107 protein-coding genes and 1 tRNA gene (1 of these 108 cut by a window edge) are annotated in these 114,535 nt (G+C 66.7%); 56 read left to right on the top strand and 52 right to left on the bottom strand.

All coding sequences use genetic code 11. From position 1 onward, the window contains the following. The 3 genes from V1Y59_RS02920 to V1Y59_RS02910 form a co-directional block, all read right to left on the bottom strand. A protein-coding gene (locus V1Y59_RS02920) for an alpha,alpha-trehalose-phosphate synthase (UDP-forming) (RefSeq protein ID WP_330503337.1) crosses the window boundary here: on the bottom strand, positions 1-315 show its start. Its footprint begins 1,218 nt before the window's first position; 315 of the gene's 1,533 nt are visible here — the first part of the coding sequence; it begins with the start codon at positions 313-315; its stop codon lies off the left edge, out of view. Between the two features lie 4 nt (positions 316-319). Next, positions 320-481: a hypothetical protein gene (locus tag V1Y59_RS02915; RefSeq protein ID WP_006330670.1), complete on the bottom strand. Its 162-nt coding sequence runs from the start codon at positions 479-481 to the stop codon at positions 320-322. An 84-nt stretch (positions 482-565) separates the two neighbouring features. After that, positions 566-2,050: a threonine/serine exporter family protein gene (locus tag V1Y59_RS02910; RefSeq protein WP_330503336.1), complete on the bottom strand. Its 1,485-nt coding sequence runs from the start codon at positions 2,048-2,050 to the stop codon at positions 566-568. A 4-nt stretch (positions 2,051-2,054) separates the two neighbouring features. On the opposite strand from V1Y59_RS02910, the gene V1Y59_RS02905 reads away from it, so the two are divergent. Next, positions 2,055-2,129 (top strand) — tRNA-Thr (locus V1Y59_RS02905). A 149-nt stretch (positions 2,130-2,278) separates the two neighbouring features. Here V1Y59_RS02905 and V1Y59_RS02900 read toward each other — a convergent pair. Continuing rightward, positions 2,279-3,124 (bottom strand): formylglycine-generating enzyme family protein, encoded by an 846-nt coding sequence (locus V1Y59_RS02900; RefSeq protein ID WP_431309094.1) that lies wholly within the window; start codon positions 3,122-3,124, stop codon positions 2,279-2,281. A gap of 160 nt (positions 3,125-3,284) precedes the next feature. Between V1Y59_RS02900 and V1Y59_RS02895 the strand changes: the two genes are divergently transcribed. Together V1Y59_RS02895 and V1Y59_RS02890 are read left to right on the top strand one after the other, a co-directional pair. Then, positions 3,285-4,832, top strand: coding sequence for a carboxylesterase/lipase family protein (locus V1Y59_RS02895; protein WP_330503333.1), 1,548 nt, complete (start codon positions 3,285-3,287; stop codon positions 4,830-4,832). 189 nt (positions 4,833-5,021) lie between these two features. After that, complete coding sequence (locus V1Y59_RS02890) at positions 5,022-5,300, top strand: hypothetical protein (protein WP_330503332.1); 279 nt, start codon at positions 5,022-5,024, stop codon at positions 5,298-5,300. 272 nt (positions 5,301-5,572) lie between these two features. On the opposite strand, the gene V1Y59_RS02885 is transcribed toward V1Y59_RS02890, so the two are convergent. Beyond that, entirely contained in the window at positions 5,573-9,373 is a 3,801-nt protein-coding gene (locus tag V1Y59_RS02885) for an nSTAND1 domain-containing NTPase (RefSeq protein ID WP_330503331.1), read from the bottom strand. 371 nt (positions 9,374-9,744) lie between these two features. On the opposite strand from V1Y59_RS02885, the gene V1Y59_RS02880 reads away from it, so the two are divergent. The 5 genes from V1Y59_RS02880 (at position 9,745) to V1Y59_RS02860 (ending at position 14,394) form a co-directional block, all read left to right on the top strand. Further along, a complete protein-coding gene (locus V1Y59_RS02880) occupies positions 9,745-10,143 on the top strand; it encodes a RidA family protein (protein WP_330503330.1) in 399 nt (132 codons plus the stop codon). Then, positions 10,143-11,333 (top strand): winged helix DNA-binding domain-containing protein, encoded by a 1,191-nt coding sequence (locus V1Y59_RS02875; RefSeq protein WP_330503329.1) that lies wholly within the window; start codon positions 10,143-10,145, stop codon positions 11,331-11,333. The genes V1Y59_RS02880 and V1Y59_RS02875 overlap by 1 nt, the downstream gene beginning before the upstream one ends. Before the next feature lie 90 nt (positions 11,334-11,423). Then, a complete protein-coding gene (locus tag V1Y59_RS02870; RefSeq protein ID WP_330503328.1) occupies positions 11,424-12,161 on the top strand; it encodes a response regulator transcription factor in 738 nt (245 codons plus the stop codon). Continuing rightward, positions 12,158-13,657, top strand: a complete 1,500-nt coding sequence (locus V1Y59_RS02865; RefSeq protein ID WP_431309086.1) for a sensor histidine kinase — start codon at positions 12,158-12,160, stop codon at positions 13,655-13,657. The genes V1Y59_RS02870 and V1Y59_RS02865 overlap by 4 nt, the downstream gene beginning before the upstream one ends. 59 nt (positions 13,658-13,716) lie before the next feature. Beyond that, positions 13,717-14,394, top strand: a complete 678-nt coding sequence (locus V1Y59_RS02860; protein WP_330503327.1) for a DUF899 domain-containing protein — start codon at positions 13,717-13,719, stop codon at positions 14,392-14,394. Positions 14,395-14,405: 11 nt separating this feature from the next. Here V1Y59_RS02860 and V1Y59_RS02855 read toward each other — a convergent pair whose 3' ends face one another. Next, the gene (locus tag V1Y59_RS02855; RefSeq protein WP_330503326.1) at positions 14,406-15,245 is read right to left on the bottom strand and encodes a hypothetical protein; all 840 of its coding nucleotides are present in this window, start codon (positions 15,243-15,245) and stop codon (positions 14,406-14,408) included. A gap of 129 nt (positions 15,246-15,374) precedes the next feature. Next, positions 15,375-16,481: a DNA adenine methylase gene (locus tag V1Y59_RS02850; protein WP_431309085.1), complete on the bottom strand. Its 1,107-nt coding sequence runs from the start codon at positions 16,479-16,481 to the stop codon at positions 15,375-15,377. Between the two features lie 81 nt (positions 16,482-16,562). Here V1Y59_RS02850 and V1Y59_RS02845 point away from each other — a divergent pair, with 81 nt between their 5' ends. Further along, positions 16,563-16,991, top strand: a complete 429-nt coding sequence (locus V1Y59_RS02845; RefSeq protein WP_330431391.1) for an HIT family protein — start codon at positions 16,563-16,565, stop codon at positions 16,989-16,991. A gap of 48 nt (positions 16,992-17,039) precedes the next feature. Here V1Y59_RS02845 and V1Y59_RS02840 read toward each other — a convergent pair whose 3' ends face one another. After that, the gene (locus tag V1Y59_RS02840; RefSeq protein ID WP_330503325.1) at positions 17,040-19,172 is read right to left on the bottom strand and encodes a RecQ family ATP-dependent DNA helicase; all 2,133 of its coding nucleotides are present in this window, start codon (positions 19,170-19,172) and stop codon (positions 17,040-17,042) included. A 134-nt stretch (positions 19,173-19,306) separates the two neighbouring features. Here V1Y59_RS02840 and V1Y59_RS02835 point away from each other — a divergent pair, with 134 nt between their 5' ends. From V1Y59_RS02835 to purD, 3 genes are all read left to right on the top strand, one after another. Further along, the gene (locus V1Y59_RS02835) at positions 19,307-20,593 is read left to right on the top strand and encodes a bifunctional glycosyltransferase family 2/GtrA family protein (RefSeq protein ID WP_330503323.1); all 1,287 of its coding nucleotides are present in this window, start codon (positions 19,307-19,309) and stop codon (positions 20,591-20,593) included. Continuing rightward, positions 20,590-22,659, top strand: coding sequence for an ArnT family glycosyltransferase (locus V1Y59_RS02830; RefSeq protein ID WP_431309084.1), 2,070 nt, complete (start codon positions 20,590-20,592; stop codon positions 22,657-22,659). Before V1Y59_RS02835 ends, V1Y59_RS02830 begins: the two co-directional genes overlap by 4 nt. 105 nt (positions 22,660-22,764) lie before the next feature. Beyond that, complete coding sequence (gene purD / locus V1Y59_RS02825) at positions 22,765-24,018, top strand: phosphoribosylamine--glycine ligase (protein ID WP_330503322.1); 1,254 nt, start codon at positions 22,765-22,767, stop codon at positions 24,016-24,018. A gap of 27 nt (positions 24,019-24,045) precedes the next feature. On the opposite strand, the gene V1Y59_RS02820 is transcribed toward purD, so the two are convergent. From V1Y59_RS02820 to V1Y59_RS02785, 8 genes are all read right to left on the bottom strand, one after another. After that, complete coding sequence (locus tag V1Y59_RS02820; protein ID WP_330503321.1) at positions 24,046-25,023, bottom strand: alpha/beta hydrolase; 978 nt, start codon at positions 25,021-25,023, stop codon at positions 24,046-24,048. Between the two features lie 44 nt (positions 25,024-25,067). Next, complete coding sequence (locus tag V1Y59_RS02815; RefSeq protein WP_330503320.1) at positions 25,068-25,868, bottom strand: ABC transporter permease; 801 nt, start codon at positions 25,866-25,868, stop codon at positions 25,068-25,070. After that, a complete protein-coding gene (locus V1Y59_RS02810) occupies positions 25,865-26,887 on the bottom strand; it encodes an ATP-binding cassette domain-containing protein (RefSeq protein WP_330503319.1) in 1,023 nt (340 codons plus the stop codon). Before V1Y59_RS02810 ends, V1Y59_RS02815 begins: the two co-directional genes overlap by 4 nt. Beyond that, entirely contained in the window at positions 26,884-27,411 is a 528-nt protein-coding gene (locus V1Y59_RS02805) for a GbsR/MarR family transcriptional regulator (RefSeq protein WP_330431383.1), read from the bottom strand. Before V1Y59_RS02805 ends, V1Y59_RS02810 begins: the two co-directional genes overlap by 4 nt. Positions 27,412-27,497: 86 nt before the next feature. Further along, entirely contained in the window at positions 27,498-28,106 is a 609-nt protein-coding gene (locus V1Y59_RS02800; RefSeq protein WP_330503318.1) for a mycothiol-dependent nitroreductase Rv2466c family protein, read from the bottom strand. Between the two features lie 14 nt (positions 28,107-28,120). Further along, positions 28,121-28,522: a DUF302 domain-containing protein gene (locus V1Y59_RS02795; RefSeq protein ID WP_330503317.1), complete on the bottom strand. Its 402-nt coding sequence runs from the start codon at positions 28,520-28,522 to the stop codon at positions 28,121-28,123. Positions 28,523-28,543: 21 nt separating this feature from the next. Next, positions 28,544-28,813, bottom strand: a complete 270-nt coding sequence (locus tag V1Y59_RS02790) for a metal-sensitive transcriptional regulator (protein ID WP_330503316.1) — start codon at positions 28,811-28,813, stop codon at positions 28,544-28,546. Positions 28,814-28,880: 67 nt separating this feature from the next. Beyond that, complete coding sequence (locus tag V1Y59_RS02785) at positions 28,881-31,028, bottom strand: MMPL family transporter (protein WP_330503315.1); 2,148 nt, start codon at positions 31,026-31,028, stop codon at positions 28,881-28,883. Between the two features lie 208 nt (positions 31,029-31,236). On the opposite strand from V1Y59_RS02785, the gene V1Y59_RS02780 reads away from it, so the two are divergent. The 4 genes from V1Y59_RS02780 (at position 31,237) to purB (ending at position 34,383) form a co-directional block, all read left to right on the top strand. Further along, entirely contained in the window at positions 31,237-31,830 is a 594-nt protein-coding gene (locus V1Y59_RS02780; RefSeq protein WP_330503314.1) for a TetR/AcrR family transcriptional regulator, read from the top strand. Between the two features lie 30 nt (positions 31,831-31,860). After that, positions 31,861-32,271, top strand: a complete 411-nt coding sequence (locus tag V1Y59_RS02775; RefSeq protein WP_330503313.1) for a hypothetical protein — start codon at positions 31,861-31,863, stop codon at positions 32,269-32,271. Between the two features lie 64 nt (positions 32,272-32,335). Next, positions 32,336-32,884, top strand: a complete 549-nt coding sequence (locus V1Y59_RS02770) for a hypothetical protein (protein WP_330503312.1) — start codon at positions 32,336-32,338, stop codon at positions 32,882-32,884. A gap of 71 nt (positions 32,885-32,955) precedes the next feature. After that, complete coding sequence (gene purB, locus V1Y59_RS02765) at positions 32,956-34,383, top strand: adenylosuccinate lyase (RefSeq protein ID WP_330503311.1); 1,428 nt, start codon at positions 32,956-32,958, stop codon at positions 34,381-34,383. A 197-nt stretch (positions 34,384-34,580) separates the two neighbouring features. On the opposite strand, the gene V1Y59_RS02760 is transcribed toward purB, so the two are convergent. Further along, complete coding sequence (locus tag V1Y59_RS02760; RefSeq protein ID WP_330503310.1) at positions 34,581-34,871, bottom strand: Rdx family protein; 291 nt, start codon at positions 34,869-34,871, stop codon at positions 34,581-34,583. 35 nt (positions 34,872-34,906) lie between these two features. On the opposite strand from V1Y59_RS02760, the gene V1Y59_RS02755 reads away from it, so the two are divergent. Both V1Y59_RS02755 and V1Y59_RS02750 read left to right on the top strand, forming a co-directional pair. Further along, the gene (locus tag V1Y59_RS02755; RefSeq protein WP_330503309.1) at positions 34,907-35,797 is read left to right on the top strand and encodes a phosphoribosylaminoimidazolesuccinocarboxamide synthase; all 891 of its coding nucleotides are present in this window, start codon (positions 34,907-34,909) and stop codon (positions 35,795-35,797) included. A gap of 3 nt (positions 35,798-35,800) precedes the next feature. Continuing rightward, entirely contained in the window at positions 35,801-37,948 is a 2,148-nt protein-coding gene (locus V1Y59_RS02750) for a S9 family peptidase (protein ID WP_330503308.1), read from the top strand. Positions 37,949-38,143: 195 nt separating this feature from the next. Here the strand turns inward: V1Y59_RS02750 and V1Y59_RS02745 are convergent, their stop codons facing one another. Continuing rightward, a complete protein-coding gene (locus tag V1Y59_RS02745; RefSeq protein WP_330503307.1) occupies positions 38,144-39,700 on the bottom strand; it encodes a DHA2 family efflux MFS transporter permease subunit in 1,557 nt (518 codons plus the stop codon). Continuing rightward, positions 39,697-40,242, bottom strand: coding sequence for a MarR family winged helix-turn-helix transcriptional regulator (locus tag V1Y59_RS02740; RefSeq protein ID WP_330503306.1), 546 nt, complete (start codon positions 40,240-40,242; stop codon positions 39,697-39,699). Before V1Y59_RS02740 ends, V1Y59_RS02745 begins: the two co-directional genes overlap by 4 nt. A 131-nt stretch (positions 40,243-40,373) precedes the next feature. Between V1Y59_RS02740 and V1Y59_RS02735 the strand changes: the two genes are divergently transcribed. From V1Y59_RS02735 to V1Y59_RS02715, 5 genes are all read left to right on the top strand, one after another. Next, complete coding sequence (locus V1Y59_RS02735) at positions 40,374-40,856, top strand: glutathione peroxidase (RefSeq protein WP_330503305.1); 483 nt, start codon at positions 40,374-40,376, stop codon at positions 40,854-40,856. Positions 40,857-41,056: 200 nt separating this feature from the next. Next, positions 41,057-41,296: a phosphoribosylformylglycinamidine synthase subunit PurS gene (gene purS, locus V1Y59_RS02730; protein ID WP_330431370.1), complete on the top strand. Its 240-nt coding sequence runs from the start codon at positions 41,057-41,059 to the stop codon at positions 41,294-41,296. 13 nt (positions 41,297-41,309) lie between these two features. Then, positions 41,310-41,990: a phosphoribosylformylglycinamidine synthase subunit PurQ gene (gene purQ, locus V1Y59_RS02725; RefSeq protein ID WP_330503304.1), complete on the top strand. Its 681-nt coding sequence runs from the start codon at positions 41,310-41,312 to the stop codon at positions 41,988-41,990. 27 nt (positions 41,991-42,017) lie between these two features. Next, on the top strand, positions 42,018-42,695 hold the full coding sequence (locus V1Y59_RS02720; RefSeq protein WP_330503303.1) for a hypothetical protein: 678 nt from the start codon (positions 42,018-42,020) through the stop codon (positions 42,693-42,695). Between the two features lie 37 nt (positions 42,696-42,732). Next, positions 42,733-43,998, top strand: a complete 1,266-nt coding sequence (locus tag V1Y59_RS02715; RefSeq protein WP_330503302.1) for a M18 family aminopeptidase — start codon at positions 42,733-42,735, stop codon at positions 43,996-43,998. Positions 43,999-44,014: 16 nt separating this feature from the next. Here V1Y59_RS02715 and V1Y59_RS02710 read toward each other — a convergent pair whose 3' ends face one another. From V1Y59_RS02710 to V1Y59_RS02700, 3 genes are all read right to left on the bottom strand, one after another. Further along, positions 44,015-44,812: a lytic transglycosylase domain-containing protein gene (locus tag V1Y59_RS02710; RefSeq protein ID WP_431309093.1), complete on the bottom strand. Its 798-nt coding sequence runs from the start codon at positions 44,810-44,812 to the stop codon at positions 44,015-44,017. Between the two features lie 282 nt (positions 44,813-45,094). Beyond that, positions 45,095-46,411 carry a replication-relaxation family protein gene (locus V1Y59_RS02705; protein WP_330503301.1) on the bottom strand — a complete coding sequence of 439 codons (1,317 nt, stop codon included), beginning with the start codon at positions 46,409-46,411 and terminating at the stop codon, positions 45,095-45,097. Positions 46,412-46,418: 7 nt separating this feature from the next. Beyond that, positions 46,419-47,399, bottom strand: a complete 981-nt coding sequence (locus tag V1Y59_RS02700) for a helix-turn-helix transcriptional regulator (RefSeq protein WP_330503300.1) — start codon at positions 47,397-47,399, stop codon at positions 46,419-46,421. A gap of 91 nt (positions 47,400-47,490) precedes the next feature. On the opposite strand from V1Y59_RS02700, the gene V1Y59_RS02695 reads away from it, so the two are divergent. Both V1Y59_RS02695 and V1Y59_RS02690 read left to right on the top strand, forming a co-directional pair. Continuing rightward, positions 47,491-48,381 (top strand): Rossmann-fold NAD(P)-binding domain-containing protein, encoded by an 891-nt coding sequence (locus V1Y59_RS02695; protein WP_330503299.1) that lies wholly within the window; start codon positions 47,491-47,493, stop codon positions 48,379-48,381. Next, on the top strand, positions 48,378-48,860 hold the full coding sequence (locus V1Y59_RS02690; RefSeq protein WP_330503298.1) for an anthrone oxygenase family protein: 483 nt from the start codon (positions 48,378-48,380) through the stop codon (positions 48,858-48,860). The genes V1Y59_RS02695 and V1Y59_RS02690 overlap by 4 nt, the downstream gene beginning before the upstream one ends. Here the strand turns inward: V1Y59_RS02690 and V1Y59_RS02685 are convergent. The 3 genes from V1Y59_RS02685 to V1Y59_RS02675 all read right to left on the bottom strand — a co-directional run bounded on the left by V1Y59_RS02685 (position 48,854) and on the right by V1Y59_RS02675 (position 51,656). Then, complete coding sequence (locus tag V1Y59_RS02685) at positions 48,854-50,185, bottom strand: VOC family protein (RefSeq protein ID WP_330503297.1); 1,332 nt, start codon at positions 50,183-50,185, stop codon at positions 48,854-48,856. The two genes, V1Y59_RS02690 and V1Y59_RS02685, sit on opposite strands and share 7 nt — an antisense overlap. Continuing rightward, on the bottom strand, positions 50,182-50,736 hold the full coding sequence (locus V1Y59_RS02680) for an RNA polymerase sigma factor (RefSeq protein ID WP_431309083.1): 555 nt from the start codon (positions 50,734-50,736) through the stop codon (positions 50,182-50,184). The genes V1Y59_RS02685 and V1Y59_RS02680 overlap by 4 nt, the downstream gene beginning before the upstream one ends. A gap of 65 nt (positions 50,737-50,801) precedes the next feature. After that, a complete protein-coding gene (locus tag V1Y59_RS02675) occupies positions 50,802-51,656 on the bottom strand; it encodes an alpha/beta fold hydrolase (RefSeq protein WP_330503296.1) in 855 nt (284 codons plus the stop codon). A gap of 71 nt (positions 51,657-51,727) precedes the next feature. Here V1Y59_RS02675 and V1Y59_RS02670 point away from each other — a divergent pair, with 71 nt between their 5' ends. Continuing rightward, positions 51,728-52,330 carry a TetR/AcrR family transcriptional regulator gene (locus tag V1Y59_RS02670; RefSeq protein WP_330503295.1) on the top strand — a complete coding sequence of 201 codons (603 nt, stop codon included), beginning with the start codon at positions 51,728-51,730 and terminating at the stop codon, positions 52,328-52,330. Positions 52,331-52,334: 4 nt separating this feature from the next. Here V1Y59_RS02670 and V1Y59_RS02665 read toward each other — a convergent pair whose 3' ends face one another. The 4 genes from V1Y59_RS02665 to betT are packed head-to-tail and all read right to left on the bottom strand — an operon-like array spanning position 52,335 to position 58,465. After that, positions 52,335-53,243 (bottom strand): DUF5996 family protein, encoded by a 909-nt coding sequence (locus tag V1Y59_RS02665; RefSeq protein ID WP_330503294.1) that lies wholly within the window; start codon positions 53,241-53,243, stop codon positions 52,335-52,337. Beyond that, positions 53,240-54,814 (bottom strand): GMC family oxidoreductase, encoded by a 1,575-nt coding sequence (locus V1Y59_RS02660; RefSeq protein WP_330503293.1) that lies wholly within the window; start codon positions 54,812-54,814, stop codon positions 53,240-53,242. Before V1Y59_RS02660 ends, V1Y59_RS02665 begins: the two co-directional genes overlap by 4 nt. Further along, complete coding sequence (locus tag V1Y59_RS02655) at positions 54,807-56,324, bottom strand: aldehyde dehydrogenase family protein (RefSeq protein ID WP_330503292.1); 1,518 nt, start codon at positions 56,322-56,324, stop codon at positions 54,807-54,809. The genes V1Y59_RS02660 and V1Y59_RS02655 overlap by 8 nt, the downstream gene beginning before the upstream one ends. Further along, positions 56,321-58,465 carry a choline BCCT transporter BetT gene (gene betT / locus V1Y59_RS02650; protein WP_330503291.1) on the bottom strand — a complete coding sequence of 715 codons (2,145 nt, stop codon included), beginning with the start codon at positions 58,463-58,465 and terminating at the stop codon, positions 56,321-56,323. The genes V1Y59_RS02655 and betT overlap by 4 nt, the downstream gene beginning before the upstream one ends. Before the next feature lie 334 nt (positions 58,466-58,799). Between betT and V1Y59_RS02645 the strand changes: the two genes are divergently transcribed. Both V1Y59_RS02645 and V1Y59_RS02640 read left to right on the top strand, forming a co-directional pair. Continuing rightward, complete coding sequence (locus V1Y59_RS02645) at positions 58,800-61,346, top strand: ATP-dependent Clp protease ATP-binding subunit (protein WP_330503290.1); 2,547 nt, start codon at positions 58,800-58,802, stop codon at positions 61,344-61,346. Between the two features lie 524 nt (positions 61,347-61,870). After that, entirely contained in the window at positions 61,871-62,194 is a 324-nt protein-coding gene (locus V1Y59_RS02640; protein ID WP_330503289.1) for a hypothetical protein, read from the top strand. A gap of 239 nt (positions 62,195-62,433) precedes the next feature. Here the strand turns inward: V1Y59_RS02640 and V1Y59_RS02635 are convergent, their stop codons facing one another. Both V1Y59_RS02635 and V1Y59_RS02630 read right to left on the bottom strand, forming a co-directional pair. Then, positions 62,434-63,666: an RNA polymerase sigma factor gene (locus tag V1Y59_RS02635; RefSeq protein WP_330503288.1), complete on the bottom strand. Its 1,233-nt coding sequence runs from the start codon at positions 63,664-63,666 to the stop codon at positions 62,434-62,436. Further along, positions 63,663-64,088: a YciI family protein gene (locus V1Y59_RS02630; RefSeq protein WP_330503287.1), complete on the bottom strand. Its 426-nt coding sequence runs from the start codon at positions 64,086-64,088 to the stop codon at positions 63,663-63,665. The genes V1Y59_RS02635 and V1Y59_RS02630 overlap by 4 nt, the downstream gene beginning before the upstream one ends. 216 nt (positions 64,089-64,304) lie before the next feature. On the opposite strand from V1Y59_RS02630, the gene V1Y59_RS02625 reads away from it, so the two are divergent. Then, positions 64,305-65,150, top strand: a complete 846-nt coding sequence (locus V1Y59_RS02625) for a crotonase/enoyl-CoA hydratase family protein (protein ID WP_330503286.1) — start codon at positions 64,305-64,307, stop codon at positions 65,148-65,150. Between the two features lie 11 nt (positions 65,151-65,161). Here the strand turns inward: V1Y59_RS02625 and V1Y59_RS02620 are convergent, their stop codons facing one another. The 4 genes from V1Y59_RS02620 to V1Y59_RS02605 form a co-directional block, all read right to left on the bottom strand. Continuing rightward, positions 65,162-65,806, bottom strand: a complete 645-nt coding sequence (locus tag V1Y59_RS02620) for a DUF305 domain-containing protein (RefSeq protein WP_330503285.1) — start codon at positions 65,804-65,806, stop codon at positions 65,162-65,164. Beyond that, complete coding sequence (locus tag V1Y59_RS02615) at positions 65,803-67,290, bottom strand: LVIVD repeat-containing protein (RefSeq protein WP_330503559.1); 1,488 nt, start codon at positions 67,288-67,290, stop codon at positions 65,803-65,805. Before V1Y59_RS02615 ends, V1Y59_RS02620 begins: the two co-directional genes overlap by 4 nt. A 189-nt stretch (positions 67,291-67,479) precedes the next feature. Next, complete coding sequence (locus tag V1Y59_RS02610) at positions 67,480-68,760, bottom strand: MFS transporter (RefSeq protein ID WP_330503284.1); 1,281 nt, start codon at positions 68,758-68,760, stop codon at positions 67,480-67,482. Positions 68,761-68,836: 76 nt separating this feature from the next. Continuing rightward, entirely contained in the window at positions 68,837-69,430 is a 594-nt protein-coding gene (locus V1Y59_RS02605; protein ID WP_330503283.1) for a TIGR03086 family metal-binding protein, read from the bottom strand. A gap of 87 nt (positions 69,431-69,517) precedes the next feature. Here V1Y59_RS02605 and V1Y59_RS02600 point away from each other — a divergent pair, with 87 nt between their 5' ends. Together V1Y59_RS02600 and V1Y59_RS02595 are read left to right on the top strand one after the other, a co-directional pair. Next, positions 69,518-70,456 (top strand): helix-turn-helix transcriptional regulator, encoded by a 939-nt coding sequence (locus V1Y59_RS02600; protein ID WP_330503282.1) that lies wholly within the window; start codon positions 69,518-69,520, stop codon positions 70,454-70,456. A 93-nt stretch (positions 70,457-70,549) separates the two neighbouring features. After that, positions 70,550-71,662: a T6SS phospholipase effector Tle1-like catalytic domain-containing protein gene (locus tag V1Y59_RS02595; RefSeq protein ID WP_330503281.1), complete on the top strand. Its 1,113-nt coding sequence runs from the start codon at positions 70,550-70,552 to the stop codon at positions 71,660-71,662. Between the two features lie 4 nt (positions 71,663-71,666). Here the strand turns inward: V1Y59_RS02595 and V1Y59_RS02590 are convergent, their stop codons facing one another. Next, positions 71,667-72,554, bottom strand: coding sequence for a bile acid:sodium symporter family protein (locus V1Y59_RS02590; RefSeq protein ID WP_330503280.1), 888 nt, complete (start codon positions 72,552-72,554; stop codon positions 71,667-71,669). 217 nt (positions 72,555-72,771) lie between these two features. Between V1Y59_RS02590 and V1Y59_RS02585 the strand changes: the two genes are divergently transcribed. Then, positions 72,772-73,449: a hypothetical protein gene (locus V1Y59_RS02585; RefSeq protein WP_330503279.1), complete on the top strand. Its 678-nt coding sequence runs from the start codon at positions 72,772-72,774 to the stop codon at positions 73,447-73,449. Positions 73,450-73,468: 19 nt separating this feature from the next. On the opposite strand, the gene V1Y59_RS02580 is transcribed toward V1Y59_RS02585, so the two are convergent. The 5 genes from V1Y59_RS02580 to V1Y59_RS02560 all read right to left on the bottom strand — a co-directional run bounded on the left by V1Y59_RS02580 (position 73,469) and on the right by V1Y59_RS02560 (position 81,210). Further along, a complete protein-coding gene (locus tag V1Y59_RS02580) occupies positions 73,469-74,839 on the bottom strand; it encodes an NAD(P)/FAD-dependent oxidoreductase (protein ID WP_330503278.1) in 1,371 nt (456 codons plus the stop codon). Positions 74,840-74,900: 61 nt separating this feature from the next. After that, positions 74,901-76,325, bottom strand: coding sequence for an APC family permease (locus tag V1Y59_RS02575; RefSeq protein WP_330503277.1), 1,425 nt, complete (start codon positions 76,323-76,325; stop codon positions 74,901-74,903). Between the two features lie 203 nt (positions 76,326-76,528). After that, entirely contained in the window at positions 76,529-77,983 is a 1,455-nt protein-coding gene (locus V1Y59_RS02570) for an aldehyde dehydrogenase family protein (protein ID WP_330503276.1), read from the bottom strand. A 29-nt stretch (positions 77,984-78,012) separates the two neighbouring features. Continuing rightward, entirely contained in the window at positions 78,013-79,509 is a 1,497-nt protein-coding gene (locus V1Y59_RS02565) for a GMC family oxidoreductase (RefSeq protein ID WP_330503275.1), read from the bottom strand. Between the two features lie 222 nt (positions 79,510-79,731). Beyond that, complete coding sequence (locus tag V1Y59_RS02560) at positions 79,732-81,210, bottom strand: PAS domain S-box protein (protein ID WP_330503274.1); 1,479 nt, start codon at positions 81,208-81,210, stop codon at positions 79,732-79,734. A 169-nt stretch (positions 81,211-81,379) separates the two neighbouring features. Here V1Y59_RS02560 and V1Y59_RS02555 point away from each other — a divergent pair, with 169 nt between their 5' ends. The 6 genes from V1Y59_RS02555 to V1Y59_RS02530 are packed head-to-tail and all read left to right on the top strand — an operon-like array spanning position 81,380 to position 86,551. Next, the gene (locus V1Y59_RS02555; RefSeq protein ID WP_330503273.1) at positions 81,380-82,552 is read left to right on the top strand and encodes an acyl-CoA dehydrogenase family protein; all 1,173 of its coding nucleotides are present in this window, start codon (positions 81,380-81,382) and stop codon (positions 82,550-82,552) included. Positions 82,553-82,603: 51 nt separating this feature from the next. Continuing rightward, positions 82,604-82,966 (top strand): hypothetical protein, encoded by a 363-nt coding sequence (locus V1Y59_RS02550; RefSeq protein WP_330503272.1) that lies wholly within the window; start codon positions 82,604-82,606, stop codon positions 82,964-82,966. 58 nt (positions 82,967-83,024) lie between these two features. After that, positions 83,025-84,302: an aromatic ring-hydroxylating oxygenase subunit alpha gene (locus tag V1Y59_RS02545; RefSeq protein ID WP_330503271.1), complete on the top strand. Its 1,278-nt coding sequence runs from the start codon at positions 83,025-83,027 to the stop codon at positions 84,300-84,302. Then, the gene (locus V1Y59_RS02540; RefSeq protein ID WP_330503270.1) at positions 84,295-84,789 is read left to right on the top strand and encodes an aromatic-ring-hydroxylating dioxygenase subunit beta; all 495 of its coding nucleotides are present in this window, start codon (positions 84,295-84,297) and stop codon (positions 84,787-84,789) included. Before V1Y59_RS02545 ends, V1Y59_RS02540 begins: the two co-directional genes overlap by 8 nt. Before the next feature lie 10 nt (positions 84,790-84,799). Then, entirely contained in the window at positions 84,800-85,552 is a 753-nt protein-coding gene (locus V1Y59_RS02535) for an SDR family NAD(P)-dependent oxidoreductase (protein WP_330503269.1), read from the top strand. Between the two features lie 48 nt (positions 85,553-85,600). Beyond that, a complete protein-coding gene (locus V1Y59_RS02530) occupies positions 85,601-86,551 on the top strand; it encodes a PDR/VanB family oxidoreductase (RefSeq protein WP_330503268.1) in 951 nt (316 codons plus the stop codon). Positions 86,552-86,599: 48 nt separating this feature from the next. Here V1Y59_RS02530 and V1Y59_RS02525 read toward each other — a convergent pair whose 3' ends face one another. The 3 genes from V1Y59_RS02525 to V1Y59_RS02515 are packed head-to-tail and all read right to left on the bottom strand — an operon-like array spanning position 86,600 to position 88,887. Then, positions 86,600-87,250: a response regulator transcription factor gene (locus V1Y59_RS02525; RefSeq protein WP_330503267.1), complete on the bottom strand. Its 651-nt coding sequence runs from the start codon at positions 87,248-87,250 to the stop codon at positions 86,600-86,602. A gap of 13 nt (positions 87,251-87,263) precedes the next feature. Further along, complete coding sequence (locus V1Y59_RS02520; protein ID WP_330431711.1) at positions 87,264-87,539, bottom strand: hypothetical protein; 276 nt, start codon at positions 87,537-87,539, stop codon at positions 87,264-87,266. Positions 87,540-87,591: 52 nt separating this feature from the next. Beyond that, complete coding sequence (locus V1Y59_RS02515) at positions 87,592-88,887, bottom strand: amidase (RefSeq protein WP_330503266.1); 1,296 nt, start codon at positions 88,885-88,887, stop codon at positions 87,592-87,594. Positions 88,888-89,048: 161 nt separating this feature from the next. On the opposite strand from V1Y59_RS02515, the gene V1Y59_RS02510 reads away from it, so the two are divergent. The 4 genes from V1Y59_RS02510 to V1Y59_RS02495 all read left to right on the top strand — a co-directional run bounded on the left by V1Y59_RS02510 (position 89,049) and on the right by V1Y59_RS02495 (position 92,961). Further along, positions 89,049-90,479, top strand: coding sequence for an MFS transporter (locus V1Y59_RS02510; RefSeq protein WP_330503265.1), 1,431 nt, complete (start codon positions 89,049-89,051; stop codon positions 90,477-90,479). 26 nt (positions 90,480-90,505) lie between these two features. Next, positions 90,506-91,708 (top strand): flavin reductase family protein, encoded by a 1,203-nt coding sequence (locus V1Y59_RS02505; protein ID WP_330503264.1) that lies wholly within the window; start codon positions 90,506-90,508, stop codon positions 91,706-91,708. Next, a complete protein-coding gene (locus V1Y59_RS02500; protein WP_330503263.1) occupies positions 91,705-92,283 on the top strand; it encodes a nuclear transport factor 2 family protein in 579 nt (192 codons plus the stop codon). The genes V1Y59_RS02505 and V1Y59_RS02500 overlap by 4 nt, the downstream gene beginning before the upstream one ends. Positions 92,284-92,364: 81 nt before the next feature. After that, a complete protein-coding gene (locus tag V1Y59_RS02495) occupies positions 92,365-92,961 on the top strand; it encodes a TetR/AcrR family transcriptional regulator (RefSeq protein WP_330503262.1) in 597 nt (198 codons plus the stop codon). Here the strand turns inward: V1Y59_RS02495 and V1Y59_RS02490 are convergent. Beyond that, a complete protein-coding gene (locus tag V1Y59_RS02490; RefSeq protein WP_330503260.1) occupies positions 92,958-93,542 on the bottom strand; it encodes a TetR/AcrR family transcriptional regulator in 585 nt (194 codons plus the stop codon). The genes V1Y59_RS02495 and V1Y59_RS02490 overlap by 4 nt on opposite strands. A gap of 83 nt (positions 93,543-93,625) precedes the next feature. Between V1Y59_RS02490 and V1Y59_RS02485 the strand changes: the two genes are divergently transcribed. Then, positions 93,626-94,657, top strand: a complete 1,032-nt coding sequence (locus V1Y59_RS02485) for an ABC transporter permease (protein WP_330503259.1) — start codon at positions 93,626-93,628, stop codon at positions 94,655-94,657. Between the two features lie 18 nt (positions 94,658-94,675). On the opposite strand, the gene V1Y59_RS02480 is transcribed toward V1Y59_RS02485, so the two are convergent. After that, positions 94,676-95,662 (bottom strand): GlxA family transcriptional regulator, encoded by a 987-nt coding sequence (locus V1Y59_RS02480; protein ID WP_330503258.1) that lies wholly within the window; start codon positions 95,660-95,662, stop codon positions 94,676-94,678. An 82-nt stretch (positions 95,663-95,744) separates the two neighbouring features. Between V1Y59_RS02480 and V1Y59_RS02475 the strand changes: the two genes are divergently transcribed. Then, positions 95,745-96,500: an HD domain-containing protein gene (locus tag V1Y59_RS02475; RefSeq protein WP_330503256.1), complete on the top strand. Its 756-nt coding sequence runs from the start codon at positions 95,745-95,747 to the stop codon at positions 96,498-96,500. A gap of 31 nt (positions 96,501-96,531) precedes the next feature. Here the strand turns inward: V1Y59_RS02475 and V1Y59_RS02470 are convergent, their stop codons facing one another. Together V1Y59_RS02470 and V1Y59_RS02465 are read right to left on the bottom strand one after the other, a co-directional pair. After that, positions 96,532-96,969 carry a DUF1330 domain-containing protein gene (locus tag V1Y59_RS02470; RefSeq protein ID WP_330503255.1) on the bottom strand — a complete coding sequence of 146 codons (438 nt, stop codon included), beginning with the start codon at positions 96,967-96,969 and terminating at the stop codon, positions 96,532-96,534. A 143-nt stretch (positions 96,970-97,112) separates the two neighbouring features. Beyond that, on the bottom strand, positions 97,113-97,427 hold the full coding sequence (locus V1Y59_RS02465; protein WP_330503254.1) for an EthD family reductase: 315 nt from the start codon (positions 97,425-97,427) through the stop codon (positions 97,113-97,115). Between the two features lie 300 nt (positions 97,428-97,727). On the opposite strand from V1Y59_RS02465, the gene V1Y59_RS02460 reads away from it, so the two are divergent. The 4 genes from V1Y59_RS02460 to V1Y59_RS02445 all read left to right on the top strand — a co-directional run bounded on the left by V1Y59_RS02460 (position 97,728) and on the right by V1Y59_RS02445 (position 101,318). Beyond that, entirely contained in the window at positions 97,728-98,174 is a 447-nt protein-coding gene (locus V1Y59_RS02460; protein ID WP_330503558.1) for a MaoC/PaaZ C-terminal domain-containing protein, read from the top strand. Between the two features lie 84 nt (positions 98,175-98,258). After that, entirely contained in the window at positions 98,259-99,356 is a 1,098-nt protein-coding gene (locus tag V1Y59_RS02455) for an enoyl-CoA hydratase/isomerase family protein (protein ID WP_330503253.1), read from the top strand. Beyond that, positions 99,349-100,125 carry an enoyl-CoA hydratase gene (locus tag V1Y59_RS02450; RefSeq protein ID WP_330503252.1) on the top strand — a complete coding sequence of 259 codons (777 nt, stop codon included), beginning with the start codon at positions 99,349-99,351 and terminating at the stop codon, positions 100,123-100,125. The genes V1Y59_RS02455 and V1Y59_RS02450 overlap by 8 nt, the downstream gene beginning before the upstream one ends. A 197-nt stretch (positions 100,126-100,322) precedes the next feature. After that, complete coding sequence (locus V1Y59_RS02445) at positions 100,323-101,318, top strand: alpha/beta hydrolase (RefSeq protein ID WP_431309092.1); 996 nt, start codon at positions 100,323-100,325, stop codon at positions 101,316-101,318. A gap of 226 nt (positions 101,319-101,544) precedes the next feature. Here V1Y59_RS02445 and kstR read toward each other — a convergent pair whose 3' ends face one another. Further along, on the bottom strand, positions 101,545-102,192 hold the full coding sequence (kstR, locus tag V1Y59_RS02440) for a cholesterol catabolism transcriptional regulator KstR (protein WP_330431276.1): 648 nt from the start codon (positions 102,190-102,192) through the stop codon (positions 101,545-101,547). Positions 102,193-102,310: 118 nt separating this feature from the next. Here kstR and V1Y59_RS02435 point away from each other — a divergent pair, with 118 nt between their 5' ends. The 7 genes from V1Y59_RS02435 to V1Y59_RS02405 all read left to right on the top strand — a co-directional run bounded on the left by V1Y59_RS02435 (position 102,311) and on the right by V1Y59_RS02405 (position 111,512). Further along, positions 102,311-104,488 (top strand): acyl-CoA dehydrogenase, encoded by a 2,178-nt coding sequence (locus V1Y59_RS02435; protein ID WP_330503251.1) that lies wholly within the window; start codon positions 102,311-102,313, stop codon positions 104,486-104,488. A 117-nt stretch (positions 104,489-104,605) separates the two neighbouring features. Continuing rightward, positions 104,606-105,718 (top strand): acyl-CoA dehydrogenase family protein, encoded by a 1,113-nt coding sequence (locus V1Y59_RS02430; RefSeq protein WP_330503250.1) that lies wholly within the window; start codon positions 104,606-104,608, stop codon positions 105,716-105,718. After that, entirely contained in the window at positions 105,708-106,871 is a 1,164-nt protein-coding gene (locus V1Y59_RS02425; protein WP_330503249.1) for an acyl-CoA dehydrogenase family protein, read from the top strand. Before V1Y59_RS02430 ends, V1Y59_RS02425 begins: the two co-directional genes overlap by 11 nt. Before the next feature lie 356 nt (positions 106,872-107,227). Then, positions 107,228-108,241 carry a bifunctional MaoC family dehydratase N-terminal/OB-fold nucleic acid binding domain-containing protein gene (locus V1Y59_RS02420; RefSeq protein ID WP_330503248.1) on the top strand — a complete coding sequence of 338 codons (1,014 nt, stop codon included), beginning with the start codon at positions 107,228-107,230 and terminating at the stop codon, positions 108,239-108,241. Then, positions 108,238-108,651, top strand: coding sequence for a MaoC family dehydratase (locus V1Y59_RS02415; protein WP_330503247.1), 414 nt, complete (start codon positions 108,238-108,240; stop codon positions 108,649-108,651). Before V1Y59_RS02420 ends, V1Y59_RS02415 begins: the two co-directional genes overlap by 4 nt. Next, positions 108,651-109,829, top strand: coding sequence for a lipid-transfer protein (locus tag V1Y59_RS02410; RefSeq protein WP_330503246.1), 1,179 nt, complete (start codon positions 108,651-108,653; stop codon positions 109,827-109,829). The genes V1Y59_RS02415 and V1Y59_RS02410 overlap by 1 nt, the downstream gene beginning before the upstream one ends. A gap of 39 nt (positions 109,830-109,868) precedes the next feature. After that, a complete protein-coding gene (locus V1Y59_RS02405; protein WP_330503245.1) occupies positions 109,869-111,512 on the top strand; it encodes an AMP-binding protein in 1,644 nt (547 codons plus the stop codon). A gap of 161 nt (positions 111,513-111,673) precedes the next feature. Here the strand turns inward: V1Y59_RS02405 and V1Y59_RS02400 are convergent, their stop codons facing one another. Further along, positions 111,674-113,332, bottom strand: a complete 1,659-nt coding sequence (locus V1Y59_RS02400; RefSeq protein ID WP_330503244.1) for an MFS transporter — start codon at positions 113,330-113,332, stop codon at positions 111,674-111,676. A 166-nt stretch (positions 113,333-113,498) separates the two neighbouring features. Between V1Y59_RS02400 and V1Y59_RS02395 the strand changes: the two genes are divergently transcribed. Continuing rightward, a complete protein-coding gene (locus V1Y59_RS02395; RefSeq protein ID WP_330431268.1) occupies positions 113,499-113,639 on the top strand; it encodes a hypothetical protein in 141 nt (46 codons plus the stop codon). A 31-nt stretch (positions 113,640-113,670) separates the two neighbouring features. Here V1Y59_RS02395 and V1Y59_RS02390 read toward each other — a convergent pair whose 3' ends face one another. Both V1Y59_RS02390 and V1Y59_RS02385 read right to left on the bottom strand, forming a co-directional pair. Continuing rightward, entirely contained in the window at positions 113,671-114,102 is a 432-nt protein-coding gene (locus V1Y59_RS02390; protein ID WP_330503243.1) for a DUF6918 family protein, read from the bottom strand. A gap of 146 nt (positions 114,103-114,248) precedes the next feature. Further along, positions 114,249-114,535, bottom strand: a 287-nt coding sequence (locus tag V1Y59_RS02385) for an integrase core domain-containing protein (protein WP_330503242.1), incomplete at its 5' end; no start/stop codon positions are given.

Raw genomic sequence — 114,535 nt, 5'->3', positions numbered from 1 at the left:
GTTGGAGAAACCCTCGTAGTACTCGGCGATCTCCTGGGTGGACAGTGGCACCGCGTGGATGTCGATGCCCTCGATGTCGGGGTTGTCGTTCGAGTCGGCGATCCCGGACCAACCGACCCATGCGCCGGTCTGTGACCTCAGGATGGGTTCGAGAGCGGTGACCAGCCCGCCCGGGCTGCGTTTCCAGTTCACCGTGCCGTCGGGCAAGACCTCCTTGTCGACCGGCAGGCGGTTGGCGACGACGACGAACTCCGCGTCACCGAAATGATGGTCGGCGGTTGCCCCGCCGTGCGTCACGTCCCCGGAGCCCGCCATGTGGTCAGGCGTTCTCGCCCGGCGCGATTCCCAGCATCGACAGCAGCATCCGGCACTCGTCGGCGTCGGTCGCGTAGGCGGCGACGACACGACGCGCCGAGCTGGCGGTCTCGTCGGCTACCGGCTCCAACTCGTCGTCGGTGATGTCGGTGGTCTTCGCAGGCATTGAGGTCCTCTTGCTTCACAACGGCGTGCCCCGGCGGCGACCGGCGAGGCATACGCGCCCGGCGTTGGTGCGCGCATTCCGATGCTACCTGTTTCGTTGTCTGACATCCGGCGCGACCTCGCGACGTCGGTAGCCCTGCATCCGGTTCCGGCGGAGCATCGACATCCAGGCGGGCCGCACCGGCAGTTGCGGGCGGCGCAACGAACGGGCGATGAACTCACCCAGCGTCACACCCGCGGCCAGCGCGGCGCCGACACCGAGGGCGCTCATCATCCAGGTGATGCCGTCGAGGGTCTGGTCACCGAGCAGTCCGTACAGAGCGCGATACACGGCGAGACCGGGCAGCAGCGGGGTGATACCGGCGATCGCGACGACCAGCGGCGGGGTCAGCGCGCGCCGAGCGAGCAGGCCGCCGACCAGGCCGACGAGCGCCGCGGCCAGTGCACTCGCCACCACGTCGCCGATGGCGCCGACGAAGGTGGCCGACGCCACCACCGCGGCGCCGAGCGCGCCACTCATGAACGCCACCGGCAGTGCCCGCTTCTCGGCGTAGCTCGCCAGTGCGAAGGCAAGGGCTGCGAGCCCACCCGCCAAGATGCGGACGGGCAGCTCGACCGCGGGGAAAGTGGTGGTCGGTGTGATCGTCGGCAGGAAGATCCCCGCGTTCTCCAGCAGGCTGATCGCGATACCGACGCCCGCGATCAACCCGCCGGTCATCAGCAACAACTCGAAGAACCTGGCCACACCGGTGATCGGTGCGCCGGTGATGGCGTCCTGGACGGAGCCGACCAGGGACAGACCGGACAGCAGGACGACGATGCCGGCCGCGATGACGAACGACGGAGACAGGTTGATGCTCGTGTTCTGGGTCAATCCGAACGTCACCGCTGCGGGGACGACGGCGATGAAACCGCCGGTGAACTGCTGGAAGAACACCGGGGTGCCGATCCGGTTGAGTCTGCGGTTCACGACGACGATGACCACTGTCGTCAGGAACGCCAGCACCGCGCCGAGCTCCGCGCCGCCGAGGAGCACCGAGATGCTCGCGGCCATCAGACCCCACGCGGCGGTGGCCACCCGGTGCCGGTACGGGTGCGGAGCGGTGATGATCTCGTCGACCATGCGGTGGGCGCTCGACGGCGTGATCGCCATGTCGCGGATGCGTCGCACCAGGCGGTCGATCTGGGCCAGCCGCGTGAAGTCCATCGACCGGTAGTAGACCTGCTCCATCGTGGTGATCGGCGGCAGCGTCGCGCCGCGCCGGGCACTGACGACGATGGTGTTGTACGTGACATCCACCTCGACGTCCTCGAGCCCGTACACACCGCAGACGAACGCGATCTGCTGCTGGGTGTCGATGGCAGCCGTGCCCGAATCCAGCAGTACCGCACCGATCTTGGTGGCGAGGTCGAGGACCTCGGTGATCGCCGCGACGTCGAACCGGTCGATCGGCTTGCGCGGCGAGACCATGATGCTGCCGGGTTCGATCGTGTCGATCGTCGCCGGTCGGTCCTCGATCAGCCGGACGGGGTTCAGCCACCCCAACGCACGGCCGATATACTCGCGCACGCATGCCTCCTTAGCTCAGTGGTAGAGCACTCGCCTTGTAAGCGAGCGGTCGTCAGTTCAATCCTGACAGGGGGCTCCAAGAACCCGCCTCCGGCAGGGGGGCTCTGAGAACCCGCCTCCGGCAGGGGGCTCTGAGAACCGGCTGTTCCCGGCGCCCAGAAGTCAACGGCCACCGGGCCGGTCGGGTTCCGGTGTGTGACCGGACTCATCTCGCTGGAACGTCGCTGGTCAGACCACACATCGAAACCCCAGATGCGACGTCGCCGAATCGTCCGACTGGGCCGAGCGCGCGGCCGGCCGGTAGCGGCGGCAGTACTCCGGCGCGCACAGATGTGACCCGCCCTTGGTGACCCGCATGACCTGCGGCGACGTCGTCGGGGCGAGCAGATCCGGCCGTCCGTCTGCGGCGACGGAGCCCGTCCCCGGGACGAAATGCCGCGGCACGTAGGTGTCGACGCAGCGTTCCCACACATTGCCGATCATGTCGAGCAGCCCGTAGCCGTTGGCCGGATGGGCGCCGACCGGCGACGTCGCTCCCCACCCCTCGTTGCGATAGGGGAACGCGCCCTTCCAGGTGTTCGCCATGTCCCGCCCGGCGGGCCGCAGTTCATCTCCCTCCCAGGCGAACTCGGCGTCGTGGAGTCCACCGCGCGCCGCGAACTCCCACTCGGCCTCGGTAGGTAGCCGGCGGCCGGCCCACTCGGCGTACGCGGCGGCGTCGCGATACGCGACGTGCACGACCGGGTGATCGGCCCGGTCCTCGACCGACAGGTCACCGCCGTCGGGTCGACGCCACGACGCGCCGGGCTGCCATCGCCACCATTGGCGCCAATCGCGGAGATCGACCGGACCGGGCGTCGGGGTGAACACGACCGACCCCGGCACCAGCATCGACGGGTCGGCATCGGGGAAATCGGCCGGGTCCACGGTCTCCTCGGCGACCGTCACATACCCCGTCGCCTCGACGAACTCGGCGAACTGGGCGGTGGTCACCGGATGGCGTTCGATCGCGAACGAATCCACGGCACGGTCGTGAGCGGGACGTTCCTCCGGATAGTGCCTGTCGGAACCCATGCGGAAGCGGCCGCCGGACAGCGGGACGAGGTCGGACAGTGCCACCCGTCCGACTCTAGGGCGTGTCTCCCTGGTGTCGGGAGTCGAGCAACGGCACCCCGTCCGGGCATACCCCGGCGTTCTGCGGGCGCATCGAGCCACCACCCATCACGATGGAGAGATGTCGAACGATCTGGTCGTGACGACCACGTACGGACCGGTTCGCGGCACCCGCGGGGACGGTGTCGACATCTGGCGGGGCATCCGCTACGCGTCACCGCCGGTCGGTGAGCTCCGGTGGCGGCGTGCCCGACCGCCCGAGCGTCACGACGACGTCGTCGACGCCACCACCTTCGGGCCGGTGTGTCCGCAGGAACGCAACCCGGCGATCGGGCTCGGCAAGGACGCCTCGATGTCGGAGGACTGCCTGTTCCTCAACGTCTGGCGCCCCGACGCCGACCGGCCGCTGCCGGTGATGGTGTGGCTGCACGGCGGTGCGTACGTGTTCGGCAGTGGAAGCCAGCCGTTGTACGAGGCGAGCACGCTCGCCCGCCGCGGCGACGTCGTGGTGGTGACGCTCAACTATCGACTCGGTGCCCTGGGTTTCGTCGATCTGACCTCACTCGACGAGACCAGACCCGAGGGCGACCCGCGCCGGTTCGAGTCGAACGTGGCGCTCAGCGACGTCCTGCTCGCCCTGCAGTGGGTTCGGCAGAACATCGCCGCGTTCGGCGGGGACCCGGACGCGGTGACCGTGTTCGGCGAATCGGCGGGTGCGGGCATCGTCACCACACTGCTGACGATGCCGGCTGCGCGAGGGCTGTTCCATCGCGCCATCGCACAGAGCTCTCCGGCCACGTCGATGTACGACCACGAGCGCTCGGCCGGCATCGCCGCGCGGGTCCTGAGCGCGCTCGACCTCGGACCCGCCGATGCGGCGCGCCTCGAGACGATAGACGTCGATCGGATCACCGAGGCGACGATGAAGGTGTTCACCGACGTCCCCGCCGACAGTCCGGGCACCATCGCATTCGCCCCGGTCATCGACGGTGATCTGGTGCCCCGCCATCCGATGGACGTGTTCCGGGCCGGCGACTCGCTGCGGGTGCCGCTCATGATCGGGACCAACAAGGACGAGGCCGCCTTGTTCAAGTGGATGAAGTCCCCGCTCATGCCCATCACGCCTGCCGACATCGAGCGGATGTTCGCGTCGATGATCGTCGAGTATCCGGACGTGCAGTTGCCGCCCCGTGCACAGATCACCTCCGCGTACTCCGGCATGCGACCCAAGGTCGCCGGCCTCGGCGTCGCCCGCGACATCGCGTTCCGCATGCCGACCGTGTGGCTCGCCGAGGCGCACGCGCAGCACACCCCCGTCCACCTCTACCGGTTCGACTGGGCCACCCGGATGCTGCGGGCGTTGCGGGTGGGCGCCACGCACGCGACCGAACTGCCCTACGTCTGGGGCAACCTGGTGGCCGGCCCCGCCGACATCACGTTCAAGCTCGGCGGACGAAAGACCGGCGAGGCGATATCGGAGCGCATGCAACGCCGCTGGACGTCCTACGCACACCGCGGCAACCCGGACGACGGCGGCGCACTGCGGTGGCCGGTCTACGACGCACAGACCCGGACGTCGCTCGTGATCGACGGCGACGACCGGGTGGTCGACGATCTGGACCGCGAGATCCGCGACGCCTGGGGTGACGAGGTGCTCAGCTTCCGTTGAGGTGGCCCCCGCGCCATCCGGTTCGCTGTGCTGAAGGCGTCGTTGTTGCTGGTAATGGTCGCTTCCCGATAACTTTTGTGACTCAAGCCATCACGATGTGCCTGCGGATGCAAAGACCGCATACATTGGGTCACTGCAGTCACACATCACGACTCTCGCGCCTTCTGCGGGGGAAAGGCGGTCAACGACATGGACCGGGGTTTCAAGAAGTCGGGCGTTCAGGTTTCGCGGGGGAAGATCGTTCGTCGCGTGCTCGGGGCCGGGTTCGCCGGCGCGGCGATGGCCGGCGCCATGGCATTCGCGGCGGCGCCTGCGACCGCGCAGCCGCTGCCGACGATCGAGCCGACCGTCGAGAACGCTGCGCCGACACTCGACAACATCAAGCTCGGCATCGACAAGGCGGTCGAGGACAATCCGGAGCTGGCGCCGCTCGGCGAGTTCGCCCTGACACTGTTCCCGGAGTACTGACACTTCGACGCATGCTGGACCGAGACCCGCCGCAGGTACGCCTGCGGCGGGTTTCGTCGTTGTGGGGTTCGTCGCGGCCCGGTCGGCGACGCGGATCGCGCCTGCTCACGCGGGTCGGCTCGGTTGCCGCGGGTGGTCGACGGACCGCGCGAACCGAGACGGACCGCGCGAACCGAGACGGACCGCGCAAACCGAGACGGACCGCGCAAACCGAGACGGACCGCGCAAACCGAGACGGACCGCGCGAGCGTGACCGGCCCGCGCGAGCCTGTCTAGCCGGACTCGCCCCGGCACTCGTCGGGGATGTCGGTGTGCGGCAGGTACGTCTCACGTTGGGAGTCGCTCAACCGGGGCGTGGTGTCGCAGATCCACCTGCTCGCGGTGGCGAGGTCGGTGGTCTGCAAGTGCACGCTGCCGGTCACGTCACCGGCGGTGATGATGGTGTCGTCGCTGTACATGTGATCGGGGAACTGCCACCGCGTGGTGGTGTCGGTGGTGGACATCAGCGGCACGATGGACTGCTGGGCACCGAGTCGCCCGTCCTCGAACACGAAGGTCGTCAGGTGGTGGGTGGTGGTGCCGACGACCAGCCGCATCGGCGTCAACGACAACGTTGCCGCGTGGATGTTCGGTTTGCGCTCGATCAGAACGGTGCGACCGTCCCGGACGTCCCAGGTGGTCAGATCGCGTGCCGCGATGATCAGCGTCTCGCCGTCGCGGCTGAACACGGCCCGAGCCGCCGGGCTCGTATCGTTGATCACCGCCGACGGCGACGTCTGGTCCCGGTCGAGATCGTAGAGATAGGTCTGCTTGTCGTCGGAGGTCACCGCGAGGTGGCGGCCATCCGGACTGAACGCGACGCTGCGGATCAGATCACTCGGACCGGCGAGCGGCGCGCTGATCGGCACCGGCCGCCGCGGGTCGGCGGTGTCCCACAGCTGGACCGTGGTGTCGGTGGCGCCGGCTGCGAGGATGTCGGCCTGCGGGGCGAACGCGATCGCGTTGGTGTAGCGCGTCGAGACCCGTAGATCCGCGGTCGCCCGCGGCGACGAATGGTCGCCGATGTCCCACAACTGCACCAGTCCGCCGTTGTTGTTCGCGGTGGCCGCCAGCGTGCCGTCGGCGTTCACGCTGACCGACGGGTGATCGTTCACGCGACGCTGGATCGGCGTGCGGGACTGTCGCACCCACCCGTCCGCGCCGGTCGACCACACGTTGAGCGTGGTGTCGGTGCCCACCGTGGTCAGCACGCTGCCGTCGGCGTCGTTGGCGAGACCGGTGACGGTACCGCCGCGGTCGGGCATCACCCCGGACGGCAGGTGCCACAGGTCGATGGCGCCGTCGGAACGGCCGACGACCATGCTGGTGCCGTCGGGACTGAACACCGTCGAGAACGTCCGGACCGACCCTTGCTCGGGCGTGCCCTGAGTGCTCGACGACTGCAACGTCCACTGGGTCACCGGCATGTCCGGGTCGACGGTGTTCCACACGGTCACCCGGCCGTCGGCGCGGGCGGATGCGAGCTGGTCGCCGTCGTCGTCGAAGGAGATCGACCACGACCCCGCAGTGGTGTTGGGCAGCGAGGTGGACAGCGCAGTGGGCCGCGACGGTGTGGACACATCCCACAGCTGGGCGTTGGGGCTGTCGCCGGTCACCGCGAGCGTGCGGCTGTCGGGGCTGAACGCCACCGCATGGGTGATGCTCGGAAAACCGGTGATGGCCGGTGTCGCCGGGATCGGGACGTCGCCGTCGCGGGTGTCGTAGAGGCGGACGACGCGGTCGTCGCCGCCGGTGGCGAGCAGTCGGCCGTCCGGGCTGTACGACACGGTGCGGGCAGCGGCGGTGTGCGCGTCGAGCACGGTGGTCTCGCGCAGCGCGCCGGTGTCGTCGACGGCGTAGATGGTGACGGTGCCGTCGTCGGAGGAAGCGGCGAGATGGGAACCGTCCGGTGCGAACCGCACCATGTAGACCGTGCCGTGGCCCGGACTCACCGACGTCCGCTGGCGTGGCGCCGACGGCGTGGCGATGTTCCAGATGCGGACGGTGCCGTCGCCGCTGCCGGTCACGAGCAGTGGCCGGGTCGGATGGAATGCCACCGAGGTGAGGTAGTTGCCGTAACCGCGCAGCGTCGACACCGACTGGTAGGAGCCACCCGCGGTCCGCTCCCACAGCCGCGCGGTGCGGTCGCCGCTGGCGGACGCGAACATCGAGCTGTCGGCGGAGAAGTTGACGTCGTACACCGGCCCGGAGTGGCCGCTCAACGGTTCCGAGAGGGGGCTGGTGGCGGCGCCGAGAACACGCTGGCTGACGGTCGGGTCGTCGGGGTAGAGGTCGAGCGCGACGAGCAGCAACCGCGCCGCCAGCGACGGATTCGTCTGCTGCAGGCTGTCGATGTGGGAGAGCAGGGCGGCGCGCTCGGCGTTGTTGCGCTGCTGCGTCAGGTCATGGGCTTGCCGGAACCCGATCGCCGCGGTGATCGTCGAGACCACCGCGAGCACCACGACGACAGCGATGGACAGCATCTGGATCAGTCGTCGTCGGCGCTGCTGGGTGACCGCGGCATCGAGGAATTCCTCGTTCTCGGTGGTCAGTAGGTGCTGGTAGCTGCGTCGCAGCGCATCCCGGTGCCGGCGGGCATCGTCGAGGCGCGACCCGGTGTAGAGGAACGACCGGCTGCGGTCCGTCTCGAGCCACGCGACCGTGTCGGTGGCCAGCTGTTGGCGCCACACGTGGATGCCGGAGTCGGCGGCGATCCACTCCGCGAGCCTCGGCCACGACGTCAACACGACGTCGTGCACCAGCATGATCGAGTCCGACGTCACGATGAGCAGGCGTGCCTGCGCGAAGATGTCGATGACCGCCGAGATCCGCTTCGGAAACCGATCTGCGATGGTCTCGGTGTGCAGTGGCACACGCAGCGCCACCCCACCGGGACCGACGTGGACCAACGCCAGCAGCAGGGCCCGGGCCAGGTTCCGGTCCTCCGAATCGACCGCTGACCACGCCGCCTCCGCGGTGTCGGCGACCGCTCGGGCGATGCCGCCGGTGGCCCGGTATCCGGAGATCGTCATGCGGTTGCCCGACCGCCGTGACCAGGTGGCCGCCAGCACGTGCGCCAACAGCGGCAGACGTCCGGCGCGGTCGCCGATCGTCGACGCGGCGTGCAGGTCGCTGATCATGACGTCCGCGAGGCCCGACTCGATCCGGCCCCCCGCGAGCCGGACCGGTCCGGTGATGACCTCACGAAGCTGGGCGCCGGTCATCTCGGAAACGATCACGCAACGCGATTGCCACGCCTGCGCCAGGAACGCGAACTCCACGCATTGGCCGAAGAAGTCGGCGCGCACGCCGATCACCACGACCGATTCTGCCGACAGCTCCTCGACCGCGCGCATCGTGTCGACGAGGGTTTCCGGCGCCTGCGCGAACACGTTCTCGAACTGATCGAGGACGATGACGTCGCACACCTCGTCGCCGACCGGATCCGGGGCGACGACGACCCCGCCGTCGTCGGTGAGGGGATCGACGCGGACACCGCTCGTGGTGATGGCGGCGCGGCGCGGTCGGACGATGCGCCGATCGCGGGCGAGTCCGGCATCGAGGAGTGACGACTTGCCGGACCCGGAGACCCCGGCGACAACGACGAGACGCGGACCGGACGGCGCGACGGCGGCATCGACGATGGCGTCCACGAGCGTCGAGACGAGATCGTCGCGGCCGAAGAACACGGCGCTGTCGGCCGCGGTGATCGTGGCGAGGCCGGCGTAGGGCCGCGCCACGGTGGTGGTCGTCGCGGGACCCGGTGGATCGTCGGCATCGGTTTCGGTGAGGTGTTTGTCCCACAGTTCGCGCCACTGCGGGAGGTTGAGTACATCATCCTGGCCGTCGGCGACGGCGCGCGCGGTGAGCCATAGCAGCAGCGGTTCGACGGTCGCGAAATCCCGCGGCAGGTGGCGGCCGTTGCGCCAGTCACTGATCCGTTGCGCCGACACCGTGGACCGCGCCGCGGCGGCACGCAACGTGGGGCGTCCAGCCTGTACGAACAGGCGCGCCAACGCACTACCGAAGTCCACTCACCATCACCGAAAACCCCCGACCGACAATCTCGCCCCATCATGCTCCGTCGGATGCCTCGACCGCCATTCGAGTGAGCCGGAACACGCTGGTGAGCGGGTCTATCGATGGGGTTCCATCGTGCCGGAGGCCGTCCGGTGTCCGGTCCGGAATGTTCGATTCCACCCTGAACAGCACATTTGGGCGCCGGACGGGCTGGGCACTGGCAGTCGAAGGGTGGACGGAGTGAACTACAGAGCAACGCGCGAGACCGCCATCGAGCGCGTGGCTGCAGCCGTTGCACGACGCGCGGTGGCGCGACGGACGCCGCTTGGTCGGGGGTGCGGGTCGCGCAACGGCTGCAGCCAACCTTCCCGGTTAGGATCGCGGCATGGCACGCGTCCACTTGAACGGCTCGTCCACACTGCCGGCCGCCGGGTTCGCCTACAGCGCGTCCGTGTCTCCGGGGCCGCTGTTGTTCACCGCCGGCATCAGCCCGCTCGACGCCACCGGGTCGGTGGAACCGACCGGCGATGTGGTCGGTCAGACCCGCACCTGCCTCACGAACCTGCGGACCGTCCTCGCCGAGCAGAACGCATCGATGGCCGACATCGTCAAACTCACCATCTACGTCGCCGAGAATCTCCAAGCCGATCTGGTCGTCGCATGGGCGGCGGTCGTCGCCGAGTTCGGCGAGCCCGTTCCGCCGGCCATGATGCTCGGCGTGACCGTGCTCGCCTATGACGACCAACTCGTGGAGATCGAGGCGATCGCCGCCCCGCCCGCGTGATGGCCGCGCGGCCCGCGATCGACGACGAGGCCCGACGCCGCCGGCTGCAGCGACGACATCTGCTCGCGGTGAACAGTCGAGCGACGACGGTGACGGCGGCCGCCGATGCCGTCGTCGGCCTGCACGCCACGACGGCGTCGACTGTGTACCTGTCGGCGTGGGCACGCGTCGACGGCTTCGAGCCCGACGCGATGGACGACGCCCTGTACACGGACCGGACCCTCGTCAAGCAGCTCGCCATGCGTCGCACCCTGTTCGTGTTCGGGCACGACACGCTCGCCGAGGCGATCGGCGCGGTCGGGCCGCGCGTCACCGCATCCGAGCGGACCAACATGCTGCGCGATCTGCGGCGCAGTCCCGACTTCGACGATCCGGAGGGCTGGATCGACGCTGCTCGCGCCGCCGTCCTCGCCGATCTCGCCGACGGCACGGCCCGGACATCGACCGAGTTGCGCGCCCGCAACCCCGCCCTGGACGGTCACATCGTGTTCGGCGAGGGCAAGTCGTGGGGCGGTCGCACCGCGATGGGGCCGCGGGTGCTGAACATGATGAGCGCGGCCGGCGAGATCGTGCGCGGCCCGAACAGCGGACGGTGGACACTGTCGCGGCCGTCGTGGGTGTCGATGCAGTCGTGGCTCGGGCATCCGCTGCCGCAGGTCTCCGCCGCCGACGGGCACCGCGCACTGATCCGTCGATGGCTGCGGACGTTCGGGCCGGGCACCGAGACCGACATCGTGTGGTGGCTGGGATCCACTAAGCGCGCCGTGCGCGCAGCGCTCGCCGACCTCGACGTCGTCGAGGTCGATCTCGACGGCGGGTCTGTCGGCTATGTCCTCGCCGACGACGTGCCTGGGACGACCGCATCCGACGACGACGTGGAACCGCAGGCGGCGCTGCTACCGGAACTGGATCCGGCAACCATGGGATGGAAGCAACGCGGCTTCTATCTCGGTGACCACGCCGCGCAGATCTTCGACAGCAACGGCAACGGAGGCCAGAGCGCCTGGTGGGACGGACGCATCGTCGGCGGCTGGCGTCAGGTCGACGGCGGGCGGATCGAGGTGCAGACTTTCGAGACGGTGTCCCGGGAGGCCGCCCGGGCGCTCGCCGCGCGAGCCGACGAACTCGCCGAATGGCTGGGCGAGACCCGTCTGACGGCGGGGTATCCGGCGCCGTTCATGAAGCGCTGAGCCGCGGCGCCGTCGCCGCGCGCGAGCATTCACAGCAAGCTCCCAGCAATCATGCAGATCCGTGGCAGCCTGGTCGGAGAAGGTGGTGACATGAGCGAATCCGACATCTCGGCAGCTGGGACTTCGGCAGGCGGGCGCGGTGCCAAGGTCCTCGTCGTCGACGACGAGGAGAACATCCGCGAGTTGCTGTCCGTCTCGCTCAAGTTCCAGGGGTACGACGTGGCGACCGCGGCCAACGGCCCCGCGGCGCTCGACCGGTGCCGCACGTTCAAACCGGCCGCGCTCATCCTCGATGTGATGATGCCCGGAATGGACGGTTTCGGCCTGTTGCGACGACTCCGGGCCGACGGCATCGAGGCGCCGGCGCTGTTTCTCTCCGCGCGTGACTCGGTGGAGGACAAGATCAACGGCCTGACCATCGGCGGCGACGACTACGTGACCAAGCCGTTCTCCCTCGAGGAGGTCGTCGCTCGTCTGCAGGTACTGCTGCGCCGTGGCGGATTCGACGAGCAGGGCGCGGAGTCGGCGCGCATCACCTTCGCCGACATCGAACTCGACGACGAGACCCACGAGGTGTGGAAGGCCGGGGAGTTGGTGCCACTCTCGCCGACCGAGTTCACCTTGCTGCGCTACTTCATGGTGAATGCCGGAACGGTGCTGTCGAAGCCTCGCATCCTCGATCACGTGTGGAACTACGACTTCGGCGGCGAGGTCAACGTCGTCGAGTCCTATGTCTCCTACCTGCGTCGCAAGCTGGACACCGGCGACAAGCGGCTGATCCACACCCTGCGCGGAGTCGGGTACGTCATGCGTGAGCCCCGCGGGTGACCACCACCCCGGCGGCCGAGCCGACCGGCCATCCCGTCGGCCCGGCGACCGGCGGCCATGGCAGACGCGGTGTACCACTGCGGCTGTCGCTGGTCGGGTTGACGCTGGTGCTGGTGGCTCTCGGACTGTTCGCGTCCGGCGTTGCGGTCACCTCCGCCATGAAGCAGGACCTCATGTCCCGGACGGACGAGGGGCTGACGTCGGCGGTGGAGACCTGGGCGAAACCCCGGGAACCCGTCAGCCAGTTGCCGGGACCGCCGTTGGGTCCTCGTCGCCCGCCGTCGCAGTACTACTCGATGATCGTGACCGCCGACGGCGACACGATCGTCAGCAACGACTTCTCGCATCAACCCGACCTCGACGACCTGCCCGCCGGGGACGTCGGGCCGACGACGATCGACTCCGAGGGCGGCGACGGCCCGCAATGGCGAGTGATCAAGGATGAGAACCCGTTCGGCGTGTCGGTCGTCGCGACCCCCCTGACGGATGTGCACGACACGCTGTCCCGACTGATGTGGCTCCAGCTCGGCATCGGTGCGCTGGTCGTTCTGGCGCTCGGCGTGCTCAGCTATCTGCTGGTTCGATCCAGCCTTCGGCCCCTGCGACGAGTGGAGGAGACCGCACACGCGATCGCCGCAGGCAACCTCACGATGCGGGTGCCGCCGTCACCGGAGAACACCGAGGTCGGCAGCCTCTCCGCGTCGCTGAACACCATGCTCGGTCAGATCCAGCGCGCGTTCGCGCGGACTGCGGCGTCGGAGCGACAGGCACGGTCGTCGGAGGAACAGGCGCGCGCATCCGAGGAGAAGATGCGGCGATTCATCGCCGACGCGAGTCATGAACTGCGAACCCCGCTGACCTCGATCAAGGGATTCGCCGAACTCTACAAACAGGGTGGCGTCCCGGATGCCGCCGACGCGATGAGCCGCATCGACACCGAGGCCGGCCGGATGAATGTGCTCGTCGAGGACCTACTGGTCCTCGCTCGCCTCGACGCCCACCGCCCGATCGAGAAGCAGCCGGTGGACCTCCTGGCGGTCGCCGCCGATGCGGTACAGGGGGCCACGGTGGCCGCCCCGCAACGGGACATCCGGCTCCATGTCGGTGACTCCGACGAACCGCCGATGGTGACGGGCGACGCCCCGCGGTTGCTGCAGGTGCTGCGCAACCTGATCAACAACGCCATCGCACACACTCCGGCCGACGCGTCGATCACCACCGGCATCGAGATCGATCGCACCGCCGGCCGCGACGACGTCATCGTGACCGTCACCGACACCGGGCAGGGCCTCACCGACGACGAGGCCGCCCACGTCTTCGAACGGTTCTACCGCGGAGACTCCTCGCGTCAGCGCGGCGATCGCGGCGGCGGAAGTGGACTCGGCCTGTCCATCGTCGCGGCATTGGTGGATGCCCATGGCGGGACGGTGGGGGTCGACTCGACACCGGGTGAGGGGGCGACTTTCTGGGTCCGCTTGCCGCGGCGGGACGAGTGAAACGATGAATTCCGTCGGCGGGCGCGGTCGATACTCGTAGGAGCGAGAGGAGTACACCCATGCCTGCACACACGCCACCCGTCGTCGACGACCAGACCTGGCGGGATGCCCTGGCCGATCTCCGAGTCCGTGAGAAGGCGGCGACGCGGGAACTCGACGCCATCGCCGCACAGCGACGACGCCTGCCCATGGTCGAGATGCCGGACTACACGCTGATCGGCGCCGACGGGCCGATCCGGCTGGCCGACATCTTCGCCGGGAAGTCGCAGCTGATCGTCTACAACCACATGTGGACCGACGGCGCCGAGTTCCAGTGCGGCGGTTGCACGAGTCTGACCATGCAGTTCACGCGGCTCGACTTCCTCGACAACTACGACGCGCGGTTCGTGATCGTGACCAACGGGCCCATCGAGGAGGCGCTGGCCTACAAGGCGAGGGTCGGCAACAAAATGGACTGGTACTCGTCGTCGGAGAGTACTTTCGGTGCCGACGTCGACGCCGCGCCAGGAGAGGGCTTCGCCGTCAACGTGTTCCTCCGCGACGGCGACACCGTCTACCGCACCTGGCACACCAACGGGCGCGGAACCGAACAACTGTCGTACACATTCGCGCTGATGGACCTGCTGCCCTACGGCCGACGAGAGGAGTGGCAGGATTCGCCGGACGGCTGGCCGCAGACGCCGACCTACTCGGGCTGGCTCGATTCCCCCGACATCGCGCGGCTGTACGGGGAGTGATCGGGGTCCAGTCAGATCAGTCGGCGCAGCGTCGCGAATTCGCGCACGTCGTCACGGAATCGGTCCAGGCTGACCAGTGTGTACATGCCGTCGATCTGGCGGTCCGCCCACAGCTGGTGGATGCGGCGGAGGTCGGATTGCCGTGACTTCCAGCCGATTCCGTCGATCACCGCGAGGACGAGCTGTTTGGGCAGCCGGACCTCGGCCATCTCCTCGATCTCGCGCACCGCGTCGGTGAGTTTGCTGCCGGTCGAATCGAACCCCTTCGCCGCAACGACGATGTCGGCGGTCTCGGGGTCGCCGATGATCAGGTCGGCGGGCGCGGTGCGCCCGTTCCGTCCGGTGAACCGGGATCGTGTCACGTAGTCCAGGCCCAGATCCTGCGCGATGGCCTCGATCTCGTCCTCGATGCGTCGGCCCGACGCCCCGGCGCGCGTCGCGGTGACCCGGCTGCCGGCGCGGGCGACGAGAATGTCGGCGAAAGTGAACGTGCGGGCGAGTTGGGTTCGCAGCATCCGTACCAGGTCGAACTCGGTGTCGAGCCAGGTCACCAGATCGACGGGCTGGGTGCGGGCCACACCGTGCCACCCGGTGGTGCCGAACCGATCTCGCAGAACGTTTTTCAACTTCTCCTGCGACAACCCGACCGCCAGCCCCAACACCGGTACATCGCCTGGGTGATCGCGCACCCACGCGGCGAGGCCGGCGATGTCGGTGTCGAGCAGCTCGCCGAGGGTGCCGGTGGCCGCCACGATCCGCTCCGCCTCCGGGGTCGACGCCGTCGGATCGACGTGAGAGGTCAGGCGGCCCAACGTCTTCAGATAATCGTCGAAGTCTCCGGCGTCACTCATCGCCCGCGACACCCTTTCCGTTGGTCGAGTAGCCCGCGCCACCCCCGCCGTTGGTCGAGTAGCCCGCGAGGTACGAGCGTGCGTATCGAGACCCCGCTACCTCCCGCCGACAACGAAACACCTTCCGGCTCAATCCCGCCCGATGAACAAGTACTCACTCACATCGCGCCGGGTGGCGGCGACGTGGGTGCCGAAACTGTACTTGTGGTCGATCGCGATCACCTCCACAGACGGCTTGACCTTACCCAGCAGGTCGATGATCCGGTCGGCTCCGGGCAGCGCGTTCGACGAATAGGACAACACGATGGCGCCCGCGTTCTCGAAGTGCTCGAACGTGCGGAGGAGCGCGTCGTCGATCGAGTGCTTGTACGCGAACGGTGTGTAGCGCTTGGTGAGCTTCTTGGTCTTGGTGTGCTCCATGATGGTCATGCCGCGCCAGTACGCACTGAGACCTTCGAGGAAGTGGTACCGCTTGATGTAGTCGTTGTCGTCGGTCGGCGGCGCATAGGGGGGATCGAGGTAGACGAGGTCCGGGGGACCGTCCAGCGCGCTGAGGTCGAGGTCGAAGATATCGCCGCTGACACTGCGATTCGACCTTCCGTTGCTGAACACGGTTGCGTTGTACTCGGCCGCTGACCGCGTGCGGAAATGATCGCGCAACGACATCCGCAGGTCACGGCGGCCGTCGGCATACCGTGAGGAATCGGTGAAGGTGAACACGCCGCGTGGCTGCTTGCGGGCCGCCGACAGCACCAGGGCCGAGATCGCCAGGTCCCGGCGGTAGCCGCGCAACCGGTCGATGTGCGACCACGCCGAGTCGAGGAACGCGCGGTCCTCGGCGTCGAAGTAGAGGCCGTCGAAGGTGGAGCGGATGAAGTCGCGGTCGTCGGCGGGTGGACCGCAGATCTCCTCGATCAGCTCCGGCTCCAGTCGCACGCTCGAGTTGGCGACCGTCGCGCGGGTGATGATGTGGGGGAACGTCAGGAAATCGTTGCTCAGGACTTGAAAGCCCTGAGCCTTCAACAGATACGACACGACCCCAGAGCCGGAGAACGCGTCGACCGCGGTGGTTCCACCGATCTCGGCAAAAGTGCGTTCGAGGTGCGGCAGGAGCCGATACTTGGAGCCCATGTAGCGCAGCCGAGGGAAGCGCTGCGCCGACTCGACGACCTCCGACGACGACACCACGCTGTGGACCCGCGCCTGCGCACGACGGGTGAACTCTGGTCGACTCACACGGAAAAGAATGTCATGGACCTCCGACAGGACGGGCACAACACGGCGGGCGCGCCCGACCTCGCGGCTACAGTGATGCCCATGGCTTCCGTCTTCACCAAGATCATCAACGGCGAACTCCCGGGACGCTTCGTGTGGAAGGACGGCCAGGCCGTCGCCTTCCTCACCATCAACCCGGTCACCCCGGGCCACGTGCTGGTCGTCCCGCGCAAAGAGGTCGATCACTGGGAGCAGATGGACACCGCGACGTACACCCACCTCGCGGATGTGTCCCAGCGGGTGGGCCGGGCGGTCAAGGAGGCATTCGGGGCAGACCGCATCGGCACGATGATCGCGGGACTCGAGGTGCCGCACGTGCACATTCATGTGTTCCCGCTGGCCAGCATGGACGACTTCGATCTGGGCAATGCGCAGAAGGACCCCGATCCGGCCGCGCTCGACGACGCCGCGGAGAGGATTCGCGCCGCGCTCCGCGGAACCGGCTACGGGGAGTACGTCGCCGACGCCTGAGCAAGCTCGCTCCTCAGGGACCGGGTGAGGCGCTCCGCGGGTGCCGCGTCAGACCGAACGATGGACGAGCAGCGGGGACACCGCGGCGGCGCCGGCCTCACGCAGCGCGGCGGCAGCAACCGTGATCGGCCAGCCCGACGACGTCTCGTCGACGACGAGCAGCACGTTCTGTCCCGCGACATCGGGCATCTCGCCCAGATGGTCGCGCCAGTAGGAGGCCTCGGTGGCGCCGGTCGCGTCACGACCTGGTGGATCGCCCATCCGCACCGGGATCGTCAGACCGGGCCGACGCCCGACCCGACACAGATGCTCGGCGACCTTGTCGGCCAGTGCCGTTCCGGTCAACCGCAATGCGGCGATGACGTCGGGACGCGCACCGGACTCGCGCACCCAAGCGCTCAGGGTGGCGACCGCCGCGTCGCCGAGGTCGGCAACTGCTTGGTCGTCGCCGCGGCGCGCACCTGCCAGCAGGTCGGCCCACTCGGGTGCGTCGGCGTGCGCGAGGACCCGCCCGGTCTCCGCGGCGAGACCGGCCGGAATGCGGCCGCGGGTGCCGAACGACCCACCGGGCCACATCTTGCGGGGTTCGAGCAGCACGGCCGAACGACGCAGGGCGCCGGTGATCGTACGCACGATCTCGGCCGAAACCTCCGCCGACAGCGGTTCGGTCAGTTGTCCACGACACACCGAACACCGGCCGCACGGTTGTGCCTCCGGGTCGTCGAGCGACGATGTCAGCAACTGCATCAGACATTGCCGCCCCGCCACGTAGTCGCGCATGATGTCGGCCTCACGCCGTCGCACACCGATCACGCCGTCGTAATGGTCGTGGTCGTACGACCACGGAGTCCCGGTCGCTGTCCATCCGTCCGGTCCGCGGTCGGTGGCACCGTCCACCGACAGCTGCTTGAGCATCAATTCGACACGGCCCCTACGGAATCCGGTGGAGGCCTCGAGTTGTGGCACCGACATCGGGCCGTCCGCCTCGTCGAGAGCGGCGAGGAGGGCCGTCATCTTGTCCGGGTCGGGGATGGTCGCGGTGGCGAAATAGTCCCAGATGGCGTCGTCGGTGCGGGACGCCAACAACATCACCACGGCGTCGTCGAGTGCGCGCCCCGCACGCCCGACCTGCTGATAGTAGGAGACCGGTGACGGAGGGGAACCGACGTGCACCACGAAGCCGAGATCGGGTTTGTCGTAACCCATCCCGAGCGCCGACGTCGCGACCAGCGCCTTCACCTCGTTGCGTAGCAACGCGTCTTCGAGTTCGTGGCGGCGTGCTGCGTCGAGCTGTCCGGTGTAGGCGGCCACCGGGACATCGTCGCCGTGCACAGCCGCGATGGCGGCGACGAGCCGATCGGCGTCGGCAACGGTCAGTACGTACACGATTCCGGACCCAGGTAGGTCGGGCAGGTACTGCGCCACCCACCCGTACCGCTCGATCGGTGACAGGTCGTCGATCACGTTCAGATGCAACGACTTACGGGCCAGCGGGCCGCGCAGCACCAGGGTCTGACCGCCCAGTTGGGCCGCGACGTCGTCGGTGACCCGGGCATTGGCGGTCGCGGTGGTCGCCAACACCGGTGTCTGCGGATTGAGTGTCTGCAGCACATCGGAGACGCGGCGGTAGTCGGGGCGGAAGTCGTGACCCCAGTCGGAGATGGCATGCGCCTCGTCGATCACCAGCAGACCCAGTCGGCCGGCCAGCGCGTCGAGCACCCGGCGGCCGAACCCCGGGTTCGCGAGCCGCTCCGGCGACACCAACAGGACGTCCAGATCTCCGGCGCGCAATTGCGCCTCGATCACCGACCAGTCGTCGAAGTTCGACGAGTTCAGCGTCGCCGCCCGCAACCCCGCACGTTCGGCCGCGGCCACCTGATCCCGCATCAACGACAGCAGTGGCGACACGATCAACGTCGGACCCGAATGGTGTTGATTCGGCCCGCTCGCTTCGCTCCCGGCGCCGGCTGCACGCAGGATCGCCGTCGCCGACCAATACACCGCCGACTTACCCCACCCGGTGGCCTGCACCACCAGCACCCGGGCCGCGGGCTCGACCAGCGCGGACACCGCGGTGAGCTGGTCGTCACGCAGGCGCGCCCCGCGCCCGGCCAGACTCTCGATCACCCGGTCGGCGGCCGCTTGCTGATCGGGGGTCAGGGTCGCTGCTGCGGGAGACATGACGCCAACCTATCTGCTCGAACCGACACGCTCAGGCCGCCCGTCGGGGCCTGTGGACAGCGAGCCGATCGTTCACAGGAAGCTGACAGCGTCGACGCAGAGTAGGCGAAGCTGCGCGGCCGATTCTCGTACTCATGACAGCAGAGCCAGAAATCCTCCCGACGGTGGGAGAGCGGGTGCAGATCGTCGCCGACAGCTCGACACCAGCACCCGTCCTCGACATCGTCGTCCCTGTCTACAACGAAGAGGCCGACCTCGCCGGATCGGTACGACGGCTTGTCGACCATCTGCGCGCCGCCGTGCCCTACCCGGCCCGCATCACCGTCGCCGACAACGCCAGCACCGACTCGACCCTGGCGATCGCCACGCAGCTCGCCGACGAGATCGACGGCGTGCGGGTGGCCCATCTGGAACAGAAGGGCCGCGGGCGCGCACTCAACGCGGTGTGGCAGGCCAGCGACGCCCAGATCGTCGCGTACTGCGACGTCGACCTGTCCACCGACCTGAACGCGCTGATGCCGCTCATCGCTCCGCTGATCTCCGGGCACTCCGACGTGGCCATCGGCACCCGCCTGTCGCGCTCCGCCCGCGTGGTCCGGGGACCCAAACGAGAGCTGATCTCGCGCTCGTACAACCTGATCCTCAAGACGACGATGCGGGCGAAGTTCTCCGACGCGCAGTGCGGGTTCAAGGCGATGCGCGCCGACGTCGCCCGCCGGGTGCTGCCCTACGTCGAGGACACCGGCTGGTTCTTCGACACCGAACTGCTCGTGCTGGCCGAACGCATCGGACTGCGCATCGCCGAGGTGCCCGTCGACTGGGTCGACGACCCCGACAGCACCGTCGACATCGTCGCCACCGCCATCGCCGATTTGAAGGGCTGCGCCCGAGTCGGATACGCATTGGCCGCCGGCCGGCTGCCGATCGCCCAGTTGCGTGCGGCCGTCGGCCGCGACCGCGCACCCGGACCCGAGATCGACGGCGTCCCGCACGGCCTGATCGGCCAGCTCGCGCGCTTCTGTGTCATCGGTGTCGCCTCGACCGCCGCGTACGCGATTCTCTACCTGCTGCTGCACGCCTTCCTCGGCGCCCAGGTCTCCAACTTCGTCGCCCTCGCCATCACAGCCGTCCTCAACACGGCGGCAAACCGTCGCTTCAGTTTCGGCGTGTCCGGTCGCGACGGCATGCTGCGTCACCACTTCTTCGGGCTGGGCGTGTTCGCGTTCGGCTGGGTGGTCACGGCGGGATCGTTGATCGTGTTGCACGGCGTCGCCCCCGGGGCGTCGAAACATGTCGAGCTCGCCGTGCTCGTGGTTGCGAATCTCGTCGCGACCATCACCCGGTTCGTCGGCCACCGCTGGGTGTTCCGCACCCACCCGACCGGCGCGCCTGCCGCCGCGGTCGACGGAGCCGCCGAATGAGCGTCATCGACACGACATCTGTGATGACCGCCGAGCCGGCCACGCCTGAGCGCAAGCGGGAAGCGGGGCTCTGGCAGCCACTCTCGGTGGTCGCTCTGTTGGTGGGTACCGCAGTCGCCTATCTGTGGAATCTGTCGGCCAACGGTTGGGCCAACTCGTTCTACTCCGCGGCGATCCAGGCGGGCTCGGAGTCGTGGACGGCCTGGTTCTTCGGGTCGTCGGACATGGCGAACTCCATCACGGTCGACAAACCTCCTGCCGCGCTGTGGATTCCGAGCCTGTCGGTCCGGATCTTCGGACTGAACTCCTGGTCCGTCCTCGTTCCCGAGGTGCTGATGGGCGTGGCGTCGGTGGCGCTGCTGTACCTGATCACCAAGAAGTACTTCGGCCACTGGCCCGGCATCCTCGCCGGTGTCGTACTGGCCGTCACGCCGGTGGCGGCAATGATGTTCCGCTTCAACAACCCCGAGGCCCTGCTGATCCTGCTGATGATCGCCGCGGTCTGGGCGACGCTGAAGGCGATCGACGACGGCCGACTCCGATGGATGATCCTCACCGGCGTGTTCGTCGGATTCGGATTCCTCACCAAACAGCTGCAGGTGATGCTGATCGTCCCGCCGCTGGCGATCACGTATCTGGCGTTCGGGCAACACACCTGGATCAGGCGCATCGGACACCTCTTCGCGGCGTTGGGTGTCCTGATCGTCAGCGCCGGCTGGTGGATTCTCGCCGTCGAGTTGTGGCCGGCGACGTCCCGGCCGTACATCGGTGGCTCGCAGAACAACTCGATCCTGGAACTCACCCTGGGCTACAACGGCCTGGGCCGCCTGAACGGCAACGAGACCGGAAGTGTCGTGCCCGGTGGCGGATACGGAGGACCCGGCGGTGGCGCCGGCGGCGGGATGTGGGGCGACACCGGCTGGCTGCGGATGTTCGAGCCCGCGCAGGGCGGTCAGATCGCCTGGCTCATCCCGACCGGGCTTCTGCTCCTCGTCGCCGCCCTCGTCCTGATCGGCAAGGCCCGACGGACGGACCCGCGCCGCGCCTACCTCGTGGTGTGGGGACTGTGGCTGCTCGTCACGATGGCGGTCTTCAGCTTCATGGCCGGCATCTTCCACAGCTACTACACGGCCGCGTTGGCGCCTGCCGTCGCGGCGGTGGTCGCCGGTGGCGCGACGGTCTGCTGGTCGCAGCGTCATCGGCTCTGGGTGCGGATCGTGCTGGGGACGGCGGTCTGGATCGCTGCGATCTGGAGCTTCGTCTTGCTGGGCCGTTCACCCGACTTCGTGCCGTGGCTGCGGTGGATGGTGCTGTTTGTCGGCCTGTTCGGCGGCATCCTGATGTTGGTCGCGCACCGGACGTACCTGTCGGCGGTGGCCGTGGTCGCCGCCCTCGGTGCCGGCGTGGCCGGCCCCATCGCGTACACCGTCGACACGATCGCGACACCGAAGCAGGGCTCGATCATCAGTGCCGGCCCGCGTGCGGAGGGTGGATTCGGTCCGGGCGGGGGCGGACCCGGTGGCGGTGGCCCCGGCGGTGGCGGACCGCGCGGTGGAGCCGGAGGACCGGGCGCCGACGGGGCACAGGCAGCCGGAACCGCGGGCGGTCCCACCGCCGGCGCCGCCGGGACGATGCCCGGTGCCGGCGGAGGCATGGGTGGTCCCGGTGCCGGAGGCGCAGGGGGAGCCGGCGGACCCGGTGGCCTTCTGATGGGCTCGCACCCCGGCGACGAACTCGTCGCGATGCTCCAGGAGGACGCCGACCAGTACACGTGGGTCGCCGCCGCGGTCGGTTCCAACGAGGCGTCGGGATACCAGCTCGAGTCGGGATACTCAGTGATGCCGATCGGCGGTTTCAACGGCACCGATCCGTCGCCGACGCTGCAGCAGTTCCAGGAACTGGTGGCGGAGAGGAAGATCCACTACTTCCTCGGCGGCGGTCGCGGATTCGGCAACACGGACGAGTCGCAACCGTCAGCGCAGATCGCCGCGTGGGTCGCCGACAACTTCACCGAGACCACCGTCGACGGCACCACCGTCTACGACCTCACGGCGCCCACCACCTGACGTCTGGCCCGCGTTCGTCCGCCCGATCCGGGTAGCTCCTCCGGAAACGTCCGGGGAAGGAACACATTCCTGGCGGACGAACGCGGGTGAACTAGAGTCGGGATCGTGCGCGTACTCGTGATCGGCTCGGGCGGCCGCGAACATGCCCTGCTCATCGGACTTTCGAACGACCCCTCGGTCACCGAACTGCACGCCGGCCCGGGAAATGCAGGCACATCGGCGATCGCGACCAACCATCCGGTCGACATCGTCTCGCCCGACGCCGTCGTCGCGTTGGCCAAGCGTGTCGAGGCCGACCTGGTGGTCATCGGCCCCGAGGTTCCGCTGGTCGCCGGGGTGGCCGACGCGCTGCGCACAGCCGGGTTCGCCACCTTCGGCCCCGGTGCCGAGGCCGCCCGCATCGAGGGATCGAAGGCCTTCGCCAAGGACGTGATGTCCGCGGCCGGGGTGCGCACCGCCCACAGCGAGATCGTCGACAACCCCGCCAAACTCGACGCCGCACTCGACCGGTTCGGGCCGACCTGGGTGGTCAAGGACGACGGTCTTGCCGCCGGCAAGGGCGTCGTGGTGACCGACGACCGGTCGGCAGCGCGCGACCATGCCGCCGAACTCCTCGAGAACGGGCACCCGGTGCTGCTGGAGAGCTTCCTCGACGGCCCCGAGGTGTCGCTGTTCTCACTGGTCGACGGCGAGAACGTCGTCGCGCTGATCCCGGCACAGGACCACAAACGCGTCGGCGACAACGACGCCGGGCCCAACACCGGCGGCATGGGCGCCTACACGCCCCTGCCGTGGCTGCCCGACGAGGTGACCCGGCAGATCGTCGACGACGTGGTCAAGCCCGTCGCCGCCGAGATGGCGCGCCGAGGCACGCCGTTCTCCGGCCTGCTCTACGCCGGCCTCGCGATCGGCAAAGACGGTCCCGCCGTGGTCGAGTTCAACTGCCGCTTCGGCGACCCGGAGACACAGGCCGTGCTGGCCCTGCTGGAATCACCTCTGGGACAGGCGCTCAACGCGACCGCCACCGGCACCCTCGACAGTCTTCCGCCGCTCGAATGGGCCGACGGTGCGGCCGTCACGGTCGTCGTCGCCGCGGAAAACTACCCGGGCAAACCGCGCACCGGCGACGTCATCACGGGCGCCGACGGCGAAGGCGTCCTGCACGCCGGCACGGCACGCGGCGACGACGGGTCGGTGGTCTCCGCCGGCGGCCGGGTGCTCGCCGTCGTCGGCACGGGTGCCGACCTCGCCGAGGCGCGCACCCAGGCCTACGACCGCATCGCGAAGATCAAACTGCCGGGCTCGCACTACCGCACCGACATCGGCAAAGCCGCCCTCGAGGGCCGCATCAGCATCTGACCAGGCCCGGACGCCAGGCGGCGTGGGTCAGCGGGCCAGATTCCGGCCGAGGAACTCCACGTGATCGGGCAGAACGCTGCGCCAGTACCGGTTCGTGTGCCCGCCGGCCGACGTCCCGAAGGCAGCGGGTGGGTGCAGGCCAGCGGCCCACTGGCGGGTGTAGGTGAAGAACTGGTCCGACGACCCGATGCAGATGAGCAGCGGGATCTTGGTGAAGGCGTCCTGCCGACCGAACAGCGAGTTCGCCCGGTAGTCCTCCAGCGAGTCGAACGCCCGCGGCGGGAAGTTGCGCGGATCCGCCCACAGTGCAGGCGAACTCACCGCCACGGCAGACACCTTGGGGGCACCCAGCAGAGACCCGAGACGCAGTGCCCCATACCCACCCATCGACCAGCCGAACAGACCGATGCGCTCGGTCGACAGGTTGAGGTCCGGATTCGACTCGAGCATCGGTAGGAACTCGTCGAGAACCATCGCGCCGCCGTCGGTGCCGTCGGTGCGTGCATGGAAGTAGTTGCGGCCGGCGTCGGCGGCAGCGAGTGCGAACGGCGCGCCACCGGCATCGACGTAGCGTTGGAGCACGTTTTGCATCTGCAGCTTCGACGAGAAGATCGACTGCTCGTTGGTGTTCAGGGCGTGCAGCACCACGACGACGGGGAGCCGACCCGAGACCCCGACCGGACGCGCGACCGCCCAGCGGGTGGACCGGCCACCCATCTTCGCCGAGGTGAAACTTCCGGTGACCAGCTGCGGACCCTCCGTGGGGATCTCGGGTGGGCTGGCCTCCTGGGGGAGGACGTCGTCGGCTGCGGGGGTCTCGAGATTGCGCGGTTCGACGGTGGTCGGCTCGTCGGTGGAGCATGCGGCCAGACCGGCCGCCATGGCGGCTCCGAACCCGCCGACGAGGACGGAACGGCGACTGGCCCGACCGGGACGATGCCCGGTCGGGCCAGTTGTCGTGCTCGTGATCGCCGTGCCGCGTTCGGGCGTCCGTTCGGAGGTCATTGCCTCCACAGCGTACTGGCGATGAGCGTCCGCGTCGGGCCGGGTCAGGCGACGCGGCGCCGCGAGTACGTGCGCAGGGCCGCGGCGTAGGACACGACGGCGATCCCGACGCTCCAGGCCAGGGCGGCCACGACCGTTCCGGTTCCGATCGGTGTGTCGCCGAGGAGACCGCGCAGGGTTTCGGTCACCGGTGTGAACGGCTGGTATTCGGCGAACTGCTTCAACCCCGGCGGCAGGGTGTCGACGGGGACGAATCCACTGCCCAGGAAGGGCAGCAGGGTCAGCAGCATCGGGGTGTTGCTCGCGGTCTCGACGGTCTTCGCCGACAGTCCCAGATACACCGCGAGCCAGATCAGCGCGACGGAGAACAGGACGACCAACCCGAACGCGGCGAGCCATTCGATCGGGGTCGCCGAGGGCCGGAATCCGAGCGCGACGGCGACGGCCAACACGATCGCGATGCTGGCGATCGTCTGGATCAGACTGCCCAGGACATGGCCGGTCAGCACCGACGATCGGCTGATCGGCATGGTGCGGAACCGGGCGATGATGCCCGACGTCATGTCCATCGCCACGGTGATCGACGTGCCCTGGACGGCGGCGGCGATCGTCATGAGCAACACACCGGGGACGACGTAGTCGAGGTAGGCCGCACGGCCGGTGTTGCCCGAGGCGCTCGTCATGTCCGCGCCCAACTGACCGCCGAACACGAACACGAACAGGAGTAGGAAGACGATCGGCATGCCGACCAGCAGCACGGTCATCGACGGGTAGCGGATGATGCGTCGCAGGCTGCGACGCAGCATGGTGGCCGAGTCGGCGGCGGTGTGGGTGAGGGTGGTCATCGCGGGACCCCTTCGGAGTGTGTGGTGGTCTGATCGACGGCTACCGGTTGGTCGGCGGCCTCGGTGCCGGGTCCTTCGGATGCCGGCCGGTGTCCGGTCAGGGCGAAGAACACGTCGTCGAGAGTGGGGGTGTGAATCGACACATCGGCGAGTTCCAGATTCTCGGATTCGATGCGGCTCAACGCCTCCCGGAGAGTGCGAACGGTGTTGTCGGTGGGGACGTCGACCCGTCGGCCGGCCGCATGCGCCACTGCGTCAGGGAATGTCGCGGCGGCGCGGTCGAAGTCGGTGTCGTCGGTGAAGACCAGCCGCACCGCGGCGCCATGGACGAGTTTCTTGAGGTCACCCGCGGTGCCCTCCGCGACGATTCGCCCGGCGTCGAGGACGGCGATCCGGTCGGCCAACTGGTCGGCTTCCTCCAGGTACTGAGTGGTCAGCAGGATCGTCACCCCGCTGTGCGCGAGACCGGCGATGGTCTCCCAGAGGTCGCGGCGGCTGCGCGGGTCGAGACCCGTCGTGGGTTCGTCGAGGAAGATGACATCGGGTGTGGACACCAGCGTCATCGCCAGGTCGAGTCGCCGTTTCATGCCGCCGGAGTAGGTCGACACCGGCTTGTCGGCGGCGTCGGTGAGACCGAACTGCGCCAGCAGATCGTCGACCCCAGCTCCTCCGGCGGTGCGGCCGAGGTGGCGTAGATCGGCCATGAGGCGCAGGTTCTCCCGCCCGGTGAGCAGGTCGTCGAGGGCGGCGAACTGCCCGGTCACGCCGATCACCGAGCGGATGCCGTCCGCGTCGTCTTCGAGGTCGTGCCCGCCGACCTCGACGGTCCCCGCGTCGGCGGGAAGCAACGTCGAGAGGATGTTCACCGTGGTCGTCTTGCCGGACCCGTTGGGCCCGAGGAGTGCGAAGACCTCGCCCGCGGCGATCGTCAGGTCGAGTCCGTCGAGGACCACTTTGTCCCCATAGGTCTTTCGCAGTCCGCGCACGGCGATGGAGTTGACGGAGTGGGTGGTGGTCATCGGTTCACCTCGTTGTCGTCGGGTGCTGCGGCGGCCGGGTCGGTCAGTTCGCCCGAGGCGATCAGAGATGCCCGGTGTTTCTTCCACTCCTCGTACATGACGGGGATGCGGTCGACGAGGAACTCCGCGAGCGCGAGCACCTCTTCGAGGGTGGCGCGGCGTTCGGGCGGAGCGTCTTTCAGTACGGCGAGGCCTTCTCGTGCGAGGTCGGCGAGTTCGTCGTACTCACTGGTGTCGAAGCCGAGCGCCCGTGCCGACGACAGGTCGACGCGGACGCGATCCATGCGTTCACCCGCCGTGCGGGACCGCTTGAGGATGCCGAGGTTCTCGACGGAGTTGATCGCGCCCGCGATCGCGGAGCGGCTGGCGAGCAGGGCATCGGCGAGTTCGCCGATGGTGGGGTTCGGCGGGTCGCACACCGTCAGATAACCGATGAGCCGACCAACCATCGGCGGAAAGCTGAACCGGGTCGCGTAGTAGCGCGCCATGTGGTCGGCGAAGGTGAGCTGCTCATCCGAAGGCATGAACAGAGTATGCAGTAATAACTGAGATAACACAAATTTGTGTCATCTCAGTTATCTGGTGTTGTATCGCCTGGCCGAAGAACCCGTCAGACGGCTGGTTCCTGGGTGTTCGGTGGTCCCCACCGGGGGCGTTCCACCTGCGCGAATGCCGGCGACGTAGCGAGGGTGGTGACTGCCTTGAAAAGCCGAATCGCCTCGTCGGTGCCCGGGATGTCGGTCAGGACGGGGCCGAAGAACGCCTGACCGTCGATCGCGGTGATCGGACTACCTCCGCTGTCACCGAGGGTGTCCTGGCTCTGGCGGTGGGAGCCGCGCACCGCGCCGTCCCATCGGGGGTCGTCGAGGGCTGGCGTGAGTGTTGGGTCCAGTCCGCATTCCGTCAACGCGGCACGTGCGACATCATCGGTCAGGTCGAGACCCTCGACGTGCAGGCGGCGGCCGAGTGCCATGTACAGCCCGCCCATGTCATCGGTTCCGGTGGCGGCGGCCACCAGCCGGCCGACTCGTCGGGAGAGTTCCAGCTTCTCCGCCTGCGCGCCGTCGGCGTCCTGCCCCTCGTTCAGCACGGCCAAACTCATGAGTCGCCACGTGACCCGGGCGTCACCGCGCTCGGATACACCTGCCAGCCATCGTGACGTCACCCATGTGAACGGGCAGATCGGATCGGCGTAGACGTCGATATGGGGTGTGCTCATCGTCGTGCCCTCACTCACGCCGACTGCAGGGCGGCGATGGCGGCCTTGAGCTTCGACGCGGCATCGGCGGCCACATCGGGCAATCCCGCGGCGTCGGTCACCTCGACCATGATGTCGGGATTCATCGCCTCCACGATCACCGTGCCGGAGTTCTCGGTGTCGTCACGGACGACCACATTGCAGGGAAGGAGGAGGCCGATCTGGCGGTCGATGCCGAGCGCGCGGTGGGCCAGCGGCGGATTGCAGGCGCCGAGGATCAGGTAGTTCTCCATGTCCTCGTCCAATTTGGCCTTCAGCGTCGCCTTGACGTCGATCTCGGTCAGCACGCCGAATCCTTGATCGGACAACGCCTCACGCGTACGTGCGACGGCGTCGCCGAAGGTGGTCTGCAGAGTGGTGGTGTATCCGAGCTGCATTGCTCGTCCTTTCGATGGGTGTCATGCGAGAGCGAGAAACAGTTTCTCGAGCTGCTCCTCGGTCATCGGTTCCATGTTGTCGGCGTCCTCGCCGGTCAGGCACTGGCGTAACCCGGTCGCGACGATCTTGAAACCGGCGCGATCGAGGGCCCGCGAGACCGCGGCGAGCTGGGTGACGACGTCTTTGCAGTCGCGCCCCTGCTCGATCATCGAGATCACTCCCGCCAACTGGCCGTGTGCTCGACGCAATCGGTTGAGTACCACGGTGATCGCTTCGTCGTCGCCTACCATGAGGTGCCTTCTCTCTGTTCGGTTGCCACCCCCGATCATATACCCCTTGGGGTATATGTGGTGGAGGTCAGTGGCCGAACGAGACCTTCGGTAGGAGGCGCCGAAGCCATGCGGGGCTCCACCAGGCCCCATGGCCGGTGATGCGCAGCAGTACCGGGAGCAAGACGAGGCGGATCAGCGTGGCGTCGAGGAGCACCGCCACGCCCAGGATGATGCCCATCTCCTTCGGTGGCAACGGATCCGCGAGAGCGAAGGTGAAGAACACGGCGACCATGACCGCCGCGGCGGCGAAGATCACCCGGCCCGAGTGCGCCAGCCCGTCCACATGAGCCACCTTCGGGTCTCCGGAGCGTTCGTAGTGTTCCTTGGCGGTGGCCAGGAGGAAGACGGTGTAATCCATCGCGATCGCGAAGATCATGGCGAAGAAGAACACCGGACCCCACCCGTTCAGGAACCCCTGTGGCTCGAATCCGAGCAGCCCTGCGCCCCAGCCTTCCTGGAAGATCAGCCGCGCGACGCCGAATGCGGCTGCGGTCGACAGTAGGCTCACCACGGTGCCGAGCAGGGCGATCACCGGCGCCTGCAACGCGATCAGCAACAGCAGGAACCCCAGCGTGAGAATCACCGCGACAATGATCGGCAACCAGTCGTTCAGTGCCTGCTGGAGGTCGATGTTCTCCGCCGGAGCGCCGCCGACCAGCGCATTCGCCGGCAGCGAGGTCCGTAGATCCTCGACGATGGCGTTCATCGTCGGATCGGACGGGTCAACAGAGGGAATGGCCTGCAGCATCGCGAGACCCGACTCGTCGACGGCCGGCTGGGGCGGCGTGACCATCGACACGCCGGGTGTCGACGCCGCGACTTCGGCTGTCTGGGTGGCCTGACCATCCGGCACGACGATCTGGAGTGCGCCGGGCGCTCCCGGGCCCATCGATTCCTGCACCACGGCATAGCCCTGGCGTACCGGGGCGTCGTCGGGCACCACGCTGATCGACGGCATCGCGACCTTGAGGCCGATGACAGGCAACGCGAGTGCGATGAGAACGACCAACGCGCCGACAGCGAACGGCCACGGATGGCGGTGCAGCAACTCGCCCCACCTGGCGAAGATCGGCGAACGATGGTGCTGACGCTTGGCCCAGGGCAGGGAGACCGCGTTGACGCGGGTTCCGAGTGCGCCGAGAACGGCGGGTAGCAGGGTCATCGTGGCGGCCAGGACGAAGGTGACCGCCAACATGATGCCCACCGCCATGGTCCGGACCGCAGGCGCGGGCACAAGGAGGACCGCCGACAGGCTCACCAGAACCGTCAGGCCGGACAACAAGACCGCCTTGCCGGCGGTGTCCATCGTCTCGACGGTCGCCGCGATCGGATCATCCTTGCGGGCGGCCAATGCGGCTCGGAACCGCGAGACCACGAACAGTGCGTAGTCGATGCCCAGTGCCAGCGCGAACATCATCGCGAAGTTCATGGCCCACACCGAAATCGGTGTGACCATGTTGAGTAGCACCAGGCCGCCGGCCGAAGCGACGAGTCCGGCAATGGTCAGCAGCAGGGGCAGGCCTGCGGCGACCAGCGAACCGAACGCAATGACCATGATGGCCAAGGTGATCGGCCAGGACACCATCTCCGCCTTGATCATCGCGTCGTGGTTGGCCTTGTTGAAGTCGCTCCACAGCGCGGACGCCCCGGTGGGGTAGACCTCGATTCCGTTGCCGGACAGTGCGGTCAGTTCGTCCTTGTGCTCGTCGACGGCGCGCACCATGTCATCGGTGGAGCCGTCCGCGCCGATCAGGACGATGCCGGTGTGGCCGTCCGGGCTGATGGAGCTGCCGGGCTGCGGTGACACCACCGCGCCGAACCGGTCGTCGGTGGCGGCGATGTCGTTGATCTCGTCGATGACCCGCTGCATTCCGGTGTCGGTGATCGACTGCGCATCGGAGTGGACGACCACCTGCACGGCCGCCGACGAGTTGCCGCCGAAGTGCTCCTGTGCGAGGTCGCGCACGGCGACGGATTCGGAGCCGTTGGCTTGCCATCCGGCGCCGGCGAGGGAGTTGAAGACCGATGGCGCCACGGCACCGAGGCCGATCACGATGAGAGCCCAGGCCGCGAACACCCAGCGCCGATGGACCGCAGTCGCGCCGCCGAGCCGTCCGAGCGGCCCGGATCGCCGGACGTGGTCGGTTCTTGATGGCTGCGAGGTCGTCGCCATGCTTCCTCCGCATTCGCGTGGGACTTATATACCCATGGGGGTATTTCAGGAACGCGATCGAACATACCCCATGGGGTATATGGAGGCAAGGATTCGGATATGTCGACCGCGCGAACGCGGGATGCGATGGGGGAGAGTTCCGGTTGCGGGCGAAGTGGCTTTTGCCAAAGCAACACCCCGTGGGCAACCGCTTTGGCAGCATGATTCCATGACTTCGGCGGCGACCCCGAAGGGGCTGCGACGTCGGTCCCGACTCATCGAGGCCGCCGGAGAGTTGCTGCTCGAAGGCGGTTTCGACGCCGTCCGTCACCGTGCGGTCGCCGAACGGGCGCAGCTTCCGTTGGCATCGACCACGTACTACTTCGGATCGCTCGAGGATCTGATGGCCGAGGCCGCCGCCCACGTCTGTCACCACGAGGAGAAGTGCATCGCGCAGCGTCGGGATGCCGTGACACGTCGACGCCGCGGCGGGCACGCGACGGCCGACGCGCTCGCCGAGGTGTTCGTCGGGCCCGACACGACCATCGAGACGTTGGCGGCACGGTACGAGACCTTTGCGCTTGCTCCCCGCTACCCAAGGCTGAAGGACGTCGTCATCGATCGGTGGGTGATGTTGGCGGAGATGCATTCCGACGTCTTGCAGCGATCATTCCGGGTGGCCGAGCCGGCCCACGTCCAGCAGCTGATCGCGGTGGAGGACGGCGCGGTCGTTGGCGCGTTGGGACTGCGTCAGGTCAGCCCGTATATAGCCGCGCGGGACGCGTTGATCGAAGTCATCGAGGTGCTCGCGCCTCGGGAGTAGCAGAGGATCGGCCGACGAGGGGAGCGGACCATGGGATCGGGACGACGACAGGCGCTGAGCCGGCGTTTGGTGGTCACCGCTGCGGCGACGCTCGCCGCGGCCGGGATGGCGGTGCCCGGGCAGGCGTCCGCCGCGCCGGTCGGGAAGGTCGATGCGGGGGTGCCGTTCTCGTCGATCGTCTACGGCACAGGCTGCTTGTACGAACTCACGGTCGACGTGAACTCGTCGGGCGCCGTGACGTTCTGGGAACGTCCCCGGGGTGGGCCGGCCCGCGTCATCGGGGTGGCCCCGGCCTACGGCGCGATCGCGACGACCAAATGGGTTCCGCGACGGATAGCAACCACTGAACTCTACGCGACACAGAACGGAGCGACCGGCCCGATCGCGGTGTTCCCGGTTCATCAGGGGTACGGGTCGGGGTGGGCGTGCTTCGCGTTATGATCGGTCGCCCACAGGGAATCGGGGGATATACGTGGGGATCGAGGCCAATGGTCATGGTGGCGCAGTGCGGGTCACCGTCACCGAAACCATTCATTTCGGCGAGATCGAGGTTGTGACCGGCGACTCTGCGACGACGGCGACATACCTGGACGACCAGCCGTTGCGGGTGACCGTGCGCAGGCCCGGTCCTCGCACCGACACCCGGATTCCGATCGGGACCCGCGACGGGGCCGCCCTCGCCGTCGACATCGACGGCCGGCCTGTTGCGATATCGGCCGGTCGGGCGCGGCTCACGAGCAAGTCCTACGAGATCCGCGCGACCTTCGACGACTCGCGACTCGTGTTCCGGCCCAAGGACATGTCATCGAGTGAGCTCGTGTCCGAATCGGCGGGCAGTTGGAACAATCGGCTCGGCGACATCACTCGGCTGAACGACGGATCTGTTCTCGTTGTGTGGCGTCAGCCGTTCACGGTCGCGAGGACCACGATCGCGCCGCCTCTGCCGAGTCGGGAGCAGGCGTTGGTCGCGGTGGCGATCGGATCGGCGATCGGCACTGGCGGTCTCTCGATGACGACGATTCTGGCGAGCGCATTCAACGCCATGTTTGACTGAGGTCCTGGCACGAGCGCGCTCTGGCTCCGCCGGCTGATCGAGCCGGGTGAGGGCGCGACTAGACTGTGTGCGTGTCGAAGCCCTCCATCAGCAACGTCCTGGCCGGCCGCTACGCCTCTCCCGAGATGGCGGAGATCTGGTCGCCGAACCACAAGATCGCGCTCGAACGCGAACTGTGGATCGCCGTCCTCAAGGCGCAGCGGGACCTCGGCATCGACGTCCCCGACAATGCGATCGCCGACTACGAGAAGGTCGTCGACCGGATCGACCTCGACTCCATCGCCGAACGTGAGCGGGTCACCCGTCACGACGTGAAGGCCCGCATCGAGGAGTTCAACGCGCTGGCCGGTCACGAGCAGATCCACAAGGGCATGACCAGCCGCGACCTCACCGAGAACGTAGAGCAACTGCAGATCATGCGTTCGCTCGAGCATGTGCACGCGCACGGCGTCGCGGTGCTCGCTCGCATCGTCGACCGGGCCGCGCAATACTCGGCGATGGTGATGGCGGGTCGGAGTCACAACGTTGCCGCTCAGGCCACCACGCTGGGCAAACGGTTCGCGAGTGCGGCCGACGAGCTGATGATCGCGTTGTCCCGGGTGCGAGAGCTGATCGACCGCTACCCGCTGCGGGGGATCAAGGGGCCGATGGGGACGTCGCAGGACATGCTCGACCTGCTCGGTGGTGACGCGGTCAAACTCGCCGACCTCGAGTCGCGGGTCGCCGATCACCTCGGGTTCGCCCGGTCGCTCACATCCGTGGGGCAGATCTATCCCCGCTCCCTCGACCACGACGTCGTCTCGGCATTGGTGCAGCTCGCGGCGGGTCCGTCGTCGCTGGCGCACACCATTCGGCTGATGGCCGGCCACGAACTTGTCACCGAGGGCTTCCAGCCGGGACAGGTGGGGAGCTCGGCGATGCCACACAAGATGAACACCCGCAGCTGCGAACGGGTCAACGGCCTGCAGGTGGTGCTGCGCGGCTACGGGTCGATGGCCGGCGAGCTCGCCGGTGCCCAGTGGAACGAGGGCGATGTGTTCTGCTCGGTCGTGCGCCGAGTGGCGCTGCCCGATGCCTTCTTCGCCATCGACGGCCTGATGGAGACGTTCCTGACCGTGCTCGCCGAATTCGGCGCCTACCCGGCGGTGATCTCCAACGAACTCGACCGGTACCTGCCGTTCCTTGCCACGACCAAGGTGTTGATGGCGTCGGTGCGAGCCGGTGTCGGGCGAGAAACTGCTCACGAGGCGATCAAGGAGAACGCGGTCGCAGTGGCGCTCGCCATGCGTGAGGAGGGCCGCGAGCCCGACCTGCTCGACCGGCTGGCCGCCGACGACCGCATCCCGCTGGATCGCGCACAACTCGACGCGCTGCTCGCCGACAAAACGGTGTTCGTCGGTGCCGCCGAACAGCAGGTCGCCGACGTGGTCGCCGCGGCCGAGAAGGTCATCGCCGAATACCCCGACGCGGCGACGTACACTCCTGCGCCGATCCTCTGACCACGCACCCGTTCCCTGAGGAGACCCGGAGCTTGCGGAGGGTCGTCACGAAGGGGCCTTCGTGACGCACGCTCCTTCGTCGCGGGCTCCTCAGGCAACGGGTGGTGTCCGCGCTCCTTCGTCGCGGGCTCCTCAGGCAGCGGGGTGCGGAGTTTTTCCCCCGATCCCTGAGGAGGTCCGGAGCTTGCGGAGGACCGTCACGAAGGGTCCGCAACCCGGTCCGCGTGGCCGAGATTCCAGTCCGGCAGCGCGACGTCGCGGACCAGCTTCTTCAGGGTGACCGCGTCCGGGAAACCGCCGTCGCGCTTGCGTTCCCACACCTGCTGGCCGTCGACATCGATGTGGAACACCCCGCCGGTACCGGGTAGCAGGGTCACCGAGCCCAGGTCGGTCCCGAAGGTGTTGAGCAACTCGCCGGCCATCCACGATGCGCGTAGCAGCCAGTTGCACTGGGTGCAGTAGGTGATGGAGATCTGTGGGCCCGTCACGCGTTGCAGCGTCTCATACCTCTAGTGTCGAAGCCATGCGTCCTGAACTGCAGTCATACACACACGTGGCGTCGGGCAAGGTGCGTGAGATCTACGAGATCGATGCGGGCACCCTGCTGCTGGTGGCATCCGACCGCATCTCGGCCTACGACCACATCCTGAGCCCGGTCATCCCGGACAAGGGGCGCATCCTGACCGCGATGAGTTTCTTCTGGTTCGACGTTCTCGGAGTGCCGAATCATCTCGCGGGCGGGCCGACCGACGAGCGGATTCCCGCCGAGGTGGTGGGGCGGTCGATGGTGGTCCATCGACTGCCGATGGTTCAGGTCGAATGCGTGGCGCGTGGGTATCTCACCGGGTCGGGCCTGCTCGACTACCAGGCGACGGGTTCGGTGTGCGGGGTTCAACTCCCCTCCGGTCTGGAGGAGGCCAGCAGGCTTCCGGAGCCGATCTTCACCCCCGCCACCAAGGCCGCGCAGGGCGACCACGACGAGAACATCTCATTCGACCGTGTCGTCGAGCAGGAGGGGACGGCGCGGGCGGAGCGGCTCCGGTCTACCACCCTCGACATCTACCGCCGCGGTGCGGAGCTCGCGGCGCAGCGGGGGATCATTCTGGCGGACACCAAGTTCGAGTTCGGTATCGGCCAGGGCGGAGAACTCGTGCTGGCCGACGAGGTGTTGACCCCGGACTCGTCTCGGTACTGGGAGGCGGCAACGTATCGCCCGGGGCAGGTGCAGCCGAGTTTCGACAAACAGATCGTGCGGAACTGGCTCACCGGGCCGGACTCCGGTTGGGATCGAGTTGCCGATCAGCCGCCACCGTCCCTGCCGGAAGACGTGGTGGAACGCACCCGAGAACGCTATATCGAGGCCTACGAATGGATCTCGCAGAGATCGTTCGATGAGTGGCCGGGGAACGAGTAGGAGATGATAGTGACCACCGACGTCCACGCGCCGGTCGCCAAGAAGGTGCCCAGCGAACGTACCCACCACGGCGACACGTTCGTCGACGACTACGAATGGTTGCGCGACAAGGACGATCCCGAGGTCATCGCGTACCTCGAGGGACAGAACGCCTTCACCGAGGCGCACACCGCCCGACTCGAGGGTCTGCGCGCCGACATCTTCGGGGAGATCAAGAGCCGCACCCAGGAGACCGACATGTCGGTCCCGAGTCGCCGCGGCCGGTATTGGTATTACGCCCGCACCGAGGAGGGCAAGCAGTATGGGTCCCGCTGCCGGTGTCCCATCGCCGGCGACGACGACTGGACGCCACCGGAGGTCGTCGCCGACGCGCCGCTGCCGGGTGAAGAGGTCCTGCTGGACGCCAACATCGAGGCTGAGGGCCACGACTTCTTCAGCCTGGGCGCGTTGACGGTCAGCGACGACGGAAACTGGCTTGCCTACAGCACCGACGTCGTCGGCGATGAGCGGTACACGTTGCGGTTCAAGGACCTCCGAACAGGCGACCTGCTCGACGACGTCATCGCCAACACGGCCGGCGGTGCCGTGTGGTCGGCGGATGCGCGACATGTCTTCTACCAGACCGTCGATGACGCGTGGCGGCCGGACACGGTGTGGCGCCACGACATCGGAGCCGGCACCGACGACGTGCGGGTGTTCCACGAGCCCGACGAGCGGTACTGGGTCGGCATGGGTGCGACCCGCAGCGACAAGTACCTGATGATCGGAGTCGGCTCCAAGGTCACCTCGGAGGTCTACGTCCTGGCGGCCGACGATCCGACCGGCGAGTTCCACAGTGTCGCGCCCCGGGTCGAGGGTGTGGAGTACAGCGTCGAACACGCGGTGATCGACGGCTCCGACCAGTTCCTGATCGTGCACAACGACATCCGGGACGGCGTGAAGGCAGAGAACTTCGCGATCGACATCGCGCCCGTCGGTGACCTGGCGGACCGCCGCGAACTGATCGCCCACGACCCGGAACGGCGAATCGAGGACATCGACGCCTTCCGCGACTACCTCGTCCTGTCCTACCGCCGTGCGGCGCTTCCCAAGATGGCCATCGCCGACCTGCGGGCGATCGACGGAATCCCGGCAGCGACCGACTTCCACGAGGTCACCTTCCGGCAAGAGCTGTGTTCGGCAGGACTCGCGGCCAACCCCGAATGGTCGACGCCGCGCCTGCGCATCGGCTACGGCAGCTTCATCGATCCGACGGAGGTGCTCGACCTCGACGTCGCCACCGGCGAACTGAAACTCCTCAAGCGGCAACCCGTCCTGGGCGGCTACGACGCGGCCGACTACGTCCAGACCCGCGAATGGGCGACGGCCGCCGACGGGACCGAGATCCCGCTGTCGATCGTGCGCCGCAAGGGCGTTGACGACGCGCGGCCGGCGCCGCTGCTGCTGTACGGATACGGGTCATACGAGGCGAGCATCGACCCGTCGTTCTCGGTTTCGAGGCTGTCGATGCTCGACCGCGGAGTGGTGTTCGTGCTCGCCCACATCCGTGGCGGCGGCGAGATGGGCCGCTACTGGTATGACAACGGCAAGACGCTCACCAAGAAGAACACCTTCACCGATTTCGTCGACGCCGCACAACATCTCGTCGACACGGGGTGGACGACGCCGGGACAGATGGTCGCCGAGGGCGGCTCCGCGGGCGGCCTGCTGGTGGGGGCTGTGGCCAACCTGGCCCCGGAGCTGTTCAACGGCATTCTCGCGGCAGTGCCGTTCGTGGACGCGCTCACGTCCATCCTCGATCCCTCGTTGCCGCTGACGGTCATCGAATGGGACGAGTGGGGCAACCCGCTGCACGACCCGGAGGTGTACGCCTACATGCGGTCGTACTCGCCGTACGAGAACGTCGAGGCGAAGCCGTACCCACCGATCCTCGCCCTCACTTCACTCAACGACACCCGAGTGTTGTTCACCGAGGCAGCGAAATGGGTTGCGCGGCTCCAGGAGCGGAGCACGTCGGGTAATCCGATCCTGCTCAAGACCGAGATGTCGGCAGGTCACGGCGGTGTCAGCGGACGCTACAAGCAGTGGGAGGAAGTCGCGTTCGAGTTGGCGTGGATTCTGCAGCAGACGGGGGCGGTCGTTCCCGACTGACTTTTTCACGCCGACAGAACCCGGAGTTCCGCCGACAGAACCCGGTTTCGCGCCGACAGAACCCAGAAAATCACCGAGAGAACCCACCCGCAATGCAGACGCGGGCCGTCATCCAAGACGGTGGGTTCTCTCGGTGATTTTCTGGGTTCTGTCGGCCGCCGTGCCGGGCGCGTCGGCGACGGGCGTTGCGCGGCGTCAGTGCATGATGATCGGCGCGGGCTGATCCATGTCCTCTTCCACCAGCGGCGAGGCGATCTTCTTGCGCGGCAGGAACAGCGCCGGGATGAACGTCAGTGCGATGAGCACGACCGCCACCAGGAACGTCGAGCCGAAGATGTCGGCAGCGGACTCGAAGAACGACGGCGGGATCGGCGCGTTCTGCAGTTCCGGCGGCAGGCTCTGCGGTGCCGTGTTCGACATGATCGCAACGCCTGCCTGCATGCTGCCCGCCAGTCCGCTGGCCAGGACCACCGAGATGACCGCGGAACCGATCGACGACGCGCTCTGCTGCACGACGTTCATCAGCGTGGAGCCGTCGGGAACCTGCGCGTTGTTCAATGTCGCGAGGGCGGCGGACATGATCGGCATCATCGTCATACCCATGCCGAGACCCTGGACGAACAGGGCACCGCACAGCAGCAGATACGAGGTTTCTGCGCCGAGGAACACGAACACCGACATGCCCGCGAGGAGCAGGAGGATTCCGCCGAGCACGAACTTGCCGGGACCGATCTTGTCGGTCATGCGACCGGCGATCGGCATGGTCAGCATGGCGCCCAGGCCCTGCGGTGCGAGCAGGAGGCCGGCGGTGAGCGTGGACTCGCCGCGGACACCGATGAAGTACTGCGGGAACAACAGTGCGGCACCGAAGAACGCGATCATGAACAACGTCATGGTGATCACGGCGACCGAGAGGGTGCGGTTGCGGAACAACCGCAGATCCAGCAGTGGCTTGTCGGTGTGCAGTGCGTGCCAGATGAATCCGGCGATGAGGAGGGCGCCGACGATCGCGGGGATCAGCACACTGGCGCTCATGAAGGTGCGGTGCTCCGCGCTCGACGAGATGCCGAACAGGAACAGCGCGAGACCCGGCGACAGCAGCAGCAGGCCGATGATGTCGATCTTCGGACGCGACGTCGCCTCGTCGTCACGCAGCACGAACCACGAGTAGACGAGAGCGACGAGGCCGATCGGCACGTTGATCAGGAAGACCCAGTGCCAGCTGGCCTTCTCGATGAGCAGGCCGCCCAGGATCGGGCCGCCGATCGGTCCGAGAAGCATCGGGATACCCAGCACGGCCATGACCGATCCGACACGCTCGGGCCCGGCCGCCTTGGTGAGGATCATCATGCCGATCGGCATCAGCATGCCGCCGCCGAGACCCTGGATGACGCGGAAGGCGACCAGCGATCCGATGTTCCAGGCGAGGGCGCACAGCACCGAGCCGAGAATGAACAAGACCAGCGAGGTCAGGTACACCTTCTTGGTGCCGAATCGTGAAGCCGCCCAGCTGGACAGCGGGATGACGGCGGCCAATGCCAACGTGTAGCCGGTCGCGGTCCAGGCAGCGCCGGCCGCATCGGTGTTGAACTCCTGCTGGAAGGTGTTCTGCGCGACCGCGACCACGGTGACGTCGAGGATCGACATGATCGCGCCGAGCACGACCACGCCGGCGACCATCAGGACGTGCCGGTCCAGTTTGGTGTCCGGTGGGCCCGCATGCGCGTGCGCCGGAGTGGATGAGGAGGTCATGAAGTGGCTTTCTGTGTGTGGTCTGGAGTCGAGGGGGTGGACGTGCGATCGGTCGACACCGAGAAGTGATCGACATCGGCGTCGATGATGGCCCGCAGAACGTGGTTCAGGTCGTCGCGCAGCGGCTGTGACAGCCCGGTCACGAAGGCTCGTACGGTCTCGCGTTTGATGTCGAGTTGGGTGGTCACCACGTGCGTTCCGGCGGCAGTGAGGGAGATCCGCTTGACCCGGCGATCCGTCGGGTCCTCGCGGCGGTCGACGAGGTCGAGGCTGACGAGCTTGTCGACGGTGCGCCCGGCCGCCGCCAGTGACAGTCCGACGTGGTCGGCGATGTCATTGACCGACATGTCTTCGCCGGCGTCGTAGTGGGCGGCCAGCCCGAACAGGACACGCATCTGGGAGAAGGTCAGGTCGGTTGCGGCGAGTGCGTCCATCGTCTTCGCCTGGCCGACACAGTTGAGTCGCTCCAGGAATTCGACGAAGGTCGCGCAGGCGGCATCGAGTGCCGTCGTGGCACCGCGAGACTCTTCGGACGTAGACACCCCAAGAAAGTTACGCGCACGCAACTATATCGTCCACGCAATTATTGGTGAGATCGCACATATCTCGCAGGCGCGGGTGATTCGGATCACAGCCTCCGGATGGGCTCGGAGCCTGCGATAGCGTCGGATCCGTGAGCAATATCAAGGACATCCCGGTCAAGGCGCTCGATGGCAGCGCACTCGCTCTCTCCGACTTTGCGGGCCCGTTGCTGGTCGTCAACGTCGCCAGCAAGTGCGGCCTGACCCCGCAGTACACCGGCCTCGAGGAGATCGCCACGACGTACGGCGACCGCGGACTCACCGTCGTCGGTATGCCCTGCAACCAGTTCATGGGGCAGGAACCTGGCACGGCCGAAGAGATCGCGACGTTCTGCTCGACGACCTACGGCGTGACCTTCCCGCTGCTGGAGAAGGCCGACGTGAAGGGCGATGACCAGCATCCTCTGTATGCCGAACTCACCAAGGCCGCCGACGCCGACGGCGAGGCGGGCGACGTGCAGTGGAACTTCGAGAAGTTCCTGGTCGGCGCCGACGGCACCGTGATCAATCGGTTCCGGCCTCGCACCGAGCCGACCGATCCGACCGTGGTCTCGGCCATCGAGGCCGCTCTCTGACACTCTTCCCGTCGACTGGGCGCCGTTTCCCGTCGAGTGGGCGCCGTTTTCGGTTGAGTGGGTGGCACCGGCCGCCCGGCCTTGCCCAATCGACGAGAAGTGGCGCCCAGTCGACGAGAAGTGGCGCCCACTCGACGGGGCCGGCCTACCGGTAAGCTGATCGCCGGAACTGCGCACCTGTGAGAACGGAGCAACTGCCCATGGCGCGAGTGGTGGTCGATGTGATGCCGAAGGCCGAGATCCTCGATCCGCAGGGCCAGGCGATCGTCGGGGCGTTGGGTCGCCTGGGGTTCTCCGGGATCGCCGATGTCCGGCAGGGTAAGCGCTTCGAACTCGAGGTCGACGACACCGTCGACGACGTCACCCTCGAGCGCATCGCCGAGGAGCTCCTCACCAACACGGTGATCGAGAACTTCAACGTCTCCCGCGTCGCGGAGTAGGGGAGGCGCCGGCATGACTGCTCGAATCGGGGTCATCACCTTCCCGGGCACCCTCGACGATGTGGACGCCGTCCGCGCGGTGCGCATCGCCGGTGCGGAGCCGGTCGAGTTGTGGCACGGCGACGCCGATCTGAAATCCGTCGACGCCGTCATCGTCCCCGGCGGCTTCTCCTACGGCGACTACCTGCGCGCCGGCGCCATCGCGCGATTCGCGCCCATGATGGGTTCCGTCATCGACGCCGCCGCCAAGGGAATGCCGGTCCTGGGCATCTGCAACGGCTTTCAGGTGCTGTGCGAGGCGGGCCTGCTGCCCGGCGCGCTCACCCGTAACGAGGGGCTGCATTTCATCTGCCGTGACGAGTGGCTGAAGGTGCAGTCGAACACCACCACCTGGACGACCCGGTTCGAACTCGGTGCGGAGATCCTGATCCCGCTCAAGTCCGGTGAAGGGCGCTACGTCGCCCCGCCCGGCAAACTCGAGGAACTCGAAGGCGAAGGACAGATCGTCTTCACCTACGCCGGCGGCAACCCCAATGGATCCGCCCTCGACATCGCGGGGATCTCGAGCCGCGACGGCCGGATCGTCGGCCTGATGCCGCACCCCGAGCACGCGACCGAACCGTTGACCGGACCCAGCGACGACGGGCTCGGCCTGTTCTACTCCGTCATCGACTCGGTCCTCGCCGCAGCCTGATGGGCGCAGCCTGATGGCCACAGTTCGATGACCTCGGTGATCATGGCGGCCATCGGCGTCGCGATGCTCGTCGTCGGTGCACTCGCGCTGCGCATGCTGCCCAAGGTCGGTGCCGTCGCCGGGCTCGTTGCCGCGATCTGCGTGGGCCTCGCCTACGACAACATCGTCGTCGCCATCGGCCGATTCGTCGGCTACGGCGACACCCTGATGGCAATCAACATGCCGCGCTTCTGGATTCACGCCGTGATGACGCCGCTGCTGATCATCGTCGCCGGCAACCTGGTCGCGCGACTCGGCGTGGAGCAGGCGCGCACCCGCAACGTCGTTCTCGGCGGCTGGGCACTCGTGGCGATGCTGATCCTGATCGGGATCGTCGAGGACGTCGTTCGGCTGGACCTGGCACCCGAGGACGCCGGCGACGCGTTGCGGTACGTGAACGCGGGCGTCGAGGGAGCACCCATCCCCGCCATCATCACCGTGTTGGCACTGATCGTCATGGGCATGGTCGCATGGCGCTACGCAGGCTTCCCGTGGCTGTTCGTCGGCGCACTGGTGATGTTGATCGCCGCGCCGATCGGCAGCTCGGTGCTGTGGGTCGGCAACCTCGGCGAACTCGTCCTTATGGTGTCGGTCCTGGTGACGATGGCCGCGGTCGGCGGGGCAAAGGTGCCGACGACCCCGTCCGTCACCCGTCCCCGCCCGTAATCCGCCCGGTGAACCGACGACGAACGGAGTCCTCTCGATGACCATGACGACGACCGCGACGGCCGAGGGGCTCGGCGAGTTCATCGACGCGTCGCCGTCACCGTTTCACGTGTGCGCCACCGTCGCCGCCGAACTCGAGGCCGCCGGGTACGTGCGACTCGCGGAGGACCAGGAGTGGACGGCGCCGGGCGGCCGAAACTATGTGATCCGCGGCGGGTCGATCATCGCCTGGGACGCCGGAGACGGCAACACCTTTCGAATCGTCGGCGGCCACACCGACAGCCCGAACCTACGGGTCAAGCAGCGGCCTGCGAAGACGTCCGCGGGCCTGGGAATGGTGCCGCTCGAGCCCTATGGCGGGGCCTGGCTGAACTCGTGGCTCGACCGCGATCTTGGCCTGTCCGGCCGGCTCGCCTTCCGGTCCGGAGCCGGCGTCGACCACGTGCTCGTCCACGTGACCGAGCCGGTGGTGAGGGTGCCGCAGTTGGCAATTCACCTCTCGGAGGACCGCAAGGGCGTCACCCTCGACCCGCAGCGGCACGTCGATGCGATCTGGTCGTTGAACCCCGAGGCGCCGGACGTGCTGGAGTGGGTCGCGGGCTATGCCGGGATCGACCCCACATCCGTGCTGGGGTGGGAACTGATGACCCACGACGTGGCGCCGAGCCGCCTGATCGGTGCCGATGACGAATTGCTCAGTGCGCCACGGCTCGACAATCAGGGAACCTGCTACGCGGGCCTACGGGCCCTCCTCGACGGCGAGCCGTCGATCCCCACCCGGGTCCTGGCGCTGTTCGACCACGAGGAGGTGGGCAGCGGTTCCGAGCGTGGTGCCGCCTCGGACTTCCTGGCGACGATCATCGAACGGATCGTGCTGGCGCGCGGCGGGTCTCGTGCCGACTACCTGCAGGCGATGGCGGGCAGTGTCTGTGTGTCCGGGGACATGGCGCACGCGACCCACCCGAACTACCCCGAACGGCACGAGCCATCGCACCGGATCGCGATCAACGGCGGCCCGGTGCTCAAGGTGAACCAGAATCTTCGCTACGCCTCGGATGCGGTGGGCGAAGCGGTGTTCGCCGTCGCGTGCGAGAACGCCGGGGTGCCGATGCAGCGCTATACCCATCGCGCGGATCTACCCTGCGGGTCCACGATCGGACCGATCACGGCGGCACGGACCGGGCTGACCACCATCGACGTCGGTGCCCCGCAGCTGGCGATGCACAGCGCCCGCGAGATGATGGGCGCTGCCGACGTGGCCATGTATTCGGCTGCGCTGCAGGCTTTCCTGAGCGCACCCTGACTTCGGGCTTCGTGGTTCAGTACGTGCGTGCGTGGCCCAGCACGTCGTCGACGTAGGTCATCGAATTGTTGTAGCGCAGGATCGCGGCCACCTGATCCTTCGGATCGCGCAGGTCCCCCTGCTCGTCGCAGAGGTAGCGCGCCGTCGCCAGTGCGGCGTCGAACACGTTCTGCGGGTCGGCCTTTCCGTCGGCGTTGCCATCCGACGCGTACGTCTCCCACGTGGACGGCAGGAACTGCATCGGCCCGACAGCACGGTCGTAGTGCGCGTCTCCGTCGAGCAGCCCGTCATCGGTGTCGGTGATGACCTCGTTGCCGGCCAACGTGCCGTTCAGCGTCGGCCCGTAGATGGGATCACGCAGATCTCCGCTGGCCGGGTCCACATTGCCGTTGTTGGCGTGGTGTGACTCGACGCGGCCGATCCCGGCGATCATCGGCCACTCGATCCCGCACGCGGGAGTCGACTGCGACATCGACTGGGCGGCATCACGATACGCGACGTAGTTGGCCTCCGGCACCGCCCCGTTGGTGACGCTGGCAGGAGGTGGTGGCGGCGGAGGCGGTGCGGGTGCCGGGGGCGGTGCGGGGCGCTCCGCGGTCACCGGCGAGGCGTCCACTCCCCGGGCGAGGGGCTCCGGGGACGCCGACCGCACATTCGCCGTGTCGGAGGCCTGCGGAGCCGCGGACTGGCCGGCCCCGGCGGTCGTGGTGGCCGCCGCGGCAAGCACCCCCAGCGGGACGACGGTCACCGCCAGCCAGGGCGGACGGGTGTTGCGGGAACGATGGGATCTCGATGCTCGGGACCGGCGGGGCACCGTGTCGGTGGGCCGGGTGAACGGCAGCGGACGCGGTGCGGAGTGCTTTCCCAAGCGTATCAACCTCGCGGACAACGATTGTCGGACATTTCGGTCAACCTCCGACCCGCCGCTGCGGGCCATGGCCGCGCTCGACCGTACATCAGATCGTCCGCCGGCCGTTACGGTGCCGTTACCGATTCTGAGAGGTTCCTGATCGGTCGCTGATCGGCTCCTCTCGCTGAGCAGGTCAGCGAGTCGGCGGGTCGGACTGTGATACCCGCCACATGATCTCGGCGCCGATCAGTTCGGTCGCAACACGGTGAGGGTGGTTCCCTGCCTCAGGACGACATAGCCGTCGACCGCCTCGGCGGACCCGATGATGGGCCGCGTCCAGGCGATCTCGCCGCTCTCAGTGTCCACCGCGGTCACCTGATCGGGATTGGCGAAGACGAGTTCGGTTCCGGCAGAACCGATACAGTTCAGATTGTCGAGATTCTCCGCCGGTGCATCGAAACTCGGTGGTTCCATCCGGCCGACCGGTTCGCCGTCGACGAGCGTGTAGAACACCCGCGACCGGTCTTTGAGCGCGAAGGCGACCTCGGTGCCGCACGGCTTGGTGTTGGCCTTCGACAACTCGGGGTCGGTGATCTGCCACAGCGCCTCCGACCGCGCGGGATCGCGGATCTCGTAGCGGCCCTGCGTGGCCTGCACCTGGCCGTCGCCGGTTCCGGTGAGCACCGGCAGCACCGAAGGACCGGGGACGATACGCAGACCCTCGGCGACAGTGGTCGGCGGCGTGCGGACGACGCCACCCTCGACAGCGTGGGTCTCGACGCGCTCCTGTCCGAACTCGTTGTACTGGACGGCGATTCCGCTGGGATATGTCGTGATGGTGCACTGCGTGCACGAGAGTCGGTCGGCGCCGGTGTCCGGGTCGAGAACGAAGTGGCCGCCGTCGGCGGTCGTCACCAGCAGCACGCCGTCCGGGCGCACGTCGGCGGTTGCGGCCGCGGCGAACGTCCGCGACCAGAGCTCGCGTCCGTTGGGGGTGCGCAGCGTGACCTGATACCCGGCCTGGTCGATGCGAAGGTAGTTGGTACCCAGGCCGATGACCTGCTTCGTGTCGTCGAGCGGTGTCGGGGAGCCGGGGCCGTCATCGTCGACCAGGTAGAAGCCGTCGGAGATGCCGCCGACCTTGACCGCGCAACCCACCTGCCCGAACTCGTCGAACGCGCAATCCCCGAGGCCGGCGACGACGGGCTCACCCCAGATCGTTGCGCCCGAGCGCTTGTCGACGAGCTGATAGGCCCGACCCAGCCCCGACGGGTAGCTGAGCAGCCACTGATCGGCGTGGGTGTCCGCGACCTCGATCCCACCACCGGTCTGATAGTCCGGCAAGGTCTCGTCGGAGTGCGTCCACGCGTCGTCGGGTTCGCGTTCGTAGCCTCGGAGCTGACCTGCGACGTACTCCTGTTGCTGGTTCTCCGGGGTGCCGATGGCGAGCACCACGCCGACCGTCGCGATCATCGCCGCGACCAGGACCATGGTGACGGTGCCGATGCCGAAGGGCAGGCGCCGCGCGAGATCGGACATCGGTGATCGGGCGGGCATGGCCATCAGTGAATCATGTGGCCGGGACGGCCTCCGGCCGGGCGGCGAGTCGATCGGTCGAGGCCTGGGCGCGGAATGCGGCCGGACTCAGGCCGCGGTGGCGTTTGAACGCGGCGCTGAAGGCGAACGGGCTGGAGTATCCGACCTGCCGGGCGATGCTGCTCAACGCCGTGTCGTGGTCGGCGAGGAGGTCAGCGGCCACCGAGAGACGCCAGTGGGTGAGGTAGGCCATCGGAGGTTCTCCGACCAGCTCGGCGAAGCGGCGCGCCATGACGGCTCGGGAGACCCCTGCGGCGGCGGCCAGCGTCCCGACGGTCCACGGCTTGTCGACACCGTTGTGTAGCAGTCGCAGCGCCTGTCCGACCACGGGATCGGAGTGCGCCCGGTACCACTGGGTGGCACGGAGGTGACCGCCCTCCATCGATTGGCGCAAACCGGTGATGAGCAGCAGGTCGAGCAGACGGTTCAGCACCGCCTCCTGCGCCGGGGAATCACGCACGATCTCGTCGTCCATCAACGAGATGAGCGGATGGTCGGCCATCGGCACGAGGGTGATCCGGTCCAGCGCGTTCAGGAGACGCTCGCTGACCTCCCCACTGGAGTACGTGCCGATGAGCATGATCGCGGCGGCATCGGAGTCGTCGGGGGTGTTGCCCCACGAGCGCACCCCGAAGCACATGTCGTCGGCCACGCTGTGGGTGCCGGTGGGGTCGTAGCAGTCGCCGTGGGCATCGATCCGCGCCACCCAGTCGGCGCCTTCGGCGTCACCGATCGTGTACGGGTGAATGCCCCGGATCAGCGCGACGTCGCCGGGGCGGACGTGATGGCTGGTGCCGTCGTCGTAGGTCAGTACCGACGCCCCGCGGGTGACGGCGACGACGGTCAGCGGGGCGGTGTCCTCGATCCGCACCGACCACGGGGACCGCATGACCATGCGCAGCATCATCGGAGTCTGTGCGCGGGGGCCGTTCAAGAGGCTGCCGAGAGCGTCCATGTGAGCGAGTGTACGACCGCTGAGACGATCACGTATGAAATCGAGCCGATCACCCATGGATCGTCTCGGCCTTCCGGTGTGGAGTGGGTTCATGACACAGAACTCAGCAACATCCGACACTGCCCGTACAGCCTCGGTGGCTCCCGTCCTCGTGGTGGGAGCGACCGGCAAGACCGGCCGTCGGGTGGCCGACCTCCTCGCCCGGCGCGGCCATCCGGTCCGCAGCGCAAGCCGGTCGAGCACGACCCGTTTCGACTGGACCGACCGATCCACCTGGATGCCGGCACTCAGCGGCGCCGGCCCTGTCTACATCTCGTATCAACCGGATCTCATCGTTCCCGGCGCCACCGACGACATCGCGGAGTTCGTCCGGATGGCCGAATCGGCGGGAGTGACGCGTCTGGTCCTGCTCGCCGGGCGCGGTGAACCGGAGGCCGCCGAGGCCGGACGGTTGGTGCACGAGAGCCGCATCGAGTCGACGGTGTTGTCGTGCGCGTGGTTCGATCAGAACTTCTCCGAGGGTGGATTCGCGCCCGAGGTGGCCATGGGTTCGTTGACGCTTCCCGTTCCGGAGGTGGGCGAGCCGTTCGTCGACGCCGACGACATCGCCGAGGTCGCGGTGGCCGCGCTGCTCGACGATTCGCCCGCCGGCAATCCACACGCCGGCCGGACCTATGACGTGACGGGCCCGCGTCTGCTCACGTTCGCCGATGCCGCCGCCGAGATCGGCCGAGCTCGCGGCACCGAGATCGTCTACACCCGTGTGGGTCTCGATGATTATCGAGAACTGTTGCAGCAGTTCGATGTTCCCGACGCCGAGGCCGGTCTGCTACTCGCATTGTTCGGCACGTTGTTCGACGGCCGGAACTCGGATGTCTCCGACGATGTCGCCCAGGTTCTCGGCCGCCCGGCGACAGATTTCTCGGCATTCGCGGAATCGATGGCGACTGTGCCCGCTCACGAGGATCAGGTCGCGAGATGAACATCCTTCGCGACACCGTCCTGGTTTTCGCGATCACCACCACCGGGCTGGTCGCCGGGCTCCTCGCCGCGTTCGCCTACGCGGTGATGCCCGGCCTCCAGCGCGCAGGTGCGTCGGCCGCCGTCCCGGCTATGCAGCGAATCAACGTCGCGATCATCAATCCGGTCTTCGCGGTGATCTTCTTCGGCGCAGTCGGTTTCGGCATCGTCGCGGTCCTGCTGTGGTGGGGCGACGGGATGCGGTGGTGGCTCGTCGCCGGGGTCGTCCTCACGCTGATCGCCGTGGTGATCACCGCGGCGATCAACGTGCCGTTGAACAACCGTCTCGTCGCCGCAGGTGACGTCCCCGCAGCCGACGCACCCACGGTCTGGGCGGATTTCGTCGGACCGTGGGTGCGCTGGAACATCATTCGGGCCGTGATCGCCACCGCCGGTTTCGCGGTGATGATCCTCGGGCTGCTGCAGACGCGCGGTCAGTAGAGCTGGCCGAGATAGAACTGGGTGCCCTGATCGTCGGCGCAGAAGGCCATCACCCCGTACGGCTGGCGGTCGGGTTCGTCGATGATCCGGCCCCCGGCGGCTCGTAGACGATCGAGGGTGGCGTCGATGTCGTCGGTGTTCCACATCGGTACGGCGACCGACCGATCGGCCCCGCCGGCGATTCCGACCTGCGGCCGGACGTCATCGGCCTCCCAGCCGTCGTCCATGCGGCCGCCGCGGAACGTCCAGCCCAATGCCGCACCGTAAAAGGCGCGGAATCGCGCGCTGTCGGGAGTCAGCAGCGTGAGGTACGACATCTCGCCGACCCCGCGGGGGTGGGAGTCGGGTCGGGGTTCGTCGTCGGCCGGGACGTGCACCGAGAACGCCACACCCTGGTTGTCGACGGCGTCGAGAACCAGCCGGCCCTCCTGACCCACTTCGGTGACCTCGCCGGCGCTGCCGCCCGCCGCCAGGATCGCCGTACGTGCGGTGTCGAAGTCATCGACCGCGTACACGCAGTACAGGGTGTGTTCGCCGTAGTCGCCGGACTGCGAGATGCCCAGTCGGTGACCGAGATTGGTGACCTGACGCCGGACCGGATCGAACTCCCAGCCCAGCACCGCCCCGTAGAAGCGGGCGGCCCGCTCGACGTCGGGCGTCTGCAGCGACATGTACACGAGGTCGCCGGTGCGGATGCGATCGGGCGCCGAACCTGCCTTCGACGGTCCGGTGAGCATCCAGCGATGCCCGAACGGGTCGACGATGGTGCCGCTGCGCTGGCCGTGACCATCGAAGGGTTCGCGGGTGACCGCGGCACCGCCGCGTTCGGCGGCCGAGACCGCGGCGTCGGCGTCGTCGACGGCCAGCATCAGACTGACCGAGACCTGGCCGGGTTGCGGTCCGCGCATACCCATGTCCGGGAACTCTTCGGCGAGATACACCGCACCGCCGCCCATCTCGAGTTCGGCATGGCCGATCGTGCCGTCGTCCATGACGATCGGTTCTCCGCGCAGGCGGGCGCCGAGGTGTGCGACGTACCAGTCGATGGCCGCACGCGCATCGGCGACGGTCAGGTACGGCAGGGCGCCGGGGCGTTCCACCGCCGGTTCGGCAGTGGTGCTGATGGTTTCGATGGTTGTGGTACTCATGACAACTCCTTCGGGTAGGGTCGCCCCGCGCTCGAGTCGGTCGCGCAGGCGGCGAGCGAACTCGGCGTCGGGGGCGATCGGGTCGGCCCAGCCCGGCGAGTCGGCGGCCCGCAGAATGGTGAACGGGTCCGGTGGCGTCGCACCGCCGTGACGTGGCATGTTGTCGTGCCCGTTCATGCGTGGCCTCCTCTCCGCGCTTGTTGGGGTCGACCCGGCTGGCGGTCGCTTTCCGGGTAGGCCGCGCGGAAGGCCCGCTTGGCCCGGGTGAGCAGCGCTTCGGTCGCGCCCACTGTGCGGTCGAGGATCGCAGCGCAGTCGCCGACCGGGAGATCGTCGACGTAGCGCAGCGTCAACACCGCGCGATGAGTGGGTGACAGCGTCGCGAGGGTGTGATGGGCAACCATCCGGTCGATGTGGACGTCCCACAGGTCGTCCGCGGGTTCCGGAACCTCCTCGACCGGCTCCGGCGTCCGCTGCATCGCCCGCCAGTGGTCGGCGAGCTTGTGTCGCGCCACACCGATCAGCCAGGCCGTCGTGGGCCTGGCCGTGTCGTCGCGGCGCACGGTGTCCATCGCGGCGAGGAACGTCTCCGAGGTGACGTCCTCGGCGACGCGCCGGTCCGAACACCGCCGGAACAGATAGCCGTACACCGCCGGCAGCGCATCGTCGTACACCGCCAACAGTGCGGGCGCCCCGCCTCCGGGCGGACCCTCTCGTTCGCCACTCACACCTACATCGTCGTTCGCGGAGGTCGGAATCCGACGGCCGATCGCAGAATTGGTTCGCTGCGCAGTCAGACCCGCGCCGACGTCGCCACCACGGCGTCCGCCACCGCCTGCGGCTGATCGAGCGACATGAACGTGCGGGCGTTCGGCACCTCGACGAAGCGGGCGTCCGGGAAGACCGCGGCGAATCGTCGTCCGTGCTCAGGTGTGAAGCACCGGTCGTCGACGCCCCACGCCATCGTGACCGGCAGCCGTACCCGCGACATCCGTGCGGTGACCTCGGCGAGTTCCGCGGGATCGATCGCCTTCAGGAACGCGATCAGATCGTCTCGGATGCGGGCATCGGTCTGTACGGGCTCGAACACCGACCGGGTGAACTCCGGGTCCGGCTGGTTCATCAGGAGCCCCACTCCGAGTGGTGAATGCCGCAGCGCGCGCCAGCGCATGCTCTCGGCGAGGGGTTTGAGCAGCGGTCGCTGCCGGAGCAGGGCGAACAGCAGTCGGAACGGCTGAGGCGGGAAGAGGTCGAAAGCGTCGCAGTTGGTGAACACCACGGCTCGAGCGATGTCCGGATCGTCGTCGAGGGCGAACTGTGTGATCGCTCCGCCGGTGTCGTTGGCGACCAGGGTCGCACCGGACAGATCCAATGCATCGATGAACTCGTGGAGCAGGCGCGCCGCACCACGAGGGCTGCGGTCCGCCGTCGGCCCCCACGGGAGGTGGTGAGCGCCCAGCGGCAGGGTCGGCACGATGCTGCGGTACCCGGCGTCGGCGAGGAGTTCGGCCGCCGGTTGCCAGAGTCGGTGATCGACGAGGACACCGTGGACGAACACGACTGGTGGGTGGGGCGAGTCGGCGGGGCCGTGGCTCGCGTATTCGATGGTGGCGGTGGGCAGATCGATCGTCGACATCGTGGTCGTCATCGCGGGTGCCGCCTCTCGGATAGACTCGGAGAACTTACGAACACTCTGTATGAAAGTTACGTGCAACCTGTATGAAAGTCAATCGTCGTACTCAGGCCGAGCGCACCGCCGCGACCCGGGCAGCACTCGTGGCCGCGGGGCGCACACTGTTCGGCAACCACGGGTACGCCGCCGTCGGCACCCAGTCGATCGTCACCGAGGCAGACGTCACGCGGGGCGCGCTCTATCATCAGTTCAAGGACAAGCAGGGACTGTTCGCCGCCGTCTACGACCAGGTGGAACAGGACATCACCGCGGAGATCGCGACACAGGTGGCGGAGATCGGCGCGAGCGATCCGCTCGGCGCGCTCAAGGCAGGGTCACGCGTGTTCCTCGAACGGGCCACCGATCCGGCGGTGCATCAGATCACGTTGGTCGACGCCCCGGCCGTCCTGGGCTGGAGCGAATGGCGCGCACGGGGCGAGGAGTTCGGCTTCGCCCTCATCGAGGGCATCCTGCAGGCGGCGATAGCGGCAGGTCAGATCGCCGACCAGCCGGTCCGCCCGATCGCCCACGTCGCGATCGGAGCTCTCGACGAGTCGGCGCTCTATGTCGCGGCGGCCGAGGACAAGGCTGCGGCGACGGCTGAGGTCCTCACCGTCCTGGATCGGATCATCGATTCGTTCACTATCTGACTGCTCAGCGTTCGAGGCCCGCTCGATCCCATCCCGCCGCGTCGGCGGCCGCGGCGTAGGTGTCCTGCAGGAATTCGAGCAGAACCGCATCCGGGTCGGCGGCTTCGCGAACAGCCGTGTACGGCAACAGGAACTCGCCGAGCGATTCGTCGAACGAGGCGGCTGCCGGGCCGACCGGTGTGGTCCGAAAGCCATCGGGTTCGGGGTAGGCGTACGAGTAGAAGCTGCCCTCGCCGTCCGGGCCGGGCCAGTAGCCGGCGCTCGACACCTCGTGCGAGTAGGCCTCCCACATCACATGCGGGCCGCAGTTCGGGGCGCCACCGGGATGTTTCGGCGCCGGCCGGCCCGAAAATCGGGTGACGGCGATGTCGCAAGCGCCCCAGAAGAAGTGGGAGGGACTGACCTTGCCCACATAGCGTGACCGGAAGATGTCGAAGACCCGGTTGATCTGCACCAGCGCGAGCCAGAAGCGTTGGGCAGCATCGGGATCGTACGCCGAGTGCTGACCATCCGAGTCGAAGGGGATCGCGCCGGGGATCTCGACGGGCATGGTCCAGATGTCCGTCGAGACGCCGAGATCGTCGAGCGTGGCCATGACGTCGCGATAGAAATCGGCGATCGGCCGTTCGCGCAGCGGGATCGACTGCCGGCGGCCATCGGTCGTCATGACGACCAGCTGATGGTCGGCGAAATCGAAATCCATGCTGAAGCCGTGGTTCCCGTAGGGAATGAGTCCAGTCGTCAGCCCGCGGCTCGAGACGTAGAGGACGACGTTCCACCAGTGGCTCATCACGTCGGTGTTGACCATCCGGACCTTGCCGACGACCTGCGTCATCAGCTGGATCGTGTCACGGGTGTCGGCCCACTCGTCGACCGGGATCGTGGGCCAGCCGGACTCGTTCGACACCGTCATCCGTTCGCCGCGATCAGCTCGGCACATCGTTCGCCGACCAGCATCACCGTGATGTTGGGGTTGACCGTGGTATGCGCGGGGAACACCGAGGCGTCGGCCACCCGCAGGCCGTCGACACCTTTCACCCGCAATTCGGGGTCCAGCGGCGACATCGGGTCGTCCGCCGGTCCCATACGGACGGTGCCGACCGGGTGATAGACGGTGTTGTGGGTCCGTCGGATGTAGTCGGCGAGCTCGTCGTCCGACGTGGTGTCCGGTCCCGGATAGAGTTCGCGTGCAACCCAATCCGCAAGCGGCGCTGCCGCTGCGATCTCTCGCGCTTTGCGGATTCCGGCGATCATGACCCGCATGTCGTGACCGTCCGGGTCGGTGAAGTAGCGCGGGTCGACGCGTGGTTTGTCACGGAAGTCCCGCGACCGCAACCGGATGGTCCCGCGCGAACGGGCATGCGTGACATTGGGTGTGAGGCAGAAGGTGTTCTCGCTGGTGGGGTAACCCTGCCGGAGGGTGTGCATGTCGAACGGGACGCTGCCGTAATGCATCATCAGATCGGGGCGGTCGAGGCCGTCGACCGTGGTGGTGAAAATTCCCGCCTCCCACCACTGGGTGGATTCCCGCGTCATCGGCCGGGTGGTCTCGAATCCGATGACCCCCTCTGGGTGATCTTGCAGATTCGCGCCGACTCCCGGTGCGTCGACGACGACGTCGAGCCCGTGCTCACGCAGATGGACGGTCGGACCGATCCCGGAGAGCATCAACAACTTCGGGGTGTCGATGGCGCCGGCGGAGATGATGACCTCGCGGTCGGCACGCAGCGTGACCGTGCGACCGAACGCGTTGTCGGTCAGCTCCACGCCCACGGCTCGTGGGGCGCCGTCGCTGTGCTCGATGACGATTCGCTTGACCCACGCCCCGGTGCGAACCGTCAGATTGGGGCGGTCGAGGATGGGATGCAGGTAGCTGACCGAGGACGATGACCGGACCCCGTCGGGCCGTCGGTTGATCTGGAAGAAGTTGGCGCCGTTGATCACCGTTGTGCCGCTGTTGAACTCGGCGCGCGGGATGCCGACTGCCTCGCAGGCGTCGAGGACGGCCACGCCGCAGGGGTCATCGGGAGGCACGGTCATCAGGTGCACCGGCCCGCTGCGTCCGTGATGGTCACCGGGGGCGTCGTTGGTCTCGATCTGCGGATAAAGACGGTACACAGAGTCCGAACCCCAACCGGTGCAGCCGAACTCGTTCTCCCAGTCGTCGAGGTCCTCGCGTGGTGCCCAGAATGCGATGCAGCTGTTGTGGGAACTGCATCCGCCGAGGACCTTCGCCCGGGCGTGCCGCATGAAGTCGTTGCCGTTCTCCTGCGGCTCGATGGGGTAATCCCAGTCGTAGCCCGACTCGAGCAGCTCCATCCATCGGTCGAGCTGCAGTATCGCGTCGTCGCCGACGTCGGACGGACCCGCCTCGAGCAGGCATACGCTGACGTCGGCGTCCTCGGAGAGCCGGGCCGCGACTGCGGCGCCCGCGGATCCGCCGCCGACGATCAGATAGTCGTAGGCCTGGCCCGTGTCACTCACCGTTGCTTCCTCTCTCGCTGAACCAGCCGGTCACACCGGGTCGGAGGTTCTCGTAGACGTGTTTGGCCTCACGGTATTCGTCGAGTCCGGACGGTCCGAGTTCGCGGCCGATCCCGGAATGTCCGAACCCACCCCATTCCGCCTGTGGCAGATAGGGTCCGAAGTCGTTGACCCAGACCGTCCCGTGCCGAAGCCGGGAGGCGATCCGGCGTGCCCGCGCGGAATCCGACGACCACACCGCACCGGCCAGGCCGTACTCGGTGTCGTTGGCGATGGCGACCGCCTCGTCCTCGTCGGTGAACGTCTCGACGGTCACGGTCGGCCCGAACGCCTCGTCGTGGACGCAGGCCATCGTGGCGTCCGCACGGTCGATGACGGTCGGTGGATAGAAGTACCCGTCGTCGAGCACGCCGGAACCGTGATCGCCGGTGGCGAATGCGCCGCCGGTGAGGATCTCGGCGCCGTCGGCGCGGGCCTGCTCGACGTAAGCCTGCACCTTGTCGCGATGCTGCCCCGAGATGAGCGGCCCCGTCTCGGTGCCCTCCTCGTACGGAAGTCCCAGCCGGATCTGTTCGGCACGGCGGACGAGTTCGGTGACGAACCGGTCGTGAGCGGACTCCTCGATGATCAGTCGCGCCCCCGCCGAACAGACCTGGCCCGAGTGCAGGAACGCCGCATTGAGCGCATTGTCCACGGACGCGGCGAGACGCTCGTCGGTGTCGCAGGCGTCGGCGAAAACGACATTCGGGTTCTTCCCACCCAATTCGAGCGCCACCTTCTTGACCGTCGCGGCAGCCTCACGCGCGATGATGCGTCCGGTGGCGAGGCCTCCGGTGAACGACACGAGGTCCACGTCCGGATGTGAGGAGAGAGGAGCCCCGGCGGTGGCGCCCGCGCCCAGAACAAGGTTCGCGACCCCGGGAGGCAGCCCGAGATCGTGCAGGACCCGCATGATCAGAATCGCGGTGTGCGGGGTCAGTTCGGCGGGTTTCAGCACGAACGTGTTCCCGGCGGCGAGTGCCGGTGCGATCTTCCAGGCGGCCTGCAGCAGTGGGTAGTTCCACGGCGTGATTAGCCCGCAGACACCGATCGGTTCGTATACCACCCGGGAGTCGACGTCGGCGGACCCGGCATCGACGATGCGGCCCGCCTCCTCGGCGGCACGTTTGCCGAAATAGCGGAAGCAGTTGGCGATGTCGGTCATGTCGATGTCCGACTCGTACGGCCGCTTGCCGGTGTCGTCGGTCTCGGCGCGCACGAACTCGTCGCGCCGCGAGTCGATCTCGTCCGACACCCGGAGCAGCAGATCGCCGCGTTCGGTGGCCGAGGCGGCCCGCCACGGTCCGTCGTCGAAGGCGCGGCGTGCGGCGGCGATCGCGGCCTCGGTGTCGGCGCTGTCGGCCTCGGCGACCACACCTACCAGTGAACCGTCTGCGGGACAGCGAATCTCGCGTGTCTCCCCGGACATCGACGGTCTCCACTGACCGTCGATGTAGAGGGTGTCGGTCATGGGGAGGGAGCTCCTTCCGGATCGTCGGTGGGGGCTTCGACCACACCGTCGGAATCGACGTTCCCGGTGGCCGACCGTCGCAGATGCAGATATCCGAGATGGCGCTCGTACTGATCGAGGATGTCGCCGATGACCTGTTCGCGGCTGTAGCCGTTGAGCGAGTAACCCTGCGAGCCCTCCGACAGGTACACCTCGCAGCGGAAGTACCTGTCGTCGTGCGACTGGGTGCGGACCGCGAAGGTCGGTGTCGGGGCCGATGTCGGCCACACGCAGTAGTCGAAGCGCGGCTCCTCCGCGAGGTCCACGACCAGCCGCGGCGAAGCCACCCCTTCGTTGCTGCCGGATTCGTCGACCGTTGCGGTGATGCCCTCCTTGGCGAACTCGCCGGCGACCTCGTGCATCGCCGGGACCACCGAGCCGGTGATGAACCGCTGAGTCGCCGCCGGACCCGGATGTCGCAGGGTGCCCAACAGGCGTTGGCGCCATCCGCCCTGATCGGCCGCCCCACGCCCCGCGGCGATCAGGTTGGGCAGCGTCGTCCGGAAACTGTCCAGCTTGTACGACTCGGTACGAAGCGCCTTCAGCAGCGAGATGCAGATCAGCGCGAGGACGAAAGAGAACGGCAGGCCCATGATCACGGTCGCGGCCTGCAGGGTCAGGATCGACCCGTCGCCGCCGCCGGCGAACAGCATCGACAACGTCAGCAGACCGATCGCAAGGGACCAGAAGACGCGGATCGAGCGTGCGCAGTCGGCCATCGGGTCGGGCAATCGTGACGTGAAGTTACCCATCACGAGTGACCCGGAGTCGGCGCTGGTGATGTAGAACAGCAGACCCGTGATGGTCGCGACCCCGATCAGCAGCGTCGACCCCGGGTACTCCTCGAGCAGCGAATAGAAACCCGCCTCGGGCGCCGTGGCGGTGATCTCGGCGAAGTCGGCGTTGCCGCGCGCCACCTCGAGGGCGCTGTTGCCGAAGATCGACACCCACAACAGGATGAAGCTGAACGGCACCACGAGCACGCCGAACATGAACTGCCGAAGTGTGCGGCCCCGCGAGATGCGGGCGAGGAACAATCCCACGAACGGTGCCCACGCGACCCACCACGCCCAGAAGAACAGCGTCCAGCCGTCGACGAAGGCCTGCGCGTCATTGTCCGGGGGCGGATTGATCTGATCCCACGCGAACGTGTCCAGGGTGCGGTCGAGGAAGGTCGACACGTAGTCGCCGGCGTTGAGCGCCAGCGCGTTGAGCAGGAAGTCGCTGCGGCCCGCGATCAGGATGTAGACGAGCAGGAAGATCGCCAGGATCACGTTGATCTCGGAGAGTCGGCGGATTCCGCGGTCCACACCAGAGATCGCCGATGCGGTCGCGACGACGACGGACAGGATGATCAGCCCGATCTGCGCTCCCTTGCCCTGCGAGATCCCGAAGATCTCTTCCAGCCCGAAGTTGAGCTGCACCACCCCGATGCCGAGCGACGTGGCGATCCCGAAGATTGTGCCCAGCACGGCGGCGACGTCGATGGCGTCACCCCAGCGGCCCTCCACGCGCCGGCCGAAGATCGGATACAGCGCCGCCCGGATGGTCAGCGGCAGGTTGTGGCGGAAAGCGAAGTACGCCAGCGCGCCACCCATCAGGGCATACATCGCCCAGCCGGTGACGCCGTAGTGAAACACCGTCCAGGTCACGGCCTCGCGGGCGGCGAAGTTGGTCTCGGGAGGTCCGGTCGGCGGAGCCAGGAAGTGGGTCACCGGTTCGGCCACGGAGAAGAACATCAGATCGATGCCGATGCCGGCCGCGAACAACATCGCGGTCCAGGTGAACAGACTGTATTCAGGGCGCGACTCCTCGGGCCCGAGGCGGTAGCGGCCGTACTTGCTGGCACCGACGAACACCACGACCGCGACGATGCCGGTGGCCAGGATGAAGTACCACCACCCGAACCAGCGGGTGATGAAATCGCGGACGTCGCCGATCACGCTCTCGGCGGCCTCAGGTGCGGCGAGGGCCCAGATCGCAAACGCGAGGACGATGACCGCGGACGCGGCGAACACGACCTTGTTGACGGAGCCCGTGGAGGCTTGCGGATGCGGACCGGTATCCCGGTCGGAGGGATGCGGCCGAGCGCCATCACTCATTTCTGGAAGGCTACCGTTGTTCACCGCGTCCGGCGCGGGTTCGACGCCAAGTCCCTGAACGGGCCATTTCGGCGTTCGGGCGGCCCGTTCGCTCTCGGCGTATCAGACACGGAACACAGCGCCGACGTGCGCGGTTGTACTGCGCAGACCCCCGCCATGTCGGCCAGATGAATCGTTGCTGACGGGCGTTAACTGTGGATGCACCTCGAGCGACCACTAGAGTGGAAGCAGGCTGGTCGTCACACAGGGACACGACGTTTCCGACACCGCTTCCGCAGTTGTCGCCACTGCGGTTGCCACCGACGGCCGGGGCGCTAGCAAACGAGGGAGAACAATGTTCGAACGGTTCACCGACCGCGCACGCCGGGTCGTCGTCCTGGCGCAAGAAGAAGCGCGGATGCTCAACCACAACTACATCGGCACCGAGCACATCCTCCTGGGTCTCATCCACGAGGGTGAGGGCGTGGCCGCCAAGGCGCTCGAGTCGCTCGGGATCTCGCTGGAGGGTGTCCGCAGCCAGGTCGAGGAGATCATCGGCCAGGGCCAGCAGGCACCGTCGGGTCACATCCCGTTCACGCCGCGCGCCAAGAAGGTCCTGGAGCTCTCGCTGCGCGAGGCGCTGCAGCTCGGCCACAACTACATCGGCACCGAGCACATCCTGCTCGGCCTCATCCGTGAGGGCGAGGGTGTTGCCGCTCAGGTGCTGGTCAAGCTGGGTGCCGACCTCAACCGGGTCCGCCAGCAGGTCATCCAGCTGCTGAGTGGCTACCAGGGCAAGGAGCCGCAGGAAGCCGGCACCGGCGGTCGCAGCAGCGAGTCCGGCACCCCGTCGACCTCGCTCGTCCTCGACCAGTTCGGCCGCAACCTGACCGCGGCCGCCGCCGAGGCCAAGCTCGACCCCGTCATCGGGCGCGAGAAGGAGATCGAGCGGGTCATGCAGGTGCTGAGCCGCCGCACCAAGAACAACCCGGTGCTGATCGGCGAGCCCGGCGTCGGCAAGACCGCCGTCGTCGAGGGCCTTGCGCAGGCCATCGTCAATGGCCAGGTGCCCGAGACGCTCAAGGACAAGCAGCTCTACACCCTCGACCTCGGTTCTTTGGTCGCGGGCAGCCGCTACCGCGGTGACTTCGAGGAACGCCTCAAGAAGGTGCTCAAGGAGATCAACACCCGCGGCGACATCATCCTGTTCATCGACGAGCTGCACACGCTGGTCGGGGCGGGTGCCGCCGAGGGCGCGATCGACGCCGCCAGCATCCTCAAGCCGAAGCTGGCCCGTGGCGAGCTGCAGACCATCGGCGCCACCACCCTCGACGAGTACCGCAAGTACATCGAGAAGGACGCCGCCCTCGAACGCCGGTTCCAGCCGGTGCAGGTCGGTGAGCCGTCGGTGGAACACACCATCGAGATCCTCAAGGGTCTGCGCGACCGCTACGAGAGCCACCACCGGGTGTCCATCACCGACGGTGCACTCGCCGCGGCCGCGACGCTGGCCGACCGGTACATCAACGACCGCTTCCTGCCGGACAAGGCGATCGACCTCATCGACGAGGCGGGCGCGCGCATGCGTATCCGCCGGATGACCGCGCCGCCGGACCTGCGTGAGTTCGACGATCGCATCGCCGACGCGCGCAAGGAGAAGGAGTCCGCGATCGACGCGCAGGACTTCGAAAAGGCCGCCAATCTCCGCGACAAGGAGAAGCAGCTGGTCAACGAGCGTGCCGAGCGTGAGAAGCAGTGGCGTAGCGGCGACATGGACGTCGTGGCCGAGGTCGACGACGAGCAGATCGCCGAGGTCCTCGGCAACTGGACCGGAATCCCGGTGTTCAAGCTCACCGAGGAGGAGACCACCCGTCTGCTCCGCATGGAGGACGAGCTGCACAAGCGGATCATCGGCCAGGAGGATGCGGTCAAGGCCGTGTCCAAGGCGATCCGCCGTACCCGCGCCGGCCTGAAGGACCCGAAGCGCCCGTCCGGTTCGTTCATCTTCGCCGGCCCGTCCGGTGTCGGTAAGACCGAGCTGTCCAAGGCGCTCGCGAACTTCCTGTTCGGCGAGGACGACGCGCTCATCCAGATCGACATGGGTGAGTTCCACGACCGGTTCACCGCGTCGCGGCTGTTCGGTGCCCCTCCCGGCTACGTCGGCTACGAAGAGGGCGGCCAGCTCACCGAGAAGGTGCGCCGCAAGCCGTTCTCGGTGGTGCTGTTCGACGAGATCGAGAAGGCGCATCAGGAGATCTACAACACGTTGCTGCAGGTCCTCGAGGACGGCCGTCTCACCGACGGTCAGGGACGCACGGTCGACTTCAAGAACACCGTGCTGATCTTCACCTCGAACCTCGGTACGAGCGACATCTCCAAGGCCGTCGGCCTGGGCTTCACCTCCGGTGACGACTCGACGTCGAACTACGAGCGGATGAAGCTCAAGGTCAACGACGAGCTGAAGAAGCACTTCCGGCCGGAGTTCCTGAACCGTATCGACGACGTGATCGTGTTCCACCAGCTGACGCAGCAGGAGATCATCGAGATGGTCGATCTCATGATCACCCGCGTCGAGACGCAGCTGAAGAACAAGGACATGGCGATCGAGCTCACCGACAAGGCGAAGGGGCTGCTCGCCAAGCGCGGCTTCGACCCGGTGCTCGGTGCCCGGCCGCTGCGTCGCACGATCCAGCGTGAGATCGAGGATCAGCTCTCGGAGAAGATCCTGTTCAACGAGCTGACCGCGGGTCAGATCGTGCTGGTCGACGTCGAAGGCTGGGACGGCGAGGACGACGGTGAGGACGCCCGGTTCGTCTTCACCGGATCGGAGAAGCCGCGTGAGCTCCCGGACGCTCCCGCCGAGCTGACCAAGGCCGGCGAGAGCAAGGGCGAGGCGAGCTAGCCTCCGCTCAGATACTCCACAACGTCGAAACCACCTTGCTTGTGAAGCAAGGTGGTTTCGACGTTCAGGGGTGGCTCCACCCGCTGGTCGAGTAGCCGCGAGCCCCCACCCGGTGGTCGACTAGCCGCGAGCCCCCACCCGGTGGTCGAGTAGTCGCGAGCCCCCACCCGGTGGTCGAGTAGCCGCGAGCCCCCACCCGGTGGTCGAGTAGCCGCGAGCCGCTAGGCGAGCGGCGTATCGAGACCGCTTGAGCCGCACTAGATCTCGATACGGCCTCGCCTAGCGGCTCGGCCTACTCGATCAGCGGGATAGTGGGCCGTCACAACGCCGCGATCCGGCGCGCCTTCGCGCAGTGCTCCACTCCGCGCCGTCGGCCCGGTATTACCTACAATGGGTGCATGTCGTCATCGGGGGAGACGCAGACAGTGGGGTCCAGTCGTCAGATCGGAACATTCCTTCGTCGTCGGGGTCTGTGGGCGGGGATCACCGCGACACTGTGGTTGGCGGGAACGTGGGGCGTCATCATGTTGCTGTTCCTCGCCCCGCAGCCGACGAAGGCTGACGGAGAGGTCACTTTCTCGTGCAATTCGATCATCGGCGACCAACACAGCTCGGCCCAGGTCGATTACATCGAGAACCGAGACGGTGAGCGCGTCTACCGGGTGTGTGCCGTGGCGCGTGACGAGCGACTGGGCTGGGCCATCGTGCTCGCCGGCCCCACACTCATCGCGGCCACCGCGTGCCTCGTGATTTTGGCAGGCGGCCGATCCGCGCCGTTCCGCGAGGTATCAGGCCATAGCCCTCGTGGAAACGGAGACTCTAGGAACGATCGCTCGGTCGTCGAGTAGGTGATCGGCGTATCGAGACCGCTTGAGCCGCACTGGATCTCGATACGGCCTCGCCTAGCGGCTCGACCTACTCGATCAGCGGGTGGGGGTCGGCCTTCTCGATCAGCGGGTGGGGGTCGGCCTTCTCGATCAGCGGGTGGGGCTCGGCCCACTCGACCAGCGGGTGGGGCTCGGGTTTCTTGATCAGCGGTGGGGATCAGCGGTTGGGGCTCGGGCTTCTCGATCTGCGGTCCCGCCGACTACAACGCCGCGATCTTCTCCTCCAACACCCGGCGCTGGTCGCCGTTCGCGGTCAGCTCGACGGCCCGGCGCAGCTCGGACCGGGCCTCCTCGGTGCGGCCCAGCTGGGCCAGCAGTTCACCGCGCACGCTCGGCACCAGGTGTGAGCTCGCCAGCTTCTTCGTATCGACCTCGGTGTCGAGCAGGTGGAGCGCGTCGTCGGCGCTCGCTGCCATCGACACCGCGACCACCTTGTTCAACGTCACCACCGGATTGCGGGTCAACTCTTCCAGAGCCTCGTAGATGATGACGATCTGCGCCCAATCCGTGGCGTCGACCGACGTGGCGCGCGCGTGGCAGGCGGCGATCGCGGCCTGCAGGGCGTACGGCCCGCGGCCGCGGCCCAAGGTGTCGACGTGGTCGAGGGTGGCGAGCCCGCGGGAGATCTGGCCACGGTCCCAGCGTCGCCGGTCCTGATCGGCGAGCAGCACGGGACGCCCGTCGGCCCCGACGCGCGCCGCAAACCGCGACGACTGAAGCTCCATCAGCGCGACCAGCCCATGCACTTCGGGTTCGGACGGCACCAGCGCGGACAACACACGGCCGAGCCGCAATGCCTCCGCGGCCAGCTCCCGGCGCATCCAGGTGTCACCCGAGGTCGCGGAGTACCCCTCGGTGAAGATCAGGTAGATGACACCGAGCACCCCGTTGAGGCGTTCGGGCCACTGCGCCGGCTCGGGTGCCTCGTAGGGCACCCGGGCCGCCGACAGCGTCTTCTTGGCACGCACGATCCGCTGCTGGATGGTCGGCACCGTCGTGAGGAACAGGCGCGCGAGTTCCTCGGTACTCAGGCCGCCGACGACACGGAGCGTGAGCGCGACCTGAGCGTCGCGCTTGAGGACCGGGTGACAGGCGACGAACACCAGTTTGAGGACGTCGTCGCGCACCGGCTCCCACTCTTCCTCGGCCACTTCGGAGAGGTCGCGGGCGATCATCTGATAGCGGTCGTCGAGCCGTTCCTGCCGTCGCCATCCGTCGATCGCGCGGCGCTTGGCAACCGCGGTCAGCCAGGCGCCGGCGTTCCGCGGAACGCCGGCGTCGGGCCATTGCTCGAGTGCCTCGGCGATCGCCTCCTGTGCGAGATCCTCCGCGAATCCCACATCTCCGACGACGCGTGCGAGCGTCGCGACGATCCGGCTGCCCTCGATACGCCACACCGCATCGACGGACCGCCGGATGTCGTCGTCGCTCACTTGGTGCCGAGTTCCTCCCGCCACCCCTTCTCCTTCTGGATGTACTCGTTGTCGGCGTAGTCCTCGAAGTCGGACTCGTCGGTGACGCGGCGCACCTCGAGCTTGGTGCCCGGGCCGAGCGGGGCCTTCTTCGCCCACTGCGCGGCCTGTTCCTTGCTGGAGACCTGCAGAATCCAGAATCCGTTGAACATCTCGTGGACCTCACCGTACGGACCGTCGGTGACCAGCGGGTCTTCGTCAGCGGAGAAGCTCACCACGAATCCCTCGGACGGATCCGCGAGTCCCTCGCCGGAGAGAAGCACCCCTGCGTTGATCATCTCCTCGTTGAAACGCCCCATCGCGTTGATGATCTCCTGGAAGTCGACGTCGGCGGCAGCGGCTTCGGCAGCCTCGGTTGCGCGCATGATCAGCATGTACTTCATCGTGTTGCCTTTCTCTCGGATTGTCGTGCGGAACGGGGTCCCTGGTGAAACCCTCTACCCTGACGTCGAACGAGTGCGAGTGAAATCGACACCGCGCTCAGAATAGTTTTCGACAGTGGTCAGATGGGGCCGACCGGACAGCCGATGCACACCTGGATGGGTCCGCGTTCGCGAGACTTCACGAACGATCGCTCGGTCGTCGAGTACGTTGGATCGGTGACCTCTCTGACCGAGCAGACCGCCGAAAAGCACATCGTTCTCGAACGTGACGGTGACGTCGCGATCATCCGCCTCAACCGGCCCGACCGGCTCAACGCCTTCACCCACCAGATGGGGGAGGAACTGATCTCCGTCTTCGATGAGACCGACGCCGACGACTCGGTGCGTGCGGTGGTGATCACCGGGACCGGCCGTGCCTTCTGTGCGGGCGCCGACCTCGGTGGCGGTGCAACCACTTTCGAACTCGAGCAGCAGGAGTCGGGTGACATCCCCCGTGACATGGGCGGGCAGGTCACGCTACGTATCTTCGAATCACTCAAACCTGTGGTGATGGCCATCAACGGCGCGGCCGCCGGCGTGGGGGTGACCATGACCTTGCCCGCCGACGTCCGCATCGCCTCTGACGACGCCAAGTTCGGTTTCGTCTTCGCGCAGCGGGGGCTGGTCCCGGAAGCGGCATCGACCTGGTTCCTGCCGAAACTCGTCGGCCTGCCCACCGCCCTGCAGTGGACGATGGGCGCGAAGATGGTGCCGGTGGCCGAGGCCCACGAAAAGGGGCTGGTGCAGCAGGTGGTGCCCAAGGACGAGGTGCTCTCGACGGCGATCGCGGTGGCCCGGGAGATGACGTCGACGACGGCGCCGGTGTCGGTGGCGTTGACCCGGCAACTGCTGTGGCGGATGGCCGGCGCATCGAGCCCCTGGGACGCCCACCGCGCCGACTCCAAGGCGATCTACTACCGCGGCACCATGGCCGACGTCGCCGAGGGCGTCACGTCGTTCCTGGAAAAGCGGCCGGCGACGTTCACCGATCGTGTGTCAACGGACCTGCCGGAGATTTTCTAACGGCTCGGGTCTCACATCGGCAGCGGCTGCGCGTTGCGCTCGCGCAGCATCAGGGTCATCTGGCCGATCTCGTCGCCCTGCTCGCCGATCATGGTGAGCGCGAGCTGTTTGGTTGCCGAGCTCGACCGCGGATCGTTGTAGGCGGCCTGTGCCATGTCGAGGCCACCGTGATGGTGTCGAATCATCAACTGCAGGAACAAGACCTCTGCAGCGCGTCCGTGAGCGGCGGCGAGCCGGCCGAGCTCGTCGGTGTTGGCCATCCCGGGCATGGGAGGCCCGTCGGAGTCGGTCGGGCCGTGTCGATGGCCGGGTCCATCGCCCATCCATGACATCGGTTCGTCGGACGTCATCGGCGCGGCGAACCAGGTCAACCAGCCGCGCATGGTGGCGACCTCGGCCGTCTGCGCCGCGACGATGCGGTCGGCGAGCCCGCGGACCTGAGGTGCGACGTCACGGGAGAGGCTCTGCGACATCAGGATCGCCTGGTCGTGGTGAGTCGCCATGTCCTGCGCGAACCCGATGTCGGTGACACTCGGCGTGCGGTGCCCGCCCGAGTCGCGATGATTCTCCCAGGCCACGCCGATCGCAACCCCCATCGCGAGGAGGAGCGCGGCGACCCCGACAACTCCGACGATCCGTACCACGGTGGTGCTCATCCGATGTTCGAATCCTGATCGTCGGGTGGGGTGTAGACGCGCGGACTCAGTTGCAGGGCATAGAACCCGCCGTCGGAGCAGGTCGTCCAGATCTGGTTACCGCGCCACTCCGGAGGCGACAGGCACCAGTCGGTCGCCATGTCGCCGCCGATCAGCATGTGGGTGCGGGGTCCGATCATCTCGTGAAACGCCACTTTGCCGTTGGCGATTGACATGCCGAGGCTGAGGAACTCCACCGCGGGGAATCCGGCCGCAGACGCGAGAACGTGCGGCGAATTCGGCAACTCGACGATCGTCGCGTTCTTCTGCGCGGGTGGGTTGAAGTAGCCGATCTCCCTGATCTGCTTGATGTTGCGGATGTCGAACACTCGAATACCCGATGACTCCCAGGAACATGCGAGGGCGGTGGGGTTCTGCGGGCGATCCACCGCGCAGTAGTGCGGATTGCTGCTGAACACACTTCCGCCCATCGACGACCGGAGGTTGGTGTCGAGGTTGCTCGGCAGGTTGATCTCCAGTTTGATCTGTGCGACGTACCCGGGCTCGTTCACCTTGCTGACATCGAAGAACTTCACCCCGCCGGAGCCGAGTTCGTCGATCGTGATGATGTGCGGTCGGCCGCGGTAGGTCACCGGGATGGTGTGCTGGTTGACCTGTCCGTCCGGCCACAGGTAGGCGACGACGTGGGGCACCTGCGGATAGGGTGAACGACGTTGCACCGCACTGATATCCAGTACCGTCACCCCGGCCGCATTCGACAGGTACATCCGGTTGCCGTCCGGGGTGATGCCGAAACCGTGTCCGAGGAAACTGTGCAGTCCCTGCCAGATCACCGTCGGTGCGGCCGGATTCGAGACGTCGATGGCGCTGAGGTGGCCGGGGAAGATCCCGGACGCCCAATAGGTACGACCGTCTGGCGAGAACCCGCCCTCGTGCGACGTGAACGGAAGCGGTGACGATGTTCCCGGGCCACGGTTGAGCAGCTTCGGCTTGTCACAATCGGAGATGTCGTAGATCGAGAAGAATCCGCCGCCCCAATTGAGTGGAACGGATGTCGCGGCCAGCAGCTTTCGCTCCTTGTTGACCTTGAGGGTCTCCCAGGTGCCGCCGCGCATGGCCGGTTCGGCGAGGGAGCCGACGATCCGCGGGTTCCGAGGGTTGGTGACGTCGACCACCTGCACACCGGGTTGCGGTACCAGGTTGGTGCCCGGGAAGAGGCTGCCGGTGTAGCTGCAATGGTCGAAGGTCACCGACACGATGCCGCCGCCGGCTCCGCGCACGGTGCCCAGCTGCGACATGTTGCATCGGTATCCCAGTCGGCTCCGTCCGGAGTTGCGGTCCTCGGCACTGACGTCGCCCTGCAGGCCGGGCTCGGGCAGCGAACCCGGACCGCACTCGGCCTCCGGTACCGCGACCTCGGAGATGTCGGGGAAGTAGTGGGTGGCCGCGGCGGCCGGAGCGGTGCCGAGGATCGACAGCACCATCGCGATCACGGCGACCAGGCAGGACAAGCCGATTCGGCCGCGGGGCCGTCCTCGATGCTCGTCGGGCATCGATCGGTCAGACATGCCGACTCCCCCTGGAACTGGATCTGTGTGGTGGATCACATTAGACGGAAAGCCAGATCCGTCTCGCGAGAATGAGAATTCTCGACACGGTCGGACGACACCGCGCTAGAGCGACCCCTCGGTCGGGCGGAGTCGTACGGGACGGCTGCCACCCTGTCGCCGCCATGCGACAGCCCCGAGGAGTGCGGCGACAAAACAGGTGGCGGCACCGACACCGAGTCCCACTCGCGCGTCGGTGGCCTCGGAGATCGCGCCGATGATCGGGCCGCCGATCGGCGTCGAACCCATGAATGCCACCGACCACAGCGACATCACGCGCCCGCGCATCTGCGGGGTAGCGGTGAGCTGCAGGGTCGCGTTGCCGGTGGACATGAACGTCACGCTGAGCCAGCCGACGAAGAACAGCGCGATGATCGCGAAGGGCAGCGACGGGGCGAGCGCGGTCGCGGTCATCGTGACACCGAATCCTGCGGACGCGATGGTCAACGGTCGCAGTCCGGTGGTGCCGCGGGCCGCCACGAACAGCCCACCGACCACGGCTCCGACGCCCATCGCCGAGGTCATGTATCCGAGGGCCTGTGGGCCGCCGGCGAAGGTGCCCTCCGCGGCGGCCGGGATGGACACCTGGAACTCGTAGGTCAGCGTGCCGACGAGAGCCATCATCACCAGTGGAATCCACAGCGACGGCGAACCACGCACGTACCGCAGACCCTCTCGGAGTTGGCCTTTGGCCCGCGCGACCGGCGCCTCGTACTCGATGGTGTCCGTGTTCATTGCCACCAGGGAGATGACGACCGCGACAAAACTCGCCGCGTTGATCGCGAAACACCACCCGGCGCCGATCGTCGCGACCAGAACACCGGCCACACCGGGGCCGATGGCCCGGGCGGCGTTGACCATCACCGAGTTCAGCGTGACCGCGTTGCGGATCAGGTCCTCACCGACGACCTGGTGGATGAACGCCTGTCGGGCGGGATTCTCGAATGCGTTGTTGAGTCCGAGCAGGAGCGCGAGGACGGCGATGTGCCAGATCTGCACCCAGCCGCCGACGGTGAGCGCCGCGAGCGCACCGGCGAGCAGACCCATGACGGTCTGGAGGGTGATCATCAGGCGGCGGCGGTCGACACGGTCGGCGATGACCCCCGCATATGGCCCGAGGAGCAGGATCGGCAACGCCTGCAGCGCGACGATGGCACCCAGTACCGACGCCGACCCGCTGAGCTCGAGGACCAGCCACGCCTGCGCGGTCATCTGCATCCACGTGCCCGTCATGGACAGCGTCTGGCCACCGAAGTAGAGCCGATAGTTGGGGTTGGCGAGGGACGCGAAGACTCCCGTCGCGGGTCCGCCGCCCGTACTCAGTCCGGGCGTACGTTCGGTGGACACAAGGTTCCACTGTATGCTTTTGCCCTCGCTGGTTGAGTAGCCCGAGCCGCTAGGCGAGGGCGTATCGAAACCCCCCTCACGCCACCGCACTCACCCATTTCGACGACTCCCGCCCGGTCCAGTTGGCCAGGCGTTCGGTGGGCCCGGCCTCGGCGCGGGATTCGACGACCGCACCGAATGGCACCGCGTCATCCTCGCGGATCTCGGCCGGGATGAACTGCCGGGCGACGGCGAGTACCGGCTCCACGATCGTTGGGTCGGCCTCGGCCGGCTGCCCGGTGGCGACCGCGAGATCCCACCCGTGGACCAGCGTCTCGCTGACGTACCCCCAGAGCGCTGCGGCTCCCGGTACCTCGCCCCACGGCACCTTGACGGTGCGCGCGAGCGTGGAGTCGTCGGACCAGACCTCGACGGCGCGGCCGACGGTCTCGACATACGCCGCCGCGTCGTGCCGGTCGGCGAACGACGGCAGGGCCAACGCATCGGCTCCCGACCCCAGCGCGACGGCCTTGTTCGCCGTCGCGACGAGGTGTGCGGCCAGCGTCTGGACGTCGAAGTCCTCGCACGGCGTGGGGGAATCGAGCTGGTCGTCGGACACCGCGGACAGCAGCTCGAACACCCAGGTGGTGGCTGCTGCGTAGGCGGGTCGCGGATCGGATGGTGCGGTCATGACGATTCCTCTCGTTGTGGCTGGTGACTCCCAGTGAAGGCAATAAATACGACATCTTCTGTCATGTTTTGAGGGAAGATTGGGGACATGCGGGCGGAACGTCTGATCGCGGTGATGATGCTGTTGAAGAGGCACGGTCGAATGACTGCGGCGGCGATCGCGGATGAACTGGGTGTCTCCGAGCGCACCGTCCTGCGCGACATCGACGCCCTGTCGCTCTCCGGGGTGCCGGTCTACGCCGAGCGGGGCCGGCATGGCGGGTTCGCGTTGCTGCCGGGCTATCGCACGGATCTGACCGGGCTGACGGTGGACGAGGCGACGTCGCTGCTGGCCGGGACGGGCCGGTTCGACTCACCCGCCTTCGCCAGCGCGATGCGCAAGGTCGCGGCGGCAATGCCGGAGGCCCATCGTGATCGGGCGGCCGGGGCTGCCCAGCGCGTGCTGGTGCGGCCGGAGGGATTCGTCCGCGCACCTCAACGTCAGGACGCGCTCGCGGAGCTGCAACAGGCGGTCTTCGACGGACGACGCATTCGGTTGACCTATCAGCGACCCGACGCCGAGCCGCGTCGACGGGTCCTCGATCCGGTCGGACTCATCGTCGCAGGCGACACGTGGTATCTCGTCGCGAATTCCGAAGGCCGCGAACGCATGTATCGCGTCTCACGAATGTCCCACGTCGAGGTCCTGGACGAGCCGGCCCAACGCGAGGCGGAGGTCGACCTGGAGGAGATCTGGCAACGGCACCGGCGGGAGTTCCGGGCGTCGTTCGAATCGGTCGACGTCATCGTCGAATGTGCCCGCGCGGACATCGACCGTCTCGGCCGGATCGCGACCCTGACAGAGGTGGAAGCAGTTGGTGACCGCGACGCGGTACGGGTCGGCCTGCGATTCGCCGACGGCTCCCGTGCAGCGACTCTCATCTGGGCCGCGTGCTTCGACGTTTCGTGCGAGGTCGTGGCGCCCGAGTCGATCCGCGACGCCGTGCTCGAGCGTGCCCGCGCGATGGTCGGCGGAAAGTCTTCGTGAGCGTCGACCGTTCACCGGACGCGGGACGAGGCCGCCAGGGCATAGGATCTCCGGAGCCAATCGGACACGCCTGAGACGGGGGTATCGAACACCATGGCCAAGCGCCTGATCGTGTGCTGCGACGGAACGTGGAACGCCTTCGGGCAGAAGAATCCGACGAATGTCGTGAAGATCCACACCTCGATCGCGCCCACCGATCGAGACGGTGTCATCCAGAAGCCGTTGTATGTCGCCGGAGTCGGCACCAAACCGTGGCAGAGGATTCGTGGCGGAGCGCTCGGATGGGGACTGTCCAAGAACCTCAAGAAGGGATACGGCGAACTCGTCGACCTCTACGAGCCCGGTGACGAGATCTTCCTGTTCGGATTCAGCCGCGGCGCCTACACCGCCCGCAGCCTCGCCGGTTTCATCCGGAACAGCGGAATACTCAAGCGGGAGCACAAGGACCGGATCGATGAGGCGTTCGAGCTCTACCGCGACCGTGACGGATCGTCGGCGCCTGCGCAGCAGCGGGCCACCGAGTTCCGAGCGGCCTACTCGTATGAGACACCCATCGAGTTCATCGGGGTGTGGGACACAGTCGGGTCACTGGGGATTCCGCTCGACGGGTGGAAGATCTTCGACAAGTTCAACGAGCGCTGGGCATTCCACGACACGCAGCTGAGCTCCACGGTGAAGGTGGCCTACCACGCACTGGCGATCGACGAGAAACGCCGACCGTTCGAGCCGACGCTGTGGTCGCCCAAGCCGGATCGCCCCGACGACCAGATCATCGAACAGGTCTGGTTCTCCGGCGTCCACTGCAACGTCGGCGGCGGCTACGACGACAGCCAGATCAGCGATATCCCGCTGGTGTGGATGATGGATCGGGCACGCCAACACGGACTCTGCTTCACCGAAGGCGAGTCCGAGGATCTTTCGGGTGCCACCAGGCTCAGGGCGACCGCGGTCGACGCGATCACGACGTTCCTCCTCGGCACGAACGCGTTTGCCACACCGCTGCAGGAATCCCGGAAGGGCTTCTACCGCTGGTTCTTCAAGCCCTTCTCTCGGACGATGGCGCACGCCGACGAACAGCACGAATATGCGGCGAGCAGCGCGACCCAGCGCAGAGCCCACGTCGACACCTACGATCCGGAGAATCTCGCGGCTTACCTGAAGCGGGGCGGGAAGGAGATGGAAGTCGACTTCCGGCCGACGCGGTAGCGAATCAGGCTCGAGTCCCTTCGGCGCCGACCGGTTCGCGAGGCCGCGTCAGCTTCCGCACCGCGAACCCGAACAGAGCGGCCAGCGGGAACATCAGGATGCCGTAGACCGCCGGGGCGATTGCCATCTCCGAGTTGTCGAGCGCGGTGAGCGCCACGGCGATGGCCAGCGTCGAATTGTGGATTCCGACCTCGAAACCGCTGGCGATCGACTGACCGCGGGTCAGTCCGGCAACTCGCGGCACGAGGTAGCCGAGGAGTAGCGAGAGTACGCAGAACAGGGTCGTGACGACTCCGACGCGGGCCAGGTACTCCATGGCCTTCTCCTCGCCCAGCAGTGCCCCGAGGACGACGCCGATCAGCAGGACGATGGACACGATCCGCACCGGCTTGTCGGCCCGTGCGGCGAACTCGGGACGGCGGTGTCGGACTACCATGCCGAGGATCACCGGGATGAGGACCACGGCAAAGACCTGCAGGAGTTTGGCAGGCTGCATTCCGACGGATTCGTCGGAGCCGACGAAGTGGTTCAGCGCCAGGTTGACGACGATCGGCAGGGAGATGAGGCCGAGGAGCGAGTTGATCGCCGTCAGCGTCACATTCAGTGCGACGTCACCGCGGAAGAGGTGGCTGTACACGCTCGACGTGGTGCCGCCAGGAGACGCGGCCAGGATCATCAAGCCGACGGCGAGATAGGGCTCGAGGTCGAACACGACCGTCAAACCGAACGCCACGAGCGGCAGCAGCAGCATCTGGCAGCCCAGGATGACCGCGATTGCGCGCGGGTTGTGGGCAACCCGCCGGAAATCGGCGACAGTCAGCGACAACCCCAACCCGAACATGATGACCGCCAGGGCGATGGGCAGTCCCACGGCGACGAACGACGATTCCATCAGCTCTCCTCGGCTCAGGGTGAATCAGATCGATCATGACATCGCGTACCCGTGCCCGGGCGCAAACCGTTCCGACTCAGTACCTGTCGCGACCAACCAGATGAGGTACTGGCATCAACTGGGGCAATTCCCCATGTGGTTTACCTCTCGGAGTTCAGGGATCATCCAGGGTTGCACCCCGATGTGGTTGCGCCAGAGTGCGTGCGACCGTGGTCGCATGGCTGTCTCCACTCCGATTCGCCGGGCCCGACAGGTCCTGGTATGGCTGCACGTGCTCTCATCCGTGAGCTGGATGAGCCAGGCCCTTGCGATGATGGTCCTGCTGTTGCAGCACAACAGCGCCGATTCCGCGGCCGCGCATCTCCTGGACACCACCGTGCTGGTGGTGTCGGCCAACGCCTCTGCCGCCACCGGGTTCCTGCTCTGCGCGACGACGTCGTGGGGATACTTTCACCACTGGTGGGTGGCGGTGAAGTTCGGTATCACCGTGGTCCAACTCTTCGTGGGTATCGCGATCCTGTCACCGGCGCTCAACAGTGCGGGCGGTTCGCCACCACCCCAGCTGATCACCGGGACCGTGATCATGGCCTCGCTGATCGCCTTTCAGGGTTGGCTCTCGATCGGCAAGCCATGGGGCCGCATGTGGTTCCGGGTTCGCGGTGGTTCGCCCGGCCGAGCGCCGATGCCGCCGACGGGTGTGATCGTCGTGGCCCCGGCCGCCGTGCTCGGAGACGTCGCGATCTTCGTCGTTGTCGGACAGCCCATTCCGATCTGCTCGTTGGTTGCGCTGGTGATCGCCTTGGTGACGCGACGCGATCGGCATACGGGCCGGTCTCGACGGCCTGCAGCGGCCGCCGACATAGCGAGGGCGCAAGCCAGCGGCGGGGCGTCGTAGTGCGTCTGCTTCGGTCGTCCTATCCGGTCGGCGTCGTCGTGACCCGTTCCTGGGCGAGGGCGTTGATGACCTTGCGCGCATTGGTGATACCGGACTCGATCGCACCGTCCACGACGACGCCGTTCCACCCTTTGGCGTAGTCGGCACCGGCGAAGCGCAGTCGGCTGGCGTCGTCGGTGTCGAAGTTGCTCCAACCGTCGAAGAACTGGCCGGAACGCAAGGTCGCCCAGGTCTGGCCCGACCATTTGTCGGCCACCCAGTCGTGCCCGCCGCAGTCGATGACGGTCAGGTCGTCGCGCCAGACGTTGATCGCTTTCTGGGCGGATGCTTTGTCGTCGAGGTCGATGGCGGTGTGGTCGGAGCCGAACCCGACCAGAATGGTCGCGTCTTCGTCCTCGAGGAAGTATTCGCTGCGCAGCAACGAGATCGGATTGTCGCCGGGTGCCCCGGCAATGATCGAGTGGTGTCCCGGAACTTTGATCCAGATCTTGAAGCCGACGGAGTTGGTGCCCTCGTCGATGACCTTCTGCTGGGCTGATGGAAGCGGCGGATCGAACGCAACATGCTTCAACGCTCCGATGGGCACGGTCACGATCACAGCGTCAGCGGGCACGACGCTGCCATCAGTCAGGGTCACCTCGACATCAGAGTTGCGGTGAGCGATCCGCGTAACGGCGGTGTTCAGGGAGACCTCGGTGCGGAGGTCGGCGGCGATGGATTCGTACAGGCCGCGCATACCGTTGGTGAGCTTGAACCGTAGCGTCTGTTCGTCCATCAGCGAGCTGCGGTGGTCGCTCAGTGCCGCCCAGTGTTTGGCCATGAGCGGTGATGCTGTCTTCGTCGAACCCTGGTAGCCGGCCGACCAGTACGAATCGGCGAGGTCGATCTCCTCCTGCGTGAAGTCGCCGTTGCGCAGACAGTCGAGCACGCTTCCCTCATCGGCTCGGCGGAAGCGATCCAGCAGTTCCGGATCGGCGGTCGGGTCCTGCAATAGGGCGAATGGATTGTGCGGGTAGGGAAAGAACTCACGCGACCCTTCGAAGATCTTGTCCTGAAGGCGGGTCAGCGCCTCGTCGAGGTCGTGCTCGGTCCCGCGGTGCACTGTTCCCTGGCTCACCCAATAGGCGTCGGCGATATCAGGGCTCGGATAGATCTCCTGCCCGTAGCGGGTGATCTCTGTCCAGACGAACGGCTGCATCCAATGCACCCAGGTGGCGCCCATCTCGAGCGGATGCCCGCCGAGCCGTTCGTCGGTCCATGCTCGGCCGCCGACGCGGTCGCGGGCTTCGACGATTCGCACGCTGACGCCGGCGGCTTCGAGTTCGCGTGCTGCGATCAGTCCGGCGAAGCCGGCGCCGACGACGACGACCGAGGGGCGGTTGGTGGTCATGAGGTAAGTCCTTGCTGTGTTCGGGTTTACGGGGCGGGCTGAGTCGTAGGTCGGCCTGGCATCAGGCGGAGGCCAGTTCGCGGCGCCTGATCACCCGCTCGGCGAGGCAACCGCCGACAAATGTGGCGGCGATGATTGCCAGGAAGACTCCGGCGAGAGCGGCGGACCCGCTGATCAGCGTGGTGAAGTTCGCTATCACGAGTGTGGTGATGCCGAGCAGCCCGATTGTGCCGAGCACCGGCGCGATTTTGGTGTGCCAGACCCGGTTGTCGGTGTCGCAGCGACGGAAGTAGGCGATGATCGCGATGCTGGTGAGGATCATGAGGAGCAGGATCGCGACAATCGCCACGCCGGCCATCCAGGTGAACAGTTGCAGGACGGGATCGGCCCCGGCGAGAGCGAATACGCCGACGAGCAGGAATGCGGTGATCGTCTGCAGCGCCGAGCCGGCATGCGGAGATCCGTGCCGGCTGTGCACGGACATGAACCTTTGCGGTGCGACGCCGTTGCGCGACAGCGCGAAGGTATACCGGGCGATGGCGTTGTGGAAGGCGAGTAGTGCGGCGAAGAGGCTGGTCACCAGCATTACCATCAGGATGTCGGCGGCGACCGAACCAAGAAACTCCGAGGTGGCGATGAAGGTGAGGTCGGCGGTGTCCGACTGGGCCGCGGCGGCGACGTTGTCGCTGCCGAATGCCAGCACCACGGCCCAGCTGGCCAGAGCGTAGAGCACCCCGATCGAGATCACAGCGGTGTAGGTCGCGATGGGCACGGTGCGCTTCGGATTTCGGGCCTCCTCGCCGTAGATGGCGGTGGCCTCGAAGCCGACGAAGGAGCCGATGGCGAACATCAGCGCGATGCCCGGCGAGCCGGACAGGAAGGCATCCGGGGTGAACGACACGGCGTCCACGCCGTGCGCACCTCCCTTGACCACGACCCCGACGATCAGCGCGACGATGAGCGCGATCTCGGCGATGAGGAGCACCCCCAACACCTTGGCGCCCAGATCGATGCTGCGATATCCGAGCACCGCGGCGAGTGCCATCAGGGTGAACGCCCAGAACCACCAGGGGAGGTCGGGACCACCGAAGCGGACGACGACGCTCTGCATGGTGGATGCCGCCAGGCCGTAGATCGCGGCCTGGATGGTCGTGTAGGCGAGTAGGGCCAGCGCGGCTGCACCGAGACCGGTGGACCGGCCCAGGCCCTTGCTGACGTAGGCGTAGAACGCGCCGGTGTCGGTGACGGAGCTGCTCATCGCCGCATAGCCGACGCTGAACACCAGCAGGACGGCTGCCGCGAGAATGTACGCAGCCGGTGCACCGGCGCCGTTGCCGATCGCGATCATCACCGGAAGTGATCCGGCCACCGCTGTCAGCGGTGCGGCGGCCGCGATGACGAGGAACACGATCCCGGCGACGCCGATCGAGCCGCGGAGCGAGGCACTGGATGACGGCGGGGAGTTGGTGAGGGAGTGGTCGATCATCGAGGCTTCCTTCGAGCGCGGAGGGCTGTAGTTCTACGAACGTAGAACGAAGTGTTGTGATGCACGCTACTGCTTCGAGCAGCTCTCCGGAAGGTCTGTGGAGTCGGGAATACCTTTACAACGACCGATAGCGACGAAAACCGGGGTGGGCGATGGCTTGTCGCCGTCGCGCACCCCGGTCGTGTTTCGGAGAAGTCGGTTCCTTACAGCACCACGGTGACTGTCTTGGTCTCGGTGTAGGCGAGAATGCCCTCGTAGCCGAGCTCGCGGCCCACGCCACTGGCCTTGACGCCGCCCCATGGGAGCTGTGGCGCGAGCGGCGACCAACCGTTGACACCGATGGCTCCGGCCTCGATCTGCCCCGAGATCGTGTGTGCTCGAGACACATTATTGGTCCACACGGTCGCCGACAGTCCATACTGGTTGTCATTGGCGAGCGCGACGGCCTCGTCGTCGGAGTCGAACGGCACGACGATGCCGACCGGTCCGAAGATCTCCTCCTGGGCCACGGTCATGCTGTTGTCGCCGGCGAGCACTGTCGGTTCGACGAAGTAGCCCGGACGGTCCGGTGCGGAACCACCTGCGATCAGCTCGGCACCCTCGTCGGCGCCCTTCTTCAGGTACTCGACCACGCGATCACGCTGGCGTGCACTGACCAGCGGGCCCATGGTGGTGGCCGAATCGAACGGGTCGCCGATGACTTGGGCTTCTGCCGCGCCCTTCAGTCCACCGAGCACCGAGTCGTACACGCTGCGGTGCGCGAGGATTCGCGTTCCGGCGGCGCATACCTCGCCCTGGTTGAAGAACAGGCCCATCGCGGCACCCTGGATCGCTGCCTCGAGGTTGGCGTCGTCGAAGATGATCTGGGGTGCCTTGCCGCCGAGTTCGAGCGCAGTCCGCTTGAAGTTGCCGGCGGAATTGCGCAGGATCGCGCGGCCGGTCTCGGTCGATCCGGTGAACGAGATCTTCTTGATGCCGGGATGGACGGCGAGGGCTTCGCCTGCAACCTTGCCGAGTCCGGGCAGGACGTTGACCGTGCCGGCCGGGAAGCCGGCTTCCGCAATCAGCTCCGCGAGGCGCAGGATCGACAGCGAGGCGTCCTCGGCGGGCTTGATGATGACGGTGTTACCGCACGCCAGCGCTGGTGCGAGCTTCCAGCCCAGGATCATCAGCGGGGCGTTCCACGGCACGATCGCGGCGACGACGCCGAGCGGCTCCCGACGTGTGTAGGCGTGGGTGGGCGCCGGGCCACCCATGTAGCCGTCGTTGGAGATCAGCTCGCCGTTGATCTTGTCGGCCCAGCCCGCGTAGTAGCGCAGGGTGCCGATCAGATTCGGGATCATCAGGGCGGCGCTCGCGCCGACCGGACGTCCCATGTCCAGCGATTCGAGGGCGGCGAGCTGGTCGAGGTCACGCTCGACGAGATCAGCCAACTTGTTGAGCAGCTGTCCCTTTCGCGAGGGGGCGAGTGCGCCCCATTCGCCACGAAAAGCGGCAGTGGCGGCGTCAACCGCGGCGTCGACCTCGACGGCGTTCGCCGACCCGAGCTCGGCGAGCGGCTGCCCGGTGGCCGGGTTGAAGGTGGTGAACGATTCGGCGGCAGCGCGCCATTCACCGCCGACGAACAGGCCGGTGTTGAGGGTGGAAAGGTCGATCATTTCCGGTACTCCTTGTTGGGGACTGTGTTTCAGGAAGCGCTGATCAATTCGGCGGCACGCTCGGCGATCATCGCCGTCGGCGCATTGGTGTTGCCGGTGGTGACCGCGGGCATCACGGAGGCGTCCGCGATGACGAGGTTCTCGACGCCCATCGCACGGAGATCTGGTGATACCACTGCCATCTCGTCGGTGCCCATCCGGCATGTGCCGGCCTGGTGGTGGTAGGTGTTGACGCCGCGGCGAACCCATGCCTCTATGGCCTCGTCGGAATCGTCGGCGGTTGCGCCCGGCAGGGCCTCATAGGCGCCCCACTCGTCGGCGAGAGGTGACTGTCGGCCGACCTCGCGGCACTGACGCACCGACGCGATGAGGGCGTCGAGATCACGTCGGTCTGCCAGCACGTTGAAGTCGATGACCGGGTGCGCGGTCGGATCGGTGCTCGACAGAGTGACGCTGCCCGCACTGTGCGGCCGGATCAAACCGGCATGCAAAGTGAAACCCGAAGCAGGTCCGGTCATTCCCTCGTCGTAGTAGAAAGGAATGCTGAAGTTGATCGGCTGGGTGTCGGGCACCTCGAGCTCTGGGCGGCTCTTCCAGAACCAGTGCGTCTGGGTCACCGGCTGGAACGGGTTCGGCGGCGCGATCGGCCGTTCGGTGCCGAAGATGACCGGCACCAGGAAGTGGTCCTGAAGGTTCTTGCCGACGCCGGGGACATCGGCGACCACGTCGATCCCGAGCGCCCGCAGTTCGTCGGCCGGTCCGATACCGCTGCGCAGAAGGATTCCGGGCGAACCCAGTGCGCCGGCACACAACACGACCTTGTCGGCACGCAACTCGCGTCGCCGGCCATCCTGAACGATCCGAACTCCCACCACGGAGCCATCGGCGACGATGAGGGAGTCGATCAGTGCGTTCAGCTCGAGGGTGAGCTTGGGGTGCTCCAACTGGGTCCGCATGTAGGCCGCCCACGTCGACAACCGCTTCCCGTCACGCAGGTTCAGCTTCATCCGCGACACGCCTTCTTGGTCGCCGGAGTTGTAGTCGGCGTTGAGCGGAAGCCCCCACGCCTGGGCCGCATCGAGAATGGCCTGCTGGATCGGCGAGAGATCGGGTTCCACCGCGTCGACGAGACCTTCCGCGGTGCTTCCGCGCTCGAGCCGTTTGAACAGCGGTGCGACGGATTCCCAGTCCCACCCGGTGTTGCCCGCAGCCGCCCACTGGTCGTAGTCCCAGGGCGAGCCGTGCACCCAGATGGTCCCGTTGAGCTGGTTGGAGCCGCCGACCACTTTTCCGCGGGGCACGTGTAGTCGGCGACCGAGTGCCTGCTCTTGAGGTGCCGAGAAGTACCCCCAGTCCTCCGGTCCGAGCCACAGTTCGCCGACACGCGACAGGTCATGGATCGCCGGGTTGGAGTCGAGTCCACCGGCTTCCACCAAGGTCACCGAGTGTCCGGCATCGATCAACCTGCGGGTCACCACCGAACCGGCGGTGCCGGAACCGAGGACGAGTACTTCGGGAGTGGACATGACATCTCCTTGATGTGGCACCGCGGTGCCCCTCCCTCGTGACCCGCGTCACTGAGCGACGGTGAATGTGTCTGGTCGGGAGCAGGTTTGGACGTCGGTGCGGCCGATTGATCGCGACGTCGTTGTCGGTGCAGCCAAACCTAATCGCGTGCGCGGATGACGACCACTAGATCAAACCAACGCTGTGCTACAGGTACCTTTACCGCAGCCTGAAGTCGCCGATCAGAAGTTTTTATCTGCCAATGGTAGAACCAAGCGTACCTCGGTTCCGCGAGGGTCGTTCGGGAGGTACTCGATGGAGCCGCCGTGCCGCTCGACGATGTGCTCGGAGATGATCAGACCGATGCCGGCGCCGTCTTGTTTGGCGGAGAAGGCGCCGGAGGTGAGCCGATTGGTGGGCGCTGTGCCCATGCCGCGACCCTGATCGCGGATGGACACGAATACGTGCCCGTCGGCCTGGCCGGTCTCGATGGCGAGTTCTTTGACCTCGGTGGTCGGTCTGACGATCTCCTCGATGGCGTTGACGCAGAGATTGATGATGACCTGCCCGATGAGCACGCTTTCGCCGTGGACGTACAGATCGCGCTCGGGAATTTCGGCGAAGACACGAACGCCCTGTTCAGCGGCGCGTAGTCGCACGAAGTAGAGGCTTTCCTCGATCGTCTCGTTGAGGTCCATCAGGACCGCGGTGCTCTCGATCCGTCGCACGTAGCGCCTCACGGAGGTGACGATCTCACCTGCCCGCTTGAGCTGCCGTTCGATCTGATCGATGCCGTACGACAGGCTCCGCGCGTCGACTGTCTCGGCTGCCAGCCGCGACTTCAGGCCGCTCAGGTAGTTGGTCGAGGCCGCCAGCGGTTGCCCGAGTTCGTGGGCCAGGATCATCGCCATGTCACCCATCGCGTGGTAACGGCTGAGGTACTGGAGGTTGGCTTCCTGGTAGGCATGCCGCCGTTCCCACTCCACCCGGTCGGTCACATCGCGCATCGTCAACACGCGAGAGCGGATGCCGTCGTGCGCGACGATCTCCAATTCGCCGGCCAGCCAGGAAGTGGTTCCGTCGTCCTTCCCGATCTCCTGGAGAATGCTGACGGAGCCGGCTCCGGCAGCCAGCCGCTCGACCACGTGATCGCTGGTCAGCCGGGGTTCGCACTTGCCGAGGTCCTCCAGGTGGACGCCGGAGAGCTCGGCCGGTGTACGTCCGAAGAGACGGGCGGCCAGCGGCGAGATGTCGTCGATGCAGTTGTCGTCGTCGAGTATCACCAGACCGGCCGCAGTATGCGTCATGATCCGCTGGAGCGACTCCGACACCCAAGTCAGCTCTTCCTGGAGTTCGACCTCGTCCGAAATATTGCGGAACTCCACCATCACCACCGGTCCGTCCTCGCATCGCACCAGGGTCGCGCGGGCGTCGGTCAGGAAATCGACACCATCCTTGGTGCGGTACTTCCACTGCTTTCGACTCGAACCGTGGACGACTGCCGATTGCAGCCATGCGACCCCGACCTCACGTCGGTACTGGCGTTCCTGCGCACTCATGTGATGCGCCTTCAAGGGCTTCAGCTCTTCCAGGGTGAAGCCGAACATCCGGCAGGCCGCCGGATTCGCCCACAGGATGTTCTTCGACGCTGCCTCGTGAATGAGGATCCCGGTCCCGGTGTTCAGGATCATCTGCTCGAAGTCACGGCGTGCCGGGAACATCGCTCACCTCGCCTTCGAACCACTCTGAACACCGAGCCTCGACCGGTTCGCCCGATGGTGCAAGTAAGGAATTGCTTAGCCCTCGCGGAGGAACTCCCGATACCGCCGATCACGACTCGTCCATAGTGTAACGCCCATAAGGATTCTCGAATCTGAATGGAGACACCTGATGACCACGGAGAGCATCGCCGATCGCGCGGTTGCCGCACCTGCGGGTCCGGAGCGGGCAGCCGCGTTCGATCACGCACTCGACGTGCTTCGCGATCGCCGCGAGGAATTCGAGGAACAGCGATTCGTGCCTCGAGATTTCATCGCGCTCCTGAAGCGGGCCGGTATGTATCGCGCGTCGACACCGGCCGCGTTCGGCGGGGAGCCGATGCCGCCGGCCGCATTCATGAAGATGGTGGAACGGGTATCGGCGGTGGATCCGGCCACCGGCTGGGTGTCGAGCTTCGGTTCGTCACTGGTCTACTTCGCCGCTCTGCCGATCGAGACCCAGCAGAAGATCTACGCCGCCGGTCCCGACGTCGCATACGCCGGTGGTCTGTTCCCGATGCAGGAGGCCGAGAAGGTCGACGGAGGCTACATCTGCTCGGGACTGTGGCAGTTCGCCAGCGGATGCCGTGGCGCCGACATCCTCGGAATCGGCCTGGCCGGCGGACCCGAATCCGAGGGGAAGCCGCTCACCGCGCTGGTCGACCCCGCCGATGTCGAGATCATCGACAACTGGGACGTCGCCGGAATGAAAGCGACGGGCTCGCACGCGATCCGCGCAGACCGGCTGTTCGTTCCAACCGAGATGACGTTCGTCCGTGGCGGTGCCCCGCAGATCGATGAGCCGCTCAATCGGTACCCGGCGCTCGCATATGCGGCCCAGGTGCTGGCCGTGGTCACCCTCGGTGCCGCGCGCGGCGCCCTCGACTACGCCATCGAGGTCGGATCCAGCCGAACCTCCATCACCGGAGGCGCGAGCAAGGGCAACCGGCCGGTGTACAAGGTCGGCATCGCCGAGGCCGAGGCCGAACTGCGCTCAGCCCGAGCGTTCTTCTACGAGACCACCGAATCGCTCTGGGCGAAGGCTGTGGACGGTCTGGAGATCTCCACCGAGGACCAGGCGCTCCTGCGGCTCAGCGCGACTCACGCGGCGCACGCCGGACGTCGAGTCGTGCTGTGCGCCTTCGACCTTGCCGGCACCGGTGCGATCTACGAAACCCACCCACTGCAACGTTTCCTGCAGGACGGGCTCGTCCCTGCTCAGCACGCCATGTTGGCCTCCAACACCTTCGAAGCCTCGGGATCGCTTCTGCTCGGACTCGACGCCGGTATCCCGAGCTTTCCCTGATCGCATCCTGCTGACCTGACGCAAACCGCACCGAATACGAGGAGCCACCACATGGCCACCGAGCCGCTACGCACACTGTTCTGCATCGGTAACAACCAGAACTTCTTCGACCTGCCGAAGGCGGAGATCGGCCCCGTGTGGGTGGGTATCTCCACAATGCTGTCGAATCTCAAGAAGATGGACGGCGTCGACATCATCGGCACATTCGACGACGACGCACACATGGTCGGCCCCTCCGACGGCTGGCCGTGGACCTGCTACGTCCTCGCCGATGTCCGCGATCAGCCGACCGTGCGCGAGGCCTGCAACTTGCTGCGTACCACCATGATCGGCGACCACGCCCTGTGGAAATACTTCAAGATCGAAGCCCGGATGGGACGCGAACTGACCATCCGCGACGACGTCGAACTCTGACCAACAGCAATCAAACCGTGCGCAGCCGCCCCATGGCTGCATCAGACGAGGACTACATATGACCACCATCGAACGGCCCACCAGGGCGTTTGCCGATCTCGCCCAGCATGATCGGGTCGCGGGCAGTCTGTACACCGATCCGGAGATCTTCGCCGAGGAGATGTCAAAGATCTTTCATCGCAGTTGGGTGTGGGTCGCCCACGAGAGTGAGGTTCCCGAGGCCGGGTCCTTCAAGACCACCCAGGTGGGTGATCAGCCGGTGATCGTGACCCGCGATCGCAAGGGAAACTTCAACACCCTGCTGAACCGGTGCCGCCATCGCGGTGCGACGGTGTGTGATCAGCGCAGCGGCAAGGCCAACGGCTTCACCTGTCCGTATCACAACTGGTCCTACACTCTCGACGGCCGGCTGCGGGGCATCCCGTATCCGGACGGCTATGAGGGCGTGGTGGAGAAGAACGACTTCCCACTGCAGAAGCTGCGTACCGAGAGTTACCTCGGCATGATCTTCGCGACCTTCAATCTGGACGCTGAACCACTCGAGGACTTCCTCGGCGACGCGAAGATCTGGATGGAACGATTCCTCAAGCAGTCCAACGGATTTCCCACCAAGGTACTCGGCAGCCACAAGTTCCGTTTCAAGGGCAACTGGAAGATCCAGCTGGAGAACACCACCGACGGTTACCACTTCCCGATGGTGCACAAGTCGTGGATGGCTTCGGTAGACGCCGAGACCGCCAGCATGATGTCGTTCATGGACGACCCCGAGGCCGAGACCCACGCGCTCGGCAACGGGCACAGCGTTGCGATCATGGCCGCCGCACACGCGGACCTCGACATCGACGACGGGAGCGAGGAGATTCAGCCCCGCTTCCAGCATCTCGTCGATGAGCTCACGGAGGCCGGCGAGAGCCCCGAGCGCATCCGGCGGTACATGAGGTCGATGCACGGATGTGGCTTCAACCTCAACATGTTCCCGAACATCGCGATGTCGTCGTCGTTCTTCCGGGTTCTCATCCCGATCAGTGTCGACGAGACCGAGGTGTGGCATATGGCGATCGGCATGGACGGCGGCCCGGAGAGCATCAACCGCGAACGGCTGCGCATCCACGAGCACTTCCAGGGTCCCTTCGGCTTCGGCAGCCCCGACGACGCCGAGGGCTGGGATCGCGTGCAGATCGGCGCCGGCGGAAATCCGAACATGCCGATCCTGGTGAACCGTGGCGAGAAGCGCGAGTACCTGACCGACGAGGGCTGGCCCACCTCACATGTCACCGACGAGACCGGCATGCGTGCGTCCTACGAGATGTGGAAGAAGATGATGACCGATGACTGAGGTGTTGTCCTTTACCGATCCGCGAGTGCTGCGAGCGATCCAATTGGTCTGGCAGGAGGCCGCAGTCCTCGATGCCAAGGACTATCGGACGTGGGAGACCATGTACACCGACGAGGCCCTCTACGTCATCCCCATCGACCCGGACACCGACGACTTCGAGTCGTCGCTGAACATGGTGTACGACGACAAGCGGATGCGGGAACTACGCGTGCAGCGCATGATGCAGGGCTACGCGCCGTCCGCGGTTGCCGCCGCACGCACCGTCCGGATCGTCTCCCGATTCACGGTCGACGAGGTCAGTGACACCGCCGTCACCATCAAGTCGGCGCAGATCCTCAATGCTTTCAAGCGTGACAAGTTCTCCACGATCGGTGCGGAGATGACCCATAAGGTCGTGCTCGACGACGACGGTGACAAGATCGCGCTGAAGGTCGCCCGCCTCATCGACAGCGAGGACGCCGTCAGCGCGTCCGGCTACCTGGTCTAGGGCGGCCACGATGTCATACAGCAGCAAGGGAATCGCCGTGGTCACCGGCGCCGCGGGCGGTATGGGCAGCCACATCGCACGGCGCCTGCACGCTGACGGTCACCGGGTTCTCCTCACCGACATCGCGGTGGACGCCGCGGATGCGGTAGCACGTGATCTGTCGCCGGATGGTTCCACGGCGCGCGCCGTGGAACTCGATGTGGCACATCGAGAGAACTTCGTCACGACCCTCGCGGACTGTGAAGAGGTGTGGGGCACTCCGACGATCCTGGTGAACAACGCGGCGGTGACACAGGCCGCCGACCTGATGACCTTGGGGGAAGACGACTTCAACCGTGTCCTGACGACAAACGTGGACAGCGTCTTCTTCGGCTGCCAGGTGATCGGGGCGGCGATGGCGGCACAGGGGTATGGCCGGATCGTGAACATGGCGTCACTCGCGGGGCAGAATGGTGGTACCGCGACCGGCGCGCACTACGCGACGTCCAAGGGTGGAATCCTCACGGTGACCAAGATCTTCGCGCGCGAACTCGCCGGCTACGGCGTCACCGTCAACTCCATCGCCCCGGGGCCGCACGACCTGCCCATCGTGAAGGCCACCGTTCCACCGGATCGTCTCGACGCGGTCATCGCCGGAATTCCGGTCGGCCGGATGGGTGATCCGTCGTTCGTCGCGGACATGGTCGCTCTGCTCACCGCGGACAACGCCCACTTCGTCACCGGCGCTTGCTGGGACGTCAACGGTGGACTCTACGTCCGCTAGATCTCGAACCTTCGACACACCCGCCCGATACCCAAATCAGGAGACACCATGGCCCTCATGGATGTGATCGTCTCGGACATCGTCCAGGAGACGCCATCGGTCAAGACTTTCTATCTGTCCAACCCCGATGGCACACCGATCGGGAAGTACACACCGGGAGCCCACGTCGACGTGGTCGGTCCGACCGCGATCACCCGTCAGTACTCGTTGTGCAGCCGGCCCGATGGCCAAGAGACCTTCGCGGTGGCTGTGAAGCGCGAAGAGAACTCGCGCGGCGGGTCGGCGGCGCTACACGAACTGGCCGTCGGTGACTCCCTGAAGATCAGTGAGCCACGCAACCTGCTCGAGATCGTCTCGCCGGCAGCACATCACGTCCTTGTTGCAGCAGGTATCGGGATAACCCCGATGCTGAGCATGGCGCGCTACATGGACGTCACCGGGATCAGCTTCGAGCTGCACTACTTCGCTCGGACCGAAGAGGATGCCGCATTCCTGCCCCTATTGCGAGACCGCTGCCCGGACAAACTGCACGCCCATGTCGGTGTCCCGCGCGACGAACAGGAGGCGATCCTGTCGGTGGCGCTTGCCGACATCCCCACCGACACCCACGTGTACGTCTGCGGTCCCGAGGGGTTCATGGCGAAGGTGATCGCGACGGCAGAACGTTTCGTACCTGCTGACGCGGTGCATTCCGAGAACTTCCATGCTGCCGCCCAACCGGAGACCAGCGAGAACTCCGCCTTCGAGGTCGAGCTCGACGGCGAGACGTTCGAGGTGCCTGCCGACCGCAGCATCGCGGATGTGCTACTCGACAACGACTGCGACGTGGACACATCGTGTGAAGAAGGGATCTGCGGGACGTGCATCATGCAGGTCGTCGAAGGCTCGCCCGAGCATCGTGACAATGTTCTCTCCAAGGCGGAGAAGGAATCCGGTGAGGTCATGGCGGTCTGCGTCTCCCGTGCGCTCGGGAAGCGGATCGTGCTGGACTACTACTGAGATTCGCTCCTGGGTGCGAGCGCACCTCAGGGATCGACGGTCTACCTTCTACGCCGAATCGACGGGAACGTTCACGTCGAACCGCAGGATGTCGCGCACCAGCGTGTTGATGCTGTCCGCGTCGGTCTTGCTCTTGATGCGGGTCCGGTGCACGTCGACCGTCTTCACGCTCATCCCCAGGCGGCGGGCGATATTCTGGCTGGGCAGCCCCTCGATCACCAGAGCGAGGATCTCCCGTTCGCGCGGGGTCAGCAAGTCGACCTTCGCTTGGATCGACTGACGCGACTCGAAGACCTGAAAACGCTTGCGTGCCTCCTCAACCCCACGTTGAACAGCGTCCAGAAGACGCTGAGGGTCGTACGGCTTCTCGAGAAAATCCATCGCGCCGGCCTGCATGGTGGACACCGACATCCGGATGTCGCCGTGGGCGGACACGAAGATGATCGCAACATGCGGCGCGAACTCGTTGAGCTTCTCCTGCAGTCGCGTTCCACTCATCTGTGGCATGCGGACGTCGAGGATGATGCACGCTGGGTGATCACCGGTGTAGGCGGCGAGGAACTGGTCCGCGCTGTGGCAGATCGTGGGCTTGATCCCGATGCTGTCGAGCAGCCAGTCTACGGACTCGCACAACTCCGGATCGTCATCGACGACATAGACCGTCGCCGGACGCTCGGCAGCGGCCAATGACTCAGTCATGGCGAGATTCTATCTACTCGGCCCAGGCGGCGTCGGCGGTCCAGTAGTTCATCCCGAGGGCACTTACCTGGTGCTGCCACTCGCTGGTGCGCAGCAGCCAGGGCTCCTCACTACGCACGGACTCGTCGGCAGCTTCCGGGCCGTCGGCCTCGACGGTCCAGTGCACCCAGTTGACTTCGCGGCCGTACTCGTCGTGGACGAACAGATCGACGTGATGCCACCCGTAGTTGAAGGTGTCCTCGTAGCAGGTCAGGAACATGCGGTGGTGGGTCACCGGGCGTGGCTTCATGACCGGCTCGTTCGTCGGCGCCGTTGATGTACTCATTCTCTTCGTGACCTTTTCACTCTTGTTCCTGGATGGCTGGTGTCGCTCGCAGTACTCGTTCGAGACGGATTGCTGTCTGCAACAGGACATCCTCTCGACCGGGTTGCGCGATGAGTTGCAGGCCGAGCGGGAGCCCCTCCTCGGTTCGCAGTCCCGGAACCACGACGACCGGTGACCCGAGGAGTTGCCACGGGCGGCTGAGCACCGGGGATCCCGTGGCGGTCAACCCACGTGGTGCGGGACCCAGCGCTGCCGGTCCAACGATGATCGTGTCCATCCCGAGCCGTTGGTCGAGTTCGGCGCGGGAGCGGTCGCGCCGGACGAGCGCTGCCTTGTGGGCATCGGCCTGCACGCGCTGCCCGTCAGAGACGAGTTCACGCAGCTGCGGGCTGAGCTGATCTGCCTTTTCGTCGTACACCGCACGGAGTGTCGCGGCCGCCTCTTTCGACATCACGGTCACATGATCGTCCGCCAGGGTACGAACATGATCGTCCCAATCCAGGGTCGCCGGTTCCACATCGATCTTCCGGAGGAGGTCGGGAACGATCTGAAGCAGGCGGGTCATGGTCGGGTGCAGGGTGCCGAGTTCGCTGCCGTCCCAGACGAGCGCGGTTCTGGCGGGGGCCACCGTCCGCGTGGGCGCGCCCGCGAATGCCGTGTAGGCGTAGTGCAGGTCGACGCTCGTTCGAGTGAGGATGCCGAGACTGTCCAGGGACTCACTGAGGCCGGTGATCCCGGCGAGGCTGGTGGCGCCCTGGGCCAGCACCATTCCGGCCGTACCGCAAAAGGCTGCGGGCCGGGTCAGTGAACCGGCCGTCTGGGTTCCCAACGCAACGGGGACGACGCCGGCACCGACCGCGGCCGCCGATCCACTCGATGATCCGCCGGGCGTGTGGTCGGGGGCGTGCGGATTCCGTGTCGGCCCGGGCGCGAAGTATCCGAACTCGGTGGTGACCGTCTTTCCCTGAATGATCGCGCCGAGCTCTCGAAACCGGCTGACACAGTCGGCATCTGCGTCGACCGGAGCGCTCGATGTGATCACGGAACCGGCGCGAGTGGCCATTCCGGCGACGTCGATCAGATCCTTGACGCCGAGCGAGATGCCGCGCATCGGTAACGACGTACCTACATGATCCTGAGCGCGAGCGACATCGGCGTGGTCGCGGACCAGGTCGACCCACGCCGACAGGTCGGCTTCGCGACGTTCGATCTCGTCGCGCACCTGCACGACAAGGCTTTCCGATGAGACGCGCCCCGAGTTCACAGCGCTTACCTGGGCGCTGATGGGCTGAGTCCAGTAGGCCGAGCTCACCGATCCTCCTTCATCCGGTGCACACCAGTGTGCCCGCATCGTGCCTGCCGCAACAGTAAAGATTTCCCTCCTATCTCTGTAGGGAGATCGCGACCTAGATTCACGTCAGCTCATCAGCCGTGACGGGGGAGTCCTCTGTCGAACTGCCAAAGGAAACAACGATGGCCACCAAGACAACGGAGATCCGATCGGTCGACGCCGCGCCGCCGCGACGCGTCGATTTTCGACGAATGAGCCGGCGTGCGTGGTTGGTCACCGCCCTGCTGGTGCTTTTTCAGATCGTGGCGTTTGCCGACAAAGCGGTGCTCGGGCTCGTCTCCGCGGATGCGATGCCAGAACTGGGATTGACTGCTGTCGAGTTCGGTTTCATCGGCAGCTCGTTCTTCTTCCTCTACGCGGTCGTATCCGTGGTGACCGGGTTTCTGGCCGCGAAGTACTCGGTCAAGTGGATTCTGTTCGCGATGGGGCTCACCTGGGCGGTACTGCAGTTCCCGATGCTCCTCGGCGGCGGCGCCGCAGTCTTGCTGGTGACTCGGATCGTCCTCGGCGGTGCGGAGGGCCCGGCAACTGCGATGTCGCTGACGTCCGCCCAGGGCTGGTTCCCGCCGGCGCGGCGAGCGCTACCGTCGAATCTGGTCGCCGCCGGATCGACCCTTGGCCCCGTCATCGCTGCACCGGCGCTCGCGTGGGTGATCGCGGCGTGGGGTTGGCGGTGGGCGTTCGGCGTCCTCGGCATAGTCGGGCTCCTGTGGACGATTGCGTGGCTGCTTCTCGGTGCCGATGGCCCTCACGGTAAGGACAAGCGCGAACAGCCGGAGTCCCACCAGGACGAGGTCGATGACGAGCGAGACAACGATCGCACCGAGATCGCGACCGAAGCAGTCGACGATCAGAAGCCGGTCGCGATCTGGCGGGCGCTGCTCAGCATCGCCTTCATCTCCGCGGTGATCGGCGGGGCATCGAACTTCTGGGTGCAGGGCTTCCTGACCACCTGGCTGCCACAGTATCTCGGCACCGTCGTCGGGATGTCCCTCTCCGAGGTGGGCACCGTGACCACCTTCCCATGGGTGATCGGTGCCCTCGTCCTGCTCGGGTTGGGCGCGCTCGGTCATCGTCTCCTGCGCAACGGCCGTACCGCCCACCTCGCCATCGCCGTCCCGTTCGGATGTGCCGCGGTGGTAGCCGGGCTGTGCTTCATCTCGATCCAGGCCACGTCCGGACCCGTCGCGGTCGCGCTGCTCTGTATCGCCGGAGGCTGCAGCCTTGCATATCCGATGACCGCTTCGGCGATCGGATACGCGGTCGGTGTCAAGCAGCGACCGATCATGATGGCCACCCTCGGAGGTGTCGCCTCCTTCGGCGCCGTCATCTCACCGATCCTGGTGGGCTGGTTGATGGGTCGTGCCGGATACGTCTCCCCGCCGAAGGGCGAAAAGCCCTCCGACGAGATGGCCGCCAACATGGCGGAGGGTGTGCATCAAGCATTCACCATCACCGGCATCGTGCTACTGGTCGGCGGTGCGCTCTGCATAGCCTTCCTCCGGCCGGAACGTCTTGCCCACACCCTACAACAGCGATTCGTTCGCGCCTGACCTCCCACGAGTACGAGGAGTCCATCATGACCAGTTCTGTATCCGCCCCCAGCTCCGTCGACCGCAAGGTGTTCCGAGATGTTCTGGGCCACTACCCAACCGGGGTTGTCGTCGTCACCGGTCGGGAGGCCAGCGGTGAGATCCTCGCGATGGTCGTCGGCACCTTCAGTTCGGTGTCGCTTGACCCGCCTCTGGTGTCCTTCATGCCGATGAAGACGTCGCGCACCTTCGCCAAGATGCTGGACTGCTCGTCGTTGTGCATCAACATCCTCGGTGGCGAACAGGAAGACATAGTGCTGACCGTCGCGCAGCGGTGGGAGGACAAACTCGACGGCATCGACTGGTTCCCCTCGCCGTCGGGCGACCCGGTTCTGACCGACTCGGTCGCATGGATCGACGCCCGGATCGCGAACACCGTCGAAGCGGGCGACCACTGGATAGCCCTGTGTGAGGTCCATGACATGGCCGTGACGAACCCGGTGTCGCCGCTGATCTTCTTCCAGGGTGGCTACGGCAGCTTCGTCTGCAGTTCGCTGATGGCGCGGATGGATCACGAGATCCTCCCGGCCATCCATGCGGCGCACGCGGCGCGCCCTGACGTGGAAGCACTCGCAACGGAAATAGGTTGCGAGGTATCGGTGTTCACCGCAGTGAGCTCCGACGAGATGGCCACAGTGCTGTCGGCGACAGGTCCCGGAATCGATCGCGAACTCGGGTTGGCCGGCCGCATCCCGATGGTGCCCCCCATTGGTGACACCTACCTGTTCGACTGCGACGGCGAACTCCAGGATCGCTGGGTCGGCAAACTCGCAGGCGCGCCCGATGAGATCAAACAGCTACACCGGGACCGACTGACGTTCGTCCGGGATCACGGGTATCTGGTTTCCCTCCTCCCTTCCGAGGGCGACTCGGCTTACGACGACTTGCGCCGTGCCACGCGAGAATACGACACCGGGAGGCTGACGCCGTCACAGGAACGCCGAATCCGAGAGTCGATCGCCGGGTCGGCCGTGGACTACCGGCCGCGGCTGATCGCGGACGACGAAACCTACGACATCGGTTCGCTCGTGCTGCCGATCCGCGACGGCAACGGTTCGTATTCGATGACGCTGCGGCTCGCGCAGTTGCCCGCAGGTCACACCGGCCGTCGGGTGCAGCAGTGGCTGGCGCGCGCACGTGAAGTGGTCGCGACGCTCGAGGGCTCTGTGGCAGACGGGGTTCACGCGTGAGCGCGGACACCGTTGCCGCGTTGGCCCGACGGGTTGCGGTGCTCGAGGCCGAGGCCGAGATCAGACGTATCCAGGCGCGGTACATGTTCCTCTGCGACACACCGTGTCCCGAGTTCGGTGTGCACGACGACGCGTACCGTATCGAGCTCATCGTCGACCTCTACACCGACGACGCCGTCTGGGAGGGTGTGGGTGAATACTACGACGGACAGTTCGGCCACGCCGACGGCAAACAAGCCATCCGTGAACACTTCCAGCGTTTCTGGGATGAGAATCGCGATCCGAAACTGGTGCTCAACGCGCACTACCTCACCTCTGAGCAGATCCACGTCGACGGGGATGAGGCCTCCGGGCAGTGGATACACATGCAGCCGTGGCTGTTCTCCGACGGCACCGGACTGTTGAGGTCGAGTCGGCTCAACAACAGCTTCCGGCAGACCCCAGACGGATGGCGGATCACCCGTACCCGGACCGAGAACGTGTTCGTCGCCGACCTGCCGAGCCGATTCGCGCAGAGCCACCCGTCGACATCGGTGCTGATGGACGGTGGAGCCGCCACCCGGGTGAGTAACTGACGAGGGGCGGCGGCCGGATCTCTCGACGCGTCGTCGCGTTGCCGTACGCTTGTAGAAACAACGGGATGCGACGGAGGGGCGATGCCGCGGCTGGTGGATCATGCGGAACGCCGGGAGGCGATCATCAGTGCGGCGTGGCGGCTCATTGCCGCTCGCGGGATAGACGGCATCAACATGCGTGACCTCGCGGCCGAGGCGGGATACTCGAACGGTGCCCTGAGTCACTACTTCTCAGGCAAGGACGAGATCCTGCAAAGTGCTTTCGAGCACGTCCTGGTGGCCACGAACAACCGGATCGCCGCATCTTCGCACGGATTACGCGGTTTGCGGGCGTTGCGCAAAGTGTGCCTGGAGATCATGCCGTCGACCGAGGAGGCGCGGTTGGAAGCTCGGATCGCCATCTCCCTGTGGCAACGCGCGCTCACCGACCGTCAGATGGAGTCCGTGAACAACACTGCGGTCCGGGAGTGGCGCGCTCTGATGGCCCGACACATCGATGAGGCGGTCGCTGATGGCGAGGCGAACGCGTGCGACGCTGCGGTGCAGGCTAATGCGTTGATGAACATGATGATCGGGTTGCAGGTGAGCGCGGTGCTCGATCGAGGGGCGACGACGCGCAAGTCTCAACTCGCGATGCTCGATGCGGCGATCGATTCCTTCACGACCGACCACACTTAGCCCGCGTCCCGCCCGCTCAACGTCTCGAACAGCGGCACCACGCACACCCCGACGATCTCGCCGATCCCGGCGTCGTCGAGCTTGCGCCGCAACAGCGTCTCGTTCCGCAGCAGATCCATGGGCAGGGCCAGCGCGCGGGTGGGGATCGGGTGGGTGCCGAGTTCTCCTCGAGCGCAGGCCCGCTCGACGATCGGACGGACGATCTCGGCCGATCGGCGGAAGATCAACTCGCGCATGGACCAAGCCGTGTCCTCGTCGGTATCGGACAAGATGCCGAGGATGATGTCCCGCCCACGGTGGGAGAACAACTCGTTGCCGTCGTGCAGGAGTTGCGTGAGATCGCCGACGAGCGATCCCGTGTCGGGTGTGGCAAGCGGCGCCTTGTCCTTGTCGGTCATCGAGGCGAACACCATCGCCGCCTTCGTCGGCCATCTCCGGTACAGGACTGCCTTGCTGGTCCCGGCGGAGGCGGCGACGCCTTCGAAGGTCAGTGCCGCGTAGCCGTGCTCCATCAACTGGCTCTGGACAGCGGCGTGGATCGCTGCTTCGAGATCCTCGCCGCGCCGTCGCGTCGCGCCCATTCCACACTCCAATAAGAAACGTTGCGTTTCCAATGACAATAGCCTACGGTCTTAGGAAACGAACCGTTTCTTAAGGACCTCTCATGGCAATGCTCCCTTCGCCGGGCGACGCACCGACCACGCCGTCACCCCGCACGATCATCGGCCTCATCGTGGGCGTCGCGGCGCTGCTCGCCGCGATGGTCACGGCCTTTGCCCTCCCGGCGGCCAACTCCGCCCCGCACGACGTCCCCATCGGCGTGGTCGCGTCCTCGACGCAGGCGGATCGGATGAGTCAGCAGCTCAACGGGTTCGACGTCACGCGATACGACGACGCCGACGCGGCTCAGGACGCAATCGAGCAGCGTGACATCTACGGTGCGTTGATCGTCGACGGCCAGGATGTGAACGCGATGGTCGCCTCGGCCGCGAGTCCCGCCGTCGCCACGGCGATCTCGACGATCGCCGCCAACGTCGCAGGGACGACCGGCGGGTCATCGCAGACCGTCGACATCCGGTCGTTTCCTCCCGATGATCCGAGGGGAGCGGGCTTGGCCGCAGGTGCGCTCCCCCTCGCGCTCGGCGGGTGGATCAGCGCCATGGTGATCATGCTGCTCATCCACACACCGGGGTCGCGAATCCTCGCCGCGCTCGGGGTGTCGGTGGTCGGTGGTCTGGTGCTGGTGGCGACTCTGACGTATGTGATCGGCACGTTCGACGGGAGTTACTGGGTGACGAGCGTGGCCGCGATGCTCGGCATCGCCGCCACCTGCTTCGCGGTACTCGGACTTCGTGAACTCCTCGGCGGTGCCGGCCTGGCGATCGCCGCAATCCTGTTGATCTTCCTCGGAAACCCGTTGTCGGGGTTGGCGAGCGCACCCGAGATGCTGCCCACGCCGTGGGGCTACATCGGTCAACTCCTGCCGCCCGGCGCCACCGGCACCATGCTGCGCGACGTGGCGTTCTTCAACGGCAACGGCGCCATGCACTCGATCCTGGTGCTGCTGTGCTGGCTGCTCGGCGGACTCGCGTTGTATCTGCTGGGCGTGTGGCGCAACCGGAGGTCGAACGAGGTCGACGAGGATGAGATCCACATCGGACGCCACGCCGTCGACGAAGCAACTGCGACAACGTGAGACCGTGCACTGTCCGGGTCAACGCTCCGGCGCGTGAACGGTATCCGGGTTCGCCGATCGTTCCGCGAACGTCCGACGATAACCGCTCGGCGTCGACGACGTCCGAATCCGCAATTGCTTGCGCAGTGCCGTCGTGCTGGGGAATCCCGTTCGGCGAGCGACTGTCTCGATGCTGATCGAATCGTCTTCGAGGAGTTCCCGGGCAGCAGCGACCCGCTGCTCGATGATCCATTGCTTGGGTGTCATGCCGACCTCGGCGAGGAATCTCCGGTTGAGTGTTCGGGTGCTGATGTGGACACGAGCGGCTATGTCGTCCAGGGCCAATGGCTTGTCGAGGTTCTCGCGAATCCAGGACTGGACCGGCCCGAGTCCGGCAGACGAAACCGGTGGCCGGTAGCAGGGTATGAACTGAGCCTGTCCACCTTCGCGGTGCGGTCCGACGACGTTCCATCGAGCCAGACGCGCCGCTGCTGCGGTGCCGGCGGTGCGCCGCACGATGTGCAGGCACAGGTCGAGGCCCGCGGCCAGGCCCGCTGATGTCAGGATGTCGCCGTCGTCGATGTACAGCGGTTCCGGATGCACCCGGATCGCCGGGAACTCGTCGGCCAGTCGTCTCGTGTATGCCCAGTGTGTCGTCGCGTCACGCCCGTCGAGCAGGCCTGCCTGCGCGAGAACGAACGCGCCGATGCAGATGCTGGCCACGATGGTGCCGCGAGCGTGCGCAGCATGGAGCGCGTCGATGACGTTTGTAGGTGCGGCTGCATCGACCGGGTGGCGGCCGGGGACGATGATGATGTCGGCGGCGGAGAGCGCCTCGAGACCCTTCGACACCTGCAAGTCGAACCCGTCGGGGCTCGGAATGATCCCCGGGGTCGGCCCGCACACCGTCAGCTCGAAACCGTCCGGTCGCCCGGCGGGCTCCGGCCCCCGGGCGAATGTCTGCACCGCACAGGCCAGATCGAAGGACGACACGCCGTCCAGCGCGAGAGCGCGCACTTGAATCACGCGATCATCTTGTCACAAAAGAGACTGTAGGTGTCTTTTCAGACACTGGTCGAACCCTGAGTGCTCCCGCAACACTGACGACATGCCAACACTCAAGAGCCTGGACTGGGACTGGGCCACCAGCACCGGTGGGACACTCAGTACCCGACAGAAGGTCGAATTGCTCGGGCCGTTGCTGCGGGCGGTCACCAGCTATCCGATGGTGCGGTTGCGGCTGGCGACATCGCTACGTGGTTCGGGGCGTGTGGATCTCGACGAACTGCGCTTCCCGGACTCGGCGCTGGCCCGGGACGCGGCAGCCGAAGCACGCGAGGTGGTCAGCCCGCATGTGCTCGAACACTCGTATCGGACATACATTTTCGGCCTGGCACTGGCAGGCCTGCAGGGGGCGCACATCGACGAGGAACTCAACTTCGTCGCCTGCATGTTGCATGACACCCACCTCGAGGATCCGACCCCGGGGCGCTGCTTCGCCGTCGTCGGCGGCGAACGTGCCGAGCGGTTCGCGCTCGATCGCGGGGTGGACGATGACCGCGCTGCGGCGCTCGGTGCCGCCATCGCCGGTCACATCAACATCGGTGCCGACTCGGACCTGGGTGACCCGGCCGGCTTCGTCGCCGCGGGGGCGTGGGCCGACCTGACCGGCATCGGTCTCGACCGATTCGACGGCGAGTGGGTCGACACGGTTCACGACCGTTATCCCAGGCGGGACCTGCGGCGGAATCTGCTCACCGCCTGGGAGGCGGAGCAACAGGCGGTTCCGCGAGGCCGCGCACAGTGGGCTACGCGGTGGGGAGGCTTTCCCACGTTGTTGAAGATGGCCCCGTTCGACGAGTAGTGCCTACCGCGCCGACTTGGATCGACGGTGCTCACACCGTCGTCGCGATGAGGCGCGAATCCGCCAGCGCCGCCGTCCGATGCCGCGACAGCGACTGGTACTCCGGGTCGGTGACCATGTCGAGAAAGGCCTGCGGGCTCGGATACCGGACCAGCAACATCGAGTCCCATTGCTCGTCGTCAGGGCCGATGACGGTCGGACCGCCGTCGCCGTGGAACAAGACCTGGGCACCTGTCTTCTCGATGTGCGGCATCGCCGCTGCGCCGTATCGGCGGTATGCCTCGGCTCCGGTGATCGGCTCGTCGGGTGCGAGCTCCTGGGCGTGCGAGTAATCGGCCTCGGCGCGGTACCGCAGCAAATTGAGCATCGTGACCGGTTGATCGGTAGGGAGTTGCGCCACCTGGGCGAACTGATCGCGCCGCGGATCGATGCTGCGACGGTCGGCGGGAGGGAGGAGATCGGAGCTCATCGCCCCACTGTAAACACTCGGGGGACGCGGTCCTTCCAGTTGCGATTACCCCGGCGAGACGGCACCGCGGCCCGGTCGGCAGGCCGTCGCCCGGTGCAGATGAACGCACGAGGCCTGCCGCCGCGCGATCGGCGCCGGTCAGGTCACCGGAGAACCGACGACTCCTCCTGGGTGAACATGGTGACTCCGCCGGTCGCGAAGTTGGCGACATCTGCGCCCGCCGCGGCCATTTCTTCAGAACCTGCGGCCGCGATCAAGGCGTCCTGATCGGCGAAGTAGAGGTTCGCAACCGCGTAGTAGGGCGGTTCGGAACCGTCGAGGGTGGACACCTTGCCCCAGGTGTACTCGGTCAGGCCGGGCACCTTGGAGGCGAGCGGAACGTGTACCTGTTCGTAGTACTCGTCGAACGCAGCGGGATCGTTGGGCTGCCCGTAGCAAACGGCGACGCGGATGGTCATCTGGTAACTCCTGTCTCGACAATGGACCGCGGTGGGCCCGGTGACCTCACCGTAGGTCGGTGGTCATCGTCGCGGAACCAGGATCGTTGGATTTGATTGGCGGCAAGCGCATCTGCGGCCACCTCGATGCGAACGGGGCCAGTTCGACGGCCCTTCGTGACGACCCTCCGCAGGCTCCGGGTCTGCTCAGGGGTCGGAGGGTGACGGCTCCGCAGGCTCCGGGCCTCCTCCGGGAGCAGAGGTTGCGATGGCCTGTATCGCCCGGTTCTGGGCGCGCCGGATAGCGTGACCGCCGTGACCATGGAAACCCGACGCGCCTTCGCCGATGACCTTCAGCCGGGAGGTCGCTATCAGTTCGGCACGTTCACGATCACCGAGGCAGGTCTGATCGACTTCGCGACCGCCTGGGATCCGCAGGGTTTCCACGTAGACGCGGCGACGGCCGATGTCGGCGCCTTCGGTGGTCTCATCGCGAGCGGTATCCACACCCTTGCGGTGTTCCAGCGACTGGCCGTGAGTGCGGTCTTCGATCACTGGCAGGTGATCGCCGGACGCCGTCTCACCGACGTCGCCTTTCGGTATCCGGTCCGACCCGGCGACACTCTCACCGGGTCGATGACGATCGCCGCCATCACGTTCGACAAACCCGGACGAGCGCTGGTGACCACCACCGGGCAGTTGGTCAACGGCGGCGCACGCGAGGTCCTGACGACCACCATGGAGGTGTTCGTCCGCGCACGTGATTGAGTGCCCGGGACCTGCCCTGTACTCCTTTACTAGGATATGCAACTATCTGTGGGGTAGTCGGACGAATCTGTGAGGAGATCAGCCATGGCGGATGAGCCGTCCGTAGTGTCCGCAATCGATGCCGGGGTGGCGACCCTGACGCTCAACCGACCCAAGTCGATCAACGCACTGGACCAGTCGATGGTCACCGTGATGGACGAGATGTTGCGTGATTGGGCGGCAGATCCGCAGGTCAACGCGGTGGTGCTGACCGGAGCCGGCGAGCGCGGTCTGTGCGCCGGCGGCGACATCGTCGCCATCCACCGTGACGCGTCGGCGCTGAGCGGTGGGGCCGCCGACGACTCCGAGGCCGCCGCGTCACCGTCGGCGGCGTTCTGGCGCGACGAGTACCGCCTCAACGCCGACATCGCGCGCTACCCCAAGCCCTACGTCGCCATCATGGACGGCATCGTCATGGGAGGTGGCGTCGGCATCTCGGCGCATGCCAACACCCGAATCGTCACCGACCGCACCCGCCTGGCGATGCCCGAGGTCGGCATCGGCTTCGTCCCCGACGTCGGCGGGACGCACCTCCTCGCGCGCGTACCCGACAACCTCGGCATCTACGCCGGGCTCACCGCGGGCCAACTGTCCGGCGCGGACGCCATCGCACTCGGCCTGGCCGACCATTACATACCGGCCGACGACCTGGACGCGTTCCGACAGGCGATCGGCGAGACCTCGCTCGACGAGGCGATCGCGAAGTACGCCCAACAGCCCCCGGAGTCGACGATCGCGGCGCAGCGTGACTGGATTCGCGAGGCCTTCTCCGCGGAGACGGTCGGCGAGATCATCGACCGCTGCCGAGCCGTCGGCACGGAGGAGGCAGACAAGGCCGCGGCCACCATCGCCGGCAAGAGTCCGCTGGCGCTGGCCGTCGCACTCCGTTCGTTGCGCGACGAGACGCCGTCACTCGTCGAGACATTGAAACGTGAGTACCGGGTGTCGCTGCGCAGCCTGCTCAATCCCGATATGGCCGAGGGGATTCGCGCCCAGGTGATCGACAAGGATCGCAACCCGGCGTGGCGCCACACCGGCCACAGCGCGGTCACCTCCGCGGAGGTTGACGCCTTCTTCGCGCCCCTGTCAGACGGCATGGAGCTCACCATCAACGTTGCACCTCAGGAGGATTCGAGTGTCTGAGCACGAGACCATCATCGTCGAGCGTGACGGCCGCGTCGGCATCATCACGCTCAACCGGCCCAAGGCGCTCAACGCGTTGAACACCACACTGATGAACGAAGTCGTCGGCGCAGCTGTCGATTTCGACAACGATCCGGATATCGGCGCCATCGTCATCACTGGATCGGAGAAGGCGTTCGCCGCCGGCGCCGACATCAAGGAGATGTCGTCGAAGTCCTACAGCGACGTCGTCGGGGAGCAGTTCTTCGCAGCCTGGGACGATCTGGCCCGCCTGCGCACCCCGATCATCGCGTCGGTGACCGGCTATGCCCTCGGCGGTGGGTGCGAGCTCGCGATGATCTGCGACATCCTGATCGCCGGCGACAATGCGGTGTTCGGTCAGCCCGAGATCAATCTCGGCGTGATCCCCGGCATCGGTGGTTCCCAACGCCTGACCCGCGCGGTCGGCAAGGCCAAGGCGATGGACCTGATCCTCACCGGCAGAAACATGAAGGTCGACGAGGCCGACAAGCTCGGTCTGGTGTCGCGGGTGGTGCCCAAGGAGAACTGTCTGACGACGGCCAAGGAAGTCGCCGAGACAATCGCGTCCAAGTCGTTCATCGCGGCATCGCTCGCCAAGGAGGCTGTCAACCGCGCATACGAGTCGGGGCTCGGCGAGGGCATCCGCGCGGAGCGGACCCTGTTCTACTCGACGTTCGCCACCGACGACCAGACCGAAGGAATGGCGGCCTTCGTCGAGAAGCGGGAGCCGAAGTTCAGCCACCGCTGACAGACATCTGCTTCGACAACACCACCTCGCTCGCTTTGCGGGTGGTGTTGTCGTGTGCGGGTGACTGCGAGTCACAAGTCCCTAACGAGATGCCCGCTGATGGTGATGGTTGAGCAGATCAACGATACCGTTTGTGACAAATGTGACTTGTGAGGCTGAAGGGACGACTCGTGACCGGTTTCGGGGGACGTCGATGGATGGCGTCGGTGGCGGCCGCAACGGCTGCGGCTATCACGTTCACGATGGGTGCGGCCGTAGCGTCGGCCGCACCCGAACCTGACCCCGCCGTCTCCAGGATCGACGCGGTCATCCACGACGGCAGACAGCAGGCGACCCTCGTCGTCTGGTCGGCGTCCATGCAGAAGATGATCCCGATCAACGTGCTGCGCCCCCGCGACACCAGCAAACCCCGCCCGACCTTCTACCTCCTCAACGGAGCCGGCGGCGGCGAGGATTCGGCGACCTGGGCCGCGAAGACCGACTATGTGAAGTTCTTCGCGGACAAGAACGTCAACGTCGTCACGCCGATCGGCGGCGCCTTCTCCTACTACACCGACTGGCGCCGCGACGATCCGGTGCTCGGCCGCAACAAGTGGCAGACGTTCCTGACCAAAGAACTCCCACCGTTGATCGACAAAGAATTCGAGACCACGAACGTGAATGCCGTTGCGGGCATCTCGATGGCGGGCACCTCTGTGCTCAATCTCGCGATCGCCGCACCCAAGCTGTATCGGTCGGCGGCCGCCTACAGCGGATGCGCCCGGACCAGTGATCCGCTGGGGCAGGCCTACATCCGGGTGGTGGTGGCCGATCGGGGCGGCGGCAACCTCGAGAACATGTGGGGCCCGGTCGGCGGCCAGGGCTGGCGCGACAATGATCCGTTCATCCATGCTGCGAAACTGCGCAGCACCAAGGTCTACATGACGGCCGGCACCGGTCTGCCCGGCCCCTACGATCAGATGAATGCCCGCCTGGTACAGGGCAATCCGCTGGTACTCGCAAACCAGGTGGTGCTCGGCGGCGTGATCGAGGCCGCGGTCAATCAGTGCACGAACGACATGGCGGCACGGATGCGAGCTCTTCGCGTCCCGATGAAGGTGATCTCCCGACCGACCGGAACGCATTCCTGGGAGTACTGGGAGTCCGACCTACGGCGTACCTGGCCGATGATCGAGGCGGATCTGAACCGGTAGAGGTGATCTCGATACGGGTCCTCGCAGGCTCGGTCCCTACTCGATCGGCGGGTTGGACGGGTCCTCGCAAGCTCGGTCCCTACTCGATCGCTACTACCGCTGGTCGAGTAGCCCGAGCCGCTAGGCGAGGGCGTATCGAGACCTCTCGATCGGCGGCGGTCTACCTACCGCTGGTCGAGTAGTTCGAGCCGCTAGGCGAGAACGTATCGAGACCTCTGCTAAGCCCCTACTCCAACCGATCCTTCAGCAACAGCCGCACGGTCAGTTCGAGCCGGTTGGTGACGTCGGTCGCCGATGCGCGACGGGTCAACCACTGGACCAGGTTCGACATCCAAACGTCCGAGATGACGCGGGCGATGGCGAGGTCCTCCTCGCCGGGCTCGCCGTCGTCGACCATGGCACCGGCGAGCAGTCGGTCGATGATGCCGGCGACCTGATCGACCTCCGCGGTGGCCGACGCGTCGGCGAACATGAAAGCTCGGGTCATCGCCTCGGTGAGCAGGGGATCGCGCTGCATGGCGTAGGTGATCATGTCGAGCACGTGACGCAAACGTTCGATCGCGTTGTCGCCGCGCAGTTGTGACCGATCCACCCGCGACTCGACTCGTTCGAACTCGCGCGCGAGCGCGGTGACGAGCAGGTGCACCTTCGACGGGAAATAGCGATACAAGGTACCGACGGCGACGTCCGCCTTGTCCGCGACGGTGCGCATCTGCACGGCGTCGTAGCCGCCCTTGGAGGCAAGCGCGAGTGTGGCATCGAGGATGCGGCGACGCCGCTCCCGCTGCGCGGTCGAGCCGCTCTCGGTACCGGTCGTCGGCGCGGGAGTGGCCGCCGGATCGACGGGGGCCTTGGCCGCTGCAGATCGTGCCATGTGCTCGAAGACATCCTCACGTGATCGGTCACCACGGTGCCTACCGGACTGCAGGCACACATGGCATATTAGAACAGGTTCTAATTGCCCGTCACAACTTGACATACAGAGGAATCACGTGACAATCGCCACGTCAACCGAACAGATCGCCGTCTGTGACGCGATCGCGACCTGGGCGCGCAGCGTCGCCACCACCGAGCTCGTTCGGGCCGACATCGACAAGCCGACCGACCAGTGGACCGGGCTGTGGGCGCAGCTCGCCGAGTTCGGCGTCTTCGCCGGGGCGCTCCCGGAGGACCAGGGCGGCTTCGGCGCGACGTTCCTCGACGTTGCCGCGATGGTCGAACAATGCGGCGTCGGACTGGTCCCGGGGCCACTCGCGCCGACGGTCGCGGCCGCGCTCGGACTCTCCCGCGCCGACGACGATCGTGCGCCCGAGCTGCTCGCCCGGATCGTCGCCGGTGAACTCGCGGTGGCCGCCCCCGCCGTCGCGGGTGGCGACACCGTCACCGTGCACGACGGGGTGCTCGAGGTGGGAGTGGTGCCCGGCCACGTCGACGACTGCGCGCTGCTCATCCCTTTGCGGAACGGTGGCGAAGACGCAGCTTGGGCGCTGCTGCCACCGGGATGCGGCTCCGTCGACGTCGTCGCCGAAGCGGTCATCAGCGGCCTCGAATCCGTGTCCCGGGTACGCGTGTCCGATGTCGGGCCGTCCGACCTGATCGACCTGCCCGACGGGGATCTCGTCGCGGGTGTGCTGTCCGCGGTGACCGCGGCCTATCAGAGCGGCATCGCCCGGTGGTCGCTCGACACCGCCGTCGACTACGCCAAGGTCCGCACCCAATTCGGCGTCCCCATCGGTTCGTTCCAGGCGATCAAACACATCTGCGCGGACATGCTCTGCCGCAGTGAGGAACTCACCGCAGTCGCGTGGGATCTGGCGCGCGCCGTGGACGAACGCCTGTCCGCGCCCGAGGACCCGCGGGTGCTCGAACAACTCGCGGTCAGTCGGTGCGCCGCCGACGTCGTCGCCGCCGACGCCGCGATCGCCAACGCCAAGGACTGCGTGCAGATCCTCGGCGGCATCGGCTTCACCTACGAACACGACGCGCACCTCTACCTGCGCGCCGCCATGACTGCGCGCGCCACGCTCGGTCAGGGGGCGCCGGCGGCGCGCGAACTGGCACGGCTGGGCATGGCCGGAGTCCGGCGCGACTTCCGGATCGATCTGTCCGCAGTGGAAGATCGGCGCGACGAGGTCCGGGCCGCAGTGGACGCGATCGCGGCACTCGACCCATCCCGCCGGCGTGCGGAGCTGGCCGAGTCGGGCTATCTGATGCCGCACTGGCCGCGTCCATACGGGCTCGCCGCCGAGCCGGCCCTGCAACTGCTCATCGATGCCGAGTTCGACCGCGCCGGCGTCGAGCGGCCGGACCTGGTGATCGGTGCCTGGGCCATCCCGACCATTCTCGAGCACGGTACCGATGATCAGCGGGAACGCTTCGTCCTGCCCACGCTGGCCGGCGGCATCGTCTGGTGCCAGTTGTTCAGCGAACCCGAGGCGGGCTCGGACCTTGCCGCCCTACGAACCAAGGCCACCCGCGTCGACGGCGGCTGGCGCCTGCAGGGCCAGAAGATCTGGACCTCGCAGGCACACAACGCCGACTGGGGCGTATGCCTGGCACGGACCGATCCGGACGCGCCCAAGCACAAGGGCATCACCTACTTCCTGGTCGACATGCGTTCACCCGGCATCGACATCCGTCCGCTGCGTGAACTGACCGGACGAGCGAACTTCAACGAGGTGTTCCTCGACGACGTAGTGATCCCGGACGACTGCGTGGTCGGCGAGGTGAACGGCGGCTGGCGACTGGCCCGCACCACCCTCGCCAACGAGCGGGTCGCGATGGGTGGCTCCGGCCTCGGCAAGGAGATGGACGCACTGCTCCGTCAGATCGACGGCATGGACCGGCCGCTCAAGCCGCACGAGATGGCTGCGCTCGGCAGGCTCGTCGCGGAAGCGCATGTCGGACGCGTCATCGATGCCCGCGCGGTCACCCGGCGCCTCGAAGGACATGACCCGGGTGCGCTGTCGAGCGTGCGCAAGCTGATCGGTGTCCAACACCGCCAGGCGGTCCCGGAGTTCGCTTTCGACCTCCGTGGTACCGAGGCGGTGGTGGGCGGCGAGGCGTCGGACCTGTTCCTGCAGAACCGGTGTCTCTCGATCGCCGGCGGTACCACCCAGATCCTGCGAACCGCAGCCGCTGAACGGATTCTCGGTTTGCCGCGCGGATGACCGCTCTTCCGCTCGCCAATCCTCCCCGAATCGGCTGTTGAGGGGCCATAACGCCCACGGCTGTCGACCGATCTGATACAACTAGAACAAGTTCTAATTTGGCGAGGAGGCAGTGGGGTGGACTTTGCCCTCGACGACACGGCAGTAGCGGTTGCCGACGCCGCCGCGGAGGTCTTCGCCCGGCATCAGCCGGACTGGGAGGACACGTTCGGCCGCCGCGATCCGGGCACCGGGCAGCGAGGCGGATTCGACGACGCGCTGTGGAGGGCGATCACCGACGCCGGCCTGATGGCTCTTCCCCTGCCCGCCGAGGTGGACGGCGACGACGTCGCGGTCGTCGACCTCCTCCCATTGCTACGCCGGATGGGCGAATCGGCCGCGGTCACACCCGCGCTCGGGACGCTCACCGCAGCGCTGGCCCTGCGGCACGCGTCTGCCGAGACTCGCACCAAATGGGCCCAGGCACTCGCCGCGGGCGGGTGGTGCGCGGTTGCCATCGGTGAGCACGGTGACGCACTGACGGCCACACCCCGCACCACGATCCGTGACGGCCAGGTGACGGGAACCAAGACCGGCGTGCTGCATGCCGAGGGTTCGGCCGCGCTGCTGATCGTCACCGACGACGGTGTCGCGATGGTCGCGACGGATGCGCCGGGCGTGACTGTCGTGCGGACTCCGGCGTCGAGTGGGTGGGGCGAGTACACCGTCCGTCTCGACGGTGTGGCCGTCGATGACGTCGACATCCTGGCCACCGACGGGGCCATCGCGCGAGACCTGTACCGCTTGGTACTCGCCGCCTACGGCGACGGTCTGGTGGCCGGTGCCGCGCGTCTGACCGCCGACCATGTGACACAGCGCGAGCAGTTCGGCAAACCGATCGCCTTGTTCCAGGCGGTCGGGCAGCAGCTCGCCGACATCTACGTCATCGAGCGGTCGTTGAATCTCGTGACCACCGCCGCGGCCTGGCGGATGACCGAAGGCCTCGACGCCGCACAGGATCTCGGAGTCGCGGGATATTGGCTCGCCGCCGAGGTGCCGGCAACGTTGCGGACGATGACGCATCTGCACGGCGGGATCGGGGTCGACGTGACCTATCCGCTGCACCGCTATTTCTCGATCGCCAAGGATCTCGCACGGCTGATCGGCGGGCCCGACGCCCGGCTCGACGAGATCGCCGACGAATCCGACGCGCGGCTCGACCCGAAAGGGCAGGCGACACATGTTCATTGATCTCACTCCAGGACAGAGGGCGCTGCGTGCCGAACTGCGGGAGTACTTCGCCGGACTGATCAGTCCCGAAGACGCGAAGGTGATGCTCACCGAACGGCACGGCGCGACCTACCGCAAGGTGATCCGTCAGATGGGAACGGACGGATGGCTCGGTGTCGGATGGCCGAAGGAATACGGGGGCAAGGGGTTCGGTCAGATCGAGCAGCAGATCTTCACCAACGAGGCGGTCCGCGCGGACGTACCACTCCCGTCGGTCACACTGCAGACGGTCGGCCCCACACTGCAGGAACACGGCACCGATGAGTTGAAGCGAAAGTTCCTGCCCGACATCCTCGCCGGCGAGGTCCACTTCGCGATCGGCTACACCGAACCCGAGGCGGGCACCGACCTCGCATCGCTCACCACCAGCGCCGTACTCGACGGCGACCACTACGTGGTCAACGGCCAGAAGATCTTCACCACCGGCGGTCACGACGCCGACTACATCTGGCTGGCCGTCCGGACCGACAAGGATGCGCCCAAACACAAGGGCATAACGATTCTCATCGTCGACACCCGCGACCCCGGGTTCAGCTGGACACCGATCATCACCGCCGACGGTGCTCACCACGTGAACGCCACGTACTACAACGATGTGAAGGTGCCGGTGTCGATGCGGGTCGGCAACGAAGGCGACGGCTGGAAGCTCATCACCACCCAACTCAATCACGAACGCGTGATGCTCGGCCCCGCCGGCCGTATCGACGGGCTCGCGGCCCGCATCCGTGCCTGGGCGCAACAGCCGGGTGCCGACGGGACGGTCATTGCCAAGCACGCCGATGTACGGCGCGCCCTGGCGGAGATCGAGGCCTACGCCCGGATCAACGAACTCCTCAACTGGCAGGTCGCGTCCACCGGCGAGTCGATCTCGATGGCCGACGCCGCCGCCACCAAGGTGTTCTCCACCGAACGCTTGCAACATGTCTGCCGCCTGATCAACGACATCGTGGGTCGCTACGGCGATTTCACCGACCCGCAGACCGCGGCGCTGGTGGACTGGCTCGACGTGCAGCAGAAGCGCAACGTGGTGATCACCTTCGGTGGGGGCGTCAACGAGGTGATGCGCGACATGATCGCCACCGCGGGACTCGGATTGCCGAGGGCGAAACGATGAGGGATGTGGCGGGGGATCTCGATACGCCTCCTCGCTGCCGCTCGTCGGCTACTCGATCAGCGGGAAGGGGCCTCTTGCGAGGATGCGGGAGTTTATCGGTCCCTGAGGAGCTTCCGAGCTTGCGAGGAAGCGTCACGAAGGGCCTTCGTGACGCACGCTCCTTCGTCGCGGGCTCCTCAGGCAGCGGGGGAGACGCACGCTCCTTCGTCGCGGGCTCCTCAGGCGGCGGGGGAGACGTGGCAGCGGCTCCCCTTCGCTGGTCGGATGCCGGTCCTCCCCTTCGCTGGTCGAGTAGCCGCGAGCCGCTAGGCGAGCGGCGTATCGAGACCCACCACAGCCAGGGGCGGAGGTAACCGATGAGCACACCCACCGACATCCTCGCCGCCGCCGACGCCATCAAGGCCGACGGGCCGAGCGCGCCCGTCACCGGTCGCGACCCGATCAACCAACCCATGATCCACAACTGGGTCGAGGCCATCGGTGACGACAACCCCATCTACGTTGACGACGACGCCGCCCGCGCGGCCGGACATCCCGGGATCGTCGCACCTCCGGCGATGGCCCAGGTCTGGACCATGCGCGGTCTGAACGGGCAGCGGACCGCCGACGACCCGCTGGGCCGCGCCACCGCACTGTTCGACGAGGCCGGCTACACCTCGGTCGTCGCGACCAACTGCGACACCGTGTATCACCGCTATACCCGCCCGGGCGAAGAGGTGTCGCTCTCGGCGGAACTCGTCGACGTGGTCGGCCCCAAGAACACCGCCCTGGGGGAGGGGTGGTTCTTCACGACACGCAACGTGTGGTCGGTCGACGACGAGGTCGTCGCCGAGATGTCCTTCCGCATCCTCAAATTCCGGCCGCCGGAGAAATCCGAGAAGCCGACGACAACCGAGCCGGCCCCGGTACCGGACGATCTCGACCCCACCCGCATGCTGAAGCCGAGCGTCTCACGCGACACCGCGTTCTTCTGGGAGGGCGTCGCAGCGCACGAACTGCGCATCCAACAGATCGACGACGGTACCCTGCGGCACCCGCCGATCCCCGCGACCTGGAAACCGCGCCAGGCCGACGGGACGGTTCCGGACACCGACTACGTCGTATCCACCGGGCACGGAACCGTTTTCAGCTACGTCGTCCACCGCGCGCCGAAGGTTCCCGGTCGGCAGCTGCCGTTCGTTGTGGCGCTCGTGGAACTCGACGAGGGCGCCCGTATGCTCGGCGAGTTGCGGGGCATCGACGCCGCCGAGGTCCGCATCGGGCTGCCGGTGCAGGTGACATTCCTCGACTTCCCATCCGATGCGGAGTCGGGCACCGACGCCTGGACGTTGTACGCATGGACACCGGCCGATCCGAAAGGGGAGAAGTGACCATCGTTGCACCGCAACCTGTTCGGGTCGCCGACACACTGCCGACACTGACCGTCGACGCGAGCCCCACGTTCGTCGTCGCCACCGCGCTGGCCACCCGCGACTTCCAAGATGTGCATCATGACCGGGATCTCGCCCAGGCCAAGGGTTCCAAGGACATCTTCGTCAACATCCTCACCGACACCGGACTCGTGGAGCGGTTCGTCACCGATTGGGCAGGCCCGACCGCACGAATCCGATCGATCAACCTGAAACTCGGTGTGCCCTGGTACGCCTACGACTCGGTCACCTACACCGGCGAAGTCACCGACATCTCCGACGATGTCATCACCGTGTCGGTCACCGGCACCAATTCGCTGGGCAAGCACGTGATCTCGACCGTGACCCTGACCATCGACGGAGCCGAGTGATGGGCGGACTCGCCGGAAAGGCTGCCATCGCCGGAATCGGCGCCACCGAGTTCTCCAAGGACTCCGGGCGCAGTGAACTGCGGTTGGCCGCAGAATCTGTGTCCGCAGCGATCGCCGACGCTGGTCTCACACCCGCCGACGTCGACGGCCTGGTCACCTTCACCATGGACACCAACGCCGAGATCGCGGTCGCGCGTGCGGTCGGGGTGAAGGAGATGACGTACTTCTCGCGGATTCACTACGGCGGGGGAGCCGCGTGTGCCACCGTGCAACAGGCCGCGATGGCGGTGGCCACCGGCGTCGCCGACGTCGTCGTCGCCTACCGTGCCTTCAACGAACGGTCCGGTCTGCGGTTCGGCCAGGTCAACAGTGCGGTGGCCAATCAGGAGAACTCGTCGGGCACCGACAACGCGTTCTCCTACCCGCACGGCCTGTCCACCCCGGCCGCGTTCGTGGCCATGGTCGCGCAGCGCTACATGTACGAATACGGCGCCACCAGTGAGGATTTCGGCCGCATCGCGGTGGTGGACCGCAAGCACGCCGCCACCAACCCGAACGCCTTCTTCCGCGGCAAGCCGATCAGCCTCGAGGATCATCAGAACTCGCGGTACATCGCCGAGCCGCTGCATCTGCTCGACTGCTGCCAGGAGTCCGACGGCGGGGTCGCGATCGTGGTGGTGTCCGCCGAACGGGCGAAAGACCTACCGCACACCCCTGCGGTGATCTCGGCCGCTGCAGCAGGCAGCGCCGACGACCAGTTCATCATGTCCAGCTACTACCGCGACGACCTGCCGGGACTGCCGGAGATGGGCCTCGTCGGCCGGCAGCTGTGGCAGCAATCCGGGCTCGGGCCGTCGGACATGGATCTCGCCATCCTCTACGACCACTTCACCCCGTACACGCTGATGCAACTCGAAGAACTCGGCTTCTGCCCGAAGGGTGAGGCGAAAGAGCTTGTGCGCGAACCCGGAGCGCTCGAGGTGGGTGGACGGCTCCCGCTCAACACCCACGGCGGTCAGCTGGGCGAGGCCTACATCCACGGGATGAACGGCATCGCCGAAGCGGTCCGCCAATTGCGCGGTGCGTCGGTCAATCAGGTCGATGACGCACAGCGCGTGGTGGTCACCGCCGGAACCGGTGTCCCGACCAGCGGTCTCGTCCTCACCCGATCCAATTGACATGGCAGCCCACCCCACAGCTTTCAGCAAGGAGAGATGATGAAGTTCAATCTGGCCGACGTTTTCGAGACCGTCGCCGACTCCGTTCCCGAGCGCATCGCACTGAGCTACGAGGGCAGGCAGATCAGCTATGCGGAGCTCGACAGTCTCGCCAATCAGGTCGCACACATGCTGTCGGGTGCGGGAATAGGCGCATTCGACAACGTGTCGCTGTTCCTCAAGAACAGTGTCGAGCATGTCACCAGCCTGCTGGGGCTGCTGAAGATCCGTGCCGTGCCGGTCAACATCAATTACCGCTACACCAACCCCGAACTCCGCTACATCTTCGACAACTCCGACTCCCGCGCGATCATCGTCGAACTACCCGAACATCAACGCAGCGTCGCCGCCCTGCTTCCCGAACTTCCCACGGTGCGTGCGGTGGTCGTGATCGGTGATGTCGTCGACGAATTGACCGCCGCGGTCGCCGACCTCCCGGACGGCCGCACCGTGCAGATCGTCTCGTTCGCCGACTCCGAGTCGAAGTCGACTGAACGTGATTTCGAGGACCGCAACGGCGAGGAACTGTATCTCCTCTACACCGGCGGCACCACCGGCTACCCGAAGGGAGTCATGTGGCAGCACGACGACTTCTTCCGCAAGCCGTTGTCCGGTGGTAACCCGTATGGCGACGCGCGCAAGGATCTCGCCGAGATCGGCACCGCAGTCAAGGATTTCCCGTCCATCGCCTTCTTGTTGGCCGCGCCGTTGATGCACGGTGCCGCGTCGTACTCGCTGTTCACCTTCTTCACGCTCGGTGGGCGTCTGGTGATCCAGCGGGACTTCAAACCGGCAGCCATCGTGTCGGAGGTGGAGAAGGAGCAGGTGCAGATCATCCTGATCGTAGGCGACGCGATGGGTATGCCGTTGGTGGAGGAGTTCGAGCGCCGCAAGGGGGAGGTCGACCTGTCGTCACTGTTCTCGGTCACCTCCGGTGGGGCGATCTGGTCGCAGCACGTCCGCGACCGATTCCTCGCCGTCAAGCCGGAACTGGTGCTGCGCGACAACTTCGGCGCATCCGAATCCGGCAACGACGGTGAGATTCTGATGGACGAGAACGGCAACCTCCGCGTGCCGCCGACCGACAAGATGATGGTCGTCGACGAACGTCTGAACAAGATAGAGCCGGGATCGGGCGACGTCGGCTACATCGCCCGCATCGGCAACGTGCCGCTGGGGTACTACAAGGACGAGGCGAAGACGGCGAAGACATTCCCCACCCTGCCCGACGGCACGCGCATCTCGATCCTCGGCGACATGGGCACGGTCGAGGCCGACGGAACGATCGTGTTCCTCGGCCGCGGTTCTCAGTGCATCAACACCGGAGGCGAGAAGGTGTACGCCGAGGAGGTGGAAGCGGTGCTCCACGCTCACCCGGCCATCGCCGACGCACTCGTGGTGCCGGTGCCCGACGCCAAGTACGGACAGCGGGTGGCCGCAGTGGTTGCCGTTGCCGACGGTGCCGTGGAGCCGTCCGTCGACGAGATCGGTGCGCACTGCCGCGAATCGCTTGCGGGCTACAAGGTTCCGCGGACAGTGGTGTTTGTCGACGAGGTCAAGCGCACCCCCGCGGGCAAAGCCGACTACAAGTGGGCGAAGAACACCGCCGCCGAGGTGGGGGAGAAGGCCGGCGCGGCAAGCTGAGTCACCTCGGTCCCTGAGGAGCGGCCGAGCTTGCGAGGACGCGTCACGAAGGGCCCCTTCGTGACGCCCGCTCCTTCGTCGCGTGCTCCTCAGGGATCGGGGGACGCCTGCTCCTTCGTCGCGTGCTCCTCAGGGGTCGGGGGAAGCCCGCTCCTTCGTCGTCAGTCGTCGGTTGCGCCGACGGACACTTCCTCTCCGGTGTCTCGGGCAGGTTCGGCCTTCTCCGGCACCACCCGACGCGGCGCCAACCACAGCAGGACCGCCGAGCTGGCCATGAGGACGGCACCGAGAACGAGATAGGCCTCGCGCATGGGCTCCAAGAAGGCGTTCTCGGCATCAGTGGCGATCTGCATTGCGAGCGGCCCGGCCTGATCACTCAGACGATCGACGACTGCAGACGCCTCGGCCAGCGACCGCCGAATGTACTCGGCCGCGTCACCGGCCTGCTGGATGAGTGCCTGGCCGGTGAGCTCGTCGCCGGCGGCGACCCGCTGCTCGCCGGCTGCGGTGAGCTGCGCCTCGGCGTCGTCGGCCACCGGCCCGATGCGCGACGAGTATCCGGCTGCCATGATGCTGCCAGCCACGGCGATTCCGATGGCGGCGCCGAGTTCTCGGGCCGTGTCGTTCACCGCAGACCCGACGCCCTGGTTGTCGGTGGGGGTGTTCGACATGATCGCCGTCGTCGACGACGCCGTCGCCAGCCCAATACCGACGGCGGCAATCACGATCATCCAGATCGCGGCCCAGTAGGTCTGGTACTCGATGATGCCCAGCAATGCGATCCCTGTGCCGCACAGCAGGATTCCTCCTGCGATGACGAAGCGCAACGCGTGGAAGCGGATGGCGATCCAATTGCCGACCAGAGCGAACACTCCCACACCAGCCACCATCGGCATCAAGGCGAAGGCCGACTGCAAGGGCGTGTAGTCGAACACCAGCTGCAACTGCTGCAGCATCAGATAGAAGACGCCGAAGGATGCGAAGAACTGCATCGCGATCGACAACGAACCCGCACCGAAGGCACGGTTGGTGAACAAGCGGACGTCGAGTAGCGGGGACGAACGCCGAAGCTCGAGGAACACGAACGCCACCGCCAACGCGAGGCCGCCGATCAGCCCGATCAAGACGACAGGGTCCGCCCATCCACGATGGGGGGCTTCGAGAAGCCCGAGAACGACGCCGGTCACGGCCAGTATCGATGTCAGCGACCCCGCGACGTCAAACCGTCCGGGGTTGCTGTCGCGCGAACTGCCGATGGTGAAACACAGCAGCCCGGTGACTACCGCGGACGCCGCGAATGTGATGAAGATGGAGTGCCAGCTGAAGAATTCGAGCAGAACGCCGGTCACCAGGAACCCGGCGATCGCGCCGCCGCCGGCAACGGCCGCCCAGATGCTGACCCCGAGTGCCCGACGCTCCTCGGAGACGCCGGACGTGATGAGCGACAGCGTCGCCGGCATGATCAACGCCGCGGCAGCACCGGCGAACACACGCGTCGCGATCAACTCGGTGGGGTCGTTGATCCAGATGGGCAGCATGGAGGCGATCGCGAAGACGAACAGCCCGATGATCAGGACGCCGCGGCGACCGAACCGATCGCCGATCGCGCCGGCCGGGAGGAGCAGCGCCGCCAGCGCGAGGGTGTAGCCGTCGACGATCCAGGTCATCTGGGCCGAGTCGGCACCGGTGTCGACCGCGATGTCGGGGAGGGCAGTGTTGAGCGCAGCCATGGCGGCGACCACCATGCTGACGGCCGAGCACGAGATGGCGATGAGCCAGATCGAACGGAAGTCGATGCCGTGCACGCTTTTCGTTGCCATCTTCACCGCATGTCCTCCGACGTGTTGCCTTTTCGTGATCATGACACGCGACGCCGGTACACGCGATCAGCAAGAAACATGTGACACATTTACCACTGCAGTAACAAGACCGGTGATCGCCGTCCTGCAGGTCAGCGTTGACCCGGACAACCGAAAGTGGGAAGTCATGGCGTCACCACAAGTCGCCTCGTCACAACGTACCGACTACTCACCGGCCCGCGTTCACGTGTGGCGTGTGCTGTCGATGCTCGGCGCGTTGATCGCGCTCGTCGTCGGCCTGCTGCTCATCGTGACCTCGGCGGCCTGAACCGGCCGAGACCGGTTGCCGCCTGCTGACCTCAGGCGGCGTGCTTCTCGATGGCGGCCCCCACCCGTGGGAGAGCCGCGACGACATATCCTTTGGCCTTGCCGCGCAGCGAGTTGTACGCCTTCGCCAGGGCCGGCTTCGCGGTGGCGACTTGATCGTCGGTCACGGTCAGCAACGCTTCGGCGGCCGCATCGCTGTTCGCGGCGAGATGATCGGCGAACGTCACTCCGGCGGGCTTTGCGTCCCAGAACGGCTGCAGCGCCGTCAAGAAGTCGGGCAGCATCAGGTTCGTCGCCGACGACACCACGCCCGGCTTGACCTTCTGTGCGGCCGCGTAGGCGGTCTTGACGGCCGCTCCGCTGAGCCCCTTCTGATCTGCGACCTCGGCGTCGATCACCCCGACCAGGTCCGCGACCACGGCAGGGCGGTCGGTGTCGAGTAGGGACTGCAGCGAATCACTCATCATGTCTCCTCGCGGGATCGCCCGGTGCGGGCGTAGTTCGACGGCGGTTTGTCCGCGTCGAGATTACTGTCCGTTTCGGTGGGACGGGAAGACACCCGCCGCGCGGGTCATGAGATGTGGTTCCCCCGGAATCGTGGAGGACTCCTCTATGCGGCTTTGGGTTCGGTGAGTGCGGCGTTCTCGTAGTCGACCGGGCTCACCATCCCGATCGCGCTGTGGCGGCGTTGGTGATTGTAGAAGCCGTAGCACCAGTCCAACACCACTGCCTGTGCCTGCATGATAGTGTTGAAATCGTTGCGTGACAACACTTCCCACTCTAGCGATGAGAAGAACGCCTCTGCGGCGGCGTTGTCGAAACATGATCCGACACGCCCCATCGATTGCCGGATACCCATCCGCCGGCACAGCCTGGTGAATCTCTTCGCGGTATACG

The organism is Gordonia prachuapensis, assembly GCF_036350515.1.
In the GTDB taxonomy this organism is placed as follows: domain Bacteria; phylum Actinomycetota; class Actinomycetes; order Mycobacteriales; family Mycobacteriaceae; genus Gordonia; species Gordonia prachuapensis.
The sequence above is the reverse complement of the archived record's forward strand: the minus strand, read 5'-3'. Positions and strand labels throughout refer to the sequence as shown.

Bases quoted from the DNA above. Each gene is read 5' to 3' on its own strand.
- V1Y59_RS02915 (WP_006330670.1), bottom strand. From the start codon at position 481: ATGCCTGCGAAGACCACCGACATCACCGACGACGAGTTGGAGCCGGTA.
- V1Y59_RS02900 (WP_431309094.1), bottom strand. From the start codon at position 3,124: ATGGGTTCCGACAGGCACTATCCGGAGGAACGTCCCGCTCACGACCGT.
- V1Y59_RS02895 (WP_330503333.1), top strand. From the start codon at position 3,285: ATGTCGAACGATCTGGTCGTGACGACCACGTACGGACCGGTTCGCGGC.
- V1Y59_RS02890 (WP_330503332.1), top strand. From the start codon at position 5,022: ATGGACCGGGGTTTCAAGAAGTCGGGCGTTCAGGTTTCGCGGGGGAAG.
- V1Y59_RS02880 (WP_330503330.1), top strand. From the start codon at position 9,745: ATGGCACGCGTCCACTTGAACGGCTCGTCCACACTGCCGGCCGCCGGG.
- V1Y59_RS02875 (WP_330503329.1), top strand. From the start codon at position 10,143: ATGGCCGCGCGGCCCGCGATCGACGACGAGGCCCGACGCCGCCGGCTG.
- V1Y59_RS02870 (WP_330503328.1), top strand. From the start codon at position 11,424: ATGAGCGAATCCGACATCTCGGCAGCTGGGACTTCGGCAGGCGGGCGC.
- V1Y59_RS02860 (WP_330503327.1), top strand. From the start codon at position 13,717: ATGCCTGCACACACGCCACCCGTCGTCGACGACCAGACCTGGCGGGAT.
- V1Y59_RS02855 (WP_330503326.1), bottom strand. From the start codon at position 15,245: ATGAGTGACGCCGGAGACTTCGACGATTATCTGAAGACGTTGGGCCGC.
- V1Y59_RS02845 (WP_330431391.1), top strand. From the start codon at position 16,563: ATGGCTTCCGTCTTCACCAAGATCATCAACGGCGAACTCCCGGGACGC.
- V1Y59_RS02840 (WP_330503325.1), bottom strand. From the start codon at position 19,172: ATGTCTCCCGCAGCAGCGACCCTGACCCCCGATCAGCAAGCGGCCGCC.
- V1Y59_RS02835 (WP_330503323.1), top strand. From the start codon at position 19,307: ATGACAGCAGAGCCAGAAATCCTCCCGACGGTGGGAGAGCGGGTGCAG.
- V1Y59_RS02830 (WP_431309084.1), top strand. From the start codon at position 20,590: ATGAGCGTCATCGACACGACATCTGTGATGACCGCCGAGCCGGCCACG.
- V1Y59_RS02820 (WP_330503321.1), bottom strand. From the start codon at position 25,023: ATGACCTCCGAACGGACGCCCGAACGCGGCACGGCGATCACGAGCACG.
- V1Y59_RS02815 (WP_330503320.1), bottom strand. From the start codon at position 25,868: ATGACCACCCTCACCCACACCGCCGCCGACTCGGCCACCATGCTGCGT.
- V1Y59_RS02810 (WP_330503319.1), bottom strand. From the start codon at position 26,887: ATGACCACCACCCACTCCGTCAACTCCATCGCCGTGCGCGGACTGCGA.
- V1Y59_RS02805 (WP_330431383.1), bottom strand. From the start codon at position 27,411: ATGCCTTCGGATGAGCAGCTCACCTTCGCCGACCACATGGCGCGCTAC.
- V1Y59_RS02800 (WP_330503318.1), bottom strand. From the start codon at position 28,106: ATGAGCACACCCCATATCGACGTCTACGCCGATCCGATCTGCCCGTTC.
- V1Y59_RS02795 (WP_330503317.1), bottom strand. From the start codon at position 28,522: ATGCAGCTCGGATACACCACCACTCTGCAGACCACCTTCGGCGACGCC.
- V1Y59_RS02790 (WP_330503316.1), bottom strand. From the start codon at position 28,813: ATGGTAGGCGACGACGAAGCGATCACCGTGGTACTCAACCGATTGCGT.
- V1Y59_RS02785 (WP_330503315.1), bottom strand. From the start codon at position 31,028: ATGGCGACGACCTCGCAGCCATCAAGAACCGACCACGTCCGGCGATCC.
- V1Y59_RS02780 (WP_330503314.1), top strand. From the start codon at position 31,237: ATGACTTCGGCGGCGACCCCGAAGGGGCTGCGACGTCGGTCCCGACTC.
- V1Y59_RS02775 (WP_330503313.1), top strand. From the start codon at position 31,861: ATGGGATCGGGACGACGACAGGCGCTGAGCCGGCGTTTGGTGGTCACC.
- V1Y59_RS02755 (WP_330503309.1), top strand. From the start codon at position 34,907: ATGCGTCCTGAACTGCAGTCATACACACACGTGGCGTCGGGCAAGGTG.
- V1Y59_RS02750 (WP_330503308.1), top strand. From the start codon at position 35,801: ATGATAGTGACCACCGACGTCCACGCGCCGGTCGCCAAGAAGGTGCCC.
- V1Y59_RS02745 (WP_330503307.1), bottom strand. From the start codon at position 39,700: ATGACCTCCTCATCCACTCCGGCGCACGCGCATGCGGGCCCACCGGAC.
- purS (WP_330431370.1), top strand. From the start codon at position 41,057: ATGGCGCGAGTGGTGGTCGATGTGATGCCGAAGGCCGAGATCCTCGAT.
- purQ (WP_330503304.1), top strand. From the start codon at position 41,310: ATGACTGCTCGAATCGGGGTCATCACCTTCCCGGGCACCCTCGACGAT.
- V1Y59_RS02720 (WP_330503303.1), top strand. From the start codon at position 42,018: ATGACCTCGGTGATCATGGCGGCCATCGGCGTCGCGATGCTCGTCGTC.
- V1Y59_RS02715 (WP_330503302.1), top strand. From the start codon at position 42,733: ATGACCATGACGACGACCGCGACGGCCGAGGGGCTCGGCGAGTTCATC.
- V1Y59_RS02705 (WP_330503301.1), bottom strand. From the start codon at position 46,411: ATGGCCATGCCCGCCCGATCACCGATGTCCGATCTCGCGCGGCGCCTG.
- V1Y59_RS02700 (WP_330503300.1), bottom strand. From the start codon at position 47,399: ATGGACGCTCTCGGCAGCCTCTTGAACGGCCCCCGCGCACAGACTCCG.
- V1Y59_RS02695 (WP_330503299.1), top strand. From the start codon at position 47,491: ATGACACAGAACTCAGCAACATCCGACACTGCCCGTACAGCCTCGGTG.
- V1Y59_RS02690 (WP_330503298.1), top strand. From the start codon at position 48,378: ATGAACATCCTTCGCGACACCGTCCTGGTTTTCGCGATCACCACCACC.
- V1Y59_RS02685 (WP_330503297.1), bottom strand. From the start codon at position 50,185: ATGAACGGGCACGACAACATGCCACGTCACGGCGGTGCGACGCCACCG.
- V1Y59_RS02675 (WP_330503296.1), bottom strand. From the start codon at position 51,656: ATGACGACCACGATGTCGACGATCGATCTGCCCACCGCCACCATCGAA.
- V1Y59_RS02670 (WP_330503295.1), top strand. From the start codon at position 51,728: ATGAAAGTCAATCGTCGTACTCAGGCCGAGCGCACCGCCGCGACCCGG.
- V1Y59_RS02665 (WP_330503294.1), bottom strand. From the start codon at position 53,243: ATGACGGTGTCGAACGAGTCCGGCTGGCCCACGATCCCGGTCGACGAG.
- V1Y59_RS02655 (WP_330503292.1), bottom strand. From the start codon at position 56,324: ATGACCGACACCCTCTACATCGACGGTCAGTGGAGACCGTCGATGTCC.
- betT (WP_330503291.1), bottom strand. From the start codon at position 58,465: ATGAGTGATGGCGCTCGGCCGCATCCCTCCGACCGGGATACCGGTCCG.
- V1Y59_RS02645 (WP_330503290.1), top strand. From the start codon at position 58,800: ATGTTCGAACGGTTCACCGACCGCGCACGCCGGGTCGTCGTCCTGGCG.
- V1Y59_RS02640 (WP_330503289.1), top strand. From the start codon at position 61,871: ATGTTGCTGTTCCTCGCCCCGCAGCCGACGAAGGCTGACGGAGAGGTC.
- V1Y59_RS02630 (WP_330503287.1), bottom strand. From the start codon at position 64,088: ATGAAGTACATGCTGATCATGCGCGCAACCGAGGCTGCCGAAGCCGCT.
- V1Y59_RS02620 (WP_330503285.1), bottom strand. From the start codon at position 65,806: ATGAGCACCACCGTGGTACGGATCGTCGGAGTTGTCGGGGTCGCCGCG.
- V1Y59_RS02615 (WP_330503559.1), bottom strand. From the start codon at position 67,290: ATGGTGCTGTCGATCCTCGGCACCGCTCCGGCCGCCGCGGCCACCCAC.
- V1Y59_RS02605 (WP_330503283.1), bottom strand. From the start codon at position 69,430: ATGACCGCACCATCCGATCCGCGACCCGCCTACGCAGCAGCCACCACC.
- V1Y59_RS02600 (WP_330503282.1), top strand. From the start codon at position 69,518: ATGCGGGCGGAACGTCTGATCGCGGTGATGATGCTGTTGAAGAGGCAC.
- V1Y59_RS02595 (WP_330503281.1), top strand. From the start codon at position 70,550: ATGGCCAAGCGCCTGATCGTGTGCTGCGACGGAACGTGGAACGCCTTC.
- V1Y59_RS02590 (WP_330503280.1), bottom strand. From the start codon at position 72,554: ATGGAATCGTCGTTCGTCGCCGTGGGACTGCCCATCGCCCTGGCGGTC.
- V1Y59_RS02585 (WP_330503279.1), top strand. From the start codon at position 72,772: ATGGCTGTCTCCACTCCGATTCGCCGGGCCCGACAGGTCCTGGTATGG.
- V1Y59_RS02580 (WP_330503278.1), bottom strand. From the start codon at position 74,839: ATGACCACCAACCGCCCCTCGGTCGTCGTCGTCGGCGCCGGCTTCGCC.
- V1Y59_RS02575 (WP_330503277.1), bottom strand. From the start codon at position 76,325: ATGATCGACCACTCCCTCACCAACTCCCCGCCGTCATCCAGTGCCTCG.
- V1Y59_RS02570 (WP_330503276.1), bottom strand. From the start codon at position 77,983: ATGATCGACCTTTCCACCCTCAACACCGGCCTGTTCGTCGGCGGTGAA.
- V1Y59_RS02565 (WP_330503275.1), bottom strand. From the start codon at position 79,509: ATGTCCACTCCCGAAGTACTCGTCCTCGGTTCCGGCACCGCCGGTTCG.
- V1Y59_RS02560 (WP_330503274.1), bottom strand. From the start codon at position 81,210: ATGTTCCCGGCACGCCGTGACTTCGAGCAGATGATCCTGAACACCGGG.
- V1Y59_RS02555 (WP_330503273.1), top strand. From the start codon at position 81,380: ATGACCACGGAGAGCATCGCCGATCGCGCGGTTGCCGCACCTGCGGGT.
- V1Y59_RS02550 (WP_330503272.1), top strand. From the start codon at position 82,604: ATGGCCACCGAGCCGCTACGCACACTGTTCTGCATCGGTAACAACCAG.
- V1Y59_RS02545 (WP_330503271.1), top strand. From the start codon at position 83,025: ATGACCACCATCGAACGGCCCACCAGGGCGTTTGCCGATCTCGCCCAG.
- V1Y59_RS02540 (WP_330503270.1), top strand. From the start codon at position 84,295: ATGACTGAGGTGTTGTCCTTTACCGATCCGCGAGTGCTGCGAGCGATC.
- V1Y59_RS02535 (WP_330503269.1), top strand. From the start codon at position 84,800: ATGTCATACAGCAGCAAGGGAATCGCCGTGGTCACCGGCGCCGCGGGC.
- V1Y59_RS02530 (WP_330503268.1), top strand. From the start codon at position 85,601: ATGGCCCTCATGGATGTGATCGTCTCGGACATCGTCCAGGAGACGCCA.
- V1Y59_RS02525 (WP_330503267.1), bottom strand. From the start codon at position 87,250: ATGACTGAGTCATTGGCCGCTGCCGAGCGTCCGGCGACGGTCTATGTC.
- V1Y59_RS02520 (WP_330431711.1), bottom strand. From the start codon at position 87,539: ATGAAGCCACGCCCGGTGACCCACCACCGCATGTTCCTGACCTGCTAC.
- V1Y59_RS02510 (WP_330503265.1), top strand. From the start codon at position 89,049: ATGGCCACCAAGACAACGGAGATCCGATCGGTCGACGCCGCGCCGCCG.
- V1Y59_RS02505 (WP_330503264.1), top strand. From the start codon at position 90,506: ATGACCAGTTCTGTATCCGCCCCCAGCTCCGTCGACCGCAAGGTGTTC.
- V1Y59_RS02495 (WP_330503262.1), top strand. From the start codon at position 92,365: ATGCCGCGGCTGGTGGATCATGCGGAACGCCGGGAGGCGATCATCAGT.
- V1Y59_RS02490 (WP_330503260.1), bottom strand. From the start codon at position 93,542: ATGGGCGCGACGCGACGGCGCGGCGAGGATCTCGAAGCAGCGATCCAC.
- V1Y59_RS02485 (WP_330503259.1), top strand. From the start codon at position 93,626: ATGGCAATGCTCCCTTCGCCGGGCGACGCACCGACCACGCCGTCACCC.
- V1Y59_RS02475 (WP_330503256.1), top strand. From the start codon at position 95,745: ATGCCAACACTCAAGAGCCTGGACTGGGACTGGGCCACCAGCACCGGT.
- V1Y59_RS02470 (WP_330503255.1), bottom strand. From the start codon at position 96,969: ATGAGCTCCGATCTCCTCCCTCCCGCCGACCGTCGCAGCATCGATCCG.
- V1Y59_RS02465 (WP_330503254.1), bottom strand. From the start codon at position 97,427: ATGACCATCCGCGTCGCCGTTTGCTACGGGCAGCCCAACGATCCCGCT.
- V1Y59_RS02460 (WP_330503558.1), top strand. From the start codon at position 97,728: ATGGAAACCCGACGCGCCTTCGCCGATGACCTTCAGCCGGGAGGTCGC.
- V1Y59_RS02455 (WP_330503253.1), top strand. From the start codon at position 98,259: ATGGCGGATGAGCCGTCCGTAGTGTCCGCAATCGATGCCGGGGTGGCG.
- V1Y59_RS02445 (WP_431309092.1), top strand. From the start codon at position 100,323: ATGGCGTCGGTGGCGGCCGCAACGGCTGCGGCTATCACGTTCACGATG.
- kstR (WP_330431276.1), bottom strand. From the start codon at position 102,192: ATGGCACGATCTGCAGCGGCCAAGGCCCCCGTCGATCCGGCGGCCACT.
- V1Y59_RS02425 (WP_330503249.1), top strand. From the start codon at position 105,708: ATGTTCATTGATCTCACTCCAGGACAGAGGGCGCTGCGTGCCGAACTG.
- V1Y59_RS02420 (WP_330503248.1), top strand. From the start codon at position 107,228: ATGAGCACACCCACCGACATCCTCGCCGCCGCCGACGCCATCAAGGCC.
- V1Y59_RS02410 (WP_330503246.1), top strand. From the start codon at position 108,651: ATGGGCGGACTCGCCGGAAAGGCTGCCATCGCCGGAATCGGCGCCACC.
- V1Y59_RS02405 (WP_330503245.1), top strand. From the start codon at position 109,869: ATGAAGTTCAATCTGGCCGACGTTTTCGAGACCGTCGCCGACTCCGTT.
- V1Y59_RS02400 (WP_330503244.1), bottom strand. From the start codon at position 113,332: ATGGCAACGAAAAGCGTGCACGGCATCGACTTCCGTTCGATCTGGCTC.
- V1Y59_RS02395 (WP_330431268.1), top strand. From the start codon at position 113,499: ATGGCGTCACCACAAGTCGCCTCGTCACAACGTACCGACTACTCACCG.
- V1Y59_RS02390 (WP_330503243.1), bottom strand. From the start codon at position 114,102: ATGAGTGATTCGCTGCAGTCCCTACTCGACACCGACCGCCCTGCCGTG.